This is a genomic window from Algoriphagus terrigena DSM 22685 (genome assembly GCF_000429445.1).
GTDB classification, from domain to species: domain Bacteria; phylum Bacteroidota; class Bacteroidia; order Cytophagales; family Cyclobacteriaceae; genus Algoriphagus; species Algoriphagus terrigena.
Genome location: NZ_AUBW01000023.1, coordinates 1 through 104,097, shown reverse-complemented (window position 1 = coordinate 104,097; position 104,097 = coordinate 1). Strand labels below are relative to the sequence as shown.

Genomic DNA, 104,097 nt, shown 5'->3' with positions numbered 1-104,097 from the left:
GGTCTAATGGTCAAAAATAGTTGGTAAAACACCTTCTAAATTACTGACAGTAAGATTATTACAGACACCTTATTGAAACTGGTTTCAATAAGGTTTTTTTGTTTCATGAAAACTTCAAAAAAAGCGGTGTTGGGCCTGTGGGTTTCTGGACTCCATCAAGTGGGGAAAACAGGCTGGCAAGCAGCGGTATAAGTGTAAAAATTGCGGCATTTTCTTCACAGGTTCCAACCCTTCGGCAGCCAAATCCAACCAGTTTGTTTGGTTTGAAAAATGGGTCGTTGGAAAGCGCACCTTTGAGCAGTTGGTCCTAGAGACCGGCCTGAGCAAGAGCACTGTTCAACGGCTTTTTAAAAGCTATTTGAGGGAGCCCCCGATGCTGTCGGTTTACCCCTCCGAGCGGGTAAATCTGCTCATTGACGGCACGTATTTTACCGGAGATCTTTGCTTGATTTTGTATCGGGACCACACCGTCAAATTCACCCAGCTCTATCGGTTCAGTGATGCAGAACGATACGAAGAGCTCAAAGAAGACCTGGAAAATCTACTGCTCCTTGGAGTGCAGATCGAGTCTATTACCTGCGATGGACATCGGGCATTGCTCCGGGCAATCCGCAAAGTTTGCCCCCAAGTCACCCTTCAGCGATGCGTGATCCATGTACAGCGGATGTGCAGAATATGGCTTTTCAGTAGGCCTAAAAGCATTCCCGGGCAGGAGCTTCGAAGAATTGTGTCTACACTACACCTGATCCAGACCAAGCAACAGCTCAGCTATTGGCTTCTCGAACTCGCCCAATGGGATGGCAGACACCATCAGTTTGTTCATGAGAAAACGGTCAATCCCCTGACGGGCAAGTTTTGGTATAAACACAAACTGTTGAGACGTTCCTTTTCTGTATTAAAAAGTGCGTTGCCGAACCTCTTTGCTTACCTGGACAATCCGAAAATTCCAAAATCAACCAATGGCCTGGAGTCATTTTTCGGACATTTGAAAACCAATTTGAACATTCACAGAGGCCTCTCAACAGGAAACAGAAAAAGCTTTCTGAGGTGGTATCTATACTTCAAAAATGCCAGAAGGAAAGGGTTTTCTTAGCCATGGAACAAGAAGAATGAAGCGTGAAAAAAGGGCTCCGAAAAACGAAGCCCCTTCATTCCACTTGGCAGATTCTATTGCTGGTAAGTTGCTCCTCAGCAGAGCTCACGTCCTCTTCAAACCTGCCCGACATTTTAAGAAATTTTCCAACCAAAGTCACCAACTATTTTTGACCACATTACCCACAAAAAAAGCCCCTGATCCTCGAAGGTCAGGGGCTTTTTGTTGGGAGTTTCTCCGGTGTCAGTCAAACAGCTCAGCAAGTTTGCTCTCCAAGCTTGCCCCCCTGAGATCTTTGGCCATGATCTTTCCCTCCGGATCAACCATATAAGTCGCAGGAATGGCTTCGATCTGATACAGTTCTGCAGCCACTGAATTAAAGTATTTTAGGTCGGAGACCTGAGTCCAAGTCAAGCCATCCTCAGCAATGGCCTTCACCCAATCCTCCTTGGTTCTGTCCAAAGAGACGCCGTACACTTCAAATCCCTTGTCTTTGTATTGATTGTAGAGCCGTACCACGTTTGGATTTTCTTGACGGCAAGGCTTGCACCATGCTGCCCAGAAGTCGATCAGGACATATTTCCCACGCAGATCCGACAGCTTCACCACCGTGCCATCAGGGCCAGGCAGCTCGATCTCCGGCGCTGGCTGCCCCACAGAAAGCGCTCGCATCTCGTCGAGTTGCTGCTTTACTTGAAGAATCGCGGTCGTGCCCGGATAGTTTTCGTTTAGCTTCACCACCAGCTCATCGATGAACTGAAAGTCCGTCTTGGGATTCAAAAGCCCGATGGCCGCCATGGAAGCGAATGAATCCCCCATACTGGTGATCATCTCTTTGACCCGGTCAGCTTGCATGGATTCCAGCACCATCGCTTCTGCCTGAATTTTTTTGATGGCCTCTGAGTCATTCTTGCTCATCGCTTCATAGTAGGCCTCGTTGAGCTTGTTGACTTCTGTCTGATAGGTCTCCATCAACTTCTCCAGCTTGAGCATCTCCTGGGTGTCTGCGGATCCTTCGATCGTCAGGCTTTCTGGATTTGAGAAGTTGTAGTTGACATTCACATCTTCATCCAGGAGTGCGAGGCGGACTACTTTTTGCCCATGGATATTCAGTTCGTAGAAGGTCGGAGTGGCAATCGCCAATTCGTAGGTAAACTCTCCGTTTTTAGAAATTTCCAGCGTATCCAATACTTTGGGTCGGCTGTCTGTAAACTGGGAAAGAACGACCACACCTTCCGGTGCATTCTCGATCTTTCCAGAAATCTTGACCTTTCCTTCGGTATCAGATCCGCTTCCCCCGCAGGAGAAAAAAGCCATCACGGCCAATGTCCAAACTCCTATCATTGCGTATTTCATCTGTTTATTAATTTATTCTAAAAGGTCAGATAGCCTGTCCCGTCCGCCGCGGCGGACCGGGAGAATCTCGCATGGCCAATAATCATCCTCTGGGACACGCTTGAATCATGCTCGATTTCATAAGTTTAATTTTCAAGCAATTCTGTCAAAATTTGCGTAGCAACTTTCGGATCTGCCTTACCCTTTGATTTCTTCATCACTTCACCCATAAACATGCCCATCAGGCCTTTTTTGCCCGAGCGGTATTCTTTTACTTTCGCGGCATTTTCTGCCAGAACACTTTCCACAATCGGCTTCAGCGAATCCGCATCGCTTTCCTGAATCAGATTCAGGCGCTGGGCGATTGCCAGGGAAGTTTCCCCAGCCGCTTTAAACAACTCAGGATATATCTTTTGCGAAGCTGTGGAAAAAGAAACTTTCCCTTCGTCCACCAAGGCGATCAGATCCGCCAGTGCCTCGGGTTGAATTGGATACTCACGAATATCGAGCCCTTCGTCGTTCAGATGAGACTTCACCGGCCCCATCATCCAGTTCGAAGCAGCTTTGTAGTTGTTCGTTTTGGCACAAAGTGTATCAAACCAAAGGGCAATTTCCTTTGATTCGGTCAGGAATGCTGCGTCATAAGCAGGCAATCCATAGACGTCCATAAACTTATGGTAAAGCTCCCTCGGCAACGCAGGCATGGATGTTTTTACCGATTGCAACCATTCTTCCGAAATCACCACCGGACTCAAATCGGGCTCCGGGAAGTAGCGGTAGTCATTCAAATCCTCTTTGGTTCGCATGCTCGCCGTGATTCCCGTATTGGCGTCGAAGGTTCTGGTTTCTGAGATCACTTCAATTCCGGCTTCCAACAAGCCGATGATCCGCTCGTGCTCGTGCTCGATGGCCCGGGCGACGTTGCGGAAGGAGTTCATATTCTTCACCTCTACCTTCTTGCCGTATTCTGTCGCGCCTTTCAGCATCACAGAGACGTTGGCATCACATCGAAGCGATCCTTCTTCCATATTGCCGTCACAGATATCGAGGTACTTGACCAGTTTTTTGATTTCCGCGAGGAAAGCATAAGCTTCCTCAGGTGTACGCAGATCCGGCTCGGTGACGATCTCGACCAGCGGAGTGCCAGCCCGGTTGTAGTCTACTAAAGTATCTGTTTCTCCCGCTAGATGGATGGACTTGCCAGCATCCTCTTCCATGTGAACCCGGTTGAGTTGGATCACCCGCTCGGTACCGTCGGCCAGTTGGATCGGCACGACCCCTCCGACACAGATTGGTCCCTTGTCTTGAGTGATCTGATAGCCTTTTGGAAGGTCAGGATAGAAGTAATTTTTTCTGGAGAAAATATTATGTCGCGTGATCTCAGAATTGCAGGCCAATCCCATCCGGATGGCAAACTCCACGGCCTTTTTGTTCACTTTGGGCAAGGTACCCGGATGTCCCAAAGTAATGACAGAGATCAGCGTATTCGGCGATTGTCCGTACTCGTTTGCGTCGGCGGCGAACATTTTACTCTCAGTCAGCAACTGTGCGTGGACTTCCAAGCCGATCACCAACTGATATTTATTTCTGAGTTCTTCGCTTAACATTTTTTGCTATTTCAGCGATTATAAAAACATTTCCTTGGCCTTGCCCACTACTTTTCCCAGTCCGGCGAGATCCTTTCCACCTGCGGTCGCAAAGAAGGGCTGACCTCCTCCTCCACCCTGGATTTCTTTGGCAAGATCTCGAACAATCTGACCTGCGTTCAGTCCTTTGCCGGCGATAAGCGCTTCATCCAAGATGACTGCAACCTGAGGTTTGTCCTCAATCTTGGCAGCCAGGATGACCAAGGCATTTGACACCTCGTTCTTCAATTCGTAAACCAGCTTCTTCAAGGAATCCGCATTAGGCAGTTCGATTTGCCCGATCAGGATATTCATCCCGTCTTTTTCGACCACTTGCTTCAAAAGCTCAGTTTTCAATCCCGAAGCTTTCTCCAGATGTAGCGATTCGATTTCCTTACGCAGTTCATTTCGTTCCTGAATCAGGGCTTCAATGGCCTTCTTCACATCTTTCGGATTCTTCATCAAGTCTTGAATCTCCCTGACCAAAGTCTCCTGCTCACGCAAATACCCTTCGGCAGCCTTGGATGTGATCGCTTCAATCCTACGAACTCCAGAAGCAATGGATCCCTCGGACGTGATCTTGAACAAGCCGATCTGACCTGTAGAAGGAACGTGCGTTCCTCCGCAAAGTTCGACGGAGAAGTTTTTATCAAAAGTAATCACACGGACAAAGTCCCCATATTTTTCACCAAAAAGCGCGGTTGCACCCATCTTTTTCGCTTCCTCAATCGGGACATTCCGCTGCTCAAAAAGCGGAATATTCTCCCGCACCTTGGCATTGACGATGGCTTCCACCTGAGCGATTTCATCCTCGGTCATCTTCCCAAAGTGGGAAAAATCAAACCGGAGCAGATGCTCGTTGACCAGTGAACCCCGCTGCTGGATATGATCACCCAGCACCGCCTTCAATGCTGACTGGAGCAAGTGCGTCGCCGTGTGATTATTCATGCTCAGTTGTCTCCGCTCGCGGTCTACTTCCGAGGAAAATCTTGCCTGGGGATTGGCAGGCAGCTTCTCGACAAAGTGCACAATCAGGTCATTCTCCTTCTTGGTGTCCAGCACGCGGATCTTTTCAGAATCGGAAATCAACCAACCGGTATCTCCAACCTGTCCGCCACTCTCAGCGTAAAAAGGAGTCTTGTCCAGCACCAATTGGTAGCGGTCGCCCTTTTTGTCAGTGATCGTACGATGCTTGATAATATGGGAGTACGCCTCGGTAAAATCATAGCCGATAAACTCCACCCCGGTGTCTTCACTCACCAAGATCCAGTCACCTGTTTCTTGCTCAGACGCGGCGCGCGAGCGTGTTTTCTGCTTTTCCATCTCCTCGGAAAAACCTTTCTCATCCACCGAAAAGCCATTTTCTCTGGCGATCAGGGAAGTCAAATCCAATGGAAAACCAAAGGTATCATACAGCTCAAAAGCTGTCTTGCCGGGAAGTACGTTTTCGCCTTTCGCGGTCAGCTCAGCCTTGATCGATTCGAGCATTTTCAGCCCGTTGTCCAGAGTCCTCAGGAAAGAAGCCTCCTCTTCGTAGATCACCTTGGCGATAAACTCCTGCTGCTGTCTCACTTCCGGGAAAATATCTCCGAAGTACTCTGCGATCAATGGAGCCAGCTCAAACAGAAACGGCTGCTGCAATCCCAAAAAGGTATAGCCATAGCGAACAGCTCTTCTGAGAATTCGACGGATAACATAGCCAGCCTTATTGTTGGATGGGATCTGACCATCGGCAATGGTAAATGAAATGGCGCGGATGTGATCCACAATCACGCGGAACGCTATATCTGTCTGCTCGTCCAAGCCATAGGTCTTGCCGGATTTCTTGGCAATCGCGTCCAAAAACGGCGTGAACAAATCGGTATCGTAGTTGGAAGACTTGAACTGTACTGCTCTCACCAGACGCTCAAATCCCATTCCCGTATCCACGTGCTTGGCGGGAAGCTCTTTCAGACTTCCGTCCGCCAATCTGTTAAACTGCATGAAGACCAGGTTCCAAATCTCGATCACCTGGGGATGGTCATTGTTGACCAGATCTTGACCGGGGATCAGCGCCCGTTCGGCGTCGGATCTCAGATCGATGTGTACCTCAGAGCAAGGCCCGCAAGGTCCGGTATCGCCCATTTCCCAGAAGTTGTCCTTCTTCGAACCCATGATTATACGCTCCGTCGGAACGATCTTACTCCACAGATCGAAGGCTTCCTGATCCATTTCGAGCTTGTCTCCCGAGTCTCCTTTGAAAACAGAGGCGTACAATCTGTCTTTTGGCAGTTGATAGACTTCCGTCAGAAGCTCCCAAGCCCACTCGATCGCTTCTTTTTTGAAGTAATCTCCAAAAGACCAGTTGCCGAGCATCTCAAACATCGTGTGGTGATAGGTATCCACACCGACTTCTTCGAGGTCATTGTGCTTCCCGCTTACCCGAAGGCACTTTTGTGAGTTGGCGACCCGTGGGAATTTGGCAATCTCATTGCCGAGAAAAGCGTCCTTGAACTGGTTCATCCCCGCGTTGGTAAACATGAGGGTGGGGTCGTTTTTGACCACAATCGGGGATGAAGGAACGTACTGGTGCTGTTTGGATTGGAAAAACTCGATGAAGGTACTCCGTATTTTCTTTGCTTCCATGGAAGGTCTGAGGTGCAGAAATGAACTATTAGTGTTAATGAGCCTATAAAAAGGCCTTTTTTATCGGGGGACAAAATTAGCAGAATTGATGGGCTTATGCATATCTCTGTCGGGAATTTGAGGAAAGGGCGAAAAAGACGGATGGGTTCTGGTCGTGCTACCTCTCCGTGAGCGGTTTCGACTTGAGGAAGGGAACTCTTGGGCGCAGATCTAAAAAATCCGTTGTATTAAGTCTTAATTCTAGCTTCTTGATTCTAATGTCTCACGTCTTATCTCTTGCGTCTTGAAACTTCCTTTTTACTTTTAGACAAAATACCAAAACCCAAACCGGAATGTCCTACCTCGATCAAATCACTTCCCCTACACTTTTAATCAGCGAGTCCATCACCCGGGCCAACATCAAACGGATGGCCGACAAAGCCAAACGAAACGGCAAGAAACTCGTGCCCCACTGGAAGACCGCCCAATCCCACGAAATCGGAAACTGGGCCAAAGAATACGGCATCAGAGAAGTGACCGCTTCCTCCATCAAGATGGCAGAATATCTATGCGGACAAGGCTGGGACAACATCCACATCGCGTTTCCTTTCAATCCTCTGGAAACTCCAAAACTCAGCCAGCTCGCCGCCACTCAATCCTTTTCGGTGCAGTTGGTAAATGCCGCAACTGCTCAAAAACTCGTCGACGGACTCAGCAACTCTGTTGGATTTTTCATCGAGATCGATGCTGGCTACGGCAGAACCGGCGTGCATATCTCTGACTTTGGCACCATAGAGGAAATCCTCCGGATCGCCAGCAAGTCCGAAAACCTGAATTTCAAGGGCTTTTATCTACATCCTGGCCACACCTACTATACGTCTGACAAGGCTGGAATCTATGAGCAAAGCCGTCAGGCGCTACACATGCTTAAGATGAAATACCAAGGCGAGTTCCCAAATCTCCTGACCCGCGTGGGCGATACACCAGGCTGTGCCGTGACGGAAGACTTTGGCGACATCGACGAACTTGGACCTGGAAATTTTGTCTTCTTTGACCTGATGCAGGCAGAGTTGGGCAGCTGCACGAAAGAAGATATTTCGGTCTGTCTCGCGGTGCCGGTCGTCGACATCAGCAAAGAGCGCGGAGAGATCCTGATCCACGGTGGCGGAGTTCACCTGGCCAAGGACGTCCTGATCGACGCTTCAGGTAACAAGAACTTTGGAGAAGTTGTATTCCTGAATGAAAACGGCTGGACAATCCCTGCTGACCGCTCCTATCTGAAGAGCATTTCACAGGAACATGGCGTGATCAAAGCGTCTGATTCGCTACTCGCTTCGGTCAAAGTCGGCGATCTCCTGGGTATCCTGCCGGTTCACTCCTGCATGACGGCAGATTGTATGGGGGAATATCTGAGTTTGGATGGGAAAAAGATCGATCACTGCGAGGGATAGTGAACAGGTTAAACCCCTTTTGATTCCGCTCAGCGCGACAGCATTTTCGGGATGAGCGGAATCAAATACTTTTCGACAACTTTTCAGAGTTCAGATAACGGCGCTTTGATCAGCGGACAGTTTTCGATGACTGTTCAAAAAATACTATCACTTTAACGAGTCACTCAATAAAACGAAAAACGTCTATGCATCCACCACTCGAAATCACCAAGACACTTCACGCTTCACCCGCTCGGGTTTTTGAAATGTTCTCTACCAAAGATCATCTGGTCAACTGGTGGGGGCCGAAAGGAATGGACATGGAGATCAAAACTTTCGATTTTCGTCCTGGGGGCGTTTTTCACTATGTACTCAAAGCCGGCAATGGCTTCGAGATGTGGGGGAAATTCAGCTATCTGGAAATCGACGCGCCACATCGGATCGCCCTGCTGAACGCCTTTTCCAATGCCGAAGCGGAGACCGTCAAGGCACCTGAAGTTCCCTTCGGGCCCGACTGGCCACTGGAAATGTGGACTGAATATACTTTCTCACCCGATGGAGAGGGCTGCCAACTCAAGCTTACCTCCTATCCTCATCATGAGTCTGAAGCGTCACAGCTGTTATTTTTCCAAAATCACGACAACATGAAACAGGGATTCAAAGGCACCTTTGACAAACTTGAAGCCTATATATCGGAACTCGCAGGCTGAGAACTGAGTATATTATCTTAACTTAAAGTATCCTCACCCATAGACCTTTCTCCAGATGACACACGCCTCCACAATCGATCCGGGAACTGCTGCATTTTTAAGCTTTCTCATTCCCGGTTGGGGTCAGTTTCGCAGAGGCAAGAGACTTCAGGGGCTGGTCTGGATGGTCGTTGTGATCGCGGGCTATTTTCTGCTGATTGTTCCAGGATTGATTCTGCACCTCATTTGTATTCTGGAAGCGTATTGGAGGGAGTAAGCCTTCAAAATAGAAGCCTATCCAATTGTCCTGCTAGACAACAGATACTCACTTGTTTCATTACGTAATACAGCATTCGGCCTTTCCCTAGTCAAATTTATCCTTGCCATAGATCGGCAACTTGATCGCTGCGTATACGTCGGCAGTTCTGGACTTTTTAGAGATCGCATTAGTCAGGATCGACCCCGATCCGATGAGTACCGGTCCTATCCTGACACCGAGCCCCCACGAAGCCGTCGAATCATATTGTCGGTAGCTGATTGGACTATACACGCTCAGCCAGCGCATCTCCATGCGCGGTGTGATAGTGGCGGTATTGATCACCCGACTCACTGGGATCTCGCCGTCCTTGCTCAAAGCAATACCTGCCTGCGCACTGACATAGAATCGGTGGCCTATTCCATAGTCCAAGAAAATCTGTAGGGAGGTAGGCAAACCCAAAGTCCCTTCAAACGGCCGCTCTGTCCCGGTATAGTTGTCTTCCAGCACTTCCTGAAAATCCTTCTCCACAAACTCGTCTCCTGAGATCGTAGCGCTCATATCGTAGTTGACCCGGTATCCGTCGTGGTATTGGACTGAGCCAATGTCCAACACAGAGACGCCCGCTCTGAGCTTGTAATCGTACCCTTCGGTGTTCCCTTTCAATTCATAGATGAAACCCAAGTCGACGGCAAAACCGGGCTGTACCTCTGAGAAATTCACATCATCCGAGTCAAAGCCTAATGAATAGCCATAATCTAAGGTTCCCAGGGTCGAGAGAAGATTACTGGAGGAATTGTAGTCAGCACTCAGCTGCGGCGTGTTTCCGAAGACTCCCCCCGCGCCGAGAAGGAGCTTCAGATTTGCTCCTCCGCTGAAGCTGTGATTAGCACGCTCTACCAAAACCCGGGAGTAACCCAATCCAATTTCGCCCCACACGTGCGCAATTCCCGAAAGATCCTCCATCTCCGCGGTGAAGTCCACCATTCCCGTTTCGCTGTTGGCCACCAACTCATAAAAATCCCCATCGATGTTATTCAGGTTGAAAAAACCCCGCGCCCGGGTAGTCAGCGAAACCATGCTCCGCGCGTTAAGCCGCATCAACACCGAGGGACCGAGTATATCCACATTTCCAAAGAAGTTATTGTCTGGCTGAGGATTGGTCACCACATCGTCATCAAAACTCAGCCCCTCGAGAACATCGTCCAAGTCACTCAGATTGATAGACAGGTAGTCACTGCCGGCAAACGCCGACCCGCCGATCAGATTGATGTCAAGATTGGCGCGCGAAAGCGTGCCCAAGGCGGGATTTAAGGTCAGAGACTGCACCCCTACGCGGCTGTCAATCTGAGCACCGACGAAATTCTGGGACATTGTTGGCAGAGCGACTGCGGTCAATACCAGCAAGGCGGCTAATTTTTTCATAAAAGCATCGGGGTTGGTAGAGATCAATTGGAAAAGCGGACAATCGGAACCTTAGCAGATTTTTAATGTTTGGTTCGCTCAAAAATCTAAGATTAAATTAGTAAAATTTCCTTGTTTGACCTATCCAGCTGAGCGGCTGATTGGGGGAAATTTTGCAAAGTCCAGCATCCTCGATGCGCCATTGCCACAATCCTGAGACAAAAGGATTTTCCAACTGACTATTTTATTGGCTTTCCTCTCTATTTTAGCAAAAGCCTCTAACCGGACCTTAGCCAACAAATCTCCATGAACTCTCTTCAATCGCGCTCATCCCTTTCCCGTAATTCTTCTCACCACCGGGGATTTGGTAAAGTGACAAAGTGGACTGCCACGCCTCTTGGCATCGAAGGACAAAGTGAGTTTTCTTACTTCCGAATCAGCGTTTTTCTGGACGGAGTCATCCGAGTCCAGGCCAGTCTTTTCGAATCCTTCGAATCCAATCCCTATTCGGTCGTCTCCTCGCCTGAAAAGGTCGATTTTAGCCTGACGGAAAAAGACAATCAGCTCCACCTGACCACTTCCACAGTTCATCTGACGCTGGACTTGGCCAGCTTCAAGCTTGCCTTTTTTGACCTTGCGGGAAATCTCCTGAATGAAGATGACTCGCTCGGCATCGCATGGATCGGAACCGAAGTGACCGCCTACAAGCAAGTCCAACCCCTGGAGAAATTCATCGGACTGGGCGAAAAGACCGGAAATCTCGATCGTGCCGGCAGGGCATATACAAACTGGAACACAGACTATTTTGCCTATGGAGTCGGCGACGATCCGCTCTACATGAGCATCCCATTCTACATGGGAATTCATGAAAAAGGCGCCTACGGCATCTTCTTTGACAATACCCACAAAACAGTCTTCAACTTTGGAGCATCCAATAACCGCTTCGTCTATTTCAGCGCAGAGGACGGAGATTTGGATTATTACTTCATACACCAACCCTCCGTTGCTGAAATCATCAGCTCCTATACGCGGCTCACCGGCCGGATACAACTGCCCCCCAAATGGGCTTTGGGCTTCCAACAGTGCCGTTATTCGTACTATCCGGACTCCGAAGTCTACACGGTAGCTCAGACTTTTCGCGACAAAAACATGCCTGCCGATGTGATCTATCTGGACATTCACCACATGGAAGGCTACAAGGTTTTCACCTTTGATGAGGAAAAATTCAAAGATCCGAAAGCGATGATCTCCCGGTTGAAGGAGAAAGGCTTCAAGGTCGTCGTCATCATGGACCCCGGCATTAAGACCCAGCGGGGTTATCGTCCGTTCGAAGAAGGGCTCGAAAAGGATCTCTTTGTGAAATACCCAGATGGAAAAACGTACGAAGGGCAAGTTTGGCCGGGCTGGTGCGCCTTCCCGGATTTTACCAAAAGCGAAACCAGATCCTGGTGGGCCGAGAAGATGGCTTTCTATACCGAAGCCGGAGTAGAGGGCTTCTGGACTGATATGAACGAACCCGCATCCTGGGGCCAGTTCACTCCCAATCTGATCGAGTTTGAATACGAGGGGGAAAAGGCATCCCACCGAAAGGCCCGCAACATTTACGGCATGCAGATGGCCAGAAGTGCGCAGGAAGGTTCTTCAATTCAGAACCCAGACAAACGGCCCTTTGTGCTGACCCGCGCAGGATTTGCGGGAGTCCAGCGGTATGCCGCTGCCTGGACCGGAGACAATGTCGCTTCGGAAGCGCACATGATGGCCGGAGTTCGGCTTGTGAACAGTCTTGGCTTGAGCGGAGTTGCCTTTGCTGGCTATGATGTAGGAGGATTTGCGGGTGAGGCTAGTAAATCTCTTTTCGCTAGATGGATGTGCATAGGCGCCTTCGCGCCTTTCTACCGGGCGCACTCGATGATCAACAGCAACGATTCCGAGCCCTGGGCTTTCGGAGAGGAAGTCGAGGAAATCAGCCGAAACTACATGAAGCTGAGGTACAGACTTTTGCCGACACTTTACAGCAAGTTTTACTCGAGTAGTCAGACTGGCCTCCCGCTCGCAGAGAGTCTCGCCGTGCAGTATTCCGGCGACCGTTCCGTTTATCTTTCGGCCTATCAGAATCAATATTTGTTCTGCGATTCCCTGTTAATAGCGCCTGTCGAGAGTACCAAAGAAATCACCAAAGTGTACCTTCCGGCCGGAGAATGGTACTATCTGTTTTCTGACGAAAAACACCTCGGCAATCGGACGATCTACCAGGAATGTCCCTTGAGTTATTTGCCGGTATATGTCAAATCAGGGCAGGTTTTCACGATGCAGTCTGATGTGATTCATACAGGAAGCACTCATGATCGCGTGCTGCGGATTCACGTCTACAAGGGGATTTTCGGATCAGAATTCCTTCATTACGAGGATGCGGGAGATGGGCTGGAATACCTAACAGGGGCCTATTTTAGGAGAAAAATCAGCTATGATCCCAAGAACGGATCCTTGGATTTTGTAGTTGCCGAGGGAACCTATCCGAGCGATTTTACCAAGCTGAAAGTCTATTTCCATGGATTCTCCACTGATTCAGTATCGGTTGCCGGGAAAACCCTTTCACTTCAGACCGAAGACTACGCCTTCCTGGGGAAGCTGACCGAGTTTGATCCTTTGCCGGAGGAAGATCATCCTTATTTTGAAATCAAGGACCTTCCCTATATGGAAATAGATCACCTTACTGATTCATTCCAGATCACTGGGCTGATTTGATCGGGGTCGTTTGGTAGATCCGAAAACGACATGCCACTCAGGACTGATCCAGCGCTAAACATCACAAAGACCGAATTCATTTGAGTTCGGTTTTTTACTTTTACACCAAACTCAAGATTATGAAAACTCTCCGCATTACCGGTGTCCCTGAACATTTCAATTACCCTTTTCGACTGGTGGAGCAAGAGCAGCCATTTGCCGATCGGGGCGTGAAAATCCAATGGATAGAGGAATCCCGCGGTTCGGGTCAGATGAATATCGCCCTGCGAAATGACGAAACTGACATCGCGCTGCTCTTGACGGAAAGCTTTCTGAAAGATTTTGAAGCCGGAAATCCATCTAAGATGATCGGCTTTCACGTGGATTCTCCCTTGATCTGGGGTATTCACGTCGGCACAAACACCCCTGCAAACACGCTATCTGACGTGGATAAAAAGTCTTTCTTGGTTAGTCGGATGGGCTCTGGCTCACATCTGATGGCTTTGGTTTTGGCCCAAAAAGAAGGCTGGAAGAAAGAAGATCTGACGTATGATGTCATCGGGAACATGGACGGCGCCAAGCTTGCTATGGATCATGGCAATGAAGGGATGTTTCTTTGGGAAAAATACATGACCGCTCCCATGGTGAAAAACGGAACGATGAAGCGGATTGGAGAAGTGCCGAGCCCATGGCCTTGCTTTGTCATGGTCGCGTCAGATAAGGCGCTGGCTGAATTGGGGCCCTTGATCTTTGAGCTTCGGGATTATATTTATAAGACTTCCGAATTCTTGATGAAGGATCCGAATCGAGTTCAGACTTTGGCTTCGGCCTATCACCTGGCCGAGCGGGATGTAGAGAAATGGCTAGAGCAAACCCGCTGGACTACTGAAGCGAAAGTCCCGCGAAGTGAACTGGAACGAGCAATAAAGACCATGCAGGGCCTCGGAATCCTCAATAAAGAACTACCCCTTGAAGACTTTCTCGCCGATGGAGACCTGCGAGTGCTTGATTGACTCGCCTCTTGGAAGGCGTACCCAGAACTTGGTTCCGTGACCGAGGTGGCTCTCGATGGTGATTTCGCCGCCGCACTTTCTGGTAAACTCTTTGGCCAGCTGGAGACCGAGCCCAGAGCCTTTTTCCTTATTGGTGCCGGGTTTAGACTTGGTCAGTGAATAGGAATCAGACAGGATGAGCTCGATCTGCTCGTCCGACATGCCCACGCCCTGATCCAGCACGCACCAATGAACCCACTTTTCGTCTGTCTCGGAGAAGATCGTCACCGAATCCTCCGGGTTTGAAAACTTCACCGCGTTGTTTAGGATATTCCGGATCACCACTTCGATCAAATCCTGATCCGCATATACCCGGACATTGGGAGCCATGTGATTGAAGATGGTCAACTTTTTCTCCGAAAAAGACGCCATCAATAACTTTAGGGAATTTTCGACGATGCTGCTGAGGTCAAATTCCGTCAAATTCACATGAAAGCCCTCCATCTGGGACATGGACCATTTCAAGGTGTTGTTGAGTGTGAAATTGACCGAATCGATGTCCTTGTTCAATACATGAAGCAATTCTTCAAATTCTTCCTTTTCCAGATCACCGGCCAAAAGCAGATCCACCACGGACTTGACCTGACCGACCGGACCGCGCATATCGTGCCCCAGGATCGAGAAAAGCTTGTTTTTGGTTTCATTCATCGCCTTGAGTTGAACGGATTGCTTTTCCAAAACAAGATTTTGAGCTTCAATCTGTCGCTGTTGATTCAACAGATCTGTATTGAATAGACGGACATTCTTGTTGAGAAAGTACATGCGGATCACCAATACTCCGATCAGGGCAGCGGTGATGGCAAAGAATATGATGTACCTCTTGGAGGTCTCCAGTCGGTAGGCCTGATTTTCATTCTGAGTCTTAAGCAATTCCAGTTCTGAATCTCTCAGGTTGCTCTGAAACATATTCTGAAGGAGGGCCAACCGGTCCTGGTTTGCTTTATTTTGAAGCTGGTCATTCAGTTCCAAAAATCGGGATTGGTGAAAATATGCTTTTGGGATATTATCCCTGATTTTGTAGAGACTTGCCAAGTAGCGGTGGCTTTTGGAGAGCTCATCCAGAAAATTATTTTGCTCACAAAACTCGACAGAATACAGCAACAGCTCTTCCGCCTGATCCAACTTCCCCCCAAGTAGATAAGCATTGCCCAATCTGTGCAAAACCCCGGCCTCAAAGGACTTGACTCCCTGGTCCCGGGCCAATTGCAGCGACTTTTCGAAGATGACTTGAGCTGAATCATAGTTTGCCCGGCTGAAGAAAACATCCCCAATCACCCGATTGGCAAACGACGTCAGGTAGGGAGATCCCGCGTCCTCATTCAACTTGATCGCGCGCTTGGCATATATCATCGCCGAATCAAGTTGATTGATTTGGACAAGATTTAGGGCTATATTATTTAAGCTTCTGATTCGGGTAGACAGGTCATTAACCTGAGTGGCAAGCTCATATCCCTTTTTGAATTGACTGATTGCTGTCTCATAATTCTGCTGCTCGTAATAGAGCGCGCCCATATTGTTCATGAGACGGGCGGCCTGTAGCTTGTCATCCGTGTGCATGGCGACATCGTAAGCGCGCTGCGAAAAATCAAAGGATTTCCGCCACTGTCCCTGCCGATAATAGACCCAACCGATATTCTCGAGTGCCCGGCTCAAGCCGGCAGAATCCCCGAGGGCCTGCGCAAGCGAATCTGACTCTATCGAATATGCTAAGGCTTCGGCCTGGGATTTTTCCCTGAGTTCTGTAGCCAGCTGATTGAGTACAACGATGCGTTCCTTGCCCTCTATCCCCGGCAAGATAGATTTAAGACTGTCCAGATTTAACCCCTGTGGGAACCCCAACCCGGGAGAGATTAAACAAAAAAGAAGAATTAGGAGAATCGGGCGACTCAACACAGTAGACTAATGATGGTTGTGTCGCAAATTAGCGATTATCAGAAACATAAAAATCAAATTTGTGTATTTCAAACAAAAAATGGGCGATACGCCCACCCTTAAAGATTGTCCCAATCCCAGTCCTTGTTGATCTGGCTGATCGCATGATGTGCGGTCAGATCATACTGACACGGTACGATGGAGACGTAGTTATTGGCAATCGCCCATTCGTCGTTGTCCTCCCCTTTGTCAAAATTCACAAAGTTGCCAGCCATCCAGAAGTATTTCCTGCCAGTAGGGTCATAGCGCTCCGCAAACTCCTCCTGCCATTTCGCATCTGCCTGGCGACAGATTTTGATTCCCTTGATCGGTTCATTTCTTTTGGGTGGAAAGTTCACATTCAGCGCCACACCTTTGGCTATGCCTCTCTCCAATACCTGACGGGCGATCTTCTCTACCCACTCTTCGACGTGGGAAAAGTCAGCTTTTAAGGAAAAATCACAAAGGCTAAACCCAATCGACGGCAAGCCCTCCATAGCTCCTTCGATGGCGGCAGACATCGTACCTGAATACAAGACCGAGATGGAGGTGTTGGATCCATGGTTGATTCCACTGACGACCAAGTCGGGTTTTCGGTCTTTAAGTACGTGGTGCTTGGCAAGCTTCACGCAATCCGCCGGAGTTCCGCTGGATTTGTAGGCAATCACATCCTCGAAAATCTCCTCCTCATAGAGTCTGAGCGTCTCTCCGATTGTGATGGCGTGGCCCATGCCCGATTGGGGACTATCCGGCGCGACCACCACGACGTCGCCGAGTTTTTTCATGACCGAAACGAGCACACGGATACCTTTGGCGGTGATTCCATCGTCATTGGAGACGAGGATAAGCGGTTTTGACATAGAGGTTAATTCTGCAATTCGTTGTAATAGGCGGTAATTCTAAGCAAATCTCCCCGCTTATCATGGTCGAGGCGATTCTTTCTCATAAAAAGTAAAATCTCATCATCATAACCTGGGAGCATCGTAAACAAGTCTTTTTTGTTCAGGCTGTATTTTTCGATACTTCCGTTTTTCAGAAAGTAATAATTGAATGCAAGTCGATATTCTGTCTTAGTCTTAGGCCCATTTGAAGGACTCATTCCAATTACCCCTTTAGTCCCTGTATTTTCGTAAAAAGTCGCAATATATTCCCTACATAGAAGCGTAATATCACTGCCCTCTGTCAGGACTTCAAAGAAAACCGGCGTTTCATTTTCGCCATTTTGACTATAAGGAATACTATAAAAAGTTCTTACCCCATCATTTGTTTCGTTATGAATTTCAAAATGACTGACATTGTAGGCTGTAAAGGTAGAGATGGTCTCAGTTTGTAGCTGAACAAAATTATTTTCCAGATCATATTTTACCAAGCCTGCATAAGTCTGCCCATCTGCACCATAGATACTGCCTTTGTACCACAATTGGGAGGGAAAATGATTCTGCGCAAGCAAAGAAAGCGCCCCCACAACCAGCAAAGTCAAGGTAAACACTGCTTTTATTAAGAATTCTTTCATGCTCCCACTATGATTTGTGACGAGGATGAGCGGCTTTGGCATAAAAATTAATTCTGCAACTCGTTGTAGTAAGCGGTAATTCTTAGCAAATCTCCCCGCTTGTCGTGCTCCAGTCTGTTCTTTTTCATGAAAAGATCAATCTCCTCATCATAGCCCGGCAGCATCGCAAAAAGATCCTTGCGCTTCAAACTGTAGCGTTCCATCTTCCCATTTTTAAAAAAATAATAGTTGAACGCTAGCCTGTAGCCCGAATAGTTCTGTGGTCCCCAAAACGGATTCATCCCCATTCCGCCCCAGCTATTGTTCATTCCGCGTGTGTCAGTGGCGATATATTCTCTGCAAAGCAAAGCAAGTTCATCTCCTTGCGTCAATACTTCGAAGAACGTGGGAGTCTCGTATTCGCCGTTGATGGCATAGGGAAGGCTATAAAACTTCCTGGTTCCGGCGAAAATCTCGTCGTAAATCTCAAAGTTGGAGACATTAGAAGCAGTGAAAGTCTCGACGTTTTCGTTCTGAAGCTGCACCAGATTGTTGTCCAGATCATATTTGATCAGGCCAGATACGGTGGTTCCGTCATTGAGATAGATATTTCCTTTGTGCCAAACCTGAGACGGGAACTGGTTGCTACTCTGAGCTAAGACGTGAACCAAGCTCAAGAATAGAAGGCTAAGGGTGAGAATAGTCCTTTTCATGTTGATCGTTGTGCTTAGAATAGTACGGACAAATTTCAATCGGGTTTACTATGAGACGGCAAGAGCTGCCCTACTTCTTAGCTAGCAGTCCTACTTGAGAATGTTGTGGCCCATTTTATCTCTTTTGGTGGTGAGATATTTTTCGTTGTGCGGATTGGGTGCGATCTCGATGGGCACCTGCTCTACGATCTCCAATCCATACCCCAGGAGGCCAACACGCTTTTGAGGGTTGTTGGAGATCAGTTTGATCTTGCTGATTCCCAGATCCCGCAGTATCTGCGCACCTACGCCATAGTCTCTGCCATCCATAGGCAAGCCTAGCGCAATGTTTGCCTGGACGGTGTCCATGCCTTGCTCTTGAAGTTTATAAGCCTTTAACTTGTTGATCAGACCGATACCGCGACCTTCCTGATTCATGTAGAGGACCACTCCCTTGCCTTCTTTTTCGACCATTTGCATGGCAGCATGAAGCTGAGGTCCGCAGTCACATCGACAGCTTCCAAAGATGTCTCCAGTCGCGCAGGAAGAATGGACTCTTACCAATACCGGCTCAGTTGGTTCCCAGGTACCTTTGATCAAAGCCATGTGTATCTCCTGCGTGTTGGTCTGTCTGAAAGCGATCAGGTCAAAATCCCCCCAGCTGGTGGGAAGTTCCACTCCGATTTCACGCTTGATCAGCGACTCGTTTTTAAGTCGATAAGCGATAAGATCCTTGATCGACACAAGCTTCAGATTAAAGCGTTCGGCAACCTTGACCAGATCCGGCAGACGGGCCATGGTCCCATCTTCATTCATGATCTCTACCAAAACGCCAGCCGGCGCCATTCCGGAAAGTCTCGCAAAATCAATTGCTGCCTCGGTATGACCGGCTCTGCGGATCACTCCGCCCCGCTTTGCCTTAAGCGGGAAGATATGCCCTGGTTTGCCCAGTTCGCTCGGATGTATCGAATCATCAATCAGCGCCTTGATTGTTTTGGCGCGGTCTGAAGCTGAAATCCCCGTGGTACATCCATGCCCAATGAGATCAACTGACACGGTAAAAGGAGTCTCGAAGGCAGCGGTGTTATTCCCGACCATGAGCTCCAGCCCGAGCTGCTCGCAACGGTCTTCGATCAGCGGCGCACAGATCAGGCCGCGTCCATGAGTAGCCATGAAATTGACGATCTCGGGCGTGACTTTTTCAGCAGCGCAGACGAAATCACCTTCGTTTTCGCGATCCTCATCGTCTACTACGATGATGACCTCACCGTTTTTGATTGCTTCGATGGCGTCTTCTATCGGGTCTAGCTGGTACGTTTCCAAGGAGTTTGTTTTTGAATTCATAAAATTAAAGAGCGCAATTTAGTTGCTTTCCTCTTAAAACAGGGAATAGCCAAAGAAAGTTTGGCTTTAACCAATGACTATTCCAAGCTCTTTACTGAGTAGGATCTGGACCTTCTTCACCTCTAAAAATATGTTCTGAAGAACCAGTATTTGTTCGAAATCTTCCCGGTTTGCGTCGGCTGAACGGATGTTCCTGCTGGCTTCGTCCATCAGTTTCTCGACGTATCTTTTTTTGAACCAAAGAAGCGCCCGATAGCTGCTCGCCGCCAAGTCGTCCTTTTCCGTCGGAACCAAGATCCCGTGCCGGCCAGTCCAATGGGGAGAGATTTCCCAGCGCTGCTGGACCAGATCGATCACCTCGGTCTTTGCCTGACCCGGAAACTCATCCAGCAGACTTTTCAAATCCAGTCCTTTTCCCTGCGTCGTAATTCCCTTAAAGAGGCCGTATATCCGTTCGTAGTTAGCGGTTTGAAATTTTGTCTCCAGCGTTTCGCTGAGCAAATACTCCAACACGGTATTGCCGTCATCTGCCAGGTTCTCGCCGGCATAGAGTGCCATCAGCCGGAGAATCTCACGCTCATGTATTGATAGTTTTTCCAGAAAAGAAAGCTGCCCCTGACTCGGGACGAGTTCTTCCAGCTTCTCTTCTGCCTCAGCTTCTTCCTTAGCTTTCTGAAAATGATCCTTATTACTCTTAATCAGTGACTTATTCAGCTCCGAATGGATGATCTCCTCCTCGATCTGCAATAGTCCCGAAGCCTCTTTGGCATAGACTGAGCGGATAATCGGATCGGGGATTTTGCCGATGCTCTGGACGATCTCGCGGATCACCTCTGCTTTCCGGATCGGATCTCTGGCAAATTCATCCTGATACAGCCCAATCTTAAATCCGATAAAATCCCGCTGGTTTTCTTTCAGATAATCCTGAAAAGCCTGAGAACCGACTTTTCTCGAGTAACTATCCGGATCCTCTCCGTCTGGGAAGACGACTGCTTTGACGTTCAGGCCGCCTTCCAGCAGCAGATCAATCCCACGGATCGACGCCTTGATCCCAGCAGAATCCCCGTCATACAGGACCGTCACCTGATTGGTGAAGCGCTTGATCAGCTTGATCTGGCCGTCGGTGAGCGAGGTCCCCGAGGAGGCCACCACGTTTTCGATCCCCGACAGATGCAGGGAAACCACATCCGTATATCCTTCGACCAGAAAACAGTTGTCCAGATCACGGATGGCTTTTTTGGCCTGAAAGATCCCATAGAGTACATCACTTTTGTGATAGATCGGCGTCTCCGGCGAGTTGATGTACTTCGGTTGGTTTTTGTCTTTGGTGAGAATCCTGGCTCCAAAACCAATCGCCTTGCCGCTGACGTTGTGAATCGCAAAGGTCACCCGTCCGCGGAAGCGGTCATACACGCGGCTGGCATCTCCTTCCCGCTGGAGAATCAGCCCGGCTTTGAGCAGGATGTCTTCCTCAAATCCGGCGATTTTCGCGGCTTTCAGGAAATGGTCCCATCCATCAAGCGCATAGCCGAGGTCAAACTTCTCGATGATCTGCGGGTTGAATCCCCGCTCTTTGAAATAGCTCAGACCGATGGATCTTCCTTCTTCGGTTTGGAGGTTTTTGACGAAAAAATCCTTCGCAAAATTCAATGCAATAAAAAGACTCTCCCGCTCATTTTGCTCCTGGTTTTGCTCAGGGGTGCGGGTTTCATCTTCCTCGACTTCGATCCCGTATTTTCCCGCCAGGTGACGGATTGCTTCCTGGAAACCAACCCCCTCAATATCCATGATGAACTGGATGGGATCGCCAGCTTTGCTACAGCCGAAGCATTTGTAGATCTGCTTTGCCGGGGAGACCGAAAATGAAGGCGACTTTTCCCCGTGAAAAGGACAGCAGGCCCACATATTCTGCCCTTTTTTCTTCAAAGGCAAGTAATCTCCTACCACCTCTACGATGTCGGCACGTTCTTTTACTTTGTCGGATGTCAGCTTGCTGATGCTCATGGATTGGGAAAGTAAGCAAAGTTAAGAGCAGAGATTTGATTTGGCTCCACAAAATCGGCAGAACTATTTGGTTCCAGCTTAAGTTCACTCAGACAAGGTTGGAATGTGGTTTCATAAAGCGACATTCTTGAAGTAACTTGCCAAAAATTTAGAATTACCCATGCAATTGACCGCAGAATCTGTTAAAAAATCACTTTCGAGAGTTCAGGATCCGGATCTAAAGAAGGATCTGGTCACCCTGGGAATGATCCAGGGAATACACATCGAGGGCAACAAGGTGAGTTTTAAGGTCGTGCTGACCACTCCGGCTTGCCCGCTGAAAGAGGTGATCAAAAACAACTGCATCGAAGCCTTGGAGCAGGATCACGGCACGGATTGGACATGGGATATCTTCATGACCTCACAGGTGACCACCATCCGGGATGCAGGGCCGATCCTGCCAGAAGTGAAAAATATCATCGCCATTGCTTCCGGCAAAGGCGGCGTCGGCAAATCCACCACTGCGGTCAATCTCGCGGTGGCTTTGGCCCAGCTTGGCGCGAAAGTTGGCTTGGTAGATGCCGACATATCAGGACCGTCAGTACCGACGATGTTCAATGTGGAAGGCGAGCAACCCACAGTAAAAAAAGTCGGAGAAAAGAACATCATCGTCCCAATCCTCCAATACGGAGTCAAACTGATGTCGATTGGTTTCTTGACCCCGACAGACAGCGCCGTGGTGTGGAGAGGCCCGATGGCGAGCTCGGCTTTGCGGCAGTTTATCGTGGACGTGGAATGGGGCGAGCTGGATTACCTGCTCATCGATCTGCCTCCGGGCACTTCGGACATCCACCTGACGATGGTGCAGACCGTACCGGTCACAGGAGCAGTGATCGTCACTACACCCCAAAAAGTAGCCTTGGCGGATGCAAACAAGGGATTGTCCATGTTCAGACAGCCTCAAATTAACGTTCCCATCTTAGGTGTTGTAGAAAATATGGCTTACTTTACACCGGAAGAATTGCCTGAAAACAAATATTATATCTTCGGAAAAGAGGGAGGTAAAAAGCTTGCCGAAAAATACGAGGTGCCGTTTCTGGGAGAAATCCCCATCATACAGAGTATCCGCGAAAGCGGTGACACGGGATACCCCGCAGTATTGAAAACCGGACCGACCAAAGACGCCTACATGGACTTGGCAGAATCAGTAGCCCGACAGGTAGCCATCCGAAATGCCTCAGTAGAAAAAACATCAGTTGTAGAAGTAAAAGCATAAGTAGTAATGGAAGCTGGACTAAGAGAAAAAATTGAATTTGCTTTAGATACGATCAGACCATATTTGGAAGCAGACGGCGGCAATGTAAGGATCGTCGAATTGACGGAAGACTTCGTCTTGAAGATAGAGATGATGGGCAACTGCGGCTCCTGCCCGATGTCTACCATGACATTGAAAGCCGGTGTCGAAGAAGCAATCAAGCGAGCTATCCCTGAGATCACCCGGGTGGAAGCTGTCAATCTTACTATCGCCTGATTGTCTTTTGAATGAAAAAAGGTTTACGGATTTTTTGTCTATTACTCCTCTTCAAGGGGTTCTTATCTCTTACAACTGACTCATTCGGGCAAAAGATCACCCCGCTCGATGCCAGTCAATCTCCCGTCACCTCTGCTCCGCACGATCATACCGACAAATGCGCCCATACGCTGATCCAAGCCAAGATCGAAAAAGAGATGGGCTATTTTGGCTCCGAAGGATTTTTTGAAGACTGGATCGATCAAAAGATAGTTTCGCGGAGAAGTATGCCGCAGATCGCCCGGATGCAGGCAGAAAAAAGGCTCATCCCGGTAGTCGTCAACGTCATCCACAACGGCACCGCGATCGGAGTCGGCACCAATATCCCCGATTCACAGATCATCGAGCAACTGCGGATTCTCAACGAGGATTTTCGACGGCTGAATGCTGACACTACCCGTACGCCGGCAGAATTCCTACCCTTTGCGGCAGACGCCAATGTCGAATTCGTCCTGGCCAAGCAAGATCCAAACGGCCTGCCTACCAGCGGCATTGTGCGGATACAGGGACCAAAAACCACTTATCATCCCGATACGGACGCCGTCTTGATCGGGCAGCTCACCCAATGGAATCCTGAAGAATACATGAACATCTGGGTGGTTCCTTTGGTACAGCCTTACATTGGATATGCCTCATTTCCGATCTCTGACCTGCCGGGATTGAATTTCTCCCCCACTCCAGCGATCATCGATGGGGTGACCATCGACTACCGATATTTTGGTAGTGGCGGCAACGCAGCGTCGGGATCGTTGGGAAGAACGGCTACCCACGAAGTCGGACACTATTTCGGACTTCGCCATATCTGGGGTGATGGAGGCTGCGACGTAGACGACTTTGTCACTGACACGCCGATCCAGGACTCATCCAACAACGTCTGTAACGCCAATCCGACCAAAACCTCCTGTGGGGTAAACAACATGATCCAAAACTACATGGATTATACCCCTGACGCTTGTATGAACTTATTCACAAACGGCCAGGTGGAGCGATTCGATGTGGTACTGGCCAATAGCCCCCGTCGGGTCACGCTGGTGAACAACCGGGCTACACAGGATCCTGTGCTGGCAAATCGCGACCTAGCCTTGGTCAAGATCATCCAGCCCGTGGATGCGATCTGTGCGCTGAATGTGGTTCCCCAAGTCGAAGTTCAGAATACGGGAGAATCGTCGCTTACTTCAGCAAGAATTGAATTTAAGAGAAACGGGGTCGTCATCGAAAGCCGACGATTCGCCTTCAATCTGAGCACTGGACAGACTGCGCTACTGGCTTTTAATCCCTATGTGCTGCCAGAAGCAAACAATCAGATTGAGTTTCAAATTACCCAAGTGAACGACTTGGCGGATGAGAATCCGGCTAACAACTCCAAAACATCCAATCCGGTCCTTCAGGGAGAAATCAGTCTCCCTTATACCTACAATCTTTCAGCTTTTCCTGGAGATTGGGTGATTTCCAATCCAGATCAGTCCAGAACTTGGGAAAGAACAGCGATCACGGTCGATGGGCAAAGTCAGCAAGCTCTATACGTTCAGAATTTCGAGTACGAAGCACCGGGGCAATACGACTATTTCATCTCGCCGATCATCGATCTCTCCAAGTATCCCAATGCACAATTGGTGTTTGAGGTGGCGCATGGTCCCTACGACCAGGAAGGGTATCAGGATGGCCTGATCGTGTCGGTGTCCCAGGACTGCAATGCCGATTTTGATTTGGTAGATGTCAACTATCAGAAATCCGGGATCAGACTGGCCACCTCCCCTGCGACGGTCGATGAGTTTATCCCCACATCCAGCGGTCAGTTCAGAACGGAGATTTTCAATCTGAGTGACTTTCAGTCATTGGGGAAAGTGAGGCTTTCCATCATCAACAACAATGCATACGGCAACAACATTTACATTCGAAATATCAGAATCCTACCGACGGAAGAACTCAGATACGATCTGAAGATCGAGGGTATTGTCAATCCCGCACCTATCAGCTCAGGACTTCACGAGGACGAAGTCATCCGGGTCACCAATACTGGCAACCTTCCTGTCACCCAATTTATCTTCAGCAGAAGCACCAATTCCGCCCTTCCAGCGGAAACTTATCTAGTGTCTGACCTGACTGTTGGCCCAGAAGAGCAGATCGATCTTGAGATCGCCAAATCAACGGGCAGCGGGAAAAGCAAGTTGAGCTATGCCGTTTCGGAACCAAACTTCGACCAAAACGGCGGAACTCCCGAGTTTTTCACCAGGTTCCATCTGGAAGATACAGATTCCATCGAGTCACCCTGGAGACAAAGATTCGACAACAGCACCAACCTTGCACCTTGGCTGACCATCAATCCTGAGAACGACCTGCAGACCTGGACAGTAGCACCCGTCAGCAGTGAATCCGGCCCCAATAACGTGGCAAGGCTGGAAAACGGAGTGGCCGACAACAGCTATTGGCTGGGATCACCGGAGTTCAGTCTGAGCAAATCAAGTCAGGCCGGCTTGTTCTTTGACTTGGCAGCAGGACAGGTAGACCCCGCAACCCGACTTTCGGTCGTCGTGAGCAGGGATGCCGGTCTTACGTACTTCGCCGCATGGACTGCAGCCGGGGAGGAATTGGCAACGGTCTCTTCCGGAAACGCCAATCCAAATTCGCCGGGAGATTACGCCAGGAAGTATGTGAATTTGAGTGAGTGGGCTGGTCCGGAAAGTTCTAATGCCCGATTGGCTTTTGTATTGGAAGTTTCCGGTAATGCCAACGCTCCGGTCTACTTGGACAATCTGGAGCTTTTCCTGAACGCAAATCCAGAACCGGTGATCCCGACAGAAGGATCCAGTATCCTCTACCCAAATCCCGCCCAAGAGCACTTCAGCCTAGCCTTCAACCTGCCAGCAAGGGAAGATATCACAATCCAAATCATCTCTTCCGCCGGTGCAATCGTGCACGAAGTAGTCTATCCGGGGACTTTAAACCAAACCTACACGTTCAGTACCGACTTGTTCCGGACAGGATTGTACATCATCCGGATCAGCAGCAATTCGCTGACTGAAATGAAGCGATTGATTATTAATTGATCTAAAATAAGCCGATGCATCAGACTTCGGCTTATTTTTTGCCCGTAGCTTTGGGTTGTTATCCAACAATTTTGTTCCTTAATCGATCAAAATCCAGCTACCTTAGTCTGATATATTTTCCCCAATGAATTCCTTAAAATATCCACTTAAGAAAATCCTGATCAATCTGCTGATCGTCACCGGCATCGCAATTTTCTTGGGATTTCTTTTTCTAAAAGTCTACCTCCCACTCTACACAAACCACGGAGAAACCGTGTCTGTCCCGGATCTTTCCGGATATGAATATGCCGAAGCCAGCGAACTGCTGGAAAATTCCAGTTTGCAATATGAGGTTTCAGTGGATTCTGGATTTAGCACAGAACTCCCCGCTCTGGCGATTCTCAAGCAGGTTCCCGCCGCAAACTCTCAGGTAAAAACCGGACGAAAAGTATATCTGACGCTCAACGCCCGCAATGCGCCAATGATCAAGATGCCAAATCTGGTCAACATGCAATTGAAAAATGTGCAGGAGACGCTGGCAAACATGGGGCTGGAGCGCGGAGACATCGTGTACGTTCCTGATATCGGTATCAATGTGGTCTTGGAGCAACGCTATCGCGGTGTCACTGTCAGAGAAGGATTTGAGATTCCTAAAGGCGCCCGGATCGACTTGGTCGTGGGCGACGGTAATGGCAATCAGTTGCTGTTGGCCCCGGACCTGACCGGTATGGAGGAGGAAGAAGCTGAATTTCTTATCTTAGGTTCCGGATTGCGGGTTGGCAACAAAAACTACTCAGCGACTGATTCTGTAGCCGCGGGAAGAATTTTCCTGCAAGCGCCTCCTGCCGGCACTCAAGTAAGAACCGGAGAATTAATCAATATTTGGGTCTCCAAAAACTAACCGATTGAAAAAGACCGCTGGAAGCTGGACGTTATTTTTTTGCTTTGCCTTGATTGTCTTGCAAAGTGAAAAAGCGTTGGCCCAGTTCGTCGAATTTGCTCCGATTCACCAAGAACGGTTTCACAAAGGATCCCAAAATACAATCTCATCCAGGACTCAGGCTGCTAATTCGCTGCCCTTTTGGGACGACTTCTCGACGGGCATCGACACCTTAAGATGGACCGTCTCCGGTGCCTCATACACAGAGACCATCGGGCAAAATCCGCCTTCCCTCGGGCAGATCCTCTTCAATGGAGTGGATCAAAATGGGGCTCCCTATTCGCTTCAGATCCGGGATCAGGGAGAAAGTGACTTTCTGACCAGCAAACCCTTTGACCTGAGCACCTTGACCCCTTCTCAGCAGGGAAGTCTGTATCTGAGCTTCTTTTGGCAGTCGGGAGGAAAAGCAGAGGCACCAGATGGACGGGATCGGCTGACACTTCAGGTGCTAGATGGCCAAGGCAACTGGAATACAGTCTGGCTCAAACCTGGAGGAGAAGATCCCGACAGGACTGTTTTCACCCAGGAGATCATAAAAATCCTCCCCGAATGGCAACACGCCGGCTTTCAGTTCCGGTTTTTTTCCAACGGCAGACAGGTAGGCCCATTTGACAGCTGGTTGGTTGATTACATCTATCTGAACACGGGCAGAAGTGAAGATGATCTTGACTATCGGGACCGGGCACTGACGCAACGCAACCAGCTGAGTCTCGGAGATTACAGCGCATATCCGTTGGAATTGCTGCAGCAAGAACAATCGGGGCTTTGGACGCAAGTTCAAAACGAGTTTCTAAATCTGGAAGACCGCTTTCGGGCAATGGAATACTCCATCGACATCGAAGACAGCACCGGCAATCAGCTTTTGTCGGTCAATTCCAATACACCATTTGATCCAGTTCCAAACTCACTGGAAAGAAGAACCTTCCTGAGCAGGGATTTTGACGAGGTTCCGGTTCCATCCACCGAAACAGATCTGATCGCGCGGACTTCGCTCACCTCGGGGGATGATTTTCTTTTCCAAGTTCAAAACGGCGATACGACCCGTTTCAGCTCGGTTGACTATCGGGTCAATGACACGGTAAAGACCGTCTTCCCTGTCCGTGACTTTTTTGCTTTTGACAACGGCTCGGCGGACTACGCGGCCGGAATCAATCAGCGGGCAGGCCAGCTGGCGGTGAGATTCAATTCTCCCGAACCAGTCTACCTCAAAGGCATTTCGATCAACTTCAGCAATGCAAGCCAGGCAAATCAGGCGGTAGATATCGTAGTCTGGGACGAAATCGACCAGAGTCCGATCTTGGTGAAGGAGTCATTTATCCCAGCCAAAGTGCCGGGGCAAACTTTCATCTACTACGAACTGGACACAAACATCCGGGTGTCGGGTGAGTTTCACGTCGGCTTCAGCCAATATTCCAATGATTTCATCCACGTTGGCTTGGACAAGGTGAACGACCATGGAGATAGGATTTTCTATGACGTTGGCGCAGGCTGGGTACAAAATGAAGACGTGAAAGGCTCCCTGATGATCCGCCCCCACGTATCGCTGGCCCCGCCTTTTGAAGAAGCCGTCGCGCCCGAAGCTGGCTTTAGAATCTATCCCAACCCCGTCGTGAATCAGCTGCACATCGACGGCAAATTTGCAGAGATTGCGATTTTCGATTCCTTTGGCCGACAGATTTTCTTGCAACGGGAGCAAAGCGATGAAGGAGAAATTATTAATTTTGAAGGACAGCGGCCCGGAATCTACGTCGTGAACCTATTTTCCGAGTCCGGCACGAAATCATTTCGAATTTTAGTCAACAGATAACATGGAAGATATCACCGTTTCCGAATTGAAAGACCGCCTGGACAGGGGGGAAAAATTCCACTTTCTCGACGTGAGAGAAGAATGGGAATACGAAGAAGATAATCTTGGAGCAGAAAACATCCCACTGGGCGAGCTTCCCCATCGAATCAGTGAGATAGCCGACTACAAGGACGAAGAGATCGTCGTCCACTGCCGATCAGGAGCGCGAAGCGGCAATGCGAAGAAGTTTATGGAAAGCAAAGGATTCAGTCAGGTACGGAATGTAACCGGGGGAATTTTAGCCTATCGAGCCCTTTAAAAAAGAATATTAAGCCGGATTGATCTCCGGCTTTTTTTTAGGAAAAGATAAATGGCCGAGGTGAAAAGCACAGGGCAAAGATCAGAATAGCGAGCCATCCTACGCATTTCCTTTTCCAATCCATCTCCTTGGTTCCGGACACTTCAGGGTGCTTAAGCCCCATGAATCTTCCCAAAAGAAAAGCATATAAAAGCCAGCCCTGATAGCCTTCCCATTCCGGTTTTAAAAAGGCCACCAGGTATTGTCCAGCAGCCAATGAAAGTGCAAGGGTGAGTTTAGTCTGAACCGAAAAATCCGTTCTCGAATAGCAGAGATACAGAAATCCCACATAAAGCGGAATACTAAGCATAAGCTCCTCCAAGGGCATATTGGGCCGGATCACTCCCATCCCGGCATACGCCAGGAAAAGTGTGAAGACCGCGATGGAAATCCATCCATGGTGCTTGGGAAACAGTCCGAATACGACGTGTCCTCCATCCAGTTGACCGATTGGAAACAAATTGAAAGCAGTAAAGAACAGCGCCAAGTAGCCAGCAAAGAGGTAGGGATAGTGAATCACCTCAGACATCGCAGGCATGCGATCAACGTCTGCCAAGAGCTCCCCCATTCCCCAAAAAAGGAGGTTACCGCCCAGCTCAAAATCCATCACGTCTTCGCCGTATCCTTTGAAATCCGGATCTGCATATTCGGGATGTACCGAATAGATGTACTCCGCAGGCGGCAAAGTCGTAAATCCATACACCAGCACAACCAGCGCCACCACGAAGCCCGCGATCGGCCCTGCTACGCCAATATCAAAGAATTTCTTACGGCTGTTGACAAAGCCTTTTATACGGATAACAGCTCCAAAAGTGCCGATTGACGGCACGCCGATAAATCCCAGCCAAACAGGAAGAAAAAAAGGCAGACTGCATTTCACCCGATGGTAGATCGAGGTCAACAAATGTCCCAGCTCATGAATCAACAGAATCCCGATGAATGGGATCGAAAATGCCATAGACTTGACGAAATATTCCCAGGTCAAAAGCGACTCGCCATCACCGATAACCGACTTTCCATAGACCCATTCGCCTCCCGCCAAGGTGGTCGTGATGAGCGTGAAAAGCAAGAGCAGTCCGTGGATGAGGTACTCTTTCGGCTTATACATGACCGAAAAAGTCAAAGATCACATTCGGACCAGTCACTTGGATCGCGTTGATGCCAATAGAAGCCGCTCCCTTGACATTGGCATCCAGATCATCGAAAAAAATCACCCGATCAGCAGTTGTGCCAAGTTCCGTCAACATGCTTTGATAGATTTCAGTGGACGGCTTAGCCAGTCCCATCTCGTGACTGTAGAAGATTCGGTCAAAGAGCGGCTCAAAACGATCCATCTGATGATCAGTCTTCAGCATCTCGTAGACCGCATCAATATGGATCGCATTGGTATTGCTCAGCACCGCCAATTGATAGTTTTCTTTCAGTTTGGCAATCAGGTCCAGTCTTTTTTGAGGGATTTTCCCGAGAATGCTATTCCATAGTCTGTCGACCTTTTGGTCGTCCCAGACTTGTTCGAAGTATGTTCGAACCGCATCTCTAAACGTCGGAGAATCGATCTCTCCTTTCTCATAAGCCTTATGAAAGTCAGTCAGATAAAAGATATCAACCTTGGAATGGTGCATGGCAGGAACCTCTGCCCTGATCAGATCAAATGCCCGATTGTAGTCCAAATCGATAATCACATTGCCCAAATCAAAGATCAAAAAGTCGGCATCAGGGGCATTTTTCATTCGTATTCGTGGTTGTGTATTTGAACTCAAATATGTAACATTGCACTCCCAAAACCAAGGTAGAGGGCTCTTTGGAGCCCAAAAACAGGGGTTTTGAAGTGCTCTCTTGAATGGACCAAAAGTTTGCAAATTGAGGAGAAAAAAGCACTGGAATTTCCGGGCCTATAGCTCATTCGGTTAGAGCAACTGACTCATAATCAGTAGGTGCTTGGTTCGATTCCAAGTGGGCCCACCCATCTGGGCAAAGTCGTTTTTAATCGACTTTGCCCATTTTTTTGGTCTTTAACTCATTGTTAAACAAATAGATAAGATCGACTACTTCGTTAATTCGACAGTTTCGATTTTTTAACCCTCAAAGGTGATATTTTCAAGGAAGATCGAACCAACTATCCTCCTTTTTTGACCTAAGTCTCCTTTCGAAAAAAGGAAATCCAGCTTTCCAGCCACTGAAAGGGCTTTTGTAAAATTTTTACTCAGTTCTTTGTCGGAATTTGGTTCGATGTTGTCCAGGTGGGTTTCCAGCAAAAAAAGTCTCCTCGCTGCAAGTCTTTTTCACTTCCCTGTAGTCATCTCTGGAGATATCACCCTTGATCAATAGATCCCTTGCTTTAGCCAACTTTGAATTCAGATCTCCAATCTCTTTTTGGTGCTTCTTCTGCTCTAAAACAGCAGTTCCATTCAGCCGGTTACCAACCTCCTCAAAAATGATTTTGTAAACTTCTTTCAACCCTGGTTTTGGTTTGAACTCGGAGAGTTTTTTAAGGAAAGCCTCATTTACGTCTTTTGCTTTAAACCTGACGCCACATTTTGCGGTGCAGTGGTAGTAGGCAAGGTCAGTCTTTTTTCAAAAAGCTCTAAGCTGCGCCCTCGGAATCAGACTGGATAACCATCATCGGCACCGATTGCTTTGGGGACGGTTTCAGCCCTTTCGTTTTATCCGACCACTCCGGTTCGAGTAGGGATTGAGTTGGGTTTTAAGTCCTACATCGAGAAGGGGGAGGATTCTGCCAGTCCCTGATCAATGAATACCGGATCCCCGGGAATTGCTGGGAGAGAACATTGATTTCTCCCGGATCCTTTTCCAGATCTGAGCCGAGCAGGCAATAAAACGAGGGAGACGGTGGGTGGAAAGTGGAAGGACTTGTATCATCAAGCGAAGGCCAACAGTTTTATGTGGCATCATCCAAGTCACGGAAAATTATCGGAAGATGCCACACCCCACCCTCTTACCATCTCATTCCTTTGTGAATTCATATTCCTGGCCGCCTGAAATCAGAATCAGCGTGTTCTGGTCTGGATGAAAGGTCAGCTTGATGTTTTCCTTTATATTCTCAAAGTGATGGTTTCCGCGGTAGCTGAGGGCAAGATCCGGCTGGTCACCGGCCTTGGCCATGAGGATGCCGTTCTCTGAGGTAAGCGTCAGTTTAACAGGAGCCATTTTACTGGAATAGCTCCCCAGATACTGGTTAATGTCTTCAATAGGGACTACCGGCGGTGGGGTGAATTTACCGATCGCCAGGATTCCATCGGTACTTCCAAGACGAGCGATGACTCCCCAGCCATAGAAATCATTTGCAACTGCCAGCGTGACCTCATTTTTTCCGGGTTTCAGATTGAGCGGGACGCGTGTGTTGGCAACTGAAATTCTTCCTTTGGGATATTTTCCTGCACCCTGTTGGAAGAGGTTCTTGTCCACCCAGACCATCTGCCCGTTCAAAAAAACCCATACCTCGTCGCTGAATCCCAGGTCAAGAAAATTGCCTTGGGCTGAGGCACTCTCTATCACAGCTTTGAGCCAAACCACCTTTCTTTCCTGATTCATTCCAAACTTCCGGGTGAGGTTGATCAGACCTTCTCTCTCGGCAGTGATTACATCCTTGTAAAGGTCACCATCTAGCAGTTGCTCACGGGTAGCCTCCCGGCCTGACTCCAGCACCACTGGCTCCGTAAGAGCCCATTCCCGGAGGTAGTTGGATTGGTGGCGGGTCAAATCCGGACCCTCTTCGGGAGAAAGATTCCCAGTGTCTTCCGGTCTGACGCTGATATTGGAGATGTAGGAAGCTCCCTCAAAGGACACTCCACCTTCTCCATAGATTCCTTCCAGTTTGGGAATGTCCAACACGGGCCAGGTGTCGCCATTGACGTAGACTTGCATCCTTTTCCCGTGGATCACCAGCTTGATATGGTTCCAGTCGCCCTTTTTGATCGGAGCAGGCGCCTGATAGTTGGGGTACATGTCCCACATATTTACACCGTCAATATACGGGCAATATTGGACGGCTTCATTGGCCAGGGTATCGCCGGCATTGGCAACTCTGAGATATACAATCTCTTGCTCTTTTTCGTCGCGTTTGTGGAAATACACCGACTGTGCAAAGCCGGGCAAGATCGATTCGACGTCAAACTCGATGGTGCCGTCCTTGAAGTTAAGTCCCTTGATTACGACCTGGCCAGAATTGGCTGCCAGCTTTATACTGGGCCGGTCTTTGAAGGTGACAAATTCAACTGTCCCGGGTGTGAATTCAAAACTCTCCGGGCTCATCGGAACAGTGCCCGTCTGGCTGTATGCGCCCCAGAGGGGAAGCAGCATGCCGATCAACATCATTCGCTTTTTCATGTGTTTATAATTTTTGCTTTGCGGCCACATAGCCTGTCCCGATTTTTTTCGGGGGAATCTCGCCTTGACCATAATCATCCCTCTGTTTGCCGCTTTGGGTTATGCTCGATTTTATGTGTCTATATTTTTTCTTTAAGGCCACATGGAATCTCGCCTTGACCATAATCATCCCTCTGTTTGCCGCTTTGGGTTATGCTCGATTTCATTGGTTTTTGTTTTCATGGAATGCCTGCAAAGTGTCCTGAGAACGGTGAAACCGCTTGTTCAAAAACAGTTCAAGTTTGTTTCAATCCTGAGATGCCATCGTTTGGCTACCGCATATCCCCAAGAAATGCGCTATCATGCTTCCGGAAAATGAATAGCTTTGTTTGAAAGCCTAAACCACTATGCAAGCTGCTGAAAGACTGAAAGATACCGTTGAGGAACGTCTAGCCAGGGGATCGGCCGAGGACTGGACCAATTATGATTTTGAGAAACTCAGTGAGGAAATCCTGAACGTGACTTCGGTAAGCCTGAGCGTATCGACCTTAAAGCGGTTTTTCGGAAAGGTAAAGTACAGCAGCAGTCCTTCCATCTCCACGCTCAATGCCCTGGCTGTATTCGCGGGCTTTGCCGACTGGCGGCAGTTTGAAAACTCGACGGGGAAAACGGGACAAAAGGTGGAGCCTCTGGAACATAAACCAACGGTCCCGATTCGTAAGAGAATCCTGCCACTGAGAGGTTATCTTTTCTCCGGGATCTCGGTGGTGCTGGTGGTGTTCGCGCTGATCTACTGGAAATCGATGCCGAGATACGATCCGGCAGACTTCACTTTTTCTTCCAAGACTGTCCTTTCCAGTGGGCTGCCCAATTCGGTGATCTTTGACTATGAAGCGTCCGGGATTAAGGATTCGGACTCTGCCTTCATCAGCCAGACTTGGGACGTCCGCCGTAAGTATGCCATTGACAAAAACGCCCGCCATCACTCCTCCATCTATTACTATCCCGGCTACTTCAGAGCCAAGCTGATGGCAGGTGAGCAGGTACTCAAAGAGCATGACATACAGATCATGACCGACGGCTGGCTGGGGCTCGTCACTGCGCCATGGGGCGAACGGCCCCTTTATTTTGAAAAGGCAGAGATTGCCAAAGCCGGGGCTATCGAGGTCAGCGAGGATTTGCTTCAGCGGTATAACCTGAGCCTTCATCCGGACTTGCCAGAAGTCAGACTCTATAACCAGGCCAACCTGCAAGGCTTCTATACCGACAATTTCGAATTTGAAACCGAAGTCAGGTCAGGCTTTTCGGAGGGCAAGGCGGCCTGTCAGCGGGTTGACATCTATCTGCAGGCCAAAAATGACATCCTGATCATGGCACTTTCCCGTCCCGAATGCGTGGGAGATCTTTTTTTGGGAGGCTTTGGAGTGGGGACAAACAGTCGGGAGGAAGACCTGAGTGGTCTTGGCAGCGAGCTGAACGATTGGGTCAAGGTCAAAGTCACGTGTGTGGACCGTGAGATTCGTTTCTACGCCAATGGGAAGCTTGTCTACCAAAACCACATCGCCAATCCTGCAATCGAGATCGTGGGCGTGCAATACCGCTTTGAAGGCCCGGGCGGAGTGAGAAACACCCGTTTGGTGTCGGGTGAAAAGGTCTGGGCGGCCGAATGACACGTCAGTCTCCCGTTCTTTCCTTTTCCCCTACAACACCTTTTTTGGTTCCTCTCGCAATTTACCAGTTAACTTTTCCGATCACTCCCGATTCAATACGTCGGCAGGATTGGTACGGGCGACTTTAAGCGTCTGCGAACCAATCATCAGCAAGGCTACCATCAGCACAGCGAAACTTCCCAGAACCATTTCGGGCAGTTCAAGCGGTAGGGAGTTGGGGATCTGGGGCAGCAGAATCTTATCGAAAAACAGATAGGTTGCCGGAATAGCAATCACCGCAGAGACTGTCAGCAGGTTTACAAAACTTCTACTTAAAAGTGCCAATAGACCCACTTCAGACGATCCCATCACTTTACGGATACTCACCTCTTTGATACGCAGCTCGGTAGTGTACACTACCATACCCAGTAAGCCTATCGAGGAGATACAAATCACCAATAAGGACAGAAATCCGCCGATCTTAACGCTGGCTTCCAACCCTTTAAAACCGTCTTGAATCTGTTGGTTGTAAAATTTCGCGTCAAAGGGATGCGCCGGATCCAGCTGTTTCCAGATGGCTTCCATCTTTGCATAGGTTGCGGGCAAATCCTGAGACTGAACCTTTACATTGAGGTAGTTAGCGTTATTGTTTGCATAGCGAAAAACCACCTCTTTGCCTGTTTGGTTATTTGCCTTTCCATACTCAAAGTTTTCAACAACCCCTACAATCACCAGATCCTTCCCATCTAAGCTGACCATCTGCCCGACCACATCCTGAACCCGTTGGTCTGCAATATTGAACCGCTTGATCACTTCCTGATTTACGATAACCTCTGTCTCAACAGAATCAACAGGTTTGGGATTGAAATTGGTACCTGCAAGCAGCCGATGCTGATGCAAGGCCAGGTAATTCTCGTCCACGGTGTTGTAGTAGACAGTAGCCGAATCAAGTGGATCATTTGGGTTTTTCATTGAAACGCCCGAGTAATGCCCTATCCCGGAAATCAGCATTGACTGTGATATTTCCTGGACCTCTGCGAGTTTGTTGAGTTCGTTTCTCAACAAGTCGGCGCCGTTGCCCTGAAGTCGGATATTGAGTACATTCTCAGTGCTGAAGCCGAGATCGTAATGGATAAAATGCTTGTACTGTTTGAAGATGATCAGTGTGGCCGTGATCGCAATTATCGAGATGCTGTATTGGAACACAATCAGGGCTTTGCGCATGGATATTCCCTTCACTCCCGGTGATGACATCATATTTTTGACAGCAGCGATTGTATTGATCCGGGAAAAAGAAACCGCCGGGATCACTCCTGCGGCTATGCCAATGAACACCGCGAAGGCTACGAAAAAGAACACCAGTACTGGGGAAAGGTCGAGTCGCAAAAGGTGTTGCAGAGAAGCTTCCATACTCAGGAAATGGGGACGGATCAAGAAGAACAGCACCAGCGAGAATCCAAGAGCCAATAGGGAAATGATGACTGACTCGATAATAAACTGCCCCACAATCTGACTCTTAAATGCCCCGATAGTTTTTCGGATTCCGACTTCCTTGGATCTGCCCATTGCCCGTGCCACTGAGAGATTGGTATAATTGAAACAGGCCGACAACAACAATACAATGGTCAGGGCGATAAATATCCGAAGCACGGTACTTCCAAGCGTCGGGCCAATCTGATTGGCAAGGTTCTCACCTACCATGATATCACTCAGCGGTTGGAGGTCAAGCTCGATGTGGGTGTTTTGGACGGTTTTGTCTTCCTGGGCGCTGAATTGATCCAAACTCGCTTTCATCTTGGCTGCATCCGCGTCCTTATCCAGGAGCAGGTAAGACCAGGTATCCCAGATGTTGTCCCACTTCATCAGATCAGGATTATCCTGATTTATGACTTCCAGGGACCTGAGCGATCCGAGCATTTCAAACTTGATGTGTGAAAAAACCGGCGGGTCCTTCATGACTCCCGTCACCACGTACGCCCGATCCTCACGCCCTACCTCCATGCCCAAGGCTTGGGTCGTGCCGAAGAGTTTAAGTGCGGAACTCTCCGTGAGAACCACCTGAAACGGCTCCAACAATGCAGTGGCCGGATTGCCCTGAACCAGCTCAAAGGAGAAAACGTCAAAGAATGATTCATTTGCCCAGTACCCTTTTATCGGCAGTTTTTTATCTGCCGATTCCAGATCACCAGAAAAACCATCTTTAAGCAATGCAACGTCCTGCACCCCATTCACCGATTCTTTGATGGATGTTCCAGCCTTCAATGAGGAAGTGGCAAAGAAATTTGAATTCGAATGCCCATTTTGCTCAAAGCGGCTGATGAGGCGGTAAATCCTGTCGTGGTTGACATGGAAGCGATCATAGGAATACAAGTCCACAAGCATGGCAATCATCAGCAGCCCGACCGACATGCTGACTCCCAGTCCAAAGATGTTGATACCGGAAAACAGTTTGTTGCGGACAAGGTTTCGCCGCGAAGTTTTGATGTAGGAACCCAGCATAAGAAAGTTGATAAGTAGATTTAGAATTTCAGGTTTGCGGATGGTGTAGGGACGGAAAAACTTCAGGACATCGAGCACATAGATAAATCTGGCCTTTCGGACACCCTTCTTTTTCAAGTTCCTGTCGAAATATTCGTTGAGGTCTCCCTGAAGGTCTTCCAGCAGTTCGGGACGGCAATACCAAGAAAGAAAGCGCTCTGCCCACTTGGGAGGATATGGAGATCTATTAGCCATCAAATTCCACTTAAAGACAGGTCAGAAATACGGCCCCAAAGTTCATCTCTTATTTCCTTTGACTTGATCAAAGCTTCCCTCCCAGCGTTAGTCACTTGGTAAAACCTCTTTCGCTTTCCGCCCCGGACGTTTGTTGCCTCACCCAGTTGACTTTTGGTCAGACCTTTTTCTTCGAGACGGTTAAGCACGGCATGAACTACTCCGAGCTTCGCCACCCGCCCGGTGGTTTTTTCAAGTTCATCACAGATCGCGACACTGTATGCTTCATCCATGAGGACAGCGACAGTGAGTAAAACCAGTTCTTCGAATTCTCCCAAATTTGTTCCTTTCATGGAGGGGGCTCGTTTCTAGATGAGTAACCTATTATTTACTTAAATGTATGTAATATGAAAACTTGAATTCATTTACCTATAATGATGCCATTCAGGAATGTGCGATAATCGGTAACTGGGAGGGGTTTGGTCGGGGCACCCAGTCATTTAGCGGACATGTTTGTTCGCCATCGACCAACAAAATGACGACTGACTTTGATGCTTTTCCCCTTGCCAATTTCACGCTGTCCTCTCTTTTCCTTTCTGAGATTGCTTATCCCTTAGCGAACCTAGCAGCAGCTATCCACTAAACAAAAAAAATGGGACGAAACCGGTGATTTCTGGTTTGGAAAACAATGTCACCCTAAAAAGTCAATGGCAACACATGTCAAAGTGCCGCAAAATATTTTGTTCTATTTTTCCTGGATCGACTTCAGGTGCAGGCTATTTTTTGGTCTATCCTATCCCAATACTCTCATTCACTTCTCAACGATTTCGTAGGATTCGTGGATATGGTTTTCTGACTTTGGACCCAAATGATACAGACAATCAAAAGCAATGCACCAAGAATAATCACCAGAAATGCCAGCCAAGGGATTTCCGTCCGGTAGGTGTAGGTGTTCAGCCATTTTTGCGAAGCAAACCATGATAGTGGCAACGCCACAACAAATGACAACAACAAAACCCACCCAAATTCTTTGACCAGTACCAGAAGGGATTCGAATTGGGAAGCTCCAAATACTCTTCGTACGCCAATCTCCTTGGTTTTCCTCAGGGTATTGAAAGTCGCCAAGCCTACGATTCCGATGATTGCTATAATGATAGAGATAGCGGAGAATGCCAAGACCAGATTGGATGCAATGGATTCGGTTTTGTAAATGTCGTCAAATGTCTCGTCCTGAAACCAATACTTGAGGGTGACATTGGGCTCAAAGGTTTTATACGACTCAGAGATGGCCGCCAAGGCTGCCTGAGCCTCTCCCGGTTGGTATCTGATATAGACCCCGGAAAGCTGCGTCACCACATTTCTATAAATGATCACCGCCTGCAGAGACTCTTTTAGAGAACCCGTATGAAAATCATCTACCACGCCGACAATCTCACAATCCATGTAGTTATGGATTCTTATTTTTTCACCAATCGGATTCTCAAAACCCAGATAGGCTGCAGCTGTCTTCGTAATCAAAGCCTCTGAGGCAAGTGAATCCTTGGTCTGTGGAACCGGCAGAAAACCCCTTCCTTCCAGCAGCTCCAGCCCAAACATTTCCGGGAAATTGTCGATAGTTCCAATGGTCTGAAAGCTGATCTGTGAATCAGGTGATTTCCCCTGCCAATCTACGGCAATGGTGTTATTGCCCAGGATCAAAGGATTTGCATTGGTCACTGTCATATCCGTGATCACACCACTCTTGAGTGCCTCAGTCTTGAAGGCATCGTATGTCTTCAGCAATCCATAGGTTGGCTCCATCCGGATCATGTTTTCCTTGTCAAAACCCAGGTTTTTATCCCGGATAAAATCCAGCTGGAAATAAATCACCGAGCTGAACAGGATGATCCCCAGGGAAAGGCAGAGTTGCACCGCCATGAGTACTTTGCGGATATTCAGGGAGCCCGTGAAATTGTTCATTCCCTTGAGTATCCTGGCAGATTGAAAAGAGGAAAGCACCAAAGAGGGATATAATCCCGCCAGCAGAGCAACGACAAGCAGAAAAACCAGCAGATAAAAGACATTCATCCCCCCAATCAGTGAAAGGGACAAGCTGTCATCAATGATGCTATTGAATGTCGGCAAAGTCAGGATGGTCCAGCCTATTCCCAACAGAAATGCCGCCAGTACCATGACAAAGGATTCGCTCATAAACTGCGCCACCAGACTGCTTTTCACTGCTCCAATGGCCTTTCTCACGCCGATTTCTTTGGCTCTCAAGGTTGCCTTGGCCGTAGATAGATTTACAAAATTAATCACCGCCATGGCCAGTACCAGCAAGGCGATCAGGGTGAAAAGTCTTACATTATCAATTCGTCCTCCGGCAGCCTTCCCATTCTCGTAGGTATTGTTTAAATGCCAGTCAGTAAACGGCACTGCTTCATAGGAGATCTTCTTGCCCAGGTATTCCTCGCCTATCACGGTAGACTGATTGAGTTTGGCGGAAAGCTGCTCAGGCGGTAGCTGGGAGGAAGTTTTCACATATACTTCGAAAAACTGGGCCTGCAAGCCTTCGTCATTGATGCCCCATTGCCGCTGGAGGATAGAGAAAGGGAGTGCAAAATCAAAGGTGATGGATGACTGTGAGGGAACATCCTGAAAGACTGCTGCAACAGCTACTTCTTTGGACCCGTCTATGTTGATGATCTTCCCCAAGGGACTTTCCTCGCCATACAGTGTCTTGGCCATTTTCTCGGAGATCGCTATCTGTGCTACATCTTTTAGAGGATTGGGATCCCCGCTGAGAATCGGAAAAGAAAAGGTAGAAAAGAGACTCGGGCTTGCGTATATGCCGTTGAAATAAACGCATTCCTCTGCCCCACCTTCCGGCCAGAAACACAATTCATGGGGCCATCTGGAACCTGTCGAAATATGCGTCACCTCTTCCACCTCAGGGATGCTTTCTGCGTTCATATTGAATCCAGCCAGAAATTCTGTCTGCACAGAGCCGTTTGCATCCACATGGGAGATGACCTTGTACAGGTGGTCGGAATCCTGGTGGAATCGATCAAAAGAGAATTCATTGATGACCCAGAGGGAGATTAGAAAAGTACAGGCAAAGGCAATGGAAAGGCCAAAAAGCGAGAGCAGCGAGTGACCTGGGTTCCGGCGGAAACTCCGGAAAAATACGAGCAGGTTGTTTTTCAGCATGGCAGTAGTAATAGAATTTGAATAGGATTCAGATTTCTTCTTTTTGATATTTTTGATCCTGAAAAAGCGCAGCACATTCCAGACAAACTGCCGGTTGGCAGCCCGTATGCTTTCCTTGGATTTTCTTTCGTAGAGTTCGTAGATATCCCCCTGAATTTCATCGAGGAGATCTTCCCGGCAATACCAGGTCAGGAATTTATCAGCCCATTTGGGAGGTCTTGGTTTCATTGAAGAGGCCGGCCTAGGTGAGTTTGAGTTCAAATGCCGGCTTGGGAATCATGGAGTAAAGCTGGTTTCTCAATGCCTGACTTTCTTCCAGGGCATTCTTTCCAGCAGCGGTCAGGGTAAAAATCCGCTTTCTTCTTCCCCCCCGTTCCTCCGTAGGTTGGCTCATTTGCGATTTCACATACCCTTTCTCTTCGAGACGGCTCAGTACCGAATGCACCGCCGAGATATTCAGGGAGCGACCTGCCTGAATCTTGAGTTCATCCATGACCGACACCCCATAAGCTTCGGGAAACAATACCCCTACTGTCAACAAGATAAGCTCTTCTAATTCTCCTAAATAAGATCCTTTCACTATTTGATTTATTTGTTCTACGAAAGTAAAAGTAATGTATATCTTTTATTTTTGTAGGATTAATAGTCAAAAAAAATTTCGACAGACCATAACCCAGCCCGACACGTCGTGATTCCAGCGTGGTTTTGTACTTGTGTGTGCTTTCTTCAGCGGAAAGAATCTCTTACTCCAGTCTTCGTCCAGGCGGAGGATTTTTCACTGCCCTTAAAAAAAAGCTGTCGGCCTGTCATCAAACCTCTGTTTTCACCAAAATCCTCTGTGCTGGCTTTTAAAAAACCCCGTTTATTTACCCACTGGCAGCCTCACCCAAAAAGTAGCGCCTTTCCCCTCGGTGGATTCTACGCCAATACTTCCGTTCATCGCCTCGACAAACTCTTTGGAGATCGCAAGGCCCAGCCCCGTCCCGGAGATCTCGGCATTCTCGAGCTTGGTGAATTTCTGAAAGATCTTCTTCTGATTGCCCAGACCAATTCCCAGTCCATGGTCCGTGACGCTGATTTCCAGAAAATCCAAGCGCAAACGTGTCCTGATCTCGATAGAAGACCCTTCAGGCGCATAGCGGATGGCGTTTGTCAAGAGATTGTTCAGTACCCATACCAGCTTATGCGCGTCAACTTTGATCATCGGAAGACCGGAAATTGGTAAGATGGTAATCGCCAGATTTTTGTCCTTCAAAAAAAGACTTACCCCATCCACTGCCCTTTCGATTAGATTTCCGGGGGACTCAGTTGACAGATTGATATCAATCGATCCGTTCTCGATCTTGGAGATATCGAGCACCTCGTTGATCATCCTGCGGATCCGTTCGCTGTTGTTTTCAATGGTGGTGATTAACTCGCTTTGACTTTCATTTAGCAGTCCGGATTTGGCATTTCTCAGCAGATTGGTACTCAGAAGGATCGCAGAGACGGGAGTCTTCAACTCGTGGGAAAGTGTCGCTATGAAGTGAGTCTTTGCTTTGTCCTTTTCTGTAAAAGCGGTGATATCCGTGAGCACAATGACATGACCCAGCAGGACCTTTCGGGACTCTCCTTCCATGGTTTCCACCACATCAATTACATTCTTGGTAAAAAGCTTCTCCTTCTTCCCCTCAACAATGGTAATCGAGGGGTATTCTTTTTCTTCGAAGTCGGAGAAGTCAATCATTAGCTCCTGAATCAAGCTGTCCATCAACTGATTGTGGATCGCGATACTGGACGCATGCTGCCCCACGACTTGTTCGCGCTTGAGATCGAGAAGCTTCAGACAGTGGTCGTTTGCAAAGATCACGTTCTTGCGTTCGTCCAGCCCCAGGATGACCTCATCCAGATGGTTGATCACCGCATTCAGGCGCTTCTGCTCATGCAATACCTTGGCGAGGTTTGAGTGCTCAAACTTGTCCAGCTTTGCCGCCATCAGATTAAACAGACCCGCGAGGGTGCCATATTCATCACGGGAGCGGATCGGTATCGAGACCTTGTAGTTCCCTCTGGACACCTCTTTGATTGCCCCGGCAAAAGTCTCCAGCGGCCTCGAGATGTAGATCGGCAAGCCGATGATAAATACCAATCCCGCCAAAATACAGGAACCGCCAAAGATATTCATGTATAATACAGCCTTTTCGGCGGTGGCTGCAGCATGTTCATTCTTGCGCAGCATCGCCTCAGAGTTGAGTACATAGAGTTGGTCGGTCTGCTGCTTGATCTGTTTAATCAGAGGCAGGATTTCATCTTTGATTTTCTCCGAGGAGCGAAACCCGCCTTCCTGATACAGCGCTTCTAATCTACCAAGGTCATTGACCAGTTTTTCGGTCAGTTCCTCCTCTCCCACTTCGGTAAAATTGGCCAGCTGGAAGTCTGTCGTCTCGTAGATTTTAGTGAAAAAGTCTGCTGATTCGCCTGAAGAAAGGGTCTCCTCCAAAGTCTTATACTGAAGACTGTCCAGCTTATTTTCAATAATCCGGACATAGACCAAGGTGCGGTTGTTGTCTTTCATAATTGCTGCCGAATCCTCAGCCAGCAAGCGAAGGTAGTAGCTTCCAAAGCCCCCCAATAAGATAATCACTCCGAAAAGGAACAGCAGTGAGAGAAACAGTTTGTATTTAACTTTCATCTTTTGGGTGTAATTAGAAGACCAGCACGACGTCTATCTCCCGGTTTACCAATTTCTTGAGCAATTTATCAAAATAGTTTTTCCCGATGAGCTGTCGGTAGAGACTGAAATGCGGCCCTCCCACGATCAGATTACTGATGCTGTATTTTTCGGCTTGTTGAAAGATCAACTCAGGAACGTCATCGCCCTTTACACGGATCACCTCGGCTCCCAATTCAGTCGCCCATTTTAGATTCTGAAGCAGCTTGCGCTGCACAGCAAGATCAATCTTATCCGAATGCTCTTTGGGAGTCTGAATATACAGCACAAACCAAGCGGCCTGATAGTGTGAGGCCAGCCGGGACGTCTTCCTGATAATCTTCTTTCCTCCTTCGTAGTTGGTGCTGACACATGCCATGAAGCGCTCTTTGGGCATGCGTGACTCCTGCGGGAGCGCATTTTGGATCTGGTGCTCCACCTGCGTAGCCACCTGCCGGAGAGCCAGTTCCCGGAGTTGCAGGATCTGCTCTGGCTGAAAGAAATTGTCCAGCGCCCGCTGGATTCTGTCTCCGCTGTAGATCTTTCCGTCCTTTAATCTTTTGATCAAATCAGCCGCAGGCAGGTCAATGTTCACGACTTCGTCGGCGTAGTGAAGGATTTTATCAGGAATACATTCTGTCACTTGTATACCGGAGATCTTTTGGACCCGGTCTACCATACTTTCGAGATGCTGCACATTGAAGGCTGTGATGACATTGATCCCAGCCCCAATGAGATCGATCACGTCTTGCCAGCGTTTTTCGTTTTTGCTCCCGGGTATGTTGCTATGGGCAAGCTCATCTACCAAGACCACGTCCGGCCGGATTCTCAGGATACTTTCCAGGTCCATCTCCTCGAGCTCACGGCCTTTGTAGAAGACCTTTTTGCGGGGAATCAGCGGGACGTCAGCCACCAAAGAGAGAGTTTCCTCTCGATCATGCGGCTCGATAAAGCCAATCTTCACGTCCACTCCTGCTTTGACCAGTTCGTGCGCTTCCTGCAGCATCCGGTACGTCTTGCCTACTCCGGCGATCATCCCGATGTACACTTTCAATCTCCCTTTTTTGCGCTTGCGAATGTGTTTCAAGAATTGATTGTCTGTCCCGTTTTCCATGAGGATGTCGATTTACTACGGTTTTCGTCGCGTTAAAAAGAGACCGAAAGAGAAGTCCCCACGAAGGTATTCACTTGAGACGGTTCTCCGTCATCTTCGAATACCTGATCTTTGCTCTTCAGACTTCTTGCCTCGATACGCCACAGTACATGCTCGGCTACCGCCAAATCTGCATTGACGGAATATCCAACCGTCTTAAATCCATGAGGCGTACCCGTGGAGATAATCACCTCCGCTGGGTCAGCGTAGTACTCGGTTCGTGCAGCTATTCGCAATTTGTCACTGACCTGATAGCTGGCAATCAGCACCGGAGAATACCAGACGTCGTAGGACTTACTCCCCTTTGACTGCTGCTGAGCTCCGATATCAAATCCCGCAGTCAGTCCGAGTCTTTCAGTCAATTCAATCTGGCCATAGAAGTTGTGAAAATAACGCATCTGTCTAACGCTGTCGGGCTTGTCGTTGCCGACAAAAGAGCTGCTGTTGAGCGTGATTTTCTTTGTAGGTCTGAAGGTGAGCTGGTGACCGAAGGCCGGCGTATTATTTCCATCGACACGCTGAATCCGCTGCCAACCGTTTAAGATAAGACCACTGACAAACCAGCGCTGATTTGCTGAAGTATAGGACACTTTGGCTCCAGTCTCAAAGTAAGGGGAATTGTCAGCGAGGATAGATCGGGTCATGTTCCAGCAAGCGGCCCCTACGGCACTTTCGAAGCCGATATGGGAAGGCAAAATCCCCGCATCAATCCAGAGGTCATGATTCTTGGAAATCTTCACACCAATACTGGCTTCGTAGATATTCTTAAGCGCGCCGGGCTCAGCGGCGAGATTGGCATTGGCATAGGTGCCGGCCATCAGGGCGAGATTGGCACGTATCTGCTCCGTCCGATACGATGCCTGGATATAGCCGAGATTTAAGTTGACTTCATTGTGACGGTTGAAGGAATAGACGAAATCGGGCCTGATGTGGTCCTGTGGATTGCCAAAATCATAGATGTAATACGCCTCCAGATAACCGCTGATCGTCAGTGGCGACGCAGTTTCTTCATCCTGCGAGTAAGCAACCTGACAAAAGCCAAACATCATCACAAGGAGATTGACGCTCTTGCTTGGCTTTGGCAGGAAAGAAAATAAAGTCCGGAAGTGGTTTAAAATAGTAGTAAGAAGCATTTGAATAACAGTGTGATTAGCGGGATAGGTAGTGGCTGAAAGAAGGTTCACGGCTAGTTGGAAGCCGTCAATTCATCCACAGCCAGATTCAATTTAAGTACATTGACTTGGTCTGAAGGGCCAAACATCCCAAACAGCGCTTTTTCGGTATGCGTGTCGATCAGCTTTTGCAAAGCCTCCTCGCTGACTCCACGGGCATTTGCAACGCGAGAAGCCTGAATCAAGGCACCTTGTCTGGTGATATGCGGATCTAATCCCGAGCCGGACGCAGTGATGAGTTCTATCGGCAAATCGGCAGCCGTCAATCCCGGATTGGAGCTGAGAAACGCATCAATTCTCTCCTGCACCAGCGCAAGGAATTCGGGGTTGGTTGGCCCAAAATTCGATCCACCTGTAGACGCGGCATTATATTCTACCGCCGAAGGTCTTCCCCAAAAATATTCGGGGCTCGTAAATGACTGACCGATCTGCTCAAAGCCTACCAATGTACCTTCGCGGAAAATCGGATTTCCGGCCGAGCGCTCAGGCATTACTTTTCCAATACCGACCATGGCCAGCGGATACAGGATTCCAAACAAGACAAGAGTACAAAGTCCCAATCCCAATACTGTTCTTAATGATTTCATATTTTAGAATAGTTAAAATTAAAGTGCCAGACTGACCACCAGATCAATCAACTTGATTCCGATAAAAGGCACAATGACTCCTCCCAGACCGTAAACCAACAAGTTTCTGGTCAGCAAAGCAGAGGCACCAACGGGCCGGTACTTCACACCACTCAATGCCAGCGGAATCAACATCGGAATGATGATCGCATTGAAGATAACTGCCGAAAGAATGGCCGACTCCGGCGTGGAGAGATTCATGATATTCAGGGCGTTCAAGCCGGGAATAGCCGCGGCAAACAATGCAGGAACAATTGCGAAATATTTCGCCACGTCATTCGCAATAGAGAACGTGGTCACATTGCCGCGTGTAATCAGCAACTGCTTTCCGATCTCGATCACCTCCAGCAGCTTGGTCGGATCACTGTCCAGATCCACCATATTGGCAGCTTCTTTGGCAGCTTGCGTACCGCTGTTCATGGCCACTCCCACGTCGGCCTGCGCAAGAGCCGGAGCGTCATTGGTCCCGTCACCCATCATGGCGACGAGTTTGCCGAGGCGCTGCTCTTCTTTGATGTAATTCATTTTATCCTCAGGCTTTGCCTCTGCGATGAAGTCGTCTACGCCAGCTTTTTTGGCAATGAAAGCCGCCGTGAGCGGATTGTCACCGGTGACCATCACGGTCTTCACACCCATCTTTCGCAGGCGCTCGAAACGCTCCTGAATTCCCGGCTTGATGATGTCTTCCAGTTGGATGACCCCGAGGGCTTTTCTATCCACAGCCAAAGCCAAAGGAGTTCCTCCGTTGTTGGCGATTTCGGTCACTTTTGCCTCCAGCTTCGCCAGATCGTCCTTGTTTTCAGACCATCTGGAGATCGCGTCCCACGCTCCTTTGCGGATTTTTCTACCATCTACCAAGTCCACTCCGCTCATCCGGGTCTCTGCACTGAACTTGATAAATAAAGCCTCCCCTATTGACTCTTTTGCTACCGTAATATCCTGTCGCTTTGCCAGCTCGATAATGGACTTGCCTTCCGGAGTACTGTCAGCGAGTGAACTGATCACACACAATTCCGCAAACTTCTTGTCGCTTATTTCCTCCAGGTGGGAGAAGCTGGTCGCCTTTCTGTTTCCGATGGTGATCGTACCGGTCTTGTCCAGCAAGAGCGTATCGATATCTCCGGCAGTTTCTACGGCCTTGCCTGATTTGGCTATGATATTGGCCCGGAGCGCACGGTCCATGCCTGCGATCCCGATCGATGAAAGCAGTCCCCCAATCGTGGTGGGGATCAGACAAACGAACAGTGATACCAGCGCCGCGATCGTGATCGGCGCGTTGGCGAAATCTGCAAAGGGCTTCAAGGTCACCGTGACGATCAGAAATATAAGGGTGAAACTCGCCAGCAGGATCGTCAGCGCGATTTCATTGGGTGTCTTCTGGCGATTGGCACCTTCCACGAGCGAGATCATCTTGTCCAGAAAGCTCTCTCCCGGCTCAGTCACTACCTGCACCTTAATTTGGTCTGACAGCACTTTGGTACCGCCGATCACGCTGTTGCGATCCGTATCAGCCTCACGGATCACAGGCGCAGATTCCCCTGTGATCGCTGACTCGTCGATGGATGCGAGGCCTTCGATGATCTCGCCGTCTGCTGGAATTACGTCTCCGGCGATGGCGACGAAAACGTCTCCTTTTTTCAGATCCGCAGAGCTTGTCTCGGAGATCGATCCGTCCTTATTGAGCAGTTTAGCCAGGGTGTCTCTTCTGGTTTTTCGCAGCGTATCTGCCTGCGCTTTCCCCCTTGCCTCAGCGATTGCTTCTGCAAAATTCCCAAACAATACGGTGAGGAAAAGTATCAAAGTGATGACTGCATTGTATCCAAGATCGCCGAGGCTATCGTGACTGGAAAGTCCCGACAGGACGGTCACCACCAACATGATCGCGGTACCGATCTCCACAGTGAACATCACTGGGTTTTTGATCATCAAGACCGGATTGAGCTTCGCAAAAGACTGCCCTACCGCCTGACTGAAAGTCTCCGCGCTAAACAGAGAAGTATTGTTATCTGACATAATTCAAGAATTAGAAGGTGTAATATTCCGCCAATGGCCCCAATACCATGGCCGGAAAGAATGCCAAAGCCGCGACGATGACGATGACCGAAATAAGCACTGTAGCAAATGCGGGGCTATCGAGCTGAAGTGATCCGGCGGTAGCGGGTACGGGATTTTTGACAGACAAAGAGCCTACGATGGCTAGTGGCCCAATGATGGGAATGTACCTCGCCAACAGCATGATGACGCCCGTGAGAATATTCCAAAACGGCGTATTGTCGCCCAAGCCTTCGAAGCCGGAACCATTGTTTGCAGACGCAGAGGTATTTTCGTAAAGCATCTCGGAGAACCCATGGAAACCGGGATTTTTCAGCCAGCCCAATGAGGGGTCCTGTACGATTCCATAGCTTGACATAGCTGTGCCTACCAAAATCAACAGTGGATGGAGGATGACGACCATCGCGGCAATCTTTACTTCCCGGGCTTCTATCTTTTTCCCAAGGAGATCCGGAGTACGGCCGATCATCTGCCCAGCGATGAATACCGCCACGATGACAAAAAGGAAGAAGTTGATAAAGCCGACTCCTACTCCGCCATACACCGCGTTGATAAACATGTCGAGCATGAATATTCCGCCGGAAAGGGGTGTATGACTGTCATGCATGCTGTTGACCGAACCGTTGGAGGTGGCAGTGGTGGAGACGCCCCAGAGCGAGGAAGCTGCAGCTCCAAACCGGACTTCTTTGCCCTCCATATTGGATTGATCAGTGGCTATTCCCATTGCTGCGATGGCTGGATTTCCTTTGATTTCTTCAGAAACAGACACTGCGGTAAACGTGATAAAGAGTACCGTCATCACTCCAAAGAACATCAGGGCCAGTTTCTTCCGATTGAGAAAAAACCCAAAGGCAAATACCAGCGCCATCGGAATGAGTAGAATGGCGACGTTCTCAGCGATGTTGGTCAAGTAATTCGGGTTTTCAAACGGATGGGTGGAGTTCGGTCCGAAGTAGCCACCACCGTTGGTACCCAATTGCTTGATGGCAACCATCGGGGCAGTTGGGCCACCGGCGACTTGGACAATTTCACCTTCCAGTGTGGTGACTTCCGCAAGACCTTCGAAGTTTGCTGTGGTTCCGTTTACCATCAGGATCACGGCCAGTACGACCGCCAATGGCAACAGAATACGTGTGCAGCTTTTCACCATCAGGTTATAAAAGTTGCCCAGATTACTGCCTGTGCGGTTTTTCAATCCCTGAAACAGCAATGCGCAGGCGGCGATACCAGTGCCCGCACTGACAAACTGCAGCCAGCAGAACACCAGCAGCTGGGTGAAATAGGAAGCACCACTCTCCCCGCTGTAATGTTGCAAATTGGTGTTGGTGGCGAAGCTCACTGCCGTATTGAATGCAAGTGTCGGTTCCCAGTTGCCGATATTCACCGGATTCCAAAAGGGATGCGATCCCTGAAACGCCAGTGCTAGAAAGGCGAAGACGAAAAAAAGCACATTGATGCCAAGAAGCGTTTTCATATTTTGCTTCCAATCCATGGGCTGGTTCGGATCGATACCCGATATTTTAAAGATTAACCGCTCCAGAGGAGACAGAAAATCCGTCCAGGTTTTTTCGCCGCGGAAGACTTTAACGATGTATTTTCCCAGCGGCCAAGCCAATCCGACTGAAAGCAGGAAAATCAGGAAAACTCCAAGAATTTCAGTATTCATAATCAGAATTTTTCGGGTTTAACAATGGCATAAAAGAGGTAGCCGAATGTGGCCACCGAGAGGATTAAGAGAAGTATCATTTTTGGAATTGATTAGGTCGACAGGGAATCAAGCAAGTGGATTTGCTTGGTCGTTTTAGTATTTGCGCTAAATGTTTCCATCGTCAGTTGGTGAGAAGCCGGTGGAAGAAGCACAGCGATCTGTAGAAAATGCCGAATAAAGCCAGACCGAGCACGAGCATGGAAATTGTCATCATTAGATTCATGGTGAGATAAAGTTTTGGTCAGTCGGGAAGTTTCTGATAATGTTCCTGACTGGATTTTCTCCCAGCATGCCAAATGAAATGCCCCGGAATCAACCGCAGTAAAAAATAAGTTTTAAAAAACTGTATTACAGTCTGTTACAATTCAAAAATCAGAAAATAGAAGGATTTAGCCGATCCTAAAACCACTTCAAAATGACGTGGTTTCCCAAAATGACGCGGTGAGCCTAAGTGAAAAATTAAGTTTCTTTCTTTTGAAAGAATGGAAAAAATTGGCTTTAGCCGATGCTGAAAATCTTACTCGCTGGATTCTTGAAGTCCTCAGGCGGTGATGTTAAACTCCTCCATCTTACGATAAAGCGTAGACAGGCCGATTCCCAGCAGATTGGCTGCCTTGGTTTTGTTGCCGCCTGTGTGGCCCAGGACCATCTTGAGATGCTGCTTTTCGACTTCCTTCAAGTCAAATATTCCACTCACGCTTCCGGATTTGGACTTGTCAAAATCAAGCGGTAGAAGATCCTTGGTCAGTGTATCTCCATCGCAGAGAATCACGGATCTTTCTACAATGTTGCGGAGTTCGCGGATATTTCCCCTCCAGGAATGCTTCTTCAGTGCATCGCTGTACTCTTTGGAAATCCCCTGAATCTTTTTGCCTGTTTTAAGTCCAAACTGAGCGGCAAAGTGTTCCGTCAGCAGCGGGATATCCTCTCTTCGGTCGTTGAGTGAGGGAAGCTTGATCTGAAAAACGGAAAGTCTATAAAATAGGTCTTCTCTAAATCTGCCCGTGCTGCTCTCTTCTTCCAAATCACGGTTAGTGGCAGCAATGATGCGGACGTTCACCTGAGTTTCCTTGGTATCTCCCAGTTTCAAAAAAGTCCCCGATTCCAGCACACGCAGGAGCTTTGCCTGAAGATCCTGATCAAGCTCTCCTATTTCGTCCAGGAAGATTGTGCCTTGATTGGCTTCCTCAAACAGGCCTTTTTTGTCTTTAGTCGCACCGGTAAATGCGCCTGTTTTGTAGCCAAAAAGCTCACTTTCGAGTAGATCTTTTCCAAAAGCGCTGCAATTCACGGCCACAAAATTCCGGTTGACCCTCGTGCTGGCAGCATGGATCGCATGTGCAAAAACTTCCTTTCCTGTGCCGGTAGACCCCGTCAGAAGTACCGTGGCGTCGGAAGGAGCGACTTTTTGGGCGAGAGAGATTGCTTGCTTGATAAAGGGTGAATCTCCGATAATCTGCTCAAACCCAAACTTCCGAACCATCTTGTTTTCTAGCTCTCGGATGCGAAACTGCAATCCTGCCTTTTCGTAGGCCCGGCTTACCAGCGGGATGATCTTGTCGTTGTCATCTCCCTTGACCAGGTAATCGAAAGCTCCGTTTTTCATCGCTTGGATGCCATCCGGTATATTGCCGTACGCCGTCAGACAGATAATCTCCGTCTCTGGGGAGACGGACTTGATCTCCCCAGCCAGCTCGACACCTTTTGCGTCAGGAAGTTTGACATCGCAGAGCACGACATAGATCGGGGTTTCACCGAGTATCCGCATCCCTGCTTTCGCAGTCTCAGCGGATCGAACGGTATATCCTTCGTACTCCAACATTTTAGCCAGCAGATTGCGGATATCTTTTTCGTCATCGATTATCAAAAGTGTGCCTTCCATCAGCTTGTTCATGCGATTACAAATCCTAGATGCCTGCGAAGTAAGGCAAATCGGATGAGTTTTTTCAAAAAGGGCCGCTTCCTTTCAAATAGAAAAGTGACTTTACCGCTCTCAAGACAGATAGTCCTAAGAGGAAAAAACTTTTATTTTCTGTTTGCAAAAAAGCCGTGAGGCTACCCCGTCGCCTGGCGATAGCTCGGAGGCGGTCCAAAAAATTGAAAAAAATCGAATTCGAGATCCGAGCAGCTTTGTGCCGTTCCACGCATCCAGCGAAAACACAGGTTTCAGGCGCCCGGCTTCTTTTTGGTAATATTTGATTCTTCATCTATAAACTCGCTGTGAGGTTTCTCATTCCTAGTCGGCGGTTCTTGTTCCAGATTTCCTAGAGGAGACACCTTTCTAACTTTCTGATATGTAGGAGCTGGTTTCTTGTTGGCTTCTTTGTTTTTCATGGCTGTTGAAGTTTAAGTTTTCAAAGAGTAAATAGTATAGGCCATCAAATCCGCTGCGGTCATTGACACAGCGGAAGATGTCCTGGTGCTACTGAAGGGCGCAGGAATCATGCGGAGCGTGCTGTCGAAGCTGTAACCGTCGGAGACAAAAAGGTTGCAAAATCCTGATCACCTGTCAGATGGCCACATTCTTCAATAGCCGCCCGGCAAGAATCAATGCATTTCTGAATCGTTTGATCTTCGGAAAATCGCGCCATCCTCAAGAAAGAGTTGCAAGCATGGGTCACGGCATGGAGAAGAAGACCTCTTACTGCGAATTGGGTCGCTTCATAGGCCTCCAGACATTCCAAGCAGGTGGCCCTGCATTCCATCGCCTTGGTCACATATACCGCTGATTTTGGATCAGCTTCAAACTTCCGTATCAAACCGGCACAGTCGCGGATACAGTTTGTGAGCGCTACTGTCAAATTGCTTTTCATTAAAACAAGGGTCATTTGCTTTGGATTTAAGATGGATATTCTCTTTAAAATTCGGGGAGACCTTCAGACTAAGGCGACAACCTCAACCCCTCACTGCGTGGCACAGGATCTATCTGCAGCGGGATTTTCAGACGTTTGCTTTTCTGCACAAATCCTGCAGCAGGAGTTTCACCTGCTATTTTCAGATTCCTCTCCAAACATAATTTTCGGATGATCTGCAGTTCGAGTGAAGGGTTTTCTGGATTGCTGTCCTTCATAATTTCCCCGGTTTGGATAAAGACAATTCCATATCCATACCAGTCCCTGCCGGCCGTTAAAAATCAGCGCCCCTGCCCCGAAAAGGCCGTGGAAATGCAGTTTTATTTTTTTGGGAAAAGCAAAATAAAACAGGGGAATTCGTGTCCTAGGGACTTTTTTTGGCCATGATGTGGAAAATTATTCACGCTCTGGAGGTGCGTGATGACCGACTTTACAAATCTTTGTCAGCTCAAAAAATCGCTCCAATCATGCTTGAAAACCCCCATGACCCGCCGAACTCACGATCGCCAAACGAGCGCATGAAGTCCTTTCAGCCCCTACTCTTTTGTGTCTTTAAGCTGAGAATGAATAAACGGGATCTTGGGCGCCAAAAAATACCCAGTCATACTCGCGATCAAGATCGGGACGAAGTGTCCAAATCCTGTCAGCACAGTTAACAGAATCGTGGTGCTTACCGGGGTCCGGGTCACGCATGCATTGATCGCCGCCATGCAGCTCACGATTACTAACGTAATATTGAGGCCCGGAAACAACTGGCAAATCAACAGTCCAAGTGCTGTACCTACAAAAAATAGCGGGATGATAAATCCGCCTCTCCAGCCGGACGTCACGGTGATGGAGATGGCCAAGATCTTGAAGAGCAACACCGCTACCAACACCTCCCAAGTCAAGGTTTGGCTGATCAGCTCGTTGATCTCATGATGACCAAAATATCGGGTGATGGGCAAATAAAAGGAAATCCAACCTAGTAAAAATCCACCAATCGTCGTCTTGACATAGATCGGCAGCGGCTTTTGCTCGAAGAGCTTCTTACAGATTTTTGTGCAATAAATAAACAGCCAAGCGACAGCAGAGGCGACAATTCCCACCAAAGCCGCAAACCCAAAATCGAAAATTCCCCCATAAGTATAGCTGGGAAAATCCCACGTGGGGCCCAATCCGAGATGGACAATGAGCGCAAAAACCACGTAGCTGAAGCAGCTGGCAACCAAGGCAGGTATCACAGCGCGATAGTACTCCATCATGTGCTTGTGATGCAGGATCTCCAGAGCAAAGAGGCTCCCTCCAAGCGGAGCACCAAACAGTGCCGTAAATCCCGACGCCATCCCCGCTATGCTATAGGTTCGCAGCGCCTCGCCTTTTAGGCGCAGCATCTTGCCAAGCCAAGTTCCGGTGGATCCAGTCACCTGAACCAGCGGAGCCTCCGGGCCCAAGCTTCCTCCCGAGGCTACACAGAGCAGAGAGGACAGGATCATTGAAGGATTGTTTTTGGGATTGAGTTTCCCCTTGTTGAATCTGATGTTGTTTACGATCAAATGAATCTCTCCCGGATCGCCGATAAAGTGGATCACCAGGCCAGCCAGCAATCCTGCAATTGTCATCAGTGGCACGACCTCCCAACCCTTAAACACTCCAAACCAATGCGTCACCGTCTCCAAAGCGATCCAGTAGACTCCCGCAATGGTACCGCCGATCAGACCCAAGATGGCCCAAAGAAAAAAGTCTCTGCTGAACAAAAACGGGCTGAGACGGATCGGCTGATCCAATAGGTTGGCGTATCGAATCAGCTTGCGTTTTTTCTGTATTTCCAAAATGACATCACTTAAAAGGACCACGAAGTAAGTCCAATAGAGTCAATTCAGAAAGAAAAAACTGATTTTATCCAGCCTGCTGAGTCTGGAAGGCACCGAAACGGAATACGCTCAACTGGCCTCAGCTGATTCGGTTTGCCTGATCCTTTGCAAGAGAATATGCTATCATCTCCCAGTCCTCTTCACAGCAAAGCGGCATGTAATCAATCACAAAATTTGTGGTGACATCAAGGTCGGTCCGCTCAGTCACTCCATCTTCATGTTTCTTGTGAGTTTGCTTTGCCCAAAACCGCTTCTTCTCGCAGTTGCTTTTCACCTTGATCCTGTGGGTGGGTAGCTTACCGTTCTGGCAACTTTGTTCAGTCCAAAAACCAGAATCTCTGCCATTTAACTCCGGAGTATGGGTTTTTGGGGAAAGAGTGGAAGCTGCCATTGAGTTGACGCTTTTAACAATTGTGTTCGTCTTCATTATGTAAAAAATTAGTGTTTAACAAAGTTATAAAACGAGGGCGGTTAAAAAATACCCAGTACTGGGTATTTTTACTCCCAGAAACAAAAAAGTAGCATTTTTTTTTACGTTCACTCAATAATTTTTGTCCATTAGAAGTCACTGAAACACAGACTAAAAACGTTAAAAAAACAAGAAGGAACCGTCCTGCCTAAATCGCAAAACAGCTCCTTTCCTCTTTTTAGCTATAAAACCCGCAGTTTTACCCCGCCATTGATCACAAATCCATCCACCGGCGCATAGATATCCCGGAATTCAGGATTGCTGATCGACCCAGTATAGATGGTGTCAAACCTCGTCTGTCTGGCGTCAAGGAAGTTTTCGAAGTTCAAAAACACAGAAACCCGCTCGCCAAACGACTTTTCGGTCATCAGCCCCATGATCCAGTAGGACTTACCCGTCGCGCCGTCATTGAGCAGTTGCGGACTGAAATAATACGCCTCCAGACCAATGCGGAAATTCTCGTGCTTTTCATACATCAGCACGTTGTTGAGCCGATGCTTGGCCACCAAAGGATACGTGGCGCTCGTTCCATCGTAGTGCTGATCGACATCTGCCAATGTGTACCCCACAAACAATTTCAAATCCCGGTACTCCCATTTCAGATTGAGCTCCAGTCCCTGGGTCTGCAGCTCCCCCTGCGGCTGTTGAAACTCATAAAACCCACCAGCGGCCGTCAAAACCAAGGGGTCTTGAATTTGGGTCCAGAACAGCAGTGCATTTACATTCAATGTCAGCTCTTCCCCCATCGCCAGCCGGTAGTTTGCGTCCAGATTAGCGCCGGCTGACCGCTCAGCATGTACTTCAGTCGGGTCGATGGGCAGGATGTTTTGGAACTGAAGCCGCTCCGCTTCCTCTGAGAAAACCGTCGGAGGCTTATAGCCAAGACCGCCACCAAAACGCAACGTCAGCAGTTCGCTCGGCTCCACCATCACCGAAAGCCTCGGCAAAGCAAACACACCATACTCCTTCTGGTAATCCAACCGGAATCCGGATTCCATTGTCCATTGCTCTGAGATATTCCAGATATTTTGGACAAAGCCTCCTATCGTGTTCAACTTGTAATCCAGCGGTTCGTTGGGATTCCCAGCGCTTTGAACAAAACGATCTGACCAAAAGTTGAGTCCACCAATCCATTCAGCTTTAGACCCGACACGGCTCACATTAACCTCGCTGAAAGTGGACCACTGCGTTCCGGCAAACTGATAGTCAGGGATCTCAATGCTTCTGTCGTAGAAACTGATGCTGTTCTTGACATTCAGACGAGTGTCAGACGAAAGCTCCCGCGTAAAATCCAGCTGGGTGGAAATCCTTTCGGTGAGGTTTTCCTCAAAATAAGGATCAACTACGGACTCACGTTTAATGAAATCCACATTTCCGCCCAAGCGGTCTTCTTTCATCAGATTGACTCCCAACATCAGGTCTGACACTTCGTTGATCTCCCAATAAATCTTCGGATTCAGGGTGAATCGGTCAAACTCGGGAATCGCCGTCAAGCCAATGTCCGCCGGATCGTAAGCCGTTCCTTTGTTATAGGAAGCGAAGACGGTGGTTCCGATTTTCCCAAAATCCTCCGCATAAAACGCACTCGCGTCCAATCCCAAAGCGGAAGTTCCGTTGAGCAAAATGCCCAATTCCGGTTCCTCCGTAGGCTTTTTAGAAATCAGGTTGACCAAACCGGCGATCGCACCGCCGCCGTAGAGTGTAGAGGAGGAACCTTTCACCACCTCCACCTGAGCCAAGTCCAGTGGAGCGATCTGCATCAAGCTCAAGCCACCGGAATACCCACCATAGAGCGGCAGCCCATCCCGCAGCAGTTGCGTGTATTTGCCGTCCAGGCCCTGAATCCGGATGCTGGAATTGTAGCTGGTCGCGGAGGTTTGCTGCGTCTGGATTCCGGTGCTTTCATTCAGGAGCATTCGGATGTCGCCGGGCTTCATGTTGCCTTTTTCGGCTAATTCCTCGCCCGCAATGATCTCCACGCGGGTCGGCACATCCTCAATCAGACGGGTGCTTCGCGTCGACTGTACGACCAACTCCTCCAGTTCATCTTCATGGTTGTGGAGAAAAAGGACCTCAGGTTCCGCGCCGGATTCCATAGGAAAAGTCCTTTGGAACTTCAGCGTCTCAAAGCCCAAAAACCTCACTTCAAGGGTGTAGATCCCATTTGGGAGCTCTTCGATCAAGACAGCGCCACTTTCGTCAGCAACACCTCCCTTACCTAACTCTAACACCTGAACGCTGGCGCCAGGCAGCGGTTGGTCGGTCTCATGGTCTTTTACTATAGCTCTGTAGGAGTTTTGGGAGAAAGCAAGATTTGCCCAAAACATCGCCAGACAGAGCAAAATATACTTTGTCATTGGAAGATTTCTAAGATTTAAGAAAATGTAAATAGGTGTCCTTTTTAAAAGAAGGAGATCAAATAATCAACTACCCCGGCAGAACGCTGGGCGGCTTGATCAGCGGGAAAAAATAGCCAGCTGGCTGAATCAGGGTAAAATGCGGAATCTCATCTCTGAATCCGCTTGATTGAAAAATCAGCGTAAGATCAACGGCACGTTCGGCAACAAATCCGAAGCAGGTGCCACAGGAATAAAATGGAGAACAGGGAGATTCGGCTTCTGTATCGTGATCTACGGGCAAAGTCTCTTCAATTCCATCATGAAGTGCAACACAGGAGTCGTCGGCCTCGCAGCAAGGCATGACCGAGAGGTAGAAAACAAATGCTCCGATGATCAGGGAAAAAAACTTCATTGGCCAAAGATAGGAAACCCAAGTCAAATCAAGGACTTGGTGGAACTATCCCGCACCCAATAAAATACTTACGTAGACAGAAAAGTCCCTATCCACTCGAAACGCTATTAGATTCGATATCGAAAAGAGAATAGATTGGCTCTAACTGGGAATATTACAGCCATAATTTTTGCCCTTTTTATTCACTATCCCACATACGAGGCTCAATTAGAACCACATTTATCAATTCATACATCAATATCCCCGCGAGACCCTAATCTAGTTTTTGAAATTTTTACGTAGAAAAATCTTTTTTCTCTTGGATCTGAAATCAATAAATACGTATATTTACTTACCTTTAATTCAAATTACGTAGATATGGAAAGGATAATCTTGGTAGGCAACGGAATGGTAGGTTACAAGTTTTGCGAAAAACTGATCTCCCACCCCAACCGCGATCAATTTGACATTCTGGTTTTCGGAGAAGAAAACAGACCCGCCTACGATCGCGTGCACTTAAGTGAGTATTTCACTTTGGAATCTCCCGACGAGCTACTCATGGCACCGAGAGACTGGTACGCCGACAATGGCATCACGCTGAGAACCTCCGAGATGATCCTGTCTGTCGATACGGAAAACAAAAAAGTCGTTACCCACAAAAATGAATCCTTCGAATACGATCATCTGGTCATCGCAACCGGTTCTTCTCCCTTTATCCCGACAATCAAGGGTTCTGAAAAAGAAGGGATATTCATCTATAGAACTATTGAAGATCTGGAGGCAATCCAAACCTACTCTGACAAGCTGAAGGCAAAAGGCAGGTATCAGTCGGCCGTATTGGGCGGTGGGCTCTTGGGTTTGGAAGCTGCGAATGCCTCGAAAGAACTCGGAATGACCACACACGTGATCGAGTTTGCGGGCAAGTTGATGCCAAGGCAGCTGGATCAGGCTGCATCGGACTTGCTGCAATCCAAGATCCAAAGCATCGGACTGAAAGTGCATCTGGGCAAAAATTCCAAAGAAATCATCGGAGACGGTGAGACTGAAGCAATCGAATTTACTGACGGCACGACGCTGGCGGTAGATATGATCATCATCTCAGCCGGGATCAGACCGAGGGATGAGTTGGCGAGAAACTCCGGAATCGCGGTCGGCGAGCGTGGCGGGATCGTGGTCAATAACAGGATGGAAACCTCCGTACCCGGCATCTATGCCATCGGGGAAGTCGCCCTTTACAATCAAAACATCTACGGCCTAGTCGCCCCTGGCTACGAGATGGCTGCCGTGGCGCTGGATCAAATCGCCGGTGGCACCAAGCTCATGAGCCCCTCCATCGACATGTCAACCCAGCTCAAACTGGTGGGCACAGAGGTGGCTTCATTCGGAGATCCTTTCGTAGAAAGCGAGGACGCAATCGCCATCCGATACGAAAACAAGCAGCGCGGAGTCTATAAACGAATCAACATCAGCAAAGACGGCAGCAGGCTGTTGGGCGGCATCTTGGTCGGAGATTCATCTGACTACAATACGCTCTTTCAGCTCTACATCAATGGGATGAAACTCCCCGAAAACGCCGAAGACCTGATCTTGGGTCAACGCGGAGCGGGATCAAAAAGCCTCCTCGGATCGGTACTCGATCTTCCGGACACCGCGCAGATCTGTTCCTGCGAAGCGGTGTCAAAGGGAGCCATCTGCGACGCCATCAAAAGCGGATGCTGCCAGGATCTGAAGGGAGTCATCAAGCATACCAAAGCTTCTACCAGCTGCGGCGGTTGCAAGCCGATGGTCGTCGATATCGTCAAAGAAACACTGAAGTCTCTCGGAAAAGAGGTCAAAGAAACCATCTGTGAGCATTTCGAATACAGCAGACAGGAGCTTTTTGACTTGGTAAAACTCAACAATACCACTGGATACGATGAAGCCTTGGACACCTTCGGCAAAGGCCACGGCTGCGAGATCTGCAAGCCGGTGATGGCTTCGATCTTCGCCAGTATCTTCATGGAAACCGCCAACAAGCAGGTGGCAATCCAGGATTCGAATGACCGCTTTCTGGCCAACATCCAACGAAACGGAACCTACTCTGTCGTGCCACGGGTGGCGGGCGGAGAGATCACCCCGGAGAAGCTGGTTGTGCTCGGCCAGGTAGCAAAGAAGTTTGATCTCTACACCAAGATCACCGGTGGACAGCGGATTGACCTATTTGGCGCCCAGCTTCATGAGCTGCCAATGATCTGGAAAGAACTCATCGACGCCGGATTCGAGAGCGGACACGCTTACGGCAAATCCCTGAGAACGGTCAAAAGCTGCGTTGGCTCGACCTGGTGCCGCTTTGGACTGCATGACAGCGTGAGCTTTGCGATCCGCATCGAAGAGCGCTACAAGGGACTTCGCTCTCCCCACAAGCTCAAAGGCGGGGTCTCCGGATGTATCCGCGAATGCGCCGAGGCCCGGGGCAAAGACTTCGGAGTTATCGCTGTCGAGGGAGGCTGGAACCTATATGTCTGCGGCAATGGCGGCGCAAATCCGAAGCACGCAATCCTGCTCGCTTCCCAGCTGGATGACGACACCTGCATCAAATACCTGGATCGATTCCTCATCTATTACATCCGCACTGCCGGGCCTCTCGTCAGAACTGCCCCTTGGCTGGAGAAATTGGAAGGGGGAATCGAATACCTCAAAAAAGTGGTCGTGGAAGACTGCCTCGGCATGGCCGCGGAATTCGAAGCTGAGATGGACGGACTGGTCGAGCGATATGCCTGCGAATGGAAAGAAGCCATCGAAGATCCTGAAACCCTGAAAAGATTTAAGCCTTTTGTAAATACTGAAGAAACTGACGAGGAGCTCGTCTTTGTCCCACTTCGCGAACAAAAAATGCCAAGACCTTGGTAATCCCTAACGTACAGAAACCATGGAAGAACTTGTAAACCTTTATCAAACCGTCCAAGCTACCGAAGTACTTTCTTGGGTCAGCGTCGGTTCCGTCTCTGATTTTCCGGAGAATGCTGGAGCGTGTATCAAGCACAAATCCAGACAGATCGCGGTCTATCACTTTACCCGAACCAACAAATGGTACGCCTGCCAAAACCTTTGTCCACACAAGATGGAGATGGTGCTGTCCAGAGGCCTGAGCGGTGATGCTGCCGGTATCCCAAAACTCGCCTGCCCCATCCATAAAAAGACCTTTTCGCTGGAGGATGGCTCTAATCTGAACGGCGAGGAATACAGCATTGCCACCTATCCAGTCAAGATTGAGAACGGAATTGTATATATTGGATTTGCTGACTAATTCCTTTTCAATGACCCGATCCGAAACAGCCATCCAGCTGATAGACCAAATCAATTCCGAAGACCCCACCAAAGAAACCTGGAAAGGCAAAGCGTTCCCCAAGGAGCTGCTCTACTCACACCGAATGACAAAAAAGCTGGGGGAGTTCGTCCCGGACGCATCAGAACACCTACTCATTGCCGCGCGCGCGCAGCATATCGCCCGCTGGAAGATCCAGCGATCCGAGTACCCGATGGATCGGACCGGCTACCTCACTTGGAGGGAGGAGCTCAAAAAAATGCACGCAGAACTGGCCGGCCAGCTGCTGGCTGAAGCCGGATACGACGAGGCGTTTATTGCCAAAGTCAAATTTCTGATCCGCAAAAAACAACTGAAGACGGACTTCGAAACCCAGATCTTGGAAGACGTCGTTTGCTTGGTTTTCCTGGAATACTACTTGGAGGACTTTGTCACCAAGCACGACTTCGAAAAGATCAAAGACATCCTGAAAAAGACCTGGGCCAAGATGTCCGAAAAAGCGCAAAAAGAAGCGCTTCAAATTAATTTCTCCTCCCAAAGTCTCCGGATCATCCAGGAAGCACTTTTCGACAGCAATGACTGAGAATACCAACACCCTCGATCAGGTCACCTTTGACAGACTCAGACGGCTCTACATCATCGCATTGGGCGCCATCGCCATCTCTCTGATCACCAGCCAGATTCTAATCCGACAATACCTGGCCGACCAGGAAGACGACAGCAGACTGGTCAACGTCGCCGGTCGGCAACGAATGCTCAGTCAAAAACTCAACAAGGAAATCTTGCTACTGTCCCTGAACCCGACTGAAACCAGGCGGCGGGCGATAACAGACACGCTTTTTTCCACGAAGACTACCTGGGAGATCGCCCACAACGCGCTCCAGTTCGGAGATGAAAAGCTGGGAATCGAACCGGGGAACAGTCCTGAAGTGACCAAAATGTTTGAGGGTATTGAGCCGAATTTTGAAAGTATCATAGCCAATACCGACGTAATAATCCAGCTTTCGAGAGCAAATCTACCGGACTCTGTTGCCTTCCAGCAGGCCACCGACCAAGTCGTGAGCAATAGCGCCGAGTTTCTGTCTAAGATGGAACAGATCGTCAATCAATACGATTTCGAAGCAAAGCAAAAGGTTGAAAGCCTCGAGCAACTCGAGCTCATCATCACTCTCTTTACGCTACTTGTCTTGCTTGCCGAGTTTCTGATCATCTTCTGGCCTTCAGCCAAAGCCATGAAGGCAAGCATTCATGAGTTGTTGGAAGCGGAGAAAAAAGCCATCAAGATGGCGAAAGACGCCGATCTACTCAGCCAAGCCAAAGAGAAGTCCGTCCGGGAACTTCGGGCTCTGAGCCAAGCGATGGACCAGATCCTGCTTTTTGCGAGAATCTCGCCAGACGGACATATCACCCACATCGGCGACCGTTTTGCGAAGCTGGTCAAATTCCAGAAGTTTAATCAAAATGCGAAATTCTCCGACGTCCTCTCCCCGCTTGAAAACGAGCGGCTGACACTGGATCGAATCATTTCAGAAAACAAAAAGTCGGGCTGGCAAGGAGAGATCAAGGCCACCACACCAGGTGGAGACGATCTGTGGCTCGACTTTTCCATGATCCCTTTTCACGCAGGGGAAATCTCCGAGCTGATCATCATCTGCCTCGACATCACCAAGCGCAAGGAAGCCCAGCTTGAAGTCCAGCAACTGACCCGGGAGAGCTTCGAGGAAAAGATGCAGCAACAGAACGTCATCAGCCGACAGATCATCGAAAATCAGGAAAACGAGCAAAATAGGATTGCCAAAGACATCCACGACGGAATCGGCCAGATGCTGACCGGACTGAAATACCTGCTCGAAAGCGTGGATTTGTCAGACGGAGAGAAGGCCGAGACCAAGCTGGAAAAGCTGAAGGAATTGACGGCAAACATCATTAAAGGAGTGCGGACGGCGACGTTTAACCTCACTCCTCCCGAACTGAAAGATTATGGCCTAGTGCCAGCGCTGACCGAACTCACACAGGAACTCGGCAAGCTGACCGGAAAAGAGATCATCCTGATGAACAAGTCCGATTTCAACCAGCGGCTGGACTCTCTCGTGGAGATCAACCTCTATCGTATCACCCAGGAGGCGATCAACAACGCCATCAAGTATGCCGAGTCGACACTGATCTTGGTGACCGTTTCGCACAGTTCAAAGATCCTGAGCATCACCATTGATGACAACGGGAAGGGCTTTGACAAGAAAACGATTAAACCAAAGCCGGACAAGGACGGCGGCATGGGGCTCACCTTCATGCAGGAGCGGATCAAATACATCAGCGGAAGGCTTTTTATCAATTCCTCTCCACAAAAGGGCACCAAGGTCACCTTGAATATTCCGCTGGTCTAATTTCCTTATATTGGTTACGTAAAATTTCCTTATTTTACTAAGTATTAACTTTAGAGACAATGAACCCTACCCGAATCGTACTGGCCGACGATCATGAACTCGTCCGTGACGGAATCAAGTCTTTGTTGGAAAACGAAGCTGAATTTAAGGTCATTGCGGAAGCATCTGACGGCAAGGAAGCGTTGAAAATCATCGCGGCCGATCAACCGGACCTGCTGATCGTGGACATCCGGATGCCCCAGATGAATGGCATCGAGGTGGTAAAAAATCTAACGAGAGACTTCCCTAATGTCAAAAAACTGGTCCTGTCCATGCACGACTCAGAAGAGTACGTGGTGGAATCCATTGAGTCGGGAGCGGATGGATACCTGCTCAAAGGGAGCTCTAAGGCAGAATTTCTGAAAGCGCTTCACTCCATAGCCGCTGGCGGCAAGTATTTTTCCGGAGATATCTCCACGATCATCATCGACAATTTCGTCAATGGCCGAACCAAGAGTCCTTCCAAGTCCTTGAGTTCCACGGAAGAAATCTCCATCCTCACCAATCGGGAAAAGCAGATCCTCGAACTGATCCTGGACGGCAAAGGCAACAATGACATTGCCGAAGCCCTGAAGATCAGCAAACGGACCGCGGAGGTCCACCGCTTTAACCTTATGAAGAAACTGAACGTCAAAAACCTGGTCGAACTGACCCAAAAGTCAAAGGAATTGAATCTGATCTAGAGAAAATCTAAGTACTCTTCAATCTAGAAAACCCATTCAGCTAATACTGGATGGGTTTTTTATTTTTTGTACGTAAATTTATTACGTATTACTTGCAAGTAATACGTATTATTACTTACTTTTATTTCAAATAGAAATAAGTAATATGAAATCGAGCATGACTTAGACATCTCTCCGGATGACTATCCAGCATGCGAGATTCCATGTGACACTAAAAACAAACGACAATCACATGAAGAATCAAGCTCACCTCAAAGCAACGCGTTTAAATCTGGGAGATTTTAAAAGTGTGCCGATCCGTACTTTCTGGATCACATCCTTCGCGTTCTTCATTTGTTTTTTTGCATGGTTTGGTATCATCCCTTTCATGCCGGACGTGGTGAGGGATCTGGGACTTACTCCCGACCAAAAATGGAACGCGGTGGTTTTCGCCGTGGCTGGAACCATCTTTTCCCGCTTGCTGATCGGGAAACTGTGCGATAAGTATGGACCGAGGATCTGCTACACGTGGCTGCTGATCTTGGGATCGATTCCGGTGATATTGAGCGGACTCGTGACTACTCCGATGCAGTTCTACATCTGCCGTCTGCTCACAGGCTTCATCGGAGCATCTTTTGTCATCACCCAAGTCCACACCTCGCTGATGTTTGCGTCGAATGTGGTAGGTACGGCCAACGCTACTTCTGCTGGCTGGGGCAATCTCGGCGGGGGTGCCAACCGGCTGGGCATGCCGCTAATCGCAGCTTTGGTGATCGCTTTCGGCATAGCCGAGACTGACGCCTGGAGATATTCCATGGTCTTGATCGGCATCGTCTGCTTCTTGACTGGACTACTTTACTACTTCTTCACCAAAGACACTCCTGCCGGAAACTATTCCGAACTAGTCGCGCGGGGTGAGAAAATACCAAAGGGTAAAAAAGACGTCGTGGGCTTCTTAGAAGCTGCAAAAGACTACCGTGTTTGGGTGTTGTTCATTGTCTATGCGGCCTGCTTCGGGATCGAGCTGACCGTGTATGGCACGATGGACGACTACCTGCAAAACACCTTCGGACTGAGCAGAATCACTGCCGGAAACCTCGTCCTTTCCTTTGCACTGATGAATATCTTCGCCAGGACCCTCGGCGGCTGGTTTGGTGACAAGTATGGTAAAACGGGCGGTTTGAAGGGGAGAGTTTGGTTCTTGGCAGCGATCATCGTGGCGGAAGGCCTGATGCTGGGGCTGTTTTCCACTGCCACCAGCCTGACCTTGGGCGTTATTCTCCTGATCGGATTTAGTTTGACTGTGCAGATGGCCGAAGGTGCTACCTTCTCTGTGGTGCCTTTTATCAACAAGAAAGCCATCGGATCGATCTCCGGCATCGTGGGTGCAGGGGGCAACTTCGGTGCTTTTATCACTGCGCTGTTTTTGAAATACAAATCAGGTGAAGCGGCAAAGCTGACTTTGCAGGGGAATGAACTCTCCGGAGCAGACGCGCTCAAGGCGGCCCAAACCGCTGCCGAAGCCGCCGCGGTTTCCAGCGGCTATCTGCAGATCGGGCTGCTGATTGTCGGCACCGGTATAGCGACGCTTGTCATCCGCTTTAGTCTCGAAGATGAAAAGATTGCCAAGAAGGAATTGGAGCAACTTTCTCCTGAATTAATCAAGATTGAAGAGTAAATTGCTTTACTAAACCCTCAATAGCACTTTCTCATTTGGCCTATTAAATGAGAGAGTGCTTTTCTAATTTTCCGTCGGGCCAAATTCTGAATTGTGAATTCCAAAAAAAAAATAAAAACGACCTGTTCGTATTGTGGTGTGGGCTGCGGAATAGTCGCTGAAGTAAACGCGCAGGCCAAGGTAAGCGTGGAAGGCGATCAAGAGCATCCTGTCAATGGCGGAATGCTCTGCTCCAAAGGGATGAATCTCCACTACGTAGTCAATGACACCTCGGATCGGATTCTCTATCCTGAGATGCGCTGGAGTCGCTCACACCCTCGCGAGCGAGTGTCTTGGGACGATGCGCTGGATCGGGCAGCGGCGGTCTTCAAGTCGTTGATCCGCAAATACGGCCCCAACAGCGTGGGTTTCTACATCTCCGGCCAATGCCTGACCGAGGAATACTACATCGCCAACAAACTGACCAAGGGATTTCTCGGCACCAACAACATTGACACCAACTCCAGGCTCTGCATGAGTTCGGCGGTGGTGGCTTACAAGAAGACGTTTGGCGAAGACTCTGTTCCCATTTCCTACGAAGACATCGAGCTTGCTGACGTATTTCTGATTGCTGGCGCAAATCCTGCCTGGAACCATCCGATCCTTTTTCGAAGACTTGAAAAACACAAGGAAAAGAACCCCAACGTCAAGGTAATCGTCGTGGACCCGAGGAAAACTGACTCGGCAAATTTCGGCGACATCCACCTGCAGCTCATCCCCGGCACGGACATCATCCTGTACAATGCCATCGGGCGAAGACTGATCGAGATGGGATTTGCTGACGACAACTTTGTCAAAGACCATACAGAAAACTACCAAGCCTATCGCAAACAGGTGATGGAGACCTCGCTCAAGGACGCCGCGGAGCTGTGCGGAATCACGGTCGAGGAAATCAAAGAAGTGGCCGGTCTCATCGGCAACGCCAAGGGTTTCATCAGCATGTGGGCAATGGGCCTCAATCAAAGTGCGATCGGCACGGACAAGAACTTTTCGCTGATCAATCTCTCCCTCTTGACCGGCAAGATCGGCAAGCCCGGAAACGGCCCCTTTTCGCTTACCGGGCAGCCCAACGCCATGGGTGGACGGGAAGTCGGCGGCATGGCCAATCTGTTGGCCGTTCACAAGGACCTTGCAAATCCCCAACATCGACAGGACGTCGCTGATTTTTGGGGAGTGGATGGGATCTCCCCCACTCCCGGCTATACCGCCACGGAGATGTTTGATGCCTTGGCTTCGGGCGAAATGAAAGCCGTGTGGGTCATTTGCACCAATCCGATGGTCAGTCTGCCCAATCTGGCGAATGTCGAAAAGGCTTTTGCAAATGCAAAATTTGTGGTCGTGCAGGATATTTCCCACCGATCCGACACGGTTGCTTACGCCGACTTGGTCTTGCCGGCAGCGGGCTGGCTCGAAAAGGAAGGCACCATGACCAACTCCGAGCGCCGCATCTCCTACCTCGCCAAAGGGATCAATCCTCCCGGTGAGGCCAGACCGGATGTGGAAATCCTTTGTGATTTTGCAAAAAGGATGGGATTCCGGGGCTTCAACTTTACCAACGCGGAAGAGATCTACGAGGAATATTGCGCCATGACCAAGGGCACCAACATTGACATCTCTTTCCTCAACTACGACCGGCTAAAGAACGAAGGCAGCATCCAATGGCCTGTGCCGGAATATCGGCATCCCGGTACACCCCGGCTTTTCGCAGACAAAAAATTCTACACCCCCAGTCAAAAAGCCATCTTCAACATCCCCGCTCAGATTCAGAATACCTCTGAAAAAATCAGCGCCGAATTTCCATTCGTCCTGACCACGGGCCGGATCCGGGATCAATGGCACACCATGACCAAAACCGGAAAAGTGGCCCGTCTCCGCACCCACTATTCGCATCCTGTCCTGGAAATCAGCCAACTGGACGGGTACATCTACAAGATCAAAGAAGGGGATGTGGTCGAAGTAAAAAGCAAAAACGGCGTGGTACGGGTAAGGGCGAAACTGTCCAAAAACATTCGAAACGGGGTGGTTTTCCTGCCGATGCACTGGGGAAAACAACTAGAAAATGACCTCAACCGGGCCAATAACCTGACTTTTACCCGGGTAGACCCGCAGTCTAAAGAGCCAGACTTCAAATACACGACGGTTTCCGTGACCAAATATCAGAAGCCGAAAGAAAACATCATCGTCGTCGGTGCTGGAGCTGCGGCGTTTCGCTTTATCCAAAACTATCGGGAGCACAACTCCACGGACACTATTCAGGTTTTTTCCAAGGAACCACACCCCTTTTACAACCGGGTTTTGCTACCGGAGTATGTGACTGAGGAGCTGACTTGGGAGCAACTGCAAAAGATCAAGGAAGCCGAACTCTCGAAACTCAAGATCAGCTTGCAGACCAATCTCTCGATTGAAAAGATCGATCCGGAAAATCAAAAAGTCACCGACAGCAACGGCGTCGAACACTCCTACGACAAATTGGTCCTGGCGACGGGAAGCCGGGCTTTTATCCCAAAAGATGCCCAACTGGATCTGCCGGGACGGTTTACGATGAGAAGTCGGGGTGACGCTGACAAGTTCAAGAACTATCTGGACTCGACGCAACTACCATCCGAAACTCAGCACGTCGCCATCGTCGGCGGTGGGTTGCTGGGGCTTGAACTCGCGGCTGCGCTCCAGCACACGAACGTGAAAGTGACCATCATCCAGCGGGCATCGCGCCTGATGGAACGCCAGTTGGACTTGGTGTCGAGCCATCTCCTTTCGCTGGACGTGCAGGAACGGGGAATTCACATCTATTTCGACAATGAGGTCAGTACGGTCTTTGACGATCCGGCTTCGAAGAGCCTGAACATCACGCTGAAAAGCGGCAAGATCATCCAGGCCAATGCCATCGTTTACGCGATCGGCACCCAGCCAAACATCAAGATCGCCAAAGAAAACGGCATCATATGCAGCCGGGGAATCAAGGTCAACAAGCACCTCCAGACCAACTATCCAAACATCTTTGCCATCGGCGAGATCGCAGAATTCGAAAACCAACTCTTTGGAATCACCTCCGCTGCCGAGGAGCAAGCCGCGATCCTCGCCAACTTTATCCTGGGCGACATCAGCAGCACGTATTCCGGCTCGGTGTTGATGAATATATTGAAATTCAAAGACTTGGAGCTATGCAGCATCGGAGACATTATCATCCCGGAAAACGAGGAAGGTTTTGAGGAAATCGTCTTTACCGATCTCAGCCGACGCTACTACAAGAAATGCATCGTCAAGGACGACCTGCTGATCGGAGCGGTATTGATGGGCGACAAGAGTGAATTTGCGGAGTTCAAAAGCCTGATCGAAAACAAGATCGAGCTTTCCGAAAAACGAAAATCCCTGCTCATGGGCTCGTCAGAAACCCGTCCCGTCATCGGCAAACTGGTCTGTAGCTGCAGCCGGGTTGGGGAAGGAAACATCCAGGAAGCCATCGCCGGCGGCTGTTCGGATTTTTCGGCCCTTTGCACCCAAACAGGGGCAGGCCTGGGCTGCGGCAGTTGCAAGACTGAGGTGCGGGAGATACTAAACAATTCTAAGGTAAAAGTATAAAATTGAGTATGACCCATATTCTAAAAAGATGAAACAGACATTTTCCAGAGTAGTCGTCAAAGGCGGAGTCCTCTCTCCTGCCGAGCTCAAGCAAATCCTTGAAATTGCCGAAGGCGCTGGCTTGGACACGATTTCCTTCGGTTCGAGGCAGGACATCCTGTTTATCAAGGAAGACGGGGACTTTGAGATTGATCCACAGGACAAGTTTCAGATCATCTCTCCCGAAGAAGAAGGCGCCGAAAACATCGTTTCTTCCTACGTTTCTTCCGACATCCTCTCCAACACACCCTGGCTGACCAGTGATCGCTACCTGTATATCTTGGAGCAATTCCGGGCTCAGCCGACGCTGAAGATCAACATCACTGATCCCAGACAGCGCTTGGTGCCGCTTTTCACCGGCCATATCAACTTCATTGCCTCAGAGCACGAGGACTATTGGTACTTGTATGTCCGACTCCCGCACTGGGAATCCAACCAGATGTACCCGGCGCTGATCTACAGTTGGGACTTGGCAAAGCTTGCGGCCGCTATCGAAGATCTCTTGCAGGAAGAGCCGGAGACGGTAGAGTTCCTTTTTGACCTGGTCAACGATGCCGGCGACTTCAACAACCGAACCGTAGACAAACCATTGGAAGTGCCGTTTCACCCTTTTCCCTATTACGAAGGGATCAATCGCGTGGGCTCAGACAGCTACTGGATGGGCTTGTACTGGAGAAACAACAAGTACTACATCGATTTCCTCAAAGCACTCTGCGATCTCTGCTCGGACTGTCGGATCGGAAAGATCTCCATCACCCCGTGGAAATCACTGATCATCAAGGGAATTGTCGAAAAATATAAGTTGGAATGGGAAAAGCTCCTCGGGAAATACGGGATCAACGTCCGCCACTCCATGCTGGAGCTCAACTGGCACCTGCCCGTCAACAACAAGTCCGCGATCAAGCTCAAAAAGTACTTAGTCTCGTACTTTGACAAGCACGACATCAGCACCTACGGGCTGACCTTCGGCATCACCGACTACACCCGCAAGGCGTATTATTTCACCTCGATAATCATTGAGAAAAACGAGCCCGCAATCCAGCTCGACGGGGTCAAGATCCGAAGCACCTACAATCTCCTTCATGCCAAAAACTTTGACCCCAACACGCAGGAATACATCGTGTACGTGCAGGAAGTCGATAAATCCGACCTGCCGGAGTTACTCATCGAACTGAGTAAGATCTATTTTGAGCAATTGGGTCAGGAGAAAAACGTTCCGGAGAAGCCCACAAAACCGAAGGAACAGCAAATCAAGGAGGCCTACCAATGCCGGGAATGTTTGACTGTTTACGATACCAGTTACGGTGATCTGTCTCAAGGTATCCCCGCAGACACATCCTTTGAAGATCTTCCGGACACCTATCACTGTTCGCTTTGCGAAGCGCCCAAATCGAGCTTTGTCAAAAAGAAATTCGTCAAACAACCGGAGTAAATCCACTTCCTACAATCCCCAGAGCGACTCCATCCGTCGCTCTTTCTTATTCATCATCTTCCTACAGCTAGAATAAATACTTATTTTTTGTAAGTATTTTCTTAGATTTTATAAGTATTTATACTTATTTTTAATCAACCTATTCTAGCTATTATGAAAAAAATCTTCTACGCTCTCGCGCTCTCATTCCTGGTATTCTTCGAAGTCGACGCACAGACTTTCTCCCTCGATGCAGACATCCGTCCAAGATTCGAGTACCGCCACGGTTTCGGTGCCCCACTTCCGGACGGCGCCGATCCGGCCGCATTTGTCACGCAGCGCTCCCGCCTCAACTTTGCCTACCAGGATTCCAAACTTAAAGTCTACTTCAGTGTTCAGGATGTCAGCACCTGGGGAGACACCCGACAGCTGGCGATCAACGATGAAAACCACTCCTTCTCGCTTTTCCAAGCTTGGCTGAGCTATGCTTTCACCGAAAACTGGTCGATGAAACTCGGCAGACAGACGCTTTCCTATGACGATCAACGCATACTTGGAGAAGTGGACTGGACGATGCAGGGCAGATTTCATGACGCAGCTATGCTCACCTTTGCGAAAAATGGCTTCAAAACTGACCTTGCGGTAGCCTACAGCCAGGAAAATCAGAAAAATGAAGGGACGGGTTTTCCAATCACGGGACTTTACACTTACAAAGTGATGCAGATGCTGCACGCCAAAAAAACCTGGGACAAAGCCTCTGTAAGTTTCCTCTTTTTGAACAACGGTTTTCAGAAATATACAGAGGGTGCCACTCCACAACCCGACGGTGTCTACTACCGACAGACGACCGGTACCTACTTTACCTTTCCTGTGTCGGTGTTTACCCTGACAGGTTCGGCGTATCTCCAGACGGGAAAATCCGCTCCCACAACCGACCTCACAGCGTATCAATACATGCTCGAGGCGCGATACAAACCCGGAAAAGTAGCCTTCACGCTGGGTTTTGAGTCGCTGAGCGGTTCGGATCAAGTGGCCACCGAAAAGACCAATTCCTTCTTCCCGCTTTACGGCACCAACCACAAGTTCAACGGCTATATGGATCTCTTTTATGTAGGAAATCACGCGAACAATGTGGGCTTGAACGACCTCTACCTGACGACCTTGGTGCCTACCGGCAAAAACTCGAGCATCGGGGCGTTTGTGCACTTTTTCTCCGCTCAGGCTGAATTGAATGATGGCCTAAGTAAGAATTTAGGATCAGAATTGGATTTGGTTTACTCCAAGACAATCGCGAAAAACATCAAGCTAAACGTCGGCTACTCGCAGTACTTCGATACCGAAAGCATGACTGTCCTCAAAGGTGGCATCGCCCCGGCAAAGACCCAAAACTGGGGATGGGCTCAGCTGATCGTCACTCCCAGCCTCTTTAAGCATTCCCTGAAGGAGGAATAGTATGTCGGGAGGAATGGAAGTCGGAAGTTTGGATGTGATTAATGGATCACTTAATGAAGACGTTCAATCTTGGTATCGGCCGCCGTTCACAGTCTAAAAGCATGAAGGATATGCGGAAAGATCGCATCCATCGACTCTCCGGCACCTCTAGTAGATCCCGGCAAGGCTAGCACGAGACAGTCTCCGATTGTCCCTACCAGGCTCCTGGAAAACATGGCGTAGGGCGTGAGACTTTGTCCATAGCGCCGGATGGCCTCTTCAATTCCCGGAATTCGGCGGTCAAGAAGTGATTCCAGTGCTTCTGTGGTCACATCAGTCTTAGACAGACCGGTTCCTCCGCTGAAAATCACCAGTTGGTTATTGGTAGAAAGCTCCTTTGCAAGCGCTCTTATCTGATCCAAATCATCCGGAATGATGGAATAGGAAGTGATTTCTGGGCCTTGGGAAAGGAGCTTTTTCAGGATTAGCTGGCCTGCGGAATCTGGTTTGACTCCTTTCGAGACTGCATTGGAGCAGACCACCACCGCGGCATTGAATGGATGGCCCGGCTGAGGTCTGGATTGTTCGTTAGGCTCCTCCAGAATTTTGATCTGCTGGATGTGGATTCCTTTGTCGATGGGCTTCAGCATATCATAGATCGTCAAAGCCGTGATCGAAGCGCCGTGCATCGCTTCCATCTCCAAGTTGGACTTGCAAACAGATCTTACTTTGACCAAGACATGAATCTCCAGGTCTGCGATCCGGTACTCAATGCAGGTGAACTCGATCGGGACTGGATAGGAGTTTGGAAGGCTCAGGTGTGTATTTTTCACCGCAAAAAGCCCTGCGACTTTGGCCATTTCGAAGACGTTTCCCTTTGGAACCCGGCCATCAAGGATGGCTTGGATCGTTTCGGACTTACTGACGCAAATCACCGCTTCGGCACAGGCCTCCCGAAGCGAGCTAATGTTGACCGAAATGTCTTCCATGAATCAATCGTGGGATTAAAAATCTACCTCAAAGACACATCGACAAATGAATGCAGCTGCTTTATCAGATAGATCATCTTACAATTAACACAAGACGACATATCTTTTTTATTGTGAGCATTTTAAAAAGGATATGCATCCAAGTTTTGAAAAATAAACTCGTCCTCAAACACGTAATTTTCGTCCGAGATTGCCTTCACCGTAGCGAGATTAACCACCTCTCCGATCACCAAAACTGCGGGGCCTGTCATGGCTTCATTCTTCGAAAGTTTCAGGATCGATTTGATCGTGCCGACTACTTCCCGCTGGTCAGCTCTGGTACCATTTTGAATGATGGCAATGGGCATATCCGCTTTACCCAGTCCTTTGTAAATCCTGACGATCTCCTCCAGCTTGGACAAGCCCATCAAGATAACCACCGTGGCGGTGGACTGCGCTGCCAGAGCCACGTCCGCAGACAGTTCATGTCCCTTGGTGGTGCCGGTGATGACCCAAAAACTCTCCGAAGTACCCCGATAGGTGACCGGAATTCCAATCGCCGCCGGCACAGCGATGCAGGATGAGACCCCGGGAATTACGGTTGTGCCGATCCCATGCTTCGCGGCAAATTCCTCTTCTTCTTTACCTCTGCCAAAGACAAAAGGATCGCCGCCTTTCAGTCTTACCACAGATCCAAACTCGTGAGCATAGGTCACGATCAGTTCGTTAATCTCGTCTTGGGTGAAAGAATGGGCACCTTTTCGTTTCCCAACAGAAACTTTCACTGCATTCGGAGCCAAATCAAGGATTTCCTCGGTGACCAATGCGTCGTAAAGCACCACTTCAGCCTGCTCAAGTGCTTTGGCAGCCTTCAAAGTCAGTAATTCAGGATCACCGGGCCCGGCACCGATCAACGTAAGATGGGGGATGGATTTGGATGACTTGTTCATATTCTAATAGGTTTGAGATAGGGCAATAAGGTCAGTTTTGGTATTGATATTTTGGAGGGAAGCAGTGCCTCTGGGATTCAGTTCGATCTTCTGATGAGGGAGGCTTTCAACCAATCGGCGGAGCTTCAGCTCATCCTTTTCCGTTGCTATTCTAAACGGCTCCATGTACTGTCTTGGATAGACTCCGATGAGCGGGTAGTCATTTTTTCCATCTGAGAGAAAGGTGATCTTGGAAGGTTCTTGTTGGGCTTTTTCCAGCAGAAAAGAAACCACCTCCGTCGTGATCTTGGGAATATCGCAGCTGAGGACCAACACAAAATCTGTTTTGGCATGGGCCAAAGCCGTGTAGATCCCTCCCACCGGCCCTTTGTCTTCGATCAAATCCGGGATCATCTCCAGCTGAAATGAACCATAAGCAGGGTTTTTTGTGACCAAGACTGGATTTGCCACAAGGGGAAAAACCGCCTCCAAGATCCATTGGACAAAAGGCTTCCCCTGGAATTCTACGAGTCCTTTCTCCTCTCCCATCCGGGAGCTTTTGCCTCCACAGAGGATGTAAGCTGACAGTTCCGGTTGAATCATTTCTACTATTGCTAACGAAATTAAGAATTGTTGATTGGGAGAAAATTGACTGCATCTCCGTATTCCAGCCTCGAAACCGACTCATCCACATACACCAAGGCATTGGCCTGAGCGTAGGAGCCCAGCGCATTGCAGGACTGTTTGTCGAGGATCTTTACGTTACCATTCTGCTCGTTTGCCAATAGAAAAAGGCTTTTCCCGCTCGGATTACTGAGCTCTCCTGCCAATGTTCCCTTTCTCAAACTCATATCACAGGCTTTGGCGGAGGTCATCTTGCGAAGCGCGGGCAACACATAGACTTGCATGCAAGTAACCATTGCTGCCGGGTTTCCAGGCAGCGCGAAGACCAATGTTTTTCCCTTTTTCCCAAACCACATCGGCCGGGCAGGTTTTTGGTTGACTTGATGGAAAAGCTCCTGAACGCCATTCATCTCCAGTCCAGCCTTCACAAAGTCATAGTCTCCCACCGAAATCCCGCCAGAGATCAGCAGCACATCCGCATCGAGCGCCTCTTTGATAGCCAACGCGGTATCCAACTTGTCATCTCTGACGTGGTCGACACGCTCGATACGGAAGCCTTGCTCGGCTAAGATCGCCTTAATGGTGACCCCGCTGGTTTCGTAAACGCCGCCGGGCCCGAGAGATGTACCTGCAGCTTGCAGTTCATTCCCGGTGACGAGTACATTGATCTTGGGTTTGTTAATGACTAAAACCTCTGCAATTCCAAATCCCGCTAAAAATCCAAGCAACATGGCCTGAATCTTCGCGCCCTTTCTTGCAATCAGTTCGCCTGCCTTGACCTGCTCACCCACGCATCTGACGTTGGCAAAAGGCTTTGGCATCTGCTGAATCCGGATCTCGGAACCCGTCCTGCAGATATTCTCCTGAATGACTACCGTATCAGCCAGATCAGGAACCCTGGCACCGGTGAGAATCCTGACGGCGCGATTGCCCGCTAGGTCGAATTCTTGAAAATCACCCGCCTTACTCTCTCCCACTACTTCGTACGCGTCGGACTGCCCATACGTAATTGCGTAGCCGTCCATCGCTGACTGACGAAATGGAGGAATCGAAATCGGTGCAAAGATGTCCTCCGCCAAGAAATAACCCAACGCTAGCTCCAATGGCAGCTTTTTCGGCTGCAACACCAACGTATGTTGGTTGACAAGAGCTAATGCAGTGTTGACAGATACCATCTTGATTTCCTAATTGTAGCTAAATGTAAATCAAAATTACGTATTTATACTTACTTACTACGTATTATCTTGAATTTTTTGACTGCCGATAATTTTATATCCATGAGTGTAAGGCGGTTGAAAAAAATATGACAGATTTTCCGGCATCTGTCTTTTAGCAAAAAATAAAATCGCTATGTTTGCATGCCGTTAGAAAAAGGGGTTTAGGCTTCGAAATTTTAACAGTAAAGCGGGGTGTAGCGTAGCCCGGTATCGCGCCACATTTGGGATGTGGAGGTCGTAGGTTCGAATCCTGCCACCCCGACTTTAAGGCCTCTGATTAATTTCAGGGGCTTTTTTTTATGCCTTTTGAATTCTAGCAACAATAGAACAGTCATCGTTCAGGGTGTAGCGTAGCCCAGTACCGCGTCCCGATTTTAGATCGGGAAGGTCGTAGTACAGATCCTGCCACCCCGACTTTAAGGTCTCTGATTAATTTCAGGGGCTTTTTTTTATGCCTTTTGAATTCTAGCAACAATAGAACAGTCATCGTTCAGGGTGTAGCGTAGCCCAGTACCGCGTCCCGATTTTAGATCGGGAAGGTCGTAGTACAGATCCTGCCACCCCGACTTTAAGGCCTCTGATGAATTTCAGGGGCTTTTTTTTTATGTCTTTTGAATTCCGGGATAACAGATCCACAATCATCGTTGAGGGTGTAGCGTAGCCCGGTACCGCGTCCCGATTTTAGATCGGGAAGATCGTAGACACGAATCCTGCCACCCCGACTTTAAAAAGACAAATTGAAGAAATTCAGTTTGTCTTTTTTTTTGCTCATGAATTGGGGATGTAACGCAACCGTATTGTGGAAATCGAAGGGAGTCCTTCTCCCATTTTTCCAAAGTTTAAAAAGCCAAAGCCCATTGCCGCAAAGCTTTTTTTGTATTGCGATATTTTAATACCGTTTTTCACTCAGCATCTGTAAAGGCAGGTTGGCTACAAACCTCACAAAAACCTGTACGCCAGCTTCCGATGTAATCGAAAAAATTCCATCTATATCTTCAGTCAATCCCCGCATTAGTTTCAACCCCAGGCTCCCGGCATTTTTCTTTTTGAGCTCGGGGATACCGACACCGTTGTCCGAAATTTTCAACTCGGCCTTTTGGTTTTCGAGTTTCTTTAGCGAAACGGAAATCATACTTCCCTCCGTTTCACCCGGAAAAGCATACTTCATGGAATTCGTGATGGCCTCATTCACGATCAGTCCCAAAGAAACCGCCTGCGACACATCCAATTCAACCCGATCCAGATCCAGAGATATAGGAACAGTCTTGGAGCCCATAAGACTTTCATTGAGGTGCTGAATCAGCTCACGGAGGTATTCCTCCATATCGACTGACGCCACATCGGTGGATTGATAAAGTCTCTTGTGAATAAGGGACATGGCGTAGACCCTGTTCTGACTGTCCTGAATGGCATGAAGAGCTTCGCTGCTCAACTGTCTGGACTGAGATTCAAGCAAACTCAACACCGTCTGTAGGTTGTTTTTGACACGGTGATGAACTTCCCTCAGTAGCCATTCTTTTTCGTCCAGCAGGTGAATTAACTTCCGGTTGGTTTTCTGCTTGTTTCGATATAGTATGTAAATAAGAGCCAGTATAAAAATCAGGAAAACAATTGCCGCAACGATTGCTTTTTGTTGTTGAGCCTGCCTTTCAGATCGTTGTGACAGTTGTTTTAATTCCTGGTCTTTCTTTGCGGTCTCATATCGAATAGATAACTCTTCAATTTGTCGACTTTTGCTTTGTTCAAATATAAATTCCTTCGTTTCCATGTGTTGCTTCAGATAGTTCATTGCTTGCATGTAATTGCCTAAGGCAGAGTCTGCCATGTATAGAGTATACAGCGCTGTACTCTTCGCAACCAAAGGCATAGCAGTGGAATCGGAATTACTTATCACCTTAATCGAAGTTGATTTAGCTTCATTGAAATTACCTCTCGACAAATAAAACTCTGCTTCTGTGTTTAAATATTCCCCCGTAAGACTCACTAGGTGTCCCATCGAGATAGCAAGTTTGTAATTCTTCTCCGCAAGATCATCCTGATGAAGGGCGTTATAACAATTAGCCAGTGCAAAGATCGAGGCTTGCTCCTCTGCCGGGCCCAAGGGCGGATGCGATTGTTTAAGGGACTGAACAAAATTTAACGCTTCCTTAGGCCTTCCTTGTTGAATCATCAATTTGGCCAAATAGGTCACACAGTCAACATAAATGTAATTTTGGTAATTTGTTTTTCCTTCTTCCAAGGCACGCTCATACCATTCGAATGCTTTTTTATAATTCCGGAGATGATAATGAGCACGGCCGATATCAATGGACATAAAGTAGCGATATCGCTTTTGAAAATCAGCGTTGGTGTGCTCTCCGTCATCAAGCATGTTCAGGACCAGCAACAGATTTTCAATTACGGCATTGTAATTACCGTATTGCATATGTATTGCTGCACGCAAGCTGTACACGTTTACTATTTCCGGCCCCTCTACGCCTTCCCAATCTTTTAACAACAATTGTACATTGAACAATGCAGAGTCAAGAAGGCCTTTCGCATATTGATGCCCGACCAGATGCAACCTGCATTCCAATACCTTTTTCTCATTGCCGGCAGCTAGATAAGCCAATTCAGCTTGCCGTAGGTATATTTTTCTGTCTTTGGATCTATGGGGTGTATAGAGCGCATACATACTTATCGCGTAGGCATGGTTTTCCTTGTCTTCTAATTTCCTGTAGTCTTCAGCAACGGAAAGTAAGGCAACTTTTCCCGCTGCAAAGTCACTTCGTTCCATCAGAACAACTCCCTTTAAAAGGCGACTTTTCAAAATGAGTGGGTACAGTTTTGATTTTTCACTCAACACTTCCGCTTGTTCAATCATCAGCAGTGCACTGTCCAGATCTTTAGGAAGTTCTCCAGCCTTCATGATATAGAGATAAGCGGCCTCCTGCAGGAGCGAGATTTTTGCCGTATCTGATTGAGGTAATTCATTGATCAAGTTTATCAGTTCCGGCAAGTCATCTCTGTGGTAACGCTGGGCTGAGCAAACAGATGAAAACAGTGACACTAAAATTAAAACTCCGGCAAATGCCTTATACACAATGACATCACACCTAAACGACTCTCGAAAATGTCTTAAAATATAAAAGTGTATTAAAAAAATGTTCAGCAGCGTATCGACTGTCAAACGTGAAAAATCTTTTGATTTCATAAATGGTTGATTGCCTTTTTTGATCCAACTTTTCAGGCAGAATCTTTTGTCTCCTTATTTTTCTTGTCTCTTCAAAAAGTCAGGAAAGTTGAATTTAAGCAATTGTTTCAAAAAATAGGATGAATGGTTTCAATCAAAGTTCAAGAAAATCAGATTGTTAAAACATTGTAATCGTTGATCAATGGAACCTAAATTTCAATTTCAACAACCAGATGCCAGGTAATTTTTCACCAAAATCCAGTTTTGAAAAGCCCTAAAAAATAGCCAACGTGCTAATATCCACTCTTGCCTCCCTTCCTCTCAGTTCCACCGTCCCGATTGGGATCCGCTGGTAGAATTCATCATTGGGAAGGATGGCAAGCAACTCGTCCGATGCGAGGATTCTGACTTGGTGTTCTTTGCACTTTCCCTGAATCCGGGAAGTGGTGTTGAGTACGTCACCTGAAAATGTCAATTCCCGTTTGATCACGCCGATCTCTCCGACAGTGACCTTTCCAAAGTGAAGCCCCACTTTAAACTCCGGAACAACGCCATACTTCAGCCGGTATTTGTCTGACAGCCCGGCGATCAAATCACTCATCGCGAAATAACATTTCAGGCAATCTTCATTTCCCCCTTTTTGCGACAGCATCCAGGAGATAATCACCTCATCGCCTACATACTGGTATATCTCTCCCCGGTGATCTACAATCGGGGCGGTGATGTCTGTAAAGTATTCCTTTAAGAACTGATGGTATCGCTCATTGCCCAGCTTCTCAGCAATGGCTGTGGAGGAATTCAGATCCACAAACATGAATATCCTGGTTTCCTCTTTTGCACGATGGTATTTGCCCAGGAGAAAGTTAATCCAGTTGTTCTGTCCAAATTTGTCATTGACCTGTAAAGTGACTTGGGTAAGGACCAGGACAATCAGCCACACGGTCGCATTTTTCAGATGGGCCGTGTCTGACAATAGATCTAAAAATCCTCCGTGCAGCCCTTCCCAACCGATGAAGTGTCGTGCCTCAAACACCGATACCACAAGCACCAAACTCCCGCTGACCACCACAAACGACGCCATCACCAATGCCAGGGAAGTCCAATACGGCCCCTCCCGGTAGCGCTCATTGACAAAATAAACCAGAAAGCCTCCACCTATTAGCCCCGCCGCAAATCCGACACTTCCGTTGAGCAGCAGGCTCGATTTTAGGTCATATTCTGCACTGAATCCAGCGGAACTCATGGAAGCGATCACCAGATAGTCGTAGGCCGTGATGATCAATCCGATCACCGTCCAGACTGTCGCAATAGTGAAGAGTTTTTTGAATTTTATCATGGGTCAACACGAAATCTTGCTGCTAGTACCTATACTGAACAGTCAATGCTCCGAAAAGCACGTCTTCACCGGCTCCCACCTCTTTGAGATAATCTTGGGCCTGAAACCAGGTGAATTCCGGCACAAGTGACAGATGCCCGTTTGGACTGTATTCCAGATTTATCCCCAACTGGTTGCCGATCTTCTTTTCGTCACTTTGCGCGGTATAGAGCATTTGGACATTGGGACCATAGATCCCATCACTGGTGCTGTATCTCCAGAAAAGATCAAAATCCGCTGAAAAAACAAGCATTTTCCCGACACCTATCTGAAAAGCAGGATGCAGATCGATCAGGTTTGCCGGGCCGATCAGCGCTGCCAATCCAAAATAGGCCCCTCGCGGAAACATGGGATTGAAGGTATTCAGACGCTGATCAGTTTGGCTTTTGTCTCCACTGATCACTTCGGTTTTGAGCCCAAAACCAGGCTTGGACTTAAACTGATCCAAGGTGTACCACAAATTGGCTGAAACGGTGTAGGCACTGATCGTCTGATCGCCAAAGTCGCCGAACTGATACAGCGCTTCCAGATCAAAGTTCAATCTCTGGCAAACTCCCCACCATCTACCGCCCAAAGAGTGGCGGACCTCCGTAGCTTCCGAAAATCCGTTAAACGAAGCCTGTTCATCTTCAAAGCCTATGTAGTAATGGTCCAACTTGGATGTTTGCCCAATGGAAACAACCCCATAGCCTGACCAGATTGCCTTTTTCCGGTTGATCTCATCGTCAAAAACTCCCAATTTGAGTTGCACGGGTCTGGCGTAAAAGGCGTCGATTCCATAGCGCTCAGCGCGATAAAGGACCTTCGCGGCATCAAAGCTCAGTCGGTTGTTTGGTCCTTCCCGTACCGTGATCAATCGCTCGGAACCGTACCTCATCTCCTGCCGTCCGACACGGGCAGTCAGTTGCTTGCTTGGGTTTTCCCGGAGTTTATATTCGAAGAAAAGCTGATGGAAACTCAGCCTGTTCTCGTCAATCGACCGGTTTGGGCCGGGGCGACCCGCGGCAAAAGTGCTGTTCAACTGCGCAAAAGCCCGAAACCTTCGATAGTGAAAATCGCCATGAAACAGAAAGCGGGTGTAAAAGGCCAAGTATTCTTCCTTTGGTCCATCACCCCAATCTTCATTCTTGAACCATTGGGCTTGATAGCGGACCTCTCCCCCCAGACTCAGGAAGCTGCCTTCCGAAATGGGCAGATATTTGATCTTCGGAAACCGACGCGAGGTATCAGTTTTCAAAAAGCCATAGTCTTCTTCGTACCGGACATTTCTGATCCCGTTTTGCTGCGCCACAGCCAGGTTTGCGATACAAAAGCACAAAAGAAAAACTCTCGATATAGCCATGGATCAATGAGTCAAGCATGATTTCACTTCTCACCGATTCTGATACCCACCATAAAACTTCACCGGCGACCAGGCTGGACTTAACGGCGCCGGAGTCGGATCCAGTTCTTTAAAGATGCCATCGGCAAAGACAATCTTCCCGCCTACGACCGTCAGTTCGGAAGTCAGTTGCTTGATTTCTTCTTCCTGGATTGAAAAGTAATCCTTCGAAAGCACGGCAAAGTCAGCATACATCCCTTCCTTGATGTACCCTTTGACATATTCTTCGGAGGAAAACCAGGCGCTGCCAATAGTCAGCAGCTTCAGTGCTTCGTACCTGCTCAGCCTTGCCGACTCGTCGTAAAGCTGAGTCCCGCCCCATGTCTTGCCTGAGACTGCCCAGTAAAGCGCCAGCATGGGATTATAGCTGGACACCCTCGTTCCGTCTGTTCCCAAACCCACAGGAATGCCCAATTCCAACATCTTTTTGATTGGAGGAGCCTGCTTGGTGGCTTCCGCTCCATAGCGCTCAAGGAAATATTCTCCCTGAAACAGCATCCGGTTTTGAACCGCAATACCACCCCCCATGCGTTTAATCTTTCGAAGGTTTTCCTCACTGATCGTCTCAGCGTGGTCGATGATCCATCTGACCCGGTTCAGAAAAGGGTGTTTCCGGTCCACCTTTTCCAGGACTTTCAGAAAGCGTGTGATGCTCTCATCGTACGTGGCATGAATCCGGAAAGGCCATTTATTCTTGGCCAAAACGGTAACAATGGAATCCAGTTCGGCCTCCATCCCCTGCGCCAGTTCAGGCCGGGGCTCCAGGAAGTTTTCAAAGTCCGCCGCCGCCCAGGTCAGGTTTTCTCCCGCGCCATGCAGCATGTAGCCGTTGGGCCGCAGCATGTCCTGGTTTTCAAAGAGCTTTTGATTTGCTGTCCACGTTTTGACGTCTTGGAGTTCCTTGCCTTTGTCGACTGCAAATAGGTAGTAAGAAGTGCGTACGGAGAGTTTTCCCTGCTGCGCCAATTCTTTGACCACCGCGTAATCATCCGGGAAATATTGCCCTCCTCCCCCTGCATCAATTGCGCTGGTCACTCCTAGTCGGTTCAGCTCTCTAAAGTAGTAAACTGTTGAAATCAGCTGATCCTCTTTGCTAAGCTTTGGCAGTAGAGTTAGTGTCTTGTAAAGTACCAAAGCACTGGGTTTGGCAATCAAAAATCCGGTTGGCTTTCCGTTTTTCAACGCCACTTCCCCTCCGGGAAACTTGGTGTTTTGGTCATATCCCAGCACCTCCACGCCTTTTTGATTCAGGTAACCAAGCGAATACAGATACATGATGTACACCGGCTTGTCAGGGACGGCGGCGTTGATCTCCTCCAGCGTCGGGAGCCGCTTTTCTTTAAACTGAAACTCGCCCCAGCCGCCGACGACCCTGATCCATTCTCCCTCCGGGGTGCGCTCGGCCTCCTCCTTAAGCATCTGCAAGGCTTCGGCGATGCTGGTCACACCATCCCAGCGCAACTCCAGCGTATAGTTCAGTCCTTCTCTTATAAGGTGTGTATGCGAATCATTCAGCCCGGGGACAATCGTCTTACCCTGCGCGTCGAGGACTTGGGTGCTGTCGCCTTTGAGCTTTAAGATCTCTTCAGAAGTCCCGACTTGGAGAAAATTGCCGTCTTTCACTGCAAAAGCTTCTGCAAACTGCCCTTCGGATTCCAGGACGACCTTCGCATTATATACAATCAAATCCGGAGCGTCGGCGGGCTGGAGCTTCTCTGTGTTGGGAGTGCAAAAGTTGAAGAGGGCGACTAGTATAAATCCTAATATAGGTAGCTTTTTCATTTGAGTCACTATTGAGTAATGAGAGCTCAATTTAGCCTGACATATATTGTCAATAAATAGACAAATCATTCCTACACATGTACAATTCAATTTAAATAGTGACTTGATATCCAAACTTAATTAGGCATTAAAAAAAAGCAAATGATAAATACATTTTTATAAATAAAACAGCAATCGACGGATTAATATATTTCACACAAATTTACCGTCACATACTTTTCAAAACTAACCTAAACAAAATCATGAAAAATCCAATCCTATCTTGTAGTGCATTCCTATTGGGAATCACCGTTGCGTTTCCGGCATTTGCTCAAAAGCCTTCGCCCGAACTGCTGACACCATCCAACCATGTCTTGGTCATGATCGATCACGAAAGCCAAATGGCATTCCCGGTCGAGAATATTGACATCGAGGAACTCCGAAACAACGTCGGGCTTTTGGCTGGTGGGTCGAAGATCTTCAAGGTTCCGACGATCATCACCACAGTGGCGGAGGAATCCTTCAGCGGGCCGGTCTTTCCCGAAATCGAAGAGATCTATCCAAAAGCCAGCTCCAATTACATCGACCGAACTACCATGAACGCCTGGGAGGATGGCCCGGCACACAAAGCGATCACCGGCGCCGGAAAGAAGAAAATCGTCATCGCAGGGCTCTGGACCAGTGTTTGCATCGTCGGACCGGTTCTCTCCGCGATCCAAGACGGATACGAAGTTTATGTAATTACTGATGGTTGTGGGGACACAAGTGAGCAAGCCCACGAGATGGCCATCCAGCGGATGATCCAAAAAGGAGCCAAACCAATGACCGCAACGCAATACGTCTTAGAACTCCAGCGGGACTGGGCGAGAGCAGAAACCTATGGCCCGGTCACTTCCCTGTTCAAAAAATATGGAGGAGCCTATGGAATCGGAATCCAATACGCTCACGAAGTCATCAAGCACTAGGCACTCCGTCCATTCGCCAATCATAGATCAGCCATTTAATCCGTTGATATATACATTTTAATGCATCACTTACACATTGAATAACCTGTTACATAGAGTTAGTTTTGACATGTTATGCATTCGGAAAACAGACTTTTTCAGGCATTTTAAGACAAGTTAATCTAACATAAACTATTTAGGAAAATGAAAACTATCAAGTCCAAAACTATCCTATTTATCACGGGTGCATTTGTAAGCCATACCTGCTGGGATGAATGGAAAGAACACTTTGAAAGCAAAGGCTATACTACATTTGCCCCGCCTTGGCCATATAAAGATGCCACGGCGCAAGAGCTCCGGGACCGCCAACCTTTTGACATCGATCTGGCGACATTAACTACCTATGAGCTCATAGACCACTACGCCAATATTGCCAAAAGCCTTCCCGAAAAACCCATCCTGATCGGACATTCCTTTGGCGGACTGATCACACAAGTTTTGCTTAACCGTGACTTCGGAGTGGCGGGAGTGGCCATACATTCGGCTCCGCCCAAGGGCGTACTTCCCTATGAATTCTCATTCCTTAATGCGGGATGGAAAGTCCTGGGGCTCTTCACCTCAATGAAGAAAACCTACATGATGTCCTTCAAGGATTGGCAGTACGCGTTCGTCAACGGGATGGATGCCAAGGATCAGCGCGCAGCTTACGCCAAATACACCATCCCGGAATCAAAAACAGCTGCCAGAGGAGCACTGACTGACGCAACCAAAGTGGATTACGACAAACCCCACCCTCCCTTGCTTTTCACTTCCGGCAGTACAGATCACATCATGCCCGCGCACCTGAACTACCGTAACTACAAGAAGTACAAGCAAAACGGCTCCATCCTCGAGTACAAGGAGTTTCCCGGAAAGAATCACTTCGTCCTAGGACTGCCGAGCTGGAAGGAAGACGCCGATTACATCCTAAACTGGCTCGAAAAAACCTGAGTTGAGGCACCAGCGTCTTCTCAGCCAGCCATTTCAAAACACTACACTTAAAGCCATGGAAAATATCCCTACTCAAGCCCCGAAAGAGGGTACCGGAACCCGCATGCCTGCTAAAAAAGGCAAGCATCTCAACTATCCTGCGCTCGACGCGCCGACACAGTTTGCCGAGCTCAAAGGCCGGACGATCGCCTTTCGGACGATCGGATCGGGCAAAAACCTCTTCCTCTGTAACCGCTTCCGGGGAAATCTGGACACCTGGGATCCGGCATTTTTGGATGCACTGGCGCAAAAGTACCAAGTCATCATCTTTGACTACACCGGATTTGGCCTCTCTACCGGGCCGGCACCAACGACAATTGATGGCTTTGTAGCTGATCTCCGGGACCTGATGGAGGCTTTCTGTATCAAGAAATGCGTGGTAGGAGGTTGGTCTTTTGGAGGTTTGGTAGCCCAAAAATACATCGCCGATTCTCCCAAATCAGTCAGTCATGGCATCCTGATCGGCACCGGTCCGATGGGAAGAAATGATCTTCCCGTAGAACCCATCTTCTATGAAGTTTCCCAAAAACTCAACTATAAGCTGGAGGATGAGATGGTTTTGTTTTTTGAACCTGAGTGGGAAGCCAGCCGTAAAGCCGCCGAAAAAAGTCACAAAAGAATTGCAGAGCGGCAGAAGGACCTCGATGTCATCATCCCCGAAAGACTGTGGGGACATTATACGATGGCTTTTATCGAGTGCATCGAGGACACAGAAAATACGCGGGCCAAGATCAACCAAACCAAAGTCCCTATTCTGGTCATGATGGGGGATCACGACATCAGCTTCCCGGTGCAAAACTGGTATGCTTTAGCCCGAGAGCTGGAGACCGCACAGTTGATCGTTTTCCCGATGGCCGGGCATGGTCCCCAGCACGAGTTCCCAAAACTCTCTGCCCGATACATCCGCAATTTCATCAAGTACAGCTAAGCCAACCGCTATTCGATCATCAAACACAACAACCACTATGAAAACTGTCCCAATTCTAGTCTTTCTGGCCAGTCTATCCTTGATCTTGCCCACTTCTGCAGAGGCAAATCAACCGAACGACAGTGTGCTTACCCAAGCGGAAGCCTCAAAAACCATCCTGTTCATCACCGGTGCATTCGTCACCAATACCGGTTGGGACGAGTGGAAGGTCTATTTTGAATCCAAAGGCTACACGACCTATGCCCCACCCTGGCCATACAAAGACGCTTCGGCAGCCGAACTCCGAAGCCGGCAACCTGATGGAGAACTTGCAAAACTCCGCTTCGACGAGCTGGTGGACTATTTCGCAGATTACGCCGCCAAGCTTCCCGAGAAGCCCGTCATCATCGGGCACTCTACCGGAGGACTGATTGCGCAGTTGCTCCTTCAGCGCGGCTTGGGAGTTTCCGCGGTGGCGTATCATTCGGTTCCCCCGAAAGGCGTATTGTCGTCCAAGTTTTCCTTTATCAAATCGGTTACCCCAGCCTTTGGCCCCTTCAAATCTGCGGACAAAACCTATCTGATGAGCCTGAAACAATGGCAATATGCTTTCACCAACGGCATGACTCCGGAAGAGCAGCAACTCACCTATGATGAAAACACGGTACCGGAATCCCGCCGCGTCGCCCGTGGAGCGATAGGAAAAGCTGCCAAGATCGACTTTAAAGAACCGCATGCGCCGCTTCTATTTGTCTCGGGATCGGAAGACCATATCATCCCCGCATCGCTTAACAGGAAAAATTTCAAAAAATATCAGGACGAAAACTCCATCATCGTCTATCAGGAGTTTGAAGGGCGCAACCACTTTGCAATGGGCCAAGCGACGTGGAAGAAAGACGCTGATTTCATCCTCGACTGGATAGCCAAGCCCCGGGAATTGGATGCCGAATTGTCCACCGCCTCGACGCATTGAGCTATGAAAACCTACTATCTACCGCTCGTTTCTCTACTGATAGCCTGTACAGAAACCACCAAAACAGATTTAGCCGAAACCAAACCTTCAACTGACACTACCATGCAACTCACAATCACAGACTACGCCACAGATCCGGCCATCGAAGCACAGACCAAAGCATTCCTGAAGGCGCTCAATACGGGCGGCGGACAGCCAATGGAGACGATGGCCGCCACAGATGCCCGAAAAGTCCTGGAAGGAGCGCAGACCTCGGTTTCCGTGGACTTATCGGGAGTGGAAATCTCCGAGAAAACCATCACCCAGGACGGGCTTTCTGTCAAGCTTTTCGTCATGAGACCATCGGGAACCAAAGAAGACCTGCCAGCCTTCATGTTCTTCCACGGGGGAGGCTGGGTGATTGGTGATTTCCCCACGCATCAGCGGTTTATTCGTGACCTAGTCATCAGCTCCGGGGCGGTCGCTGTCCATGTCGAATATTCCCTTTCGCCGGAAGCCAAGTACCCAGTAGCGCTCAATGAGTGTTTTGCCGCTACCAAGTGGGTGGCTTCAAACGGGAAGGAAATCGGTGTGGATGGCAGCAGATTGGCGGTCGTAGGAAACAGTGCCGGAGGAAATCTGACCGCCGCAGTAGCCCTCAAAGCCAAGGCTGAAAATGGCCCGGAGCTGAAATTCCAGGTTCTCTTTTGGCCCGTCACTGATGCCAATCTAGAGACGCACTCCTACAACCAGTTTGCAGAAGACCGATTCCTGACCAAGAACATGATGCGCTGGTTTTGGAATCATTATTCTGAGCCGGGCCAGCGAGCCGAGATCTATGCTTCTCCGCTTCAGGCAACGCTTGAAGAACTCAAAGGCCTACCTCCCACTCTAGTGCAAACTGCCGAAAACGATGTCCTTCGAGACGAGGGCGAAGCCTATGCCCGCAAACTGAATGAAGCCGGGGTGCCTGTTTCGATGGTGAGATATCAGGGGATGATCCACGACTACGGGCTATTGAATCCATTGGCCGGAATTCCAGAGATCCAGTCGGCCCTGCGATATGCCGGATCGGAGTTGAAAAACGCCCTGAAGTAAGGTCCGATGAACAACTATCCTACCGACAAGACCGCGCTGATTCTGGTTGATCCATTCAATGATTTTCTTTCCGAAGGGGGAAAGCTTTGGAAGTGGACTCAAGAAACAGTCGAAGGTTCAGGATTGGTAAGCAATGTAAAGGCCTTGCTTGCCGCCGCCCGAAGAATGGGAATCCAAGTGATCTATGCGCCCCATCACCATACCGGTGAAGGCGACTACCTCAACTGGAAATTCCTTTCGCCAACGCACAAAGGAACTTTTGAAGGAAATTTCTTCGAAAAGGGTTCTTGGGGAGCGGAATTTCATCCTGAACTGAAAGCCCAAAAAGGCGATCTGATTGCCCAAAATCACTGGACAAGCAGTGGCTTTGCCAATACGGATTTGGACTTTCTCCTAAAAATGCACGGGATCGATCACCTCATCATTATGGGGATGCGGGCAAACACCTGCATCGACTCAACGGCGAGATTTGGGGTGGAGCTGGGGTATCACGTCACCCTGATCAAGGATGCCATTGCGGCATTTAACTGGGCTGAAGTGGAAGCCGTCACAGGGATCACTTTTCCCAACTATGGGCATGCGATGTATAGCACACTGGAGTTCCTCCAGATTCTAGAGTCTCAAACAATCAATTAAAATCTTCTTTAACCAAAAATATACATGGAAACTATCAAAGGATACGACTACGACAGCCCGTCCCTGGAGCAAAGCCCGGTGACAATGGAGCAGTTGGATTTGCTCAAAAAGACACTTCTCTGGACACCCGAAGATGATGCATACTTGAAGATGGCGGGCGAAGTACTGCAGGATCAGACGGGTGACATCCTCGATCTGTGGTACGGTTACGTGGGCAGTCACAGTCATTTGTTGCATTATTTTGCAAAGGAAGAACAGCCGGACATGAACTATCTGGCCGCGGTCAGGGCCAGGTTTGAGAAGTGGGTATTGGACATCTGCAACAGGCCCTATGACCAGACTTGGCTTAATTACCAGCATGAAATCGCCAAGCGGCACCACAGCACCAAAAAGAATGTGACTGACGGAGCCAACGCCGTACCGATTATCCATTACCGATATTTGGTTGCTTTCATCTATCCGATTACCTCCACGATCAGGAACTTTCTGACAAACAAAAACAAGCCGCAGGAAGACATTGACTGCATGATGAACGCATGGTTTAAGGCCATCACGCTGACTGTTATTCTCTGGACAGAACCGTATATTCGGGAGGGGGAGTTTTGAATTGAGATTGGAAGACGGGAGACCGAAGAGGCGGAATTATGGTCTTTGATGGTAGATTCTAGTCTCCTGATCTTGTTGCCGGTACAATGTTTTAAATCCCCTACCCCCTTAAAAAGGGGGAGTTTGCCAAAGGCCAGCATCAAACCTTTCTATTCTTTGGCTAGGTGCGAGATTGCAGCGACGCCAATTAACTAACCCTTGATATTACTCTCCCACCGGTTACTTTGCCCAGTATTTTTCGAAAAAATAAGGTATGGACATCCAGATTACTCACATCGATACCGCATGCATTCTTCTGGAAATCAATGGATTCAAGATCCTGACTGATCCTACCTTGGACAAGGCGGGGGGAGTCTACCATCATGGGTTTGGGACTTTTTCGAAGAAGACCTCCGATCCTGCGCTGCAGCCGGTGCAGCTCCCGAAGGTCGACTTGGTCTTACTCAGTCACCATCAACACAAGGATAATTTTGACATAAGGGGAAAAGAATTTACTGCCACCGTCTCAACGGTCCTATCGACCAAGCAAGCTGCAAAGGCAGTTCCCGGTGTATCCGGTCTGGATGACTGGGAGTCAATCGCGATCCGGACTCCCGCTGTGCCGGGGCTGAAGATCACCGCTACTCCGGCCCAGCATCGGCCCTGGTGGCTGCCCGAGTACCTTTCCGGAAAAGTGATCGGCTTCGTGATCGAATTTGACAGTCAAAAAAACGGTGTCATCTACATCTCCGGTGACACCGTGTATTTCAGGGGAATCGATGAAGTAGCCCGCAGGTTTCAGATCGATCTGGCCATCATGCATGTGGGATCGGTTCAGTTTCGTTATCTGACGGGTTTTGGGAAATACACCATGGACAGCAAAGACCTGATCAAGTCAATCCGCATTCTCAAGCCAAGACTGGCAATCCCGATACATTCATGCGGCTGGACACATTTCAAAGAATCCGAAAGTGCGCTGAAGAACGCACTTGCTGAAGACCTGTTGATTTCGAAAAAGATCCGCTACCTGATCACGGGAGAAAGAACAAGCCTCCCGACTGCCAAGCACTGAAAACCTAGCTGGATTTCACAAAAAAGGTCTTTCCGGTGTCGATTCCCAGTTTCTTCATCTTGGAGTTGAGCGTGGAGACGTTGATACCGAGCAGGCTGGCTGCACCATCCATCCCTGACACTTTGCCTTTGCAATGCTTCAGCGCAGTGATGATGTGCGCGCGCTCCATCTCATCGATCGTCTGAATCGGTTCGTCGTCCTTTTTGATCTCAGGCTTGCCGGATTCTGGCAGCACGATGGAATGGATCACCGGGCCGGAATTCACCAGCACGGTCCGCTCGAGCAGATGCTCCAGTTCCCGGATATTTCCCGGCCAGGCATAGTCCAGCAGCGCGTCCATCGCGGACTCCGACAGGGTCATGTGTCCTCTTCCCAGCTTTTTGGAATGCTGGTCGACAAAGTATCGGGCGAGCGCCGGGATGTCTTCTTTTCGCTGCCGAAGTGAAGGAAGTGTCAATGGAAAGACATTCAGGCGGTAGTACAAATCCATGCGGAATTTGCCCATCGCCACTTCGTACTCCAGGTTTCTGTTGGTAGCAGCAATGATCCGTACGTTGATCTTGATGGTGGCATTGCCACCGATGCGCTCTATCTCTTTTTCCTGTAATACGCGAAGGAATTTCACCTGAACGTCGAGGGGCATTTCACTGATTTCGTCCAGGAGGATCGTGCCGTTCTGCGCCAGCTCAAACTTGCCGATCCTTCGATCTGAAGCGCCGGTAAATGCGCCCTTTTCATGGCCAAAAAGTTCCGATTCGACCAAGGCAGTGGGCAGCGCCGCGCAGTTGACGCGGATATACGGCTTCCCCTTTCTCGGCGAAAGTGCATGGATGGCAGCAGCAATCTTTTCCTTTCCTGTACCACTTTCGCCCAAGATCAAGACGGATGTGTCCGTGGGCGCCACGATAGCCAATTGGTTAAGGACAGTCTTCAGACGCTGGCTTTTCCCAACAATTCCCCGGAAGGCAATCTCTTCATCGGCGCTATACTCCTGAGTCGTGTCGGTTTGCTTCGGATCGCCGGACAATGCCTGAGGAGGCTCCATTTCGCCCCTCCTTCGCATGGCTTCCAGGCTGTTTTGATGAAGGTATCGGGCGATCTCGATCGTGACCAGCACGTCCTTTTCGCGAAAAGGCTTCACCAAAAAGCCATACGGACAGGTGGCTTTGGCAGACTCCAGGGTGTCCTTGTTGGAGTTTGCGGAGAGGTAGATGAAGGGAATATTCTGTTTCCGGAGTGTTTTTGCCAAGTCTATCCCAGTCAGCGGTCCTTTGAGGTAGATATCCAAGAGCACCAAGTCGGGCACTTCCTTTTCGATCAGCGTCAGGGCAATCGGAACTGAGCGTGCAATTCCGATGATCTGATAGCCTTTCCCTTCCAGCATTTCCTGGAGGTTGTTGGCTTCGACAAATTGATCTTCAACGATCAGGATTTTTTCTTGCATATGTTTATAATTAATGCCTATCGGCTAGATGCACGTATCGACAATATGGCCTCGACTTCGCTCGGCCTCCGGAATTACAGATTCTATCCCTCTCCTCCAGCTTGAGAAATCCCGATCCCCAAGCGAAGTCGAGGGGATCTATTCCAAATTGAAAATTGAAAAGGACTTTGTTTCATCATTTTATCCGTTGACAAATCCTTCTTCCAGCAGCATGGACTCTTTGAAAGTAACCCGGATCGTAGTACCCAAGAGTGAATCAATCTTTAATTCACCGCCGATGTCCTCGGAAAGCCCCCGCATCAACTTGATCCCCAGCGAATCCAGCTTATCCGTCTGGAACTCCTCCGGAAAGCCAACTCCGTTGTCAGCGATCAGCAGTTCAATCGTCTCATCACCAATACAGGCAAAAGTCACGTGAATCTCATTTTGATTTCGGTTGCCAAAAGCATATTTGATACTATTCGTGATGGCTTCATTGAGGATCAGCCCGACAGGAATCGCCTGGGAGATATCCAGGGAAATCTTTTCCACCTGTAGATGAAAACGGATTTCCTGCTTCACCTGAAAACTGTCCCTGAGGTATTGGACCAGCTCGGGGATGTAGGCTGACATGTCTATTTCGCCAAAAGCGTTGCTTTGATAGAGTTTCTGATGGATGAGTGACATGGCATACACTCTGTTTTTACTGTTTTGGATGGCCAGGAGTGCGTCATTCTCAAGATAAAAAGACTGTGATTCCAGCAGGCCGATCACGGTCTGGAGGTTGTTTTTGACCCGGTGATGTACCTCTTTGAGCAGCCACTCTTTCTCTGCAAGAAGGCGCTCGAGTGCCTCGTTTTTCTCACTGATGAGGCGCTGCTGGGTTTTCATCTTCTTGATCTGGCGAAAGATGATAGTGGTCAGGGCTATCAGTATCAAGAAGGACAGCGTGACCAAGACCGCGTAAGTAATGAGCTTCATCTTTTCACTCTCTACTGCTCTGATCCGTTCTTGATTGATCAGGGGGAGCAAGACATTCAACTGGGTTTTCCGGGTAAAAGAACCGTAAAAATTGGCGTCATCGGCTGCCTTTTGGATCAGCTTGGCAGAGTTCGCCAAATCCCCTTCCTTGAAAAGCAGGTTTGCCAGGTAGTAGGTGGCGGCGGTTTCCTTGGTCGATGATTCAATGTCGGCGATGGATGCCTGGACGAGCAGACGGATCGCTTCGTCGGTTTTCCCTCTCCGGGTATAGATATCGCTCAAGGTCGATGCAGTCACCGCCACCTGGCTTTTGCTCAGTTTCGGCAGGGCAAGCAGCTGGTGAAACAGCACTGAAGCAGAATCGAGATCAGCATCCATCAACACTTTTAGACCCTGATAATATGCATGGTGGTATCCTGTATCCGGATAGTGCCTGATTGCGGAATCGAGGTAAGCCTTTCCCTTCTCCGCAGTTCTTGACCGAAAAAGTTTATCTGGTGTTTGGTCAACCATTTCGTAGTGATACCTCGACAGCAAGGCATAGTAGTCTGCCTTGTCGACACCTGAGAGGAGCGCCGCGTCGATCCGCTCCAGCGAGTCCGAGGCCTGATTGAGCATCCCCGATGAGACTAGGATGAAAGAAGATTTGAGTTTGGACAAAGCGACTTTCTGCGAGTCACCCAGGCGCAAAGCAACCTCCTGCATTCTCCTGGAAAAGGCAAGCGCCGAGTCTGCCCTAAACTTCTCATATTCCCGATAGCCGGCAAGATAGTGTTCAAACAGAAAAGTATCCGTGGAGTCGGTTTTCCGTTGGCCAAGGGTTTCCAGACGGATCATCTTCTGCTCGTCGTAAAGCTCGCTCTCAGCCAGCGTCTTAACCAGGCGTTTTACCTCCGCTTTGGATGAAGTCTGGCAATAGGCCCCGGACATCATACCCAAGCAGGCCATCGGGAGTAAAATCATCCCTCTGATCCTATACCGACCTGATAAATTGGACATATACACCGTATTAGTCTGTACTTGGCTGTGATTCGATCGGGATCATGAGGTCCGACTCGTCCAGATTGCGGAGGACCTTGCAGTAGACGTCGATGCATGCGCCCGAACGAAACAGCACCGCCAGCTTGTAGATCTTTTCGTCTTGGGGCACTCCGAAAAACTCCCTGATATTGCCGATCGGGTATTCCCATTTGTTTTTGCCAACCGGCGTGGCCAGCGCTGCCGAATCACGGGATCCCCAAGCGAACTTGACATACCGCCAGTCCAATTCGTGCTCAGACTTATTGGTGATTACGCCCAGATGCACATAGACGTCGCCTGTATAGTCCAAGAGGCCCTGATTCCCTTCGTTGGCATTGGCCAGGATCGTCAACCTCTCCGTGTCGGTCGGGTAACTGGGAGATACCTTTATCACTTTTCCGCAGGATGCCAGCAGGAGCAGCAGGCCGATGCTTTTCGCAAGAGAAGGCCGCAGTGTCCAGAATTGTCGTTTTTGGTGGGTCATAATCAGCCTTGGTCAAACGGATTCACTTTCTTAATTCCGAGTTTTTTGATCTTTGAATTCAGCGTGGAGACATTGAGGCCGAGCGTCTCGGCAGCGCCCCCTTTCCCAAAGATCTTACCCCCACAAGTCTCCAAGACATGAAGGATGTAATCCCGCTCATTTTCCTCGTGGGTCTTTAGAATCGCAAAGCCCGTGGGAGAATCAGCGCCGAGGTTACGTTCACTGGGCAGAATGATGTCTTTCAGCACATTGCCTTTGCATAGCAGGACACTTCGCTCCAGGAGATGCTCCAGCTCGCGGACGTTGCCCGGCCAGGAATATGCCATCAGCGATTTCATCGCGCTGCTGGATATTGAAGTCACATTTCGCCCGGTTTGCTGCGCGTACTTGTGGAGAAAATGCGCTGCAAGCGTAGAGATGTCTTCCTTTCGGTCCCTGAGCGGCGGGACGAGCACCGGGAAGACATTCAGCCGATAAAAGAGGTCGCTCCTAAAGCTCCCTTCCTGCACCGCCTTTTCAAGGTGCCTGTTGGTGGCAGCGATGATCCTGACGTTTACCTGAATGGTACCGCTGCCCCCTACCCGTTCGATCTCCCGCTCCTGCAGTGCCCGGAGCAGCTTGGGCTGAAGGTGCAGGGGCAGTTCGCCGATCTCATCCAGAAAAAGCGTCCCATGGTTTGCCAGCTCAAACTTACCGATCCGGCGCTCCTGTGCTCCTGTGAAGGCACCCTTTTCGTGACCGAAGAGTTCGCTTTCGATGAGGTTTTCGGGAATGGAGGCACAGTTCACCTTGACCATGAGTCTTTTCTTCCGGTCAGAGCAGTTGTGAATCGCTCTCGCCAGCAGCTCTTTGCCCGTGCCTGTTTCACCCAGGAGGAGCACAGAGGTGTCGGTAGCGGACACAGCTTCCAAGCTCCCATAGACTTCCTGCATTGCCGCGCTGGAGCCAATGATTTCCCCAAAAGCATAATTGTTGCTGATCTCTTGCTGCAGGTAGATCTTCTCCTCTTCGAGCTGCTCCTTGTACTTATTGATCTCGACGAGTTGCTGTTCGATCTGCGTGTTTGCCATAATATTGGCCACAGCGGTACCGAGCAAGTTGCCGATTCCCTGAAACACACCCATCTGAAAATCTGTGATGGCTTTTCGCTGGCTGGAAAAACAGAACAGCACGCCTATCGCGACATTTCGATGCCGTAGCGGCGCTCCGACCATCTCCACGGTACCGTTGTCCAGCAAAAACCGAACATAGGCAGGGATAGTCCCCTTTTTCTCCAGTTCCTCGAGGTCAAACCGAATGGGTACTGGGGAATAGAGCGCTTTTTCAAAGACCCCATCCGGAAAGGTATGGTGCCTATTTTTCATCTTGGGGTAGTCGGGATTGGCTGCCCTGGGTGATTCCTCGTTGACCAAAAAAGAACTGAAGGTTATCGGATTTTCCCGGTCGATCTTGGCAATGCTGATATCCGAGTAAAAGCCGAGTTTTTTAAGCTGCTGGATCAAAAGCGGCCCAAGATCCTGCTTTCTCCGGATTGCAGCAAGCTCCTTTCCGATCGTCAGCAGGATTCCATTTTCCTTTTCCTTCCAAAGCAACTCCTCCAACACGCATTGCTTGGATACCGCGATCGAAAGCTGGAACGAGATCCGCTGCATCAGCCGGAGGCTGGACGCTGTGAATGTGTCCTTCTGCTCTGACATCAGCACCAGCAGTCCGCGCAGGCTTTCTCCGTCGATCAGCTTGACCACAGCGATCTCCCGGATGCCGGCTTTGAAGACGAAGTCCATGACCTCATAGCCTGCCTCAACCATCTGGGCTACATCCAATACTTTGGGGACATGGGCAAAGGAGCTGTCGGCGTCATTTACCGGATAGGCCCTGCAGATGGCCTCTTGGAATTCGGGATGGGAAAGCCGCCTTTCGGAAACCTGAAAGCAATAGACTTCATAGACTGATTTGGCCGAATTCAGGACGGTAATTGCCGCGTCGTCGTAGCCGATCTGGGCCTTCAGGCTTTGGGACAAGATCCCGGAGATATCTGCTTTGCTCCGAATCGACGCGATCTGGTTGCTGATTTCGAGTAAGACGTCGTTTTCGTTTTTGTTTCTTTTGGACTCTTCCTGCGCGATCAGCGTGCCCACCGTGACTGAAAGCAAATCCCCGATCTGGTCGAGCAGATCGATGTGGGCGGCGTGAAAGGAATACTTTCTCGACCACAGGCTGATCACACCAAACTTATCATCGTCAAACCGGAGCGATTTGGAGATGCTCGACACAAATCCGTTTTCCAGCAAGATCTCAACAGGACGTGACTCATTGTCCTGTTCATAGATCGTTTTCAGATCGAAGATCAACGCCGATTTGGACTCCAGCATACATTCAATAAACCCGCGGGCCGCCACGATTTTCTGGTCAAGCAATTCTTCAAAGGACTGACAGAGAACATGGTCGTCCCCCACCCGCTGTATCGGCTCGAGCGTTTTACTTTCCTGATTGATCAGGCACAAAAAAATGGACTGCGTGTCAAACAGTTTTTTCATTCTTGGAAAGACGCTTTCCAGCAAGTCCTCCTTTGAGCGTACCCGGCAGATACTTCGGTACAGCTCTAAAAGAACGCCGTTGTCGCCGTCGGATTTGAGGGAATGGAAATCCGCCAGACCAACCGTTTTTTTGGATTTACTCTTCTCCATGGTAGTGTCCCTTTCCGGGGCAGGATAAAAATCAAATGTGCTGTAAACAGGTTTTTTTCAATAACAATTAGTGAAATATCAACAATTAATAGCTCAATTAAAATCGACAGCCGGGAGTTTGAACCGGCATCCGCTTCACTCCCTCAAAATAGATAATCTGTACAAGGGACCCGCTGATATCTACATGAAAAGCCCGGCCATATCGGGCTTATTTTTATGCACCCTTGCAAATCATCCCAAAAGACCAGAATAATATTGACATGCCCTGAACAGCGTGTGATGGATGAACTCAATGTTGCGCGAACCGTGGTTTATCTTTTCGATCTGTTTCGGTGCTTACTAGATTTCGTCCACACAAGCCCTCAGACCGGGCATACTAGCTTTTGAATTACAAACCGACTTTTCAAAAAACTATGAACAAGATCTTCCTTGTTTTTTTACTTGCGCTGGCTTCTTTTGGCGCACTTCCGGCCTCCTATGGCCAGAGTCCGGCAAAAAAGGACACCGCGGAAGTCACGCGTCTCCTGCTCCTGGCAACGGATCAAGCCAAGGAAATCCAGGAAGACTCCACCGCGCTTGGCTCAGCTTTGGCCATCACTTCCGAAGCAATCAGCCTGAGCAAGAAGCACGCGTACGACAGTGGCTTGGTACGGAGCTATCTCACAGAATACCAGGTCTGGATAAAGGCAATTGAGCGAAAGATCGAAGACAGCCTAGGTTTCAATGCGGAATTGAACAAGCTGAAGGTGATCGAGGAAAAAACAGCGGCACTGCTCGGAGCGGAAAAGCATGCTGCCTGGCTGGGAGAGACTTTTTTACTGTTGGCCAAGGCCCACAACGACTATACAACGCAGACCTATGAGTACAAACTGACCCTTTACGAGCAGTCGATCAGTTACTTTCAGAAGGCCGGCGACTTGGAGCAGGAGTCCAATGTCTGGTATCGAATGGGCTATACTCACCATGCAAATGGGAATCTCGACCGAGCGGAAGAAGCCTACCTCAAAGCGATCTCCGTTGCCGACGCGGGAGGGGTGAAAGACACACAACATATCTATGCGCTCCTGGGAAATGTGTATGCCTTCACAGGCGATTTCAATCTGGCGCTTAAATATGAACTGGATGCTCTGAGAATATCGGAAGAAAACGACGACACGCTCGAACTGGGAAGTATCCATCTCTACCTGGGCTTGATCTATGAACCCCTAAAAGAACGGGCTTCCGCCCTCAAGCATTACCAGATTGCCTTCAATGAATTCAAAAAGAATGCGGAGGATCATCCCAGCGATTTGACACATGCTGCAGGGAATACAGCGAAGATGATGATAGCAACGGGTGATCCTCAGGGGGCGATCACCTTGCTGGAAGAAACACTTGAGCGGTATCCGTACGTCACCTCAAGCTCCGCATACTCCAGTTTCCCGATGCGTTTAATGCAGGCTTATATGAAACTTAATGATGTAACCAAAGCACAAAAATATTGCGATGAGCTTCTGCTCTTGAATGAAAAAAGACCAAGTCCATCTACCCTTTCAGCGGCTTTGCGCTTCCTGGTTGACACCAGGCAGTATCAAAGAGCTGAACAGTACCTGCCCGCCTTTCAACAAATGGGAGAAAGCAGGGGGCTAAAAAAAACCATGGCAGAAGCCTACCACTTCCGGTACCAGATCGATTCTGTGAACCACAATTACCCGGGAGCGCTTAAGCATCACTTGATGTACACAGCGGTGAACAACGAGCTTTTCGCGGAAAGTAAGACCAAAGAGATCGCAGCATTGCAGATACAATATGATACCAAACAAAAAGAGAAAGATATCTTACTGCTTCAACAGGAATCATTAGCAAACAAAAATGAGATGCAGAACGCGCAGTCGGTGCGGAATGGCACGTTTGCGGGAGCGCTACTCTTAATCATCATCCTTGGGATGGTCTACCGGCAATATCGCAGCAAGCAGAAGAACAACAGATACTTGGAACGCCTTCTCACAGAGAAAGAGCTACTTCTCAAAGAAGTACATCATCGCGTCAAGAACAACCTGCAGACCGTGTTGAGCCTACTCGAGTCCCAGTCAAGAAAGTTGACAGACGATGCCCTGATGGCCATTTCGGAGACGCAGAGCAGGGTCTATACCATGTCCCTGATTCATAAAAAACTCTACCAGTCCGAAGATGTCGCCGCCATCAACATCAAGGACTACCTGACTGAACTGATCCAACATCTCAGCGATTCCTATGGAAACAGGGCAGCGCGGCTCACCTGTACTGCCGTCCCGATCACCGTAGACCTGTCCCAGGCAGTGCCTCTCGGCCTGATTATCAACGAAGCGGTGACCAATTCTTTCAAACATGCTTTTCATCAAAACAGTCTGCAAAACGAGATCCATGTGGAGTTGACCAAGGTTGGGGTCTCTGAGGTGATGCTGACGATTGAAGACAACGGAAGTGGAATGCCGCTTGATGCCAAAGACAAACGGGACGGCCTGGGACTCAAGTTAATCCGGGGACTGACAGAGGACTTGGAAGGCTCGCTGGCCATCCACTCGGACGGCGGGCTGAAGATCACGGTCGCCTTCAGCGTGACCGAACCACTGAACAAAATAAACTACGTGGACCTCACTCTGTCTGCGTAAGGAGAAGATATGCCCATTGCCTTCATCTGAACTATCGAACATCGGTCAGAAAGCTATCAATGTAGTCCGCCACCAGCTCCGGAAATTCCTGTTGAGGGCCATGGCCGGCCATCGGCAGCACGATCAGCTGGGCCGATTGAAGTTTTCTGGCCAGCGCATACCAGTTTTGCAGGGGAAAACTAATGTCGTGATCGCCCATGACCACCAACATCGGCACTTTGGAGGTCAGGATCTTTTCTCTGATCCCGTCTGCATCCTGTACATATCCCCCGTAAGCTTTGTGATAGTTTCCCCAGAGGGACTCCGGAATCAGCACGTCCAGATCATGGGTGCGCTTGGCAATCCGGTCATGGCTTCTTTTGGCAGCCTCTCTGCTGGCCTCCCAAGCGGGCTCAAAGAATAGCACCGTCTCATCGTCCAGGGAATTGTGGAGTATGCTCGACCGTTCAAAAAACACAGGCTCCATGGGCGTATTGTTCTGACCTGGAGGGCCTGTACCGATCAGAATCCCACGTGAAACCAGCTCCGGATTCTCGGCTATAAAGACCTGAGCGACCATGCCGCCAAAAGACCAGCCGCCCAACACGAACTTTTCAAACCCAAGTGCGGTCGCTATACTCTTAACGTCCCCTGCAAAAGTCTCCATGTCAGAGGGTGCCACACCGGTCGACAATCCAAATCCGCTGTAGTCAAATATGATGACCTGATAGCGGGTCGCCAGTGCATCCAAGAACGCCGGATCCCAAGAATCCAAATTCCCGCGATACCTGTTGCAAAGAATGATAGGCGTACCCTTGCCGATAGAGCGGTAGGCAATCATATGCCCTTCCGCCTTCAAATACTTGGTCTTGGAATTTACGGCTGTCGTGTCGCCAAGGGGCCAGTTGTTTTCAGCTGCAAACGAAGACTGTGTAATAAAGGGGGTTAGTACCAATCCCAAAAGAATAAGGACGTGTATACATTTTCTAATCGATTTCATAAGCGAATGATTGAAGGTTAAAACTTGAATCGGGAAAGATTGAGATTCAAAGTTCTGTACAAACAATCGCCGTGTAAATGTCTATTCTAATGATTCCATTGTATCAGAGAGGCCAAACGCCGCTGTCATACGTTCCGCCCAGCATGATGGCCAAGTTCGGGAATTGGAACACAGGCTCATCAACTGAGCTCACCTACCGTGCTAGCGGAATCCACTGTAAAAAAAGATCAAAATCCATTGACCTCGGTGCAGGGGTATCGGCGGTAACAGGAAGTCAATGCCGAGGTACGGAGATGGTGGTTATTGCAAAACTCCCCTGCAGCCTGGCCCCTCGCTAAAACAGTCCACCGGACTGTTTCTTAACGCTCGGTCCTCTGGAGAAGCAGGACAACGGACGCGAAATGATGAAGATTTCTCCTGCGCTGCAGACTGGCCCCTCGCTAGATTAGCCCACTGGGCTAATCCTTCACGCTCGGTCCTCCCCCAGCCCCTTTGACAAACATTCAATTTCCTTCTGAATACTGGAATTAAAGGAGGAGTTGCCGCGAAATGGGTTGGAAATTGGTATGCTAAGTCGAGCATCAATAGCTATCAGCGAAAAAGTTGCCACTAGAAAGCGAAAAACGTGAGTTAAGCTGTTATGTTTGAAACTAGAAAGGCAAAGCTAGAATAGTTAGATTAAAAGGTCTCTAATCAATTCAATCATAACTACTTAGCTTATGCCTTCTACTAAAGTTAACCCAAATTCGTTTTCGGGCCAAACCCTTTACGTCGGCCTTGATGTCCATAAGAAGAACTGGGCAGTTTCCATTTTCAGTGATCATCATGAGTTAAAGACGATGAGTACAGATCCAAATCCTGATACATTGGCAAAATTCCTCCTCAGGAACTATCCTGGCGCAGACTTTCGGGCTGTTTATGAAGCTGGATTCAGTGGATTCGGTACATGCAGAGAACTCAAATCACTTGGCATAGCCTGTCAGGTTGTCCATCCTGCTGATGTTCCTACCACTCATAAAGAGAAGATTCAGAAAACCGATTCCATCGATAGTCGAAAACTGGCTCGGATGCTTAGAAACAACGAGATATCTTCCATCCATATTCCGGATGAGGAGCTGGAAATCGACCGCTCTTTAATTCGACAGAGGTTCAATCTATCTAAGGATCTGACCAGACAAAAGATTCGGGTTCGCTCCATGTTGTTACAATATGGGATAGAGATTCCCGAACGCTTCAGCAAATCACAGTATCGGTCCTGGTCTAAGCCTTATATGGAATGGTTAAGAGACATACCCCAAGTCTCAGCCCAACTTCAGCAGGTGATCAACAATTATCTGGAAACAGGCCTGGTTCTCAAAAAACAGCTGTTAGATGCCACACGGCAGATACAGGCTCTTTCCAAAACAGACCGATACAAGAGAAACTGCGAACTGCTACTATCTACTCCAGGGATAAGCACCCTGGTTGCGATGAATTTACTGGTTCAGCTGGGTGATATCCATCGCTTCAAAAGTTTTCCAGAGCTGTGCAATTATGTGGGAATTGCACCTACTATGCATAGCAGCGGAGAAAAATCAGTGACCGGAAAACTGAGTAACAGAGGAAGAAAAAGCATCAAAATCATGCTGGTAGAAGCCTCCTGGGTTGCTGTCAGGAAGGATCCAGCCTTAACGCTTTGCTTTAATGAACTGGCCAAAAGAATGAATAAAAACAAAGCCATCATCAAAATCGCAAAAAAGCTATTGAACAGAATCCGGTATATACTCATCAATCAAACTCCTTATGAATTGGGAGTAATCGAATAAGATCTTCAAAAGCCTTAAAAACAAGGAAGGGGAGCAAACGGTATGTGTGTCTGCGGCAATCCAATAGGAATCGACCGTTCAGTGAAGACTACGTCCCCTCCTCTTTAAATTGAACAACAGATTGCAGTCCGACTGCTGATAGGAGATTGTTTAGAGAGGCTAAAGAAGAAGAAAAAATAACAAGTGACTGACGACCATCACTTCTCCAAAAGTGCAAAGATAGTTTCCACCGAACACCTGTAAAGGCTAAATAAACGGTGCTGCGCACCGGCCTTGACAGGTGTTCTCCGGAAACTGAAAGGCACTTAAGAGAAAAGTGACGGAAAAGTATTGTGAAATTTTAGCTAAACCCTTGTTTTTCAACATAGGAGACACTCA

General features: G+C 48.9%; 77 protein-coding genes and 2 tRNA genes. 34 read left to right on the top strand and 45 right to left on the bottom strand.

The window, feature by feature from the left end:
- Positions 1–145 precede the first annotated feature (145 nt).
- Positions 146–1,093: an IS256 family transposase, variant Zn-binding type gene (locus G459_RS0119630; RefSeq protein ID WP_026966501.1), complete on the top strand. Its 948-nt coding sequence runs from the start codon at positions 146–148 to the stop codon at positions 1,091–1,093.
- Positions 1,094–1,336: 243 nt separating this feature from the next.
- On the opposite strand, the gene G459_RS0119625 is transcribed toward G459_RS0119630, so the two are convergent.
- From G459_RS0119625 to alaS, 3 genes are all read right to left on the bottom strand, one after another.
- Positions 1,337–2,449 carry a TlpA disulfide reductase family protein gene (locus tag G459_RS0119625; RefSeq protein ID WP_026969169.1) on the bottom strand — a complete coding sequence of 371 codons (1,113 nt, stop codon included), beginning with the start codon at positions 2,447–2,449 and terminating at the stop codon, positions 1,337–1,339.
- 125 nt (positions 2,450–2,574) lie between these two features.
- Positions 2,575–4,035: an Asp-tRNA(Asn)/Glu-tRNA(Gln) amidotransferase subunit GatB gene (gatB, locus tag G459_RS0119620; protein ID WP_026969168.1), complete on the bottom strand. Its 1,461-nt coding sequence runs from the start codon at positions 4,033–4,035 to the stop codon at positions 2,575–2,577.
- Positions 4,036–4,053: 18 nt separating this feature from the next.
- Positions 4,054–6,678 carry an alanine--tRNA ligase gene (gene alaS, locus G459_RS0119615; RefSeq protein WP_026969167.1) on the bottom strand — a complete coding sequence of 875 codons (2,625 nt, stop codon included), beginning with the start codon at positions 6,676–6,678 and terminating at the stop codon, positions 4,054–4,056.
- 332 nt (positions 6,679–7,010) lie between these two features.
- Between alaS and G459_RS0119610 the strand changes: the two genes are divergently transcribed.
- The 3 genes from G459_RS0119610 (at position 7,011) to G459_RS0119595 (ending at position 9,053) form a co-directional block, all read left to right on the top strand.
- Entirely contained in the window at positions 7,011–8,108 is a 1,098-nt protein-coding gene (locus G459_RS0119610) for an alanine racemase (protein ID WP_026969166.1), read from the top strand.
- Between the two features lie 185 nt (positions 8,109–8,293).
- Complete coding sequence (locus G459_RS0119600; RefSeq protein WP_035456468.1) at positions 8,294–8,797, top strand: SRPBCC family protein; 504 nt, start codon at positions 8,294–8,296, stop codon at positions 8,795–8,797.
- A 55-nt stretch (positions 8,798–8,852) separates the two neighbouring features.
- Positions 8,853–9,053: a hypothetical protein gene (locus G459_RS0119595; RefSeq protein WP_051315323.1), complete on the top strand. Its 201-nt coding sequence runs from the start codon at positions 8,853–8,855 to the stop codon at positions 9,051–9,053.
- An 87-nt stretch (positions 9,054–9,140) separates the two neighbouring features.
- Here the strand turns inward: G459_RS0119595 and G459_RS0119590 are convergent, their stop codons facing one another.
- The gene (locus tag G459_RS0119590) at positions 9,141–10,457 is read right to left on the bottom strand and encodes a DUF5723 family protein (protein WP_026969163.1); all 1,317 of its coding nucleotides are present in this window, start codon (positions 10,455–10,457) and stop codon (positions 9,141–9,143) included.
- 285 nt (positions 10,458–10,742) lie between these two features.
- On the opposite strand from G459_RS0119590, the gene G459_RS0119585 reads away from it, so the two are divergent.
- Positions 10,743–13,181 (top strand): glycoside hydrolase family 31 protein, encoded by a 2,439-nt coding sequence (locus tag G459_RS0119585; protein ID WP_026969162.1) that lies wholly within the window; start codon positions 10,743–10,745, stop codon positions 13,179–13,181.
- Between the two features lie 119 nt (positions 13,182–13,300).
- On the top strand, positions 13,301–14,173 hold the full coding sequence (locus G459_RS0119580) for a type 2 periplasmic-binding domain-containing protein (RefSeq protein ID WP_026969161.1): 873 nt from the start codon (positions 13,301–13,303) through the stop codon (positions 14,171–14,173).
- On the opposite strand, the gene G459_RS0119575 is transcribed toward G459_RS0119580, so the two are convergent.
- The 6 genes from G459_RS0119575 to dnaG form a co-directional block, all read right to left on the bottom strand.
- Positions 14,123–16,051, bottom strand: a complete 1,929-nt coding sequence (locus tag G459_RS0119575) for an ATP-binding protein (RefSeq protein WP_026969160.1) — start codon at positions 16,049–16,051, stop codon at positions 14,123–14,125. The two genes, G459_RS0119580 and G459_RS0119575, sit on opposite strands and share 51 nt — an antisense overlap.
- A gap of 152 nt (positions 16,052–16,203) precedes the next feature.
- On the bottom strand, positions 16,204–16,983 hold the full coding sequence (surE, locus tag G459_RS0119570) for a 5'/3'-nucleotidase SurE (RefSeq protein ID WP_026969159.1): 780 nt from the start codon (positions 16,981–16,983) through the stop codon (positions 16,204–16,206).
- 5 nt (positions 16,984–16,988) lie between these two features.
- Complete coding sequence (locus G459_RS0119565; RefSeq protein ID WP_026969158.1) at positions 16,989–17,636, bottom strand: hypothetical protein; 648 nt, start codon at positions 17,634–17,636, stop codon at positions 16,989–16,991.
- Positions 17,637–17,683: 47 nt separating this feature from the next.
- A complete protein-coding gene (locus G459_RS0119560) occupies positions 17,684–18,328 on the bottom strand; it encodes a hypothetical protein (RefSeq protein WP_026969157.1) in 645 nt (214 codons plus the stop codon).
- A gap of 90 nt (positions 18,329–18,418) precedes the next feature.
- Positions 18,419–19,651 (bottom strand): bifunctional 3,4-dihydroxy-2-butanone-4-phosphate synthase/GTP cyclohydrolase II, encoded by a 1,233-nt coding sequence (locus G459_RS0119555; protein WP_035456465.1) that lies wholly within the window; start codon positions 19,649–19,651, stop codon positions 18,419–18,421.
- A 66-nt stretch (positions 19,652–19,717) separates the two neighbouring features.
- Positions 19,718–21,655, bottom strand: a complete 1,938-nt coding sequence (gene dnaG, locus G459_RS0119550) for a DNA primase (protein ID WP_026969155.1) — start codon at positions 21,653–21,655, stop codon at positions 19,718–19,720.
- A gap of 160 nt (positions 21,656–21,815) precedes the next feature.
- Between dnaG and G459_RS0119540 the strand changes: the two genes are divergently transcribed.
- From G459_RS0119540 to G459_RS0119515, 6 genes are all read left to right on the top strand, one after another.
- Positions 21,816–22,910 carry an Mrp/NBP35 family ATP-binding protein gene (locus G459_RS0119540; protein WP_026969154.1) on the top strand — a complete coding sequence of 365 codons (1,095 nt, stop codon included), beginning with the start codon at positions 21,816–21,818 and terminating at the stop codon, positions 22,908–22,910.
- A gap of 6 nt (positions 22,911–22,916) precedes the next feature.
- Entirely contained in the window at positions 22,917–23,165 is a 249-nt protein-coding gene (locus G459_RS0119535; protein WP_026969153.1) for a NifU family protein, read from the top strand.
- A gap of 11 nt (positions 23,166–23,176) precedes the next feature.
- Positions 23,177–26,251: a T9SS-dependent choice-of-anchor J family protein gene (locus G459_RS0119530; protein WP_026969152.1), complete on the top strand. Its 3,075-nt coding sequence runs from the start codon at positions 23,177–23,179 to the stop codon at positions 26,249–26,251.
- Between the two features lie 124 nt (positions 26,252–26,375).
- Complete coding sequence (locus G459_RS0119525; protein ID WP_026969151.1) at positions 26,376–27,131, top strand: PASTA domain-containing protein; 756 nt, start codon at positions 26,376–26,378, stop codon at positions 27,129–27,131.
- A 4-nt stretch (positions 27,132–27,135) separates the two neighbouring features.
- A complete protein-coding gene (locus G459_RS0119520; RefSeq protein WP_026969150.1) occupies positions 27,136–28,977 on the top strand; it encodes a T9SS type A sorting domain-containing protein in 1,842 nt (613 codons plus the stop codon).
- A 1-nt stretch (position 28,978) separates the two neighbouring features.
- On the top strand, positions 28,979–29,275 hold the full coding sequence (locus G459_RS0119515; RefSeq protein WP_026969149.1) for a rhodanese-like domain-containing protein: 297 nt from the start codon (positions 28,979–28,981) through the stop codon (positions 29,273–29,275).
- 37 nt (positions 29,276–29,312) lie between these two features.
- Here G459_RS0119515 and G459_RS0119510 read toward each other — a convergent pair whose 3' ends face one another.
- Positions 29,313–30,422: a site-2 protease family protein gene (locus G459_RS0119510; RefSeq protein ID WP_026969148.1), complete on the bottom strand. Its 1,110-nt coding sequence runs from the start codon at positions 30,420–30,422 to the stop codon at positions 29,313–29,315.
- Positions 30,415–31,044 carry an HAD family hydrolase gene (locus G459_RS0119505; protein ID WP_026969147.1) on the bottom strand — a complete coding sequence of 210 codons (630 nt, stop codon included), beginning with the start codon at positions 31,042–31,044 and terminating at the stop codon, positions 30,415–30,417. The genes G459_RS0119510 and G459_RS0119505 overlap by 8 nt, the downstream gene beginning before the upstream one ends.
- A 158-nt stretch (positions 31,045–31,202) precedes the next feature.
- Between G459_RS0119505 and G459_RS0119500 the strand changes: the two genes are divergently transcribed.
- Positions 31,203–31,276: transfer RNA gene (locus tag G459_RS0119500), tRNA-Ile, on the top strand.
- Between the two features lie 1,002 nt (positions 31,277–32,278).
- On the opposite strand, the gene G459_RS0119490 is transcribed toward G459_RS0119500, so the two are convergent.
- A complete protein-coding gene (locus tag G459_RS0119490) occupies positions 32,279–33,661 on the bottom strand; it encodes a 3-keto-alpha-glucoside-1,2-lyase-like domain-containing protein (protein ID WP_026969145.1) in 1,383 nt (460 codons plus the stop codon).
- Between the two features lie 386 nt (positions 33,662–34,047).
- On the opposite strand from G459_RS0119490, the gene G459_RS0119480 reads away from it, so the two are divergent.
- Positions 34,048–35,310, top strand: coding sequence for a hypothetical protein (locus G459_RS0119480; protein WP_026969144.1), 1,263 nt, complete (start codon positions 34,048–34,050; stop codon positions 35,308–35,310).
- Positions 35,311–35,391: 81 nt separating this feature from the next.
- On the opposite strand, the gene G459_RS0119475 is transcribed toward G459_RS0119480, so the two are convergent.
- The 19 genes from G459_RS0119475 to G459_RS0119390 all read right to left on the bottom strand — a co-directional run bounded on the left by G459_RS0119475 (position 35,392) and on the right by G459_RS0119390 (position 58,515).
- Positions 35,392–38,022, bottom strand: a complete 2,631-nt coding sequence (locus G459_RS0119475) for an ABC transporter permease (protein WP_051315322.1) — start codon at positions 38,020–38,022, stop codon at positions 35,392–35,394.
- Positions 38,022–38,354: a PadR family transcriptional regulator gene (locus G459_RS0119470; RefSeq protein WP_026969142.1), complete on the bottom strand. Its 333-nt coding sequence runs from the start codon at positions 38,352–38,354 to the stop codon at positions 38,022–38,024. The genes G459_RS0119475 and G459_RS0119470 overlap by 1 nt, the downstream gene beginning before the upstream one ends.
- 454 nt (positions 38,355–38,808) lie before the next feature.
- Complete coding sequence (locus G459_RS0119465; RefSeq protein WP_026969141.1) at positions 38,809–41,418, bottom strand: ABC transporter permease; 2,610 nt, start codon at positions 41,416–41,418, stop codon at positions 38,809–38,811.
- A gap of 13 nt (positions 41,419–41,431) precedes the next feature.
- Positions 41,432–41,770 carry a PadR family transcriptional regulator gene (locus tag G459_RS0119460; protein ID WP_026969140.1) on the bottom strand — a complete coding sequence of 113 codons (339 nt, stop codon included), beginning with the start codon at positions 41,768–41,770 and terminating at the stop codon, positions 41,432–41,434.
- 282 nt (positions 41,771–42,052) lie between these two features.
- Positions 42,053–43,861, bottom strand: coding sequence for a HAMP domain-containing histidine kinase (locus tag G459_RS0119455; protein ID WP_026969139.1), 1,809 nt, complete (start codon positions 43,859–43,861; stop codon positions 42,053–42,055).
- Positions 43,862–43,874: 13 nt separating this feature from the next.
- Positions 43,875–44,993: a histidine kinase gene (locus G459_RS0119450; protein WP_035456461.1), complete on the bottom strand. Its 1,119-nt coding sequence runs from the start codon at positions 44,991–44,993 to the stop codon at positions 43,875–43,877.
- A gap of 32 nt (positions 44,994–45,025) precedes the next feature.
- A complete protein-coding gene (locus tag G459_RS0119445) occupies positions 45,026–46,081 on the bottom strand; it encodes a porin (protein ID WP_035456476.1) in 1,056 nt (351 codons plus the stop codon).
- A gap of 137 nt (positions 46,082–46,218) precedes the next feature.
- Entirely contained in the window at positions 46,219–46,791 is a 573-nt protein-coding gene (gene kdpC / locus G459_RS0119440; RefSeq protein ID WP_026969136.1) for a potassium-transporting ATPase subunit KdpC, read from the bottom strand.
- 18 nt (positions 46,792–46,809) lie between these two features.
- A complete protein-coding gene (kdpB, locus tag G459_RS0119435) occupies positions 46,810–48,843 on the bottom strand; it encodes a potassium-transporting ATPase subunit KdpB (RefSeq protein ID WP_026969135.1) in 2,034 nt (677 codons plus the stop codon).
- 10 nt (positions 48,844–48,853) lie between these two features.
- Positions 48,854–50,548, bottom strand: a complete 1,695-nt coding sequence (kdpA, locus tag G459_RS0119430) for a potassium-transporting ATPase subunit KdpA (protein ID WP_026969134.1) — start codon at positions 50,546–50,548, stop codon at positions 48,854–48,856.
- 2 nt (positions 50,549–50,550) lie between these two features.
- Positions 50,551–50,628, bottom strand: a complete 78-nt coding sequence (gene kdpF / locus G459_RS30645; protein ID WP_084454593.1) for a K(+)-transporting ATPase subunit F — start codon at positions 50,626–50,628, stop codon at positions 50,551–50,553.
- Positions 50,629–51,131: 503 nt separating this feature from the next.
- Positions 51,132–52,484 carry a sigma-54-dependent transcriptional regulator gene (locus G459_RS0119425; RefSeq protein ID WP_245588208.1) on the bottom strand — a complete coding sequence of 451 codons (1,353 nt, stop codon included), beginning with the start codon at positions 52,482–52,484 and terminating at the stop codon, positions 51,132–51,134.
- Between the two features lie 272 nt (positions 52,485–52,756).
- Positions 52,757–52,924 carry a hypothetical protein gene (locus G459_RS29940; RefSeq protein WP_157373385.1) on the bottom strand — a complete coding sequence of 56 codons (168 nt, stop codon included), beginning with the start codon at positions 52,922–52,924 and terminating at the stop codon, positions 52,757–52,759.
- 107 nt (positions 52,925–53,031) lie between these two features.
- On the bottom strand, positions 53,032–53,418 hold the full coding sequence (locus G459_RS0119415; RefSeq protein ID WP_026969132.1) for a hypothetical protein: 387 nt from the start codon (positions 53,416–53,418) through the stop codon (positions 53,032–53,034).
- A gap of 53 nt (positions 53,419–53,471) precedes the next feature.
- Positions 53,472–53,660, bottom strand: a complete 189-nt coding sequence (locus G459_RS0119410) for a hypothetical protein (protein WP_026969131.1) — start codon at positions 53,658–53,660, stop codon at positions 53,472–53,474.
- Between the two features lie 318 nt (positions 53,661–53,978).
- On the bottom strand, positions 53,979–55,253 hold the full coding sequence (locus tag G459_RS0119405; protein WP_026969130.1) for a chloride channel protein: 1,275 nt from the start codon (positions 55,251–55,253) through the stop codon (positions 53,979–53,981).
- A 121-nt stretch (positions 55,254–55,374) separates the two neighbouring features.
- Positions 55,375–55,722: a hypothetical protein gene (locus G459_RS0119400; RefSeq protein ID WP_026969129.1), complete on the bottom strand. Its 348-nt coding sequence runs from the start codon at positions 55,720–55,722 to the stop codon at positions 55,375–55,377.
- A gap of 224 nt (positions 55,723–55,946) precedes the next feature.
- Positions 55,947–58,121: a TonB-dependent receptor gene (locus G459_RS0119395; RefSeq protein ID WP_026969128.1), complete on the bottom strand. Its 2,175-nt coding sequence runs from the start codon at positions 58,119–58,121 to the stop codon at positions 55,947–55,949.
- A gap of 70 nt (positions 58,122–58,191) precedes the next feature.
- Complete coding sequence (locus G459_RS0119390) at positions 58,192–58,515, bottom strand: hypothetical protein (protein WP_026969127.1); 324 nt, start codon at positions 58,513–58,515, stop codon at positions 58,192–58,194.
- 357 nt (positions 58,516–58,872) lie between these two features.
- Between G459_RS0119390 and nirB the strand changes: the two genes are divergently transcribed.
- The 9 genes from nirB (at position 58,873) to G459_RS0119345 (ending at position 73,081) form a co-directional block, all read left to right on the top strand.
- A complete protein-coding gene (gene nirB / locus G459_RS0119385; RefSeq protein WP_026969126.1) occupies positions 58,873–61,383 on the top strand; it encodes a nitrite reductase large subunit NirB in 2,511 nt (836 codons plus the stop codon).
- Between the two features lie 19 nt (positions 61,384–61,402).
- The gene (gene nirD, locus G459_RS0119380) at positions 61,403–61,780 is read left to right on the top strand and encodes a nitrite reductase small subunit NirD (protein WP_026969125.1); all 378 of its coding nucleotides are present in this window, start codon (positions 61,403–61,405) and stop codon (positions 61,778–61,780) included.
- Positions 61,781–61,790: 10 nt separating this feature from the next.
- Positions 61,791–62,381, top strand: coding sequence for a DUF4202 domain-containing protein (locus G459_RS0119375; protein ID WP_026969124.1), 591 nt, complete (start codon positions 61,791–61,793; stop codon positions 62,379–62,381).
- Positions 62,374–64,182, top strand: a complete 1,809-nt coding sequence (locus G459_RS0119370; protein WP_026969123.1) for a sensor histidine kinase — start codon at positions 62,374–62,376, stop codon at positions 64,180–64,182. Before G459_RS0119375 ends, G459_RS0119370 begins: the two co-directional genes overlap by 8 nt.
- A gap of 59 nt (positions 64,183–64,241) precedes the next feature.
- The gene (locus G459_RS0119365) at positions 64,242–64,904 is read left to right on the top strand and encodes a response regulator (RefSeq protein ID WP_026969122.1); all 663 of its coding nucleotides are present in this window, start codon (positions 64,242–64,244) and stop codon (positions 64,902–64,904) included.
- A 232-nt stretch (positions 64,905–65,136) separates the two neighbouring features.
- Positions 65,137–66,561, top strand: coding sequence for an MFS transporter (locus G459_RS0119360; protein WP_026969121.1), 1,425 nt, complete (start codon positions 65,137–65,139; stop codon positions 66,559–66,561).
- 93 nt (positions 66,562–66,654) lie between these two features.
- On the top strand, positions 66,655–70,179 hold the full coding sequence (locus G459_RS0119355) for a nitrate reductase (protein WP_026969120.1): 3,525 nt from the start codon (positions 66,655–66,657) through the stop codon (positions 70,177–70,179).
- 28 nt (positions 70,180–70,207) lie between these two features.
- On the top strand, positions 70,208–71,650 hold the full coding sequence (locus tag G459_RS0119350; RefSeq protein ID WP_026969119.1) for a rubredoxin domain-containing protein: 1,443 nt from the start codon (positions 70,208–70,210) through the stop codon (positions 71,648–71,650).
- 153 nt (positions 71,651–71,803) lie between these two features.
- Positions 71,804–73,081, top strand: coding sequence for an alginate export family protein (locus G459_RS0119345; RefSeq protein ID WP_026969118.1), 1,278 nt, complete (start codon positions 71,804–71,806; stop codon positions 73,079–73,081).
- An 86-nt stretch (positions 73,082–73,167) separates the two neighbouring features.
- On the opposite strand, the gene moaCB is transcribed toward G459_RS0119345, so the two are convergent.
- The 4 genes from moaCB to G459_RS0119325 form a co-directional block, all read right to left on the bottom strand.
- Entirely contained in the window at positions 73,168–74,049 is an 882-nt protein-coding gene (moaCB, locus tag G459_RS0119340) for a bifunctional molybdenum cofactor biosynthesis protein MoaC/MoaB (RefSeq protein WP_026969117.1), read from the bottom strand.
- 122 nt (positions 74,050–74,171) lie between these two features.
- Positions 74,172–74,978: a uroporphyrinogen-III C-methyltransferase gene (cobA, locus tag G459_RS0119335; RefSeq protein WP_026969116.1), complete on the bottom strand. Its 807-nt coding sequence runs from the start codon at positions 74,976–74,978 to the stop codon at positions 74,172–74,174.
- A gap of 3 nt (positions 74,979–74,981) precedes the next feature.
- A complete protein-coding gene (locus G459_RS0119330; protein ID WP_035456459.1) occupies positions 74,982–75,560 on the bottom strand; it encodes a molybdenum cofactor guanylyltransferase in 579 nt (192 codons plus the stop codon).
- A gap of 20 nt (positions 75,561–75,580) precedes the next feature.
- A complete protein-coding gene (locus G459_RS0119325) occupies positions 75,581–76,756 on the bottom strand; it encodes a molybdopterin molybdotransferase MoeA (protein ID WP_026969114.1) in 1,176 nt (391 codons plus the stop codon).
- A gap of 230 nt (positions 76,757–76,986) precedes the next feature.
- Here G459_RS0119325 and G459_RS0119320 point away from each other — a divergent pair.
- Positions 76,987–77,060, top strand: a tRNA-Pro gene (locus G459_RS0119320).
- Positions 77,061–77,687: 627 nt separating this feature from the next.
- On the opposite strand, the gene G459_RS0119315 is transcribed toward G459_RS0119320, so the two are convergent.
- From G459_RS0119315 to G459_RS27975, 4 genes are all read right to left on the bottom strand, one after another.
- The gene (locus G459_RS0119315; protein WP_084454589.1) at positions 77,688–79,991 is read right to left on the bottom strand and encodes a tetratricopeptide repeat-containing sensor histidine kinase; all 2,304 of its coding nucleotides are present in this window, start codon (positions 79,989–79,991) and stop codon (positions 77,688–77,690) included.
- A gap of 253 nt (positions 79,992–80,244) precedes the next feature.
- Positions 80,245–81,306 carry an adenylate/guanylate cyclase domain-containing protein gene (locus G459_RS0119305; RefSeq protein WP_026969112.1) on the bottom strand — a complete coding sequence of 354 codons (1,062 nt, stop codon included), beginning with the start codon at positions 81,304–81,306 and terminating at the stop codon, positions 80,245–80,247.
- Positions 81,307–81,328: 22 nt separating this feature from the next.
- The gene (locus tag G459_RS0119300) at positions 81,329–82,687 is read right to left on the bottom strand and encodes an alginate export family protein (protein ID WP_026969111.1); all 1,359 of its coding nucleotides are present in this window, start codon (positions 82,685–82,687) and stop codon (positions 81,329–81,331) included.
- Positions 82,688–82,717: 30 nt separating this feature from the next.
- Positions 82,718–84,508 carry an amidohydrolase gene (locus G459_RS27975; protein ID WP_084454587.1) on the bottom strand — a complete coding sequence of 597 codons (1,791 nt, stop codon included), beginning with the start codon at positions 84,506–84,508 and terminating at the stop codon, positions 82,718–82,720.
- Positions 84,509–84,750: 242 nt separating this feature from the next.
- On the opposite strand from G459_RS27975, the gene G459_RS0119290 reads away from it, so the two are divergent.
- From G459_RS0119290 to G459_RS27970, 8 genes are all read left to right on the top strand, one after another.
- Positions 84,751–85,452: a hydrolase gene (locus G459_RS0119290; protein WP_026969110.1), complete on the top strand. Its 702-nt coding sequence runs from the start codon at positions 84,751–84,753 to the stop codon at positions 85,450–85,452.
- A gap of 183 nt (positions 85,453–85,635) precedes the next feature.
- A complete protein-coding gene (locus G459_RS0119285; protein WP_026969109.1) occupies positions 85,636–86,421 on the top strand; it encodes an alpha/beta hydrolase in 786 nt (261 codons plus the stop codon).
- 55 nt (positions 86,422–86,476) lie between these two features.
- Positions 86,477–87,388, top strand: a complete 912-nt coding sequence (locus tag G459_RS0119280; protein WP_051315320.1) for an alpha/beta fold hydrolase — start codon at positions 86,477–86,479, stop codon at positions 87,386–87,388.
- Positions 87,389–87,425: 37 nt separating this feature from the next.
- A complete protein-coding gene (locus G459_RS0119275) occupies positions 87,426–88,340 on the top strand; it encodes an alpha/beta hydrolase (protein ID WP_084454585.1) in 915 nt (304 codons plus the stop codon).
- 102 nt (positions 88,341–88,442) lie between these two features.
- Entirely contained in the window at positions 88,443–89,417 is a 975-nt protein-coding gene (locus G459_RS0119270) for an alpha/beta hydrolase (RefSeq protein ID WP_026969106.1), read from the top strand.
- 6 nt (positions 89,418–89,423) lie between these two features.
- Entirely contained in the window at positions 89,424–90,053 is a 630-nt protein-coding gene (locus G459_RS0119265) for a cysteine hydrolase family protein (protein WP_026969105.1), read from the top strand.
- Positions 90,054–90,077: 24 nt separating this feature from the next.
- Positions 90,078–90,659, top strand: a complete 582-nt coding sequence (locus G459_RS0119260; protein WP_026969104.1) for a protoglobin domain-containing protein — start codon at positions 90,078–90,080, stop codon at positions 90,657–90,659.
- Positions 90,660–90,912: 253 nt separating this feature from the next.
- Positions 90,913–91,710: an MBL fold metallo-hydrolase gene (locus G459_RS27970; protein ID WP_035456457.1), complete on the top strand. Its 798-nt coding sequence runs from the start codon at positions 90,913–90,915 to the stop codon at positions 91,708–91,710.
- Between the two features lie 4 nt (positions 91,711–91,714).
- On the opposite strand, the gene G459_RS0119250 is transcribed toward G459_RS27970, so the two are convergent.
- The 4 genes from G459_RS0119250 to G459_RS30450 all read right to left on the bottom strand — a co-directional run bounded on the left by G459_RS0119250 (position 91,715) and on the right by G459_RS30450 (position 98,305).
- A complete protein-coding gene (locus tag G459_RS0119250; RefSeq protein ID WP_026969103.1) occupies positions 91,715–93,154 on the bottom strand; it encodes a sigma-54-dependent transcriptional regulator in 1,440 nt (479 codons plus the stop codon).
- A gap of 180 nt (positions 93,155–93,334) precedes the next feature.
- A complete protein-coding gene (locus G459_RS29120; RefSeq protein ID WP_084454583.1) occupies positions 93,335–95,113 on the bottom strand; it encodes a sensor histidine kinase in 1,779 nt (592 codons plus the stop codon).
- A gap of 10 nt (positions 95,114–95,123) precedes the next feature.
- Positions 95,124–95,618: a hypothetical protein gene (locus G459_RS0119240; RefSeq protein ID WP_026969101.1), complete on the bottom strand. Its 495-nt coding sequence runs from the start codon at positions 95,616–95,618 to the stop codon at positions 95,124–95,126.
- A 2-nt stretch (positions 95,619–95,620) separates the two neighbouring features.
- Positions 95,621–98,305 (bottom strand): sigma-54-dependent Fis family transcriptional regulator, encoded by a 2,685-nt coding sequence (locus G459_RS30450; protein ID WP_051315319.1) that lies wholly within the window; start codon positions 98,303–98,305, stop codon positions 95,621–95,623.
- A gap of 413 nt (positions 98,306–98,718) precedes the next feature.
- On the opposite strand from G459_RS30450, the gene G459_RS0119230 reads away from it, so the two are divergent.
- Positions 98,719–100,935, top strand: coding sequence for a tetratricopeptide repeat-containing sensor histidine kinase (locus G459_RS0119230; RefSeq protein ID WP_026969100.1), 2,217 nt, complete (start codon positions 98,719–98,721; stop codon positions 100,933–100,935).
- Positions 100,936–100,966: 31 nt separating this feature from the next.
- Here the strand turns inward: G459_RS0119230 and G459_RS27955 are convergent, their stop codons facing one another.
- Positions 100,967–101,914: an alpha/beta fold hydrolase gene (locus tag G459_RS27955; RefSeq protein ID WP_084454582.1), complete on the bottom strand. Its 948-nt coding sequence runs from the start codon at positions 101,912–101,914 to the stop codon at positions 100,967–100,969.
- A gap of 719 nt (positions 101,915–102,633) precedes the next feature.
- On the opposite strand from G459_RS27955, the gene G459_RS0119220 reads away from it, so the two are divergent.
- Positions 102,634–103,719 carry an IS110 family RNA-guided transposase gene (locus G459_RS0119220; protein WP_026969099.1) on the top strand — a complete coding sequence of 362 codons (1,086 nt, stop codon included), beginning with the start codon at positions 102,634–102,636 and terminating at the stop codon, positions 103,717–103,719.
- Positions 103,720–104,097 lie beyond the last annotated feature (378 nt).

Excerpts from the sequence above, each read along its gene's own strand:
- G459_RS0119625 (WP_026969169.1), bottom strand. The coding sequence starts at position 2,449 with ATGAAATACGCAATGATAGGAGTTTGGACATTGGCCGTGATGGCTTTT.
- gatB (WP_026969168.1), bottom strand. The coding sequence starts at position 4,035 with ATGTTAAGCGAAGAACTCAGAAATAAATATCAGTTGGTGATCGGCTTG.
- alaS (WP_026969167.1), bottom strand. The coding sequence starts at position 6,678 with ATGGAAGCAAAGAAAATACGGAGTACCTTCATCGAGTTTTTCCAATCC.
- G459_RS0119610 (WP_026969166.1), top strand. The coding sequence starts at position 7,011 with ATGTCCTACCTCGATCAAATCACTTCCCCTACACTTTTAATCAGCGAG.
- G459_RS0119600 (WP_035456468.1), top strand. The coding sequence starts at position 8,294 with ATGCATCCACCACTCGAAATCACCAAGACACTTCACGCTTCACCCGCT.
- G459_RS0119595 (WP_051315323.1), top strand. The coding sequence starts at position 8,853 with ATGACACACGCCTCCACAATCGATCCGGGAACTGCTGCATTTTTAAGC.
- G459_RS0119590 (WP_026969163.1), bottom strand. The coding sequence starts at position 10,457 with ATGAAAAAATTAGCCGCCTTGCTGGTATTGACCGCAGTCGCTCTGCCA.
- G459_RS0119585 (WP_026969162.1), top strand. The coding sequence starts at position 10,743 with ATGAACTCTCTTCAATCGCGCTCATCCCTTTCCCGTAATTCTTCTCAC.
- G459_RS0119580 (WP_026969161.1), top strand. The coding sequence starts at position 13,301 with ATGAAAACTCTCCGCATTACCGGTGTCCCTGAACATTTCAATTACCCT.
- surE (WP_026969159.1), bottom strand. The coding sequence starts at position 16,983 with ATGTCAAAACCGCTTATCCTCGTCTCCAATGACGATGGAATCACCGCC.
- G459_RS0119565 (WP_026969158.1), bottom strand. The coding sequence starts at position 17,636 with ATGAAAGAATTCTTAATAAAAGCAGTGTTTACCTTGACTTTGCTGGTT.
- G459_RS0119560 (WP_026969157.1), bottom strand. The coding sequence starts at position 18,328 with ATGAAAAGGACTATTCTCACCCTTAGCCTTCTATTCTTGAGCTTGGTT.
- G459_RS0119555 (WP_035456465.1), bottom strand. The coding sequence starts at position 19,651 with ATGAATTCAAAAACAAACTCCTTGGAAACGTACCAGCTAGACCCGATA.
- dnaG (WP_026969155.1), bottom strand. The coding sequence starts at position 21,655 with ATGAGCATCAGCAAGCTGACATCCGACAAAGTAAAAGAACGTGCCGAC.
- G459_RS0119540 (WP_026969154.1), top strand. The coding sequence starts at position 21,816 with ATGCAATTGACCGCAGAATCTGTTAAAAAATCACTTTCGAGAGTTCAG.
- G459_RS0119535 (WP_026969153.1), top strand. The coding sequence starts at position 22,917 with ATGGAAGCTGGACTAAGAGAAAAAATTGAATTTGCTTTAGATACGATC.
- G459_RS0119530 (WP_026969152.1), top strand. The coding sequence starts at position 23,177 with ATGAAAAAAGGTTTACGGATTTTTTGTCTATTACTCCTCTTCAAGGGG.
- G459_RS0119525 (WP_026969151.1), top strand. The coding sequence starts at position 26,376 with ATGAATTCCTTAAAATATCCACTTAAGAAAATCCTGATCAATCTGCTG.
- G459_RS0119515 (WP_026969149.1), top strand. The coding sequence starts at position 28,979 with ATGGAAGATATCACCGTTTCCGAATTGAAAGACCGCCTGGACAGGGGG.
- G459_RS0119510 (WP_026969148.1), bottom strand. The coding sequence starts at position 30,422 with ATGTATAAGCCGAAAGAGTACCTCATCCACGGACTGCTCTTGCTTTTC.
- G459_RS0119505 (WP_026969147.1), bottom strand. The coding sequence starts at position 31,044 with ATGAAAAATGCCCCTGATGCCGACTTTTTGATCTTTGATTTGGGCAAT.
- G459_RS0119490 (WP_026969145.1), bottom strand. The coding sequence starts at position 33,661 with ATGAAAAAGCGAATGATGTTGATCGGCATGCTGCTTCCCCTCTGGGGC.
- G459_RS0119480 (WP_026969144.1), top strand. The coding sequence starts at position 34,048 with ATGCAAGCTGCTGAAAGACTGAAAGATACCGTTGAGGAACGTCTAGCC.
- G459_RS0119475 (WP_051315322.1), bottom strand. The coding sequence starts at position 38,022 with ATGGCTAATAGATCTCCATATCCTCCCAAGTGGGCAGAGCGCTTTCTT.
- G459_RS0119470 (WP_026969142.1), bottom strand. The coding sequence starts at position 38,354 with ATGAAAGGAACAAATTTGGGAGAATTCGAAGAACTGGTTTTACTCACT.
- G459_RS0119465 (WP_026969141.1), bottom strand. The coding sequence starts at position 41,418 with ATGAAACCAAGACCTCCCAAATGGGCTGATAAATTCCTGACCTGGTAT.
- G459_RS0119455 (WP_026969139.1), bottom strand. The coding sequence starts at position 43,861 with ATGAAAGTTAAATACAAACTGTTTCTCTCACTGCTGTTCCTTTTCGGA.
- G459_RS0119450 (WP_035456461.1), bottom strand. The coding sequence starts at position 44,993 with ATGGAAAACGGGACAGACAATCAATTCTTGAAACACATTCGCAAGCGC.
- G459_RS0119445 (WP_035456476.1), bottom strand. The coding sequence starts at position 46,081 with ATGATGTTTGGCTTTTGTCAGGTTGCTTACTCGCAGGATGAAGAAACT.
- kdpC (WP_026969136.1), bottom strand. The coding sequence starts at position 46,791 with ATGAAATCATTAAGAACAGTATTGGGATTGGGACTTTGTACTCTTGTC.
- kdpB (WP_026969135.1), bottom strand. The coding sequence starts at position 48,843 with ATGTCAGATAACAATACTTCTCTGTTTAGCGCGGAGACTTTCAGTCAG.
- kdpA (WP_026969134.1), bottom strand. The coding sequence starts at position 50,548 with ATGAATACTGAAATTCTTGGAGTTTTCCTGATTTTCCTGCTTTCAGTC.
- kdpF (WP_084454593.1), bottom strand. The coding sequence starts at position 50,628 with ATGATACTTCTCTTAATCCTCTCGGTGGCCACATTCGGCTACCTCTTT.
- G459_RS0119425 (WP_245588208.1), bottom strand. The coding sequence starts at position 52,484 with ATGAACAAGCTGATGGAAGGCACACTTTTGATAATCGATGACGAAAAA.
- G459_RS29940 (WP_157373385.1), bottom strand. The coding sequence starts at position 52,924 with ATGAAAAACAAAGAAGCCAACAAGAAACCAGCTCCTACATATCAGAAA.
- G459_RS0119415 (WP_026969132.1), bottom strand. The coding sequence starts at position 53,418 with ATGACCCTTGTTTTAATGAAAAGCAATTTGACAGTAGCGCTCACAAAC.
- G459_RS0119410 (WP_026969131.1), bottom strand. The coding sequence starts at position 53,660 with ATGAAGGACAGCAATCCAGAAAACCCTTCACTCGAACTGCAGATCATC.
- G459_RS0119400 (WP_026969129.1), bottom strand. The coding sequence starts at position 55,722 with ATGAAGACGAACACAATTGTTAAAAGCGTCAACTCAATGGCAGCTTCC.
- G459_RS0119395 (WP_026969128.1), bottom strand. The coding sequence starts at position 58,121 with ATGACAAAGTATATTTTGCTCTGTCTGGCGATGTTTTGGGCAAATCTT.
- G459_RS0119390 (WP_026969127.1), bottom strand. The coding sequence starts at position 58,515 with ATGAAGTTTTTTTCCCTGATCATCGGAGCATTTGTTTTCTACCTCTCG.
- nirB (WP_026969126.1), top strand. The coding sequence starts at position 58,873 with ATGGAAAGGATAATCTTGGTAGGCAACGGAATGGTAGGTTACAAGTTT.
- nirD (WP_026969125.1), top strand. The coding sequence starts at position 61,403 with ATGGAAGAACTTGTAAACCTTTATCAAACCGTCCAAGCTACCGAAGTA.
- G459_RS0119375 (WP_026969124.1), top strand. The coding sequence starts at position 61,791 with ATGACCCGATCCGAAACAGCCATCCAGCTGATAGACCAAATCAATTCC.
- G459_RS0119370 (WP_026969123.1), top strand. The coding sequence starts at position 62,374 with ATGACTGAGAATACCAACACCCTCGATCAGGTCACCTTTGACAGACTC.
- G459_RS0119365 (WP_026969122.1), top strand. The coding sequence starts at position 64,242 with ATGAACCCTACCCGAATCGTACTGGCCGACGATCATGAACTCGTCCGT.
- G459_RS0119360 (WP_026969121.1), top strand. The coding sequence starts at position 65,137 with ATGAAGAATCAAGCTCACCTCAAAGCAACGCGTTTAAATCTGGGAGAT.
- G459_RS0119350 (WP_026969119.1), top strand. The coding sequence starts at position 70,208 with ATGAAACAGACATTTTCCAGAGTAGTCGTCAAAGGCGGAGTCCTCTCT.
- G459_RS0119345 (WP_026969118.1), top strand. The coding sequence starts at position 71,804 with ATGAAAAAAATCTTCTACGCTCTCGCGCTCTCATTCCTGGTATTCTTC.
- moaCB (WP_026969117.1), bottom strand. The coding sequence starts at position 74,049 with ATGGAAGACATTTCGGTCAACATTAGCTCGCTTCGGGAGGCCTGTGCC.
- cobA (WP_026969116.1), bottom strand. The coding sequence starts at position 74,978 with ATGAACAAGTCATCCAAATCCATCCCCCATCTTACGTTGATCGGTGCC.
- G459_RS0119330 (WP_035456459.1), bottom strand. The coding sequence starts at position 75,560 with ATGATTCAACCGGAACTGTCAGCTTACATCCTCTGTGGAGGCAAAAGC.
- G459_RS0119325 (WP_026969114.1), bottom strand. The coding sequence starts at position 76,756 with ATGGTATCTGTCAACACTGCATTAGCTCTTGTCAACCAACATACGTTG.
- G459_RS0119315 (WP_084454589.1), bottom strand. The coding sequence starts at position 79,991 with ATGAAATCAAAAGATTTTTCACGTTTGACAGTCGATACGCTGCTGAAC.
- G459_RS0119305 (WP_026969112.1), bottom strand. The coding sequence starts at position 81,306 with ATGATAAAATTCAAAAAACTCTTCACTATTGCGACAGTCTGGACGGTG.
- G459_RS0119300 (WP_026969111.1), bottom strand. The coding sequence starts at position 82,687 with ATGGCTATATCGAGAGTTTTTCTTTTGTGCTTTTGTATCGCAAACCTG.
- G459_RS27975 (WP_084454587.1), bottom strand. The coding sequence starts at position 84,508 with ATGAAAAAGCTACCTATATTAGGATTTATACTAGTCGCCCTCTTCAAC.
- G459_RS0119290 (WP_026969110.1), top strand. The coding sequence starts at position 84,751 with ATGAAAAATCCAATCCTATCTTGTAGTGCATTCCTATTGGGAATCACC.
- G459_RS0119285 (WP_026969109.1), top strand. The coding sequence starts at position 85,636 with ATGAAAACTATCAAGTCCAAAACTATCCTATTTATCACGGGTGCATTT.
- G459_RS0119280 (WP_051315320.1), top strand. The coding sequence starts at position 86,477 with ATGGAAAATATCCCTACTCAAGCCCCGAAAGAGGGTACCGGAACCCGC.
- G459_RS0119275 (WP_084454585.1), top strand. The coding sequence starts at position 87,426 with ATGAAAACTGTCCCAATTCTAGTCTTTCTGGCCAGTCTATCCTTGATC.
- G459_RS0119270 (WP_026969106.1), top strand. The coding sequence starts at position 88,443 with ATGCAACTCACAATCACAGACTACGCCACAGATCCGGCCATCGAAGCA.
- G459_RS0119265 (WP_026969105.1), top strand. The coding sequence starts at position 89,424 with ATGAACAACTATCCTACCGACAAGACCGCGCTGATTCTGGTTGATCCA.
- G459_RS0119260 (WP_026969104.1), top strand. The coding sequence starts at position 90,078 with ATGGAAACTATCAAAGGATACGACTACGACAGCCCGTCCCTGGAGCAA.
- G459_RS27970 (WP_035456457.1), top strand. The coding sequence starts at position 90,913 with ATGGACATCCAGATTACTCACATCGATACCGCATGCATTCTTCTGGAA.
- G459_RS0119250 (WP_026969103.1), bottom strand. The coding sequence starts at position 93,154 with ATGCAAGAAAAAATCCTGATCGTTGAAGATCAATTTGTCGAAGCCAAC.
- G459_RS29120 (WP_084454583.1), bottom strand. The coding sequence starts at position 95,113 with ATGTCCAATTTATCAGGTCGGTATAGGATCAGAGGGATGATTTTACTC.
- G459_RS0119240 (WP_026969101.1), bottom strand. The coding sequence starts at position 95,618 with ATGACCCACCAAAAACGACAATTCTGGACACTGCGGCCTTCTCTTGCG.
- G459_RS30450 (WP_051315319.1), bottom strand. The coding sequence starts at position 98,305 with ATGGAGAAGAGTAAATCCAAAAAAACGGTTGGTCTGGCGGATTTCCAT.
- G459_RS0119230 (WP_026969100.1), top strand. The coding sequence starts at position 98,719 with ATGAACAAGATCTTCCTTGTTTTTTTACTTGCGCTGGCTTCTTTTGGC.
- G459_RS27955 (WP_084454582.1), bottom strand. The coding sequence starts at position 101,914 with ATGAAATCGATTAGAAAATGTATACACGTCCTTATTCTTTTGGGATTG.
- G459_RS0119220 (WP_026969099.1), top strand. The coding sequence starts at position 102,634 with ATGCCTTCTACTAAAGTTAACCCAAATTCGTTTTCGGGCCAAACCCTT.